Here is a 112,529-nt window from a genome sequence, read left to right as displayed (position 1 = left end):
TGGGGCGAGCCGGGGGAGGAGACGGGAATGGAAGGCCTGTTGCTGATGCTCGTACTGGCGGTGCTGGCACTGCCGGTGCTGCTGGTGGTGGCGCTGGTGATGCTCGCGCGCCTGCGCGAACGGGTCGCCGCGCTGGAGGAACGGGTGTCCGCGCTGGATGCGCGGATGGTGGCGGTGGAGCCGACGCTGGGCGAGCGCATGCGCCCGCCGGTCGCCGCGCCGTCGCGGCCGATGCCCGAAGCCGCGCCGCCGCCGGCGCCGGTCGCGGCGCCACCGCCACCTGCGCCTCCGGTCCAGGCCGCACCACCCGTCCCGGACGTGCCGCCCGCGCAGGCCGCCGCGCCGCGCGTGCCCGCGCGCCCCGGTCCGCTGACCCTGGCGCTGCGCGCCGCGCGCCGTTGGCTGACCGAAGGCAACGTGCCGGTGAAGGTCGGCATGCTGGTGCTGTTCGCCGGCGTGGCCGCGTTGCTGAAGTACGCCAGCGACCAGGGCTGGCTGCGCTTGCCGATCGAGTTGCGCCTGGCCGGCGTGGCGCTGGCCGCGCTGGCGGGCCTGGTGTTCGGTTGGCGCCAGCGCGAGGCGCGGCGCATCTTCGCGCTCTCGTTGCAGGGCGGTGCGGTCGGCGTGCTGCTGCTGACCGTGTTCGCGGCCTTCAAGCTCCATCCGTTGCTGCCCGCGGGCGCGGCGTTCGCGCTCAGCGTGGTGCTGGTGGCCGCGCTGGGTGTGCTGGCGGTGCTGCAGAACGCGCTGGCGCTGGCGGTGCTCGGCCTGCTGGCGGGTTTCCTCGCGCCGCTGTGGCTGTCCACCGGCGAGGGCAACCACGTCGCCCTGTTCGGCTACTACGCGGTGCTCAACCTCGGCATCTTCGCCATCGCCTGGGCGCGCGCCTGGCGCATCCTCAACGTGCTCGGCTTCGGCTTCACCTTCGCCATCGGCACGCTGTGGGGCGTGCTGCGCTACCGGCCCGAGCACTACGCCAGCACCGAGCCGTTCCTGTTGCTGTTCTTCGCCCTGTACCTGCTGATCCCGCTGCTGTACGCGCGGCGGCGCGCGCCGGGCCGGCGCGACCTGGTGGACGGCTGCCTGCTGTTCGGCACGCCGCTGGTGGCGTTCACGCTGCAGGCGTGGCTGCTGGAGGGCGCGCGCATGGCGCTGGCGTTCAACGCGCTCGGGCTCGCCGCGCTGTATGCGCTGCTCGGCGCCGGGCTGCGGCGCAGCGAACGGCTGGCGCCGTTCGTGTTGCCGTACGCGGTGCTGGCGGTCGGCTTCGCCACCCTGGCGGTGCCGCTGGCGCTGTCGGCGCAGGCCACCGGCGCGGTGTTCGCGCTGGAAGGCGCGGGCCTGGTGTGGCTGGGCGTGCGCCAGGGGCGGCGCCTGCCGCAGGTGTCGGGCGCGCTGCTGCAACTGGCGGCGGCGGTGGCGTTCGTGTTCGCGCTCGCCGACGGCAATGACGACCGCATCGCGGTGGCCAACGCAACCTGCATGGCGGCGCTGCTGCTGGCGCTGGCCGGCCTGGCCAGCGCCTGGACCTACCGGCATGCGCAGCGTGCGCCGCTCGCCGGGCTGTACTACCTGTGGGGCCTGGCGTGGTGGCTGGGCAACGGCCTGCACGAGATCGGACGCTTCGTCGAGGCCGACGCGCGCGCCGATGCCGTGCTCGGCTTCTTCGCGCTGAGCGCGTGGCTGGCCGGCGAGGCGCTGCGCCGCGAGCGCGCACGCGGCCTGGCCGCGACCGCGGCGGCGCTGCTGGCCACGCCGCTGCTGCTGGCCTGGGCGCAGCGCGAGGCGCATGCGCAGGTGTTCGCCGGCGACGGGGCGGCGGCGTGGGCGGCCTACGCGCTGGCCGGCCTGCGCGTGCTGTCCGTGTTGCGCGAGCGCGAGGGCTCGGCGCGGCCGCTGGCGCACCTGGGCTGGCTCGGCTCGTGGGGACTCGCGTTCGCGCTCGCGCTGGTGGCGCTGGCGGAGACCGCGGCGCTGGGCTCGGGCTGGCGTTTCGCCGCGGGCGCCGCGCCGTGGCTGGCGCTGGCGGCGCTGGTGCAATGGAAGCCGGACGTGGCTGCGGTGCCGTTCGGCGCGCGCTTCGCCGGCTGGCGCGAGATGGTGCGCGGCCTGCTCGGCCTCGGCTTCGGGCTCGCCGCATTCGCGGCCCTGTTCCAGCCCGGCGACAGCGCCCCGCTGCCGTACCTGCCGCTGCTCAACCCGCTCGACCTCGCCCAGGGCGCGCTGCTGGCGATGCTGGCGCTGTGGGCGAGCGAGGCGTCCGCGGAGCTGCGCGCGCAACGCGCGCCGTGGCTGGCCGCGGCCGGGCTCGCGTTCGTCACCGCGGCCACGCTGCGCGCCGCGCACCACTGGGGGGAGGTGCCGTGGAATGCGGCGATGTTCTCCACCGGCGTGGTGCAGACCGCGCTGACCGTGGTCTGGAGCGTGCTGGGCGTGGCCGGCTGGATCCTCGGTTCGCGCCGCGGCGAGCGCGGCCTGTGGCTCGGCGGCGCGCTGCTGATGGGCGTGGTGCTGGCCAAGCTGGTGCTGGTGGACCGCCAGCACCTGGGCAACCTGCTCGGGATCGTTTCGTTCCTGGCCTATGGCTTGCTGTGCACGGCGGTCGGCTATTTCGCGCCGGTGCCGCCGCGCGCGGCCGCTCGGGAGAGTGCGACATGACGCGTGTGCTGATCGGATGCCTGCTGCTGCCGGCGCTGGCGTGGGCCGGCCCGCGTGAGGACTACGCGCGGCAATGGCCGCTGACCCTGGCCCGCGACGACGCCGGCGCCTACCGGGTGACGCTGGACGACAGCGTGTACCGGCAGTTGCAGTCGCCCGCGCTGCGCGACCTGGTGGTGCTGGATCGCAGCGGCACCCCGGTGCCGACCGCGGTGTTCGCGCCGGAACAGCCGCTGGCGCGTTCGACCCGCCGGCTGGCCGTGCCGTTCTTCCCCCTGCCGGCGAGCGCGCCGGCCGGCGCGCAGGGCTGGGAACTGGTCAGCGAGGCCGACGCCGACGGCCGCCTGCGCCGGGTCGAGGCCCGCACCCGCGGCGCCTCGGCCGAGGCGCCGCGCACCGCGTTGCTGGTGGACCTCAGCCGCGTGCGCGAACCGGTGGTGGCGCTGGTGCTGCACTGGGCGGCGGTCGAGGCGCTCGACGTCGGCTACCGGGTCGAGGCCAGCGACGACCTCGACCACTGGCAGGCGATCGCCACGCGCGGCCGGCTGGTGGACCTGCGGCGCGACGGCCGCCACCTGCTGCACCGGCGCATCGAGCTGTTCGGCCTGATGCCGCACTACCAGCGCGCGCGTTACCTGCGCCTGACTCCGGATCGCGCCGAGGCCGCGTTCGAGGTGACCGCGGTCGAGGCCGAGCTTGCGTCCACCGTCGCGCCGTCGCCGCTGCAATGGCGGGAACTGGCGCCCCGCGCGGCGGCCGAAGGCACGGCGCCGACCTTCGACTACGACCTCGGCGGGCCGTTCCCGGTGCGCGCCGCCGAGGTCGCGCTGGCGGGCAACCATGCGTTGCGCTGGCGCCTTTCCAGCCGCGACGACGAGGAAGCCGAATGGCGCCCGCGCGTCGCCGACGGCCTGGCCTACCGGATCGCGCCGGGCACGCGTTCGCAGGCGCGGATGCTCGATGCGGTGGTGCGCGACCGGCACTGGCGCCTGGACGCCGACGGCGCCGTGCCCGGCACGCCGCGGCTGCGGCTGGGATACCGGCCGGAAGTGGTGGTGTTCGTCGCCCAGGGCGAACCGCCGTACACGCTCGTGGCCGGCAGCGCGCGGGCGCAGCGCGAGGAGGCGCCGCTGGAGCAGCTGGTGGCGGCGGTGCGGCGCGCGCGCGGCCGTGACTGGCAGCCGGCGCCGGCCTATCTCGGGTCTTCGCGTGAGCTGGCCGGCGAGGCCGCGCTGGTTCCGCGCCGCGACTGGAAGACCTGGCTGCTCTGGGGCGTGCTGGTGCTGGGGGCGGCGGTCGTGGCCGGCTTCGCGCTCAGCCTGCTGCGGCGTTCGCACGCGACCGGGGCGTGAGTCGCGGCCGCGCGCCTCAGCGCTGCCCGCACCGCGACCGCGGGCCGCAGTAGATCGCGTGCAGCGTCTCCAGCACGCGCTGCGCGGGGCCGTCGGCGATGGAGTAGTAGATCGTCTGCGCCTCGCGCCGGGTGCGCACCAGGCCGTCCTCGCGCAGCAGCGCCAGGTGTTGCGACAGCGCCGGCTGGCTCAGGTCCAGCTCGGCGTTGAGTTCGCCGACCGAGCGCTCGCCCTCGACCAGCAGGCACAGGATCATCAGCCGCTTGTCGTTGCCCAGCGCCTTCAGCAGGCGCGCGGCGTCGCCCGCATGCGCCCGCATGCGTTCGGGGTCGAGGGCGGGGACGGAACGGCGCGACATGGAGGCAGGATCAGCGGGCGATCACGGGCAGGCCGGCGGCGGTCCACGCCATGATGCCACCGGCGAGCGAGCGCACCCGGGTGAAGCCGAGTTGCTGCAGGCTCTGCGCGGCCAGTGCGGCGCGGCCGCCCGAGCGGCAGTAGAGCGTGATCGGACGCGTACGGTCGGCCAGGGCCGGATCGGTCACGCCACCCAGGGCCGGATGGGCCTCGATCTCGAACTCGAGCACGCCACGCGGAATGTTGATCGCGCCCGGCAGGTGGCCGGCGGCGTATTCGGCCGGCTCGCGCACGTCAATCAGCACGTCGCCGGGTGCCGCCTCCACGAAAGCCCCGGGATCCACCTCGCTGATGCGGCTGCGGGCCTGGGCGACGAGGTCGCGGACGGACAGGGTCATGAACGGCTCCTCAAATATCAGTTGACACTAATATAAGCAATAACTAATCTATTGGCAATGCCGGCGCTCCTTGACCCGGGTCAACACCCCGACCGGAGGGGGGAGGCAGCATCGGGGCAGTGCCCGGGCGCGCGGTCGGATGCGGCGCACCCGGGACGACGGACGACGACCGTCCGCATCCCGGGCACGGCAGGCCGCATCCACATCCCTGCGAGGAGTTCCGCCATGAGTCTCGAGCGTGCCGTGATGGCGTTTGCCGGTGTGATGGTGCTGGTCAGCCTGGCGCTGACCCAGCTGGTTTCGCCGTGGTGGTGGCTGCTGACCGCGTTCGTCGGCCTGAACCTGCTGCAGTCGGCGTTCACCGGGTTCTGCCCGGCGGCGATGGTCCTGCGCCGTCTCGGCGTCGGCCGCGGCCAGCCGGCCGGCTGCCAGTTCAAGTGACGGCGGTGGCGACACGATGAAGCCGATGCGCTTGCTCGCCGCCGCCCTGCTGCCGCTGGCGCTGGCCGCCTGCGGCGGGACGCCGCCGCAGACGCCGGCACGGGAGGCGCCCGCGCTGGAGACGATCGTGGTCGGCACCGCGGCGGACGGCGGCGGCCGCGCCTGGGATGGCGTGGTCGAGGCGGTGCGCCAGGCCGACCTGGCCGCGCAGACCGCCGGCCGCGTCACCGAAGTGACCGTGGACGTGGGCGACCGTGTCCGCGCGGGTGCGGTGCTGCTGCGCCTGACCGCGGTCGAGCAGCAGGCCGGCGTGGACACCGCGCGCGCCCAGCTGCGTGCCGCCGAGGCCGCCGCGGCCGAGGCCGAGACCAACTACCGCCGCTACGCAGCGCTGGCCGAAAGCCGCTACGTCTCGGGCGCCCAGCTCGACCAGGCGCGCGCCGCGCGCGATGCCGCGGTGGCCGCGCGCGACGCCGCCCGCGCGCAGCTCGCCCAGGCCGGGCAGCAGGCCGCCTACACCGTGGTGCGCGCGCCGCTGGATGGCGTGGTACATGCGCGTCACGTCGAGCCGGGCGAGGCGGTCGCGCCGGGCCAGCCGCTGCTCGCCGTGCACGCGCCGGGCGCGCTGCGGATCGAGGTGCAGGTGCCGCAGTCGGACGCCGCGGTGATCCGCAAGGCGGGCCGCGCCGCGATCGTGCTCGCCGACGGCCGCCGCGTGGACGCGGCGCAGACGATCGTGTTCCCGGCCGCGGACCCGGCCACGCACAGCGTCGGCGTGCGGGTGCTGCTGCCGGCGCTGGACGACGCGCCGCGTCCCGGCAGCACCGCCAAGGTGGTGTTCCCGATCGCCGGCGCCGGCGCACCGATCCTGGCGATTCCGCGCACGGCGCTGGTGCAGCGCGGCGAGGTCAGCGGCGTGTACGTCGTGGCCGGGCGCCGCATCGCGCTGCGCCAGGTGCGCCCCGGCCGCACGTTCGGCGACCGGGTCGAGGTGCTGTCGGGGCTGAAGCCGGGCGAGCGCATCGCGCGCGATCCGGTCGCCGCGGTGCAGGCGCTGGTCGCGCAGCGCAACGCGGAGGCGGGCGATGACTGACACGACGACGCGCAGCCGGCTGGGCCTGTCCGGCCGCCTCGCCGCCGCGTTCCAGGCCAATCCGCTGACGCCGATCCTGGCGCTGATGGGCCTGCTGCTCGGCCTGGTCGCGGTGCTGATCACCCCGCGCGAGGAGGAGCCGCAGATCGACGTCACCATGGCCAACGTGTTCGTGCCGTTCCCCGGCGCGGGCGCGCGCGACGTCGAGCAGCTGGTCAGCACGCCGCTGGAGCAGAAGCTGGCGGAGATCGAGGGCGTCAAGCACGTCTATTCGGTCAGCCGCCCGGGCATGGCGGTGCTCACCGTCGAATACGAAGTCGGCGTCGAGCGCCAGCCGGCGATCGTGCGCCTGTACAACCAGGTCTTCTCCAACCTGGACTGGATGCCGCCCGGCGTCGGCGTCGGCCAGCCGCTGATCAAGCCGAAGGGCATCGACGACGTGCCGGTGATGAGCCTGACGTTGTGGACCGACGACGACGCACCGTCGGCGCGCCAGGGCGCGCCGTGGCGCAGCGCCACCGAACTCGCCGAGATCGCGCACACGCTGGAGACCGAACTCAAGCGCATCCCCGGCACTCGCGACGTCTACACCATCGGCGCGCCCGACCGCGTGGTCGCGGTGACGCTCGACCCGGCGCGGCTGGCCGCCTATGGCCTGGCCGTGGACGACCTGGTGCAGTCGCTGCGCGCGGCGAACGCGGTGCGGCATCTGGGCGAACGCGTCGGCCCCGCCGGCGCGACGCCGGTCACCGCCGGCACTTTCCTCACCGACGAGGCCTTGGTGCGCGACCTGGTGATCGGCCTGGCCGGCGGCAAGCCGCTGCGCCTGTCCGACGTGGCCGAGGTGCGCGCCGCCGGCGACGTGCCCGCGCGCTATGCCTGGCACGGCACGCCGGCCGGCCGCGAGGGCCCGAAGGCCGGCACGGCCCCGGCGGTGACCATCGCCATCGCCAAGAAGCCGGGCAGCAACGCCGCCGACATCACCGGCGCGGTGCGCCAGCGGCTGGCGCAGCTCGAAGGCGAGCTGATCCCCGAGGGCGTGCACGTCACGGTGACGCGCGACTACGGCCTGACCGCCACCGACAAGGCGCAGAAGCTGATCCAGAAGCTGGTGTTCGCCACCGGCTCGGTGGTGCTGCTGGTGCTGTTCGCGCTCGGCTGGCGCGAGGCGATCGTGGTCGGCAGCGCGGTGATCCTGACGCTCGCGCTCACCCTGTTCGCGTCGTGGGCGATGGGCTTCACCCTCAACCGCGTCTCGCTGTTCGCGCTGATCTTCTCGATCGGCATCCTGGTGGACGATGCGATCGTGGTGGTGGAGAACATCCACCGCCACATGAGCGCGGGCGGCAAGTCGCTGCGCGAGGCGATCCCGCTGGCGGTGGACGAGGTCGGCGGCCCGACCATCCTCGCCACCTTCACCGTGATCGCGGCGCTGATGCCGATGGCGTTCGTGTCCGGGCTGATGGGTCCGTACATGCGGCCGATCCCGATCAACGCCTCGGCCGGCATGCTGATCTCGCTGGCGATCGCGCTGATCGTCACCCCGTGGCTGTCGCTGAAGCTGCTGTCGCGCCATGGCGGCGCGCATGCGGCGGAGCACGAGCAGCGCCAGGCCGGCTGGCTGCACCGCCTGTTCGAGCGCGTGATGCGGCCGTTCCTCGAGCGCGAGCGCGGCGCGCGCCGGCGGCGCTGGCTGTTCGCCGGCATGGCCGGGCTGGTGGCGCTGGCCGCCTCGTTCGCGGTCTTCGGCTGGGTGGTGCTGAAGATGCTGCCGTTCGACAACAAGTCGGAGTTCCAGGTGGTGGTGGACCTGCCCGAGGGCCGCACGCTCGAGGACACCGACGCGCTGCTGCGCGAGCTCGCCGCCGCGGTGGACGCGGTGCCGGAGGTGCTCGACTACCAGGGCTACGCCGGCACCGCCGCGCCGATCAACTTCAACGGCCTGGTGCGGCAGTACTTCCTGCGCAGCGGGCCGAACGTCGGCGACCTGCAGGTCAACCTGGTGGACAAGCACGAGCGCGACCGCCAGAGCCACGAGATCGCGCGCGCGCTGCGCCCCGCGCTCGCCGAGATCGGCCGCCGCCACGGCGCGTCGGTCAAGGTGGTGGAAGTGCCGCCCGGTCCGCCGGTGCTGGCGCCGCTGGTGGCCGAGGTGTACGGCCCGGACTACGCGCGCAGCCGGCAGGTGGCGAAGGCGCTGGAGCAGCGCTTCCTCGCCACCGAGGGCATCGTGGACGTGGACACCAGCGTCGAAGCCGACGCCCCGCGCGAGGTGCTGGTGGTGGACCGCGAGCGCGCTGCGCGCCTGGGCGTGCCGCAGGCGGCGATCGCCGACGCGCTCGCGGCGGCGGTGTCCGGCATGGACGCGACGTACCTGCAGGACGCGGCGTCGAAGTATCCGCGCCCGGTGCGCCTGCGCCTGCCGGCGTCCGAGCAGGCCACGCCCGAGCGCCTGCTCGCGCTGCGCGTGCGCGGCGGCCAGGGCCAACTGGTGCCGCTGTCGGAGCTGGTGGAGGTGCGCAAGGCCGCATGGGACGGCGCGATCCACCACAAGGACCTGCTGCCGGTGGTGTACGTGACGGGCGACGAGGCCGGCGCGCACGACAGCCCGCTGTACGGCATGGCCGATCTGGTCGGCCAGTTGCGCGAGCACGCAGTCGACGGGCAGCGCATCGCGCAGAGGTTCATCGCCCAGCCGCAGGACACCAGCGGATTCGCGGTGAAGTGGGACGGCGAGTGGCAGATCACCTACGAGACCTTCCGCGACATGGGGCTGGCCTATGCGGCCGGCATGGTGCTGATCTACCTGCTGGTGGTGGCGCAGTTCCGCAGCTATCTCGTGCCGCTGGTGATCATGGCGCCGATCCCGCTCACCGTGATCGGCGTGATGCCGGGCCACGCGCTGCTGGGCGCGCAGTTCACCGCCACCTCGATGATCGGCATGATCGCGCTGGCCGGCATCATCGTGCGCAACTCGATCCTGCTGGTGGACTTCATCAACCAGGCGGTGGCCGAAGGCCGCAGCGCCGAGGACGCGGTGATCGAGGCCTGCGCGGTGCGCGCCAAGCCGATCGCGCTGACCGCGCTGGCGGCGATGATGGGGGCGTTCTTCATCCTCGACGACCCGATCTTCAACGGCCTGGCGGTGTCGCTGATCTTCGGCATCCTCGTCAGCACGCTGCTGACGCTGGTGGTGATCCCGCTGCTGTACTACGGCCTGCTCAGGCGCCAGGCCGCGCGCGCGGCCTGAACGCCGCACCCCCTTCCCCGACCGTAGCGACCACGATGAGCATGGAAGAACCGATCCGAGTGAGCCTGGAGCAGGAAGGCGACTACGCCTTCCGCGTCCGCTTCCACGACACCGGCCTGGCGCCGCTGCTGACCGACGAGCCGCCGCCGCTGGGCCACGGCCTGGGGCCGAATCCGGCCCGGCTGCTGCTCGCTGCGCTCGCCAACTGCCTCTCGGCCAGCCTGCTGTTCGCGCTGCGCAAGTACCACAACACGCCGGGCACGCTGCACGCCGAGATCGTGGCGGTGCCGATGCGCAACGCCGAAGGGCGCTGGCGCATCCCGAAGGCATCGGTGGAGCTCACCCTGGCCGAGGGCGGCGAGGCGCACCGCCAGCTCGAGCGCATCCTGGCCCAGTTCGAGCAGTTCTGCATCGTCACCCAGAGCGTGCGCGAAGGGATCGAGGTGGACGTCACGGTCAAGGACGTCCACGGCCGCGTGCTGCTGGGCGACCGGAGCTTCGAGGCCGGTGCATGAATGGGGCGCCGGACACGCCGGCGGCGCATCGTTGCGCGATGATGTGCCCGTGCCCGCTGCCTGTCCGCCTCGACGGCCGGAGATCCCGATGACCCATCGCATCCTTTCCCTGCTCTGCGCATTCGCCTTCGCCCTGCTGCTGCCCGTCCTGCCGCTCCGCGCCGAACCGCCCGCCGGCCACGCGCCGGCCGCCACGCAGGCCGATCCGCTCGCCGCGTTCCGCGAGCCGCAGCCCGGTCTGCTGACCGGCGGCCAGCCGGACGCAGCAGCCTGGCCGGCGCTGGCCGCGCGCGGCGTGCGCACGGTGATCAACCTGCGTCCGCAGGCGGAAATGGGCGGGCGCGACGAGGCCGCCGAAGTCGCGGCGGCCGGCCTGCGCTACGTGAACCTGCCGGTGGCCGGCGCGGCCGACATCACCCCCGCCCAGGCCGACGCCCTGTGGGCCGCACTGCAGGGCAGCGACGGCGCCGTGCTGGTGCATTGCGCCTCCGGCAACCGGGTCGGCGCGCTGCTGGCGCTGGCGATGCAGCGCCACGGCGGGATGACGCCGGAACAGGCGCTCGCGTTCGGCCGCGCGGCGGGGCTGAAAGGCCTGGAGCCGGTGGTGCGCGAGCGCCTCGGCGTGCCGCCCGCGGAGGCGCTCAGGGACGCAACGTCGCGTTGAGCAGCGCCGCCAGGCGCCACGCGGCCTGCTGCACGCGCTGTTCGGCGAGCGGGCGCATGCGGTCCAGGTAGCGGTGGTCCATCCTGTGCCGGCGCGGGTACAGGTCGCGCGCCTCGATCAGGCGGCAGGACTCCTGCGCCCACGCTGCCGGCGGCGATGCGGCAGGTGCCGCCGGCCACGGCCGCGCGCCGAGCCGCCGCACGTACGCCGGCAGGTCCAGCCCGCGTGCGGCCAGCACGTAGTAGTCCCAGACCGCGTGCAGGTTGGTGCCCATCACCCCGTCCTGGTAGCGGTCGCGGGCATAGGCCTCCGGCTCCAGCGGCGTGCGCAGGCTGACCTGGAAGTCGTTGCCGCCCTTGTCGTCGCGCGGGCTGGCGTGCAGCGGCTGGTGCACGTCGGCGACGAAGTGCACCAGGAACTTCAGCGCCTCGCGGCGTTCGGCCCGCGGCCGGCGGCGGTCGGCCAGGATCGCGCGCTGGCGTTCGATCGCGCCGACCACGCAGTCGCCGTTCGGGCAGTCGCGCTCGGGCACGTAGGTGCAGTCCCCGCCGCGGAAATTGACGTAGTGCCAGGGCGCGGTCTTGCGGCCCAGATCGGTGCCGCGCAGCTCGTCGGCCCAGGTGGCCACGCCGGCCAGGGTCGGCTCGGGTTCGCCGGCCAGCAGGCGGCGGACCTGCTCCCGGGCGGCCGGTTCCAGCTGGCGCTGGGCCAGCTCCCCGACCAGGCGGTGCCCCAGCGCGCTCCAGGCCAGCGCGGCGGGGCTCAGCAGCAGGCACAGGGGAAGGCACAGCAGGGCAGGCAGGCGGTGCATGCGGGGCGGGGACGGGGTGGCCGGAGGGGGTAAAATAACCGGCTTTCCCGTCCCTGCAGGAGCCCCCATGGCGATCAAGGTTGGCATCAACGGCTTCGGCCGCATCGGCCGCAACGTGCTGCGTTCGGCCGTGCAGAACTTCGGCGACACGATCGAGATCGTCGGCATCAACGATCTGCTGGAGCCGGAGTACCTGGCGTACATGCTCAAGTACGACTCGGTGCACGGCCGCTTCAAGGGCGAGCTCGCGGTCGAGGGCAACACCCTGATCGTCAACGGCAAGCGCATCCGCCTGACCCAGGAGAAGGATCCGGCCAACCTGAAGTGGGACGAGGTCGGCGCCGAGGTGGTGATCGAGTCCACCGGCCTGTTCCTCGACGCCGCCAGCGCCGGCAAGCACCTCGCCGCCGGCGCATCGAGGGTGATCATGTCGGCGCCGTCGAAGGACGACACGCCGATGTTCGTGTACGGCGTGAACCACGACCGTTACGCCGGCGAGGCGATCATCTCCAACGCCTCCTGCACCACCAACTGCCTGGCGCCGGTGGCCAAGGTGCTGCACGACAAGTGGGGCATCAAGCGCGGCCTGATGACCACCGTGCACGCCGCCACCGCGACCCAGAAGACCGTGGACGGGCCCTCGAACAAGGACTGGCGCGGCGGCCGCGGCATCCTCGAGAACATCATCCCGTCCAGCACCGGCGCGGCCAAGGCGGTCGGCAAGGTGATCCCCGAGCTCAACAAGAAGCTCACCGGCATGGCCTTCCGCGTGCCGACCTCGGACGTGTCGGTGGTGGACCTCACCGTCGAGCTCGACAAGCCGGCCACCTACGCCGAGATCTGCGCCGAGATGAAGGCGCAGAGCGAGGGCGCGCTGAAGGGCGTGCTGGGCTACACCGAGGACAAGGTCGTCGCCACCGACTTCGTCGGCGATGCGCGCACCTCGATCTTCGACGCCGAGGCCGGCATCCAGCTCGATCCCACCTTCGTCAAGGTCGTGGCCTGGTACGACAACGAATGGGGCTACTCCAACAAGTGCCTGGAGATGGCCAGGGTGGTGGCGGCGAAGTAAGCCGTCCCGCGCATCGCGTCATGACCGAAGCCCCGCTCCGCGCGGGGCTTCGGCGTTTGGCGGGCGCGGCGGTGGACCGGTCTGTGGCACGCTAGGGCCGGCACCCTCGTCCGGAGGATCGGGACATGCGCCCGTGGCAAGGCATCGGCCTGGCGCTGCTGTTCGCCTGGAACAGCGGCCTCCACGCGGCCGCGCCCAACGACTACGCCGCACGCTGGCACCTGCGCCTGGAGGGCACGCCGCCGCTGTTCGCGGTCGAGCCGGGCGAGGAGGCGCTGCGCTTGCTGCAGGATCCGGCCTTCGGCGACCTGCAGGTGTTCGACGCCCAGGGCCGGCCCCTGCCGATGCGCCAGGTGCCTGGTTCGAATACGCCTGCCGGCTGGTGGCCGCTGCGCATGGCCAGCAGCAGCCCGGCCGAGGGCGCGGCGGGCGATGCCGGCGTGATGGACTACACCTACCGGCTGCCGGCGCCGCTGGCGGTCGAGGCGGTGCGGCTTCGTTTCGCCCCGACCGCGCGGGTGGAGCGGGTGCTCGTGCTGTACCGCGAGGACACGGCGGACTGGACCGTGGCCGCGCGCGTGGAGACGACCGGGAACCGCGACGAACCCGTGACGGTGCGCCTGGATGCGCCGGTCACCGCGCGCGAATGGCGCGTACGCAGCGGCCGCGCGCTGGTGCCGGCGCCGGGCCTGACGCTGGCCTGGCGGGCGCCGCGGTTCATCGTGCGTGCCGACGGCCCGCCGCCCTATCTGCTTGCCGCCGGACATCCCGTGGCGCGGCATGCGGCCCTGCCGCCGGCCGTCGCTGCAGCCAGCGCGCCGCTGGCGGCGTTCGGCCCGCGCCTGCTGGCGCCGTTCGAGCCTGCCCCGCCTCCCGCCGCCCCGCCGCCGCCGCGGATCTGGCCGTGGCTGCTCGGCAGTGTCCTGCTCGCGACGCTGGTCGCCGTTGTACTGGTACGTCGGCGCCGGCATCGCTAGCGTCGGCACTGGCTTGCACGGTGGACCTGGCGCAAGGATGGCCGGCCGGGACCACGGTGAACGGGGGACGGAGTGCCGAGTCGGACCGATTGGTCGCTGCGGAAGGATTTTGCCTGGCTGCTGGTGCTGGCAGTGGTGTTGCCAGTGGTCGCGCTGGCGGCATGGGTGCTGTGGCAGGAAGACCGGATCCGCCGCGAGCAGACCGCGATGCGTCTGGTTTCGGTGGGCGAATCCTCGGCCGGCGACGTCGAACAGTTCCTGCGCGACCACCTCGCCGCGGTGCAGTTGATCGCCACGCGCCGCAGCGAGGAGGGCAACACCGCCGACGTCGCGCTGTGGCGCGCGGACCTGGCCCGCATCAAGCGGTTCTATCCGGCCTTCAGCACCATGCTGGTGACCGACGCCGACGGCACGGTGCGGACCTCGGTGCCGGTCGGACCGCCGCGGCGCACGGTCGCCGACCGCGCCTATTTCCAGGTGCCGGCGCGCACGGGGCAGGCCTACGTGTTGGACGCCTTCCGCGGCCGGGTGCTCGGCAACGATCCGCTGGTCGGGGTGTCTGCGCCGCTGTGGGCGCAGGGCCGGTTCGACGGGGTGGTGGAAGGCTCCATCGCGGTGGCCGATTTCGCCGGGGTGCACACCCGTTGGCTGCATGAGCGCGGCTACGAGGTGCTGCTGCTGGACCGCAACGACACCGTGGTGCACGTGACCCGCGGGCTGCCGTATCGGCCGCTGGACCGGCTCGGCACGCGCGTCCAGGACCGGGCGCTGGCGGCGCTGCCGCCGCGGCCGCGCGACGGCGATGGAGCCGCCCTGCTGCGCGACGTGCTCGCCGGTGGCGGCGACGCCTACGCCGTGGCGGTGCCGTTGCAGAGCGGCTGGCGGCTGCTGGTGTTCGTGCCCAAGCGCACCCTCGACGCCGAGGCGCGGGCACAGGTGCTGACGACCGTCGGCATCGGCGTACTGCTCCTGGGCAGCGTGCTCGCCGCGGCCTGGTGGCAGTTGCGGCGGCTCGGCGCGAGCATGAACGCGCTGCTCGAACGGATGGAGCGGTTCGCCCTCGACGAGGACCACGACCCGATCGAAGCCGCGGGCGTGCCGCGCGAGCTGGTGCCCCTGACCGATGCGCTCAACCGCCTCGGCGAGCGCGCGATCGCCGCCTACCGCGAGGTGCGGCTGAGCCTGCAGGAGCAGAGCCGCCTGCGCGAGTCGCTCGAGCGTGTGGTCAGCGAGCGCGAGCGGGAGATCCGCGAGCGCACCGACGACCTGCGTCGCGCGGTGGCCAAGCTCGACCACCTCAGCCGCACCGACCCGCTCACCGGCGCGCTCAACCGGCGCGGCTTCGAGGACGCGGTGCGGGCACTGGAAGGCAATCCCGCGCCGCGCTCCCGTCCGGTCGCGGTGCTCGCGATAGACATTGACCGCTTCAAGGCCTACAACGACCGTTACGGCCATCCCGAGGGCGACGTCGCGCTGCGCCGCGTCACCGGCGCGATCCGCAGCGCGCTGCGCGACAGCGGCGACGTGCTGGCCCGGGTCGGCGGCGAGGAGTACACCGTGCTGCTGCCCGACGACGACCTCGCACAGGCGCACAGCGTCGCCGAACGCATCCGCCAGGCCGTGCGCGGCGCCTCGATCCTGCATGCCGACGCGCCGGACGGCGTGCTCACGGTCAGCATCGGTGTCGCCGTCGCCGGTGAGGACGAGCCGGCCCTCGCCGCCGCCATCGCCCGCGCCGACCAGGCCCTGTACCGGGCCAAGCGCGCCGGCCGCGATCGCGTCAGCGAATGAGGCCGGTGCCCGGCCGGCGCGTTTGAAACCGCCGCCCGCAGCCCGGACAATGCGCGCCTTTCCCCCCGCCACACACGGCCCGACCGGCCCGGGAGCGCCATGTCCATCCTCCGCATGACCGACCTCGACCTGCGCGGCAAGCGCGTGCTGATCCGCCAGGACCTCAACGTGCCGATCGAGCACGGCCGGGTGACCTCCGACCAGCGCATCCTCGCCTCGCTGCCCACCCTGCGCCATGCGCTGGAACAGGGCGCGGCGGTGATGGTGATGTCGCACCTGGGCCGGCCGAAGGAAGGCCAGTGGAGCGAGGCCGATTCGCTCGCCCCGGTCGCGCGCCGCCTGTCGGAGCTGCTCGGTGTCGAGGTGCCGCTGGTGCGCGACTGGGTGGACGGGGTCGAGGTCGCGCCGGGGCGGATCGTGCTGCTCGAGAACTGCCGCATGAACGTCGGCGAGGGCAAGGACGACGAGGCCCTGGCGCGCAAGTACGCCGCGCTGTGCGACGTGTTCGTGATGGACGCCTTCGGCACCGCGCACCGCGCCCAGGCCTCCACCCACGGCGTGATCCGGTTCGCCCGGGTCGCCTGCGGCGGCCCGCTGCTGATGGCCGAACTCGACGCCCTGGCCCGCGCGCTCGAACATCCGGCGCGGCCGCTGCTGGCCATCGTCGCCGGCAGCAAGGTCAGCACCAAGCTCGAGCTGCTGTCCTCGCTGGTGCGCAAGGTGGACCGGCTGATCGTCGGCGGCGGCATCGCCAACACCTTCCTCGCCGCGCAGGGGCTGCCGGTCGGCAAGTCGCTGTACGAGCCGGACCTGGTCGAGACCGCGAAGGCGATCATGGCCGACGCCAAGGCGCGCGGCGCCGAGATCCCGCTGCCCACCGACGTGGTGGTCGCGCCCGAGTTCAAGGCCGACGCGCCGGCCACGGTGAAGCCGGTGGAGGCGGTGGGCGAAGGCGACATGATCCTCGACATCGGCCCGCAGACCGCCGCGCGCTACGCCGCGCTGGTGGCCTCGGCCGGCACCGTGGTCTGGAACGGCCCGGTCGGCGTGTTCGAGTTCGACGCCTTCGGCAAGGGCACGCAGGCCCTGGCCCGCGCGATCGCCGATTCGTCCGCGTTCTCGATCGCCGGCGGCGGCGACACCCTGGCCGCGGTGGACAAGTACGGCATCGCCGACCGGGTCTCCTACATCTCCACCGGCGGCGGTGCCTTCCTCGAGTTCCTCGAGGGCAAGGAACTGCCGGCGGTGGCGGCGCTGAAGGCGCGCGCGGGCTGAGCCGCGCTGCAATCGTTTGCGCCGCGGCGCGGTTCCGGATGCGCCCGCGCGCGTGCTAGCGTGAGCGCGGTTTTTCCGCCGGAACACCCGATGTCGCACCGCCGCCGCACCCGGATCCTGGCCACGCTCGGCCCCGCCACCGACGGGCCGGGCGTGCTCGACGCGCTGCTCGCCGCCGGCGTGGACGCGGTGCGGCTGAACTTCTCGCACGGCGACCCGTCGGCGCAGGTGGCGCGCGCGCAGGCGGTGCGCGTGGCGGCGGAGCGGGTCGGCGTGGAGGTCGGCATCCTGGCGGACCTGCCCGGGCCGAAGTTGCGCATCGAGCGCTTTGCCGAGGGCCGGGTGCGGCTGCAGGCGGGGCAGCGCTTCGACCTGGTGGCGCGCGCGGACGCGCCCCCGGGCGATGCCTCGCAGGTCGGGATCAGCTATCTCGGCCTGCCCGGCGACGTGCGCACGGGCGACATCCTGCTGCTCGACGACGGCCTGGTGCAGTTGCAGGTGGAGCGGGTGGAGGGCGAGCGCATCGTCACCACCGTGCTCAACGACGCCACCCTGTCCGACCGCAAGGGCCTGAACCGCCACGGCGGCGGGCTCTCGCTGGGCGCGCTGACCGAGCGCGACCGCGAGCTGATCGGCGTGGCCGCGCGGATCGGGGCCGACTTCATCGCGGTGTCGTTCTGCCGCGACGCCGCCGACATCGAGGAGGCGCGGGCGATCGCGCGCGCGGCCGGTTCCGACGCGGCGCTGGTGGCCAAGATCGAGCGTGCCGAGGCGATCGCGAACCTGGCCGGGATCATCGATGCCGCCGACGTGGTGATGGTGGCGCGCGGCGACCTCGGCGTGGAGATCGGCGACGCCGAACTGCCCGGCCTGCAGAAGAAGATCATCCGCGAGACCCTGCAGCGCAACAAGGTCGTGATCACCGCCACGCAGATGCTGCAGTCCATGGTGGACTCGCCGATCCCGACCCGGGCCGAGGTGCTCGATGTCGCCAATTCGGTGATCGACGGCACCGACGCGGTGATGCTGTCGCAGGAGACCGCGGCCGGGAACTGGCCGGTGAAGGCGGTGGAGGCGATGGCGCGGATCTGCGTCGGCGCCGAGCGCCAGTTCGACCACGACACCGACTTCGAGGCCGCGCCGCGCAACCTCGAGCGCGCCGACCAGGCGATCGCGATGGCGGCGATGTTCCTGACCGAGCACATCGGCGTGCGCGCGATCGTGGCCATGACCGAGTCCGGCGGCACCGCGCGCTACCTCTCGCGCTTCCGCTCGGCCTCGCCGATCTATGCCCTCTCGCGCCACGCCGGCGCGCGCCGGCGCATGGCGCTGATGCGCGACGTGTTCCCGATCGCCTTCGACAGCCGCGGCCTGGGCTCGCGCGAGGCCGCGCGCGAGGCGCTGCGGGTGCTGTACGGCCAGGGCCTGCTGGCCGCCGGCGATCGGGTGGTGGTCACCAGCGGCGACCACATGGAGCGGCACGGGGCCACCAACACCCTGCGCCTGCTCCAGGTCGGCCCGGACGGCCGGGCCGAGGGGCTGGGCGACCTGTAGGGCGGGCCTTGGCCCGCCGTCCCCGCCCACCCGCTCCCGCAGCGGCGGCGGGCGCAGGCCGGGATGGGGGTGAGGGTATAATTCCACGCTTTCCCACCCGCGCCCCAGCACGCCCATGAGCATCGAACAGCTTGCCGACACCGCCCGCGCCATGGTCGCGCCGGGCAAGGGCATCATCGCCATCGACGAGTCCACCGCCACCATCGCCAAGCGCTTCGCCGCGGTGGGGATCGAGAACACCGAGGAGAACCGGCGCGCCTACCGCGAGCTGCTGCTGACCACGCCGAAGCTCGGCGACTACATCTCCGGCGCGATCCTGTTCGACGAGACCATTCGCCAGTCCACCAGGGCCGGCGTCCCGTTCACCAAGGTGATGATGGACAACGGCATCATCCCCGGCATCAAGGTGGACAAGGGCACCCAGCCACTGGCCGGCTTTCCCGGCGAGGTCGTGACCGAGGGCCTGGACGGCCTGCGCGACCGTCTGAAGGAGTACGCCAGGCTCGGCGCCCGCTTCGCCAAGTGGCGCGCGGTGATCACCATCGGCGAGGACATCCCCTCGGGCACCTGCATCGAGGCCAACAGCCACGCCCTGGCCCGCTATGCCGCGCTGTGCCAGGAGCAGGGCCTGGTGCCGATGGTGGAGCCGGAAGTGCTGATGGACGGCAGCCATGACATCGGCACCTGCTACGAGGTGACCGAAGTGGTGCTGCGCTCGCTGTTCGACGCCCTGTACAACCACAACGTGATGCTCGAGGGCACGATCCTGAAGGCCTCGATGGTGGTGCCGGGCAAGGACTGCCCCGAGCAGGCCAGCGTCGAGGAGGTGGCCGAGAGCACCCTGATGTGCCTGAAGACCGCGGTGCCGGCGATCCTGCCGGGCATCGTGTTCCTGTCCGGCGGCCAGAGCGACGAGGCCGCGACCGCGCACCTGAACGCGATGAACCAGATGGGCCCGCACCCGTGGCCGCTGTCGTTCTCCTACGGCCGCGCCATGCAGCAGGCCGCGCTCAAGCTGTGGGCGCAGGACATGCAGGGCAACTGGGCCAAGGCGCAGGAGACGGTGTACGCCCGCGCCCGCGACAACGGCCTGGCCGCGCTCGGCCAGTGGAAGCAGGCGGCCTGACGCCGTCCCTGCCACCGTCCCGCGATCCGGAACGCCGGCCCCGTGCCGGCGTTTCCGTTTCAGGGGGTATTCAGGGCGGCGTGGGCGTGGCCGGCGCGCCTTGCGCGCCGCGCTGCAGCCAGCGGTGCTCGAGCAGGTGCATGCCGACGTCGGCCGCGGTCTTGAGCACGCCGAACAGCAGCAGGCTCCCGGCATGCCCGAGTGCCATCCCCAGCAGGATCGTCATGTGCATCGGCAGCACGCGCAGGTAGGGCATGAACATCAGCGTGCCGAGGTTGGGCGTGCGCGCCAGGTCCGCGGCCACGTGCTCGCGGTGCGACTTGCGGTGGCTGAACCAGAACGAGACCGCCAGGCCGGCCACCAGCAGCGGGTCGTGCCACTGCAGGCGCCCGCCGAACGGCAGCTCCGGCACCGTCTCCGGCGCGAACTGCGCGGCCAGCGTGATCACGGTGAACACGCACAGGAACAGCGCGTAGATCAGGTGGAACAGGCCGTAGTGCAGGGCGAAGAACCAGGCCACGCGGCGCTGCGTCTCCGGCGTCGCCGCCACGCTGCGGCCGTTGACGGTGAAACCCGCGGTGGAATAGCGGCCGAGGGCGAGGATCCGCTTGCGCGCGAACCAGCCGATGATCACGCTCTGGCACCAGTACGGCCACAGCAGCATCACCAGCGGCCACTGCTCCCACGCGGCCACCGCCAGCGCGAGCGCGTTGGAGAGGAAGATCGGCAGGGTGGCCCGGTCCGGTTTCATGCGTGCGGCCCGGTTGCGTCGGTCGTGCCCGCGCCCGGCGCCGTCGCCAGCGCGCGCCGGTAGCGTGCGGCCATCGCCGCGTCGAAGCAGCAGAACACCACCCGTTCCGGCAGCGCGTGCGTGGCGAGCCACTCCCGCACCGTGGCCACCGCGAGCGGCACGGCCTGGTCCGGCGGGTAGCCGTAGATCCCGCAGCTGATCGCGGGGAAGGCGATCGAACGCAGGCCGTGCGTTTCGGCCAGGGCCAGGCAGGCGCGGTAACAGGATGCCAGCAGCGCCGGTTCGCCCTGCGCGCCGCCATGCCAGACCGGCCCGACCGTGTGGATGACATGGCGCGCGGGCAGGCGATGGCCGCCGGTGATGCGCGCCTCGCCGGTCGGGCAGCGCAGGCCCGGCTGTGTTTCCGGCAGCGCCCGGCACTCGGCCAGCAGTCCCGGTCCCGCGGCGCGGTGGATCGCGCCGTCCACGCCGCCGCCGCCGAGCAGGGCCGGGTTGGCGGCGTTGACGATTGCGTCCACCGCCAGCGTGGTCAGGTCGGCCTCGAGCACTTCGATCGGCATGCGGTCAGTGTGCCGCAAGTGGCGGCTGGTTCCACCCAGCCCCACCCCGTGTGCCCTTCGCGCCAGCCAGCGCCCTCGAAACCGCAAAGCGGGAACCAGGCCGGCACTGCCGTGACCATCGGCAGGCGCAGCGTCGGGCGGATCCGGCTTTCCTGAGCGGTTCCCGGCCCGGCGCCGCATGCGCCGTGTCAACCGTGCGCCTGCAAGGGCGTTGACATCCGGATCGCTAGAATCGCCCCGCATGCCCAATTCCCGTCCCGTTCTCCGTTTCCTCCTTGCCCTTGCCCCTGTCCTGGCCGCTGCGCTGCTCGCCGGCTGCGGCGGCAAGGACGAGGCCGCGGCCGCCGGCCCCCGCGGCGGCAATCCGCCGGTGCCGGTCACGACCGTCGTGCTGCGCCTGCAGCCGTTCGCCGACCGCGTGCAGGCGATCGGCACCGTGCAGGCGCGCGAGTCGGTCACGGTCACCGCCAAGGTCAGCGAGACCGTGCAGCAGGTGCATTTCGACAGCGGCGAGGAGGTCGCCAGGGGCGCGGTGCTGGTCACGCTTTCCGGCCAGCAGCAGCAGGCCGCGCTGGCCGAGGCGCAGGCCGCGGCCGAGGAAGCCGAGCGCCAGTACCGGCGCCAGAGCGAACTGGCCGCGCAGCAACTGATCGCCCGCTCGCAGCTCGATTCGGCGCGCGCCACCCGCGACGCGGCGCGGGCGCGCGTGGCGCTGGTGCGCGCGCAGCTCGGCGAGCGCGTGATCCGCGCCCCGTTCGCCGGCCGGCTCGGCATCCGCCAGGTCAGCCCCGGCGCGCTGGTCACGCCCGGCACGCCGATCGCCACCCTCGACGACCTCTCGCGCGTGTACGTGGACTTCCCGGTGCCCGAGGCGCTGCTGACCCGGCTCGCGCCGGGGCTGCGCATCAGTGGCACCAGCGTCGCCCATCCCGGGCGCGTGTTCGAGGGCACGGTGAGCGCGGTGGATGCGCGCGTGGATCCGGACACGCGCGCGGTGACGGTGCGCGGCGAGTTCGCCAACCCCGACCGCGCGCTGCGTCCCGGGATGCTGGTCACGGTGCAGCTGATGCAGGCCGAGCGCCGGGCGCTGCTGGTGCCCGAGATCGCGATCGTGCAGGTCGGGCAGAAGTCGTTCGTGTACCGGATGCAGGCGGACGGTACGGTCGAGCAGGCCGAGGTGCAGGTCGGCGCGCGCCGCGAGGGCCAGGCCGAGCTCGTTTCCGGGGTGAAGCCGGGCGAGCGGATCGTGGTGGACGGCGTGGGCAAGCTGCGGCCGGGGGCGAAGGTGGTCGAGGCCGGCGCGTCACCCGCCGCGCCCGGTGCGCGCGGGAGGGCGCGGAGGGACGGAGACGCCGGGCGATGAAGCTCTCCGACATCTCCATCGAGCGTCCGGTCTTCGCGACCGTGATGAGCCTGCTGCTGATCGTGCTCGGCGTGCTGGCCTACACCCGGCTCACCCTGCGCGAACTGCCGGCGATCGACCCGCCGGTGGTGTCGGTGGACGTGGCTTACCCCGGCGCCTCGGCGGCGGTGGTGGAGACGCGCATCACCCAGGTGCTGGAGGACGCGCTCTCGGGCACCGAGGGCATCGAGACCATCGAGTCGCGCAGCGTCAACGGGCGCGCCTCGATCAGCATCGAGTTCAACCTCTCGCGCGACATCGAGGCCGCGGCCAACGACGTGCGCGACGCGGTCAGCCGCGTGCTCGACCGGCTGCCGCCGGAGGCCGATCCGCCCGAGATCGAGAAGGTCGAGAGCGACGCCGAGACCATCCTGTGGCTGAACATGAGTTCGACCACGATGGACACGCTGCAGCTCACCGACTACGCCGAGCGCTACGTGGTGGACCGGCTGTCGGCGCTGGACGGCGTGGCCCAGGTGCGGATCGGCGGCCAGCAGCGCTACGCGATGCGGATCTGGCTCGACCGCGACGCGCTCGCCGCGCGCGGCCTGACCGTGGCCGACGTGGAGAACGCGCTGCGCGCCGAGAACGTCGAGCTGCCGGCCGGCCGGCTCGAGTCGCAGGCGCGCGACTTCACCCTGCGCGTGGAGCGCAGCTACCGCGAGCCGCAGGACTTCGCCCAGATCCCGCTGCGCAAGGGCGCCGACGGCTACGTGGTGCGGCTCGGCGACGTGGCGAAGGTGGAGCTGGCCTCCAGCGAACGCCGCGCCTACTACCGCAGCAACGGCGAGCCCAACATCGGCCTGGGCATCATCAAGACCTCCACCGCCAACGCGCTGGACGTGGCCCGCGCCGCGCGCGCCGAGGCCGGGCGGATCCAGCCCACCCTGCCCGAAGGCACCGACATCTTCGTCGCCTTCGACAGCACCGTGTTCATTGATGCCGCGGTCAAGCGCGTGTACGCGACCCTGCTGGAGGCGATCGCGCTGGTGCTGATCGTGATCTGGCTGTTCCTGGGCAGCGTGCGCGCGGCGCTGATCCCGGCGGTGACCGTGCCGGTGTGCCTGGTGGCGGCGTTCATCGCCCTGTGGGCGTTCGGCTTCTCGATCAACCTGCTGACCCTGCTGGCGCTGGTGCTGTGCATCGGCCTGGTGGTGGACGATGCAATCGTGGTGCTGGAGAACATCCAGCGCCGCGCCGATCTTGGCGAACCGCCGCTGCTCGCGGCCCGGCGCGGCACGCGCCAGGTCGCGTTCGCGGTGATCGCCACCACCGCGGTGCTGGTGGCGGTGTTCCTGCCGATCGGCTTCATGGAGGGCAACACCGGACGGCTGTTCCGCGAGCTGTCGGCGGCGCTGGCCGGCGCGGTGGCGATCTCGGCCTTCGTCGCCCTGACCCTCACGCCGATGATGTCGTCCAAGCTGGTGCGCCCGCACGACAGGGAGAACCCGTGGCGCATCCACCGCTGGGTGATGGGCGGGCTGGAATGGGCGGCGGCGCGCTACCGGCGCATCCTCGAGTGCACGGTCGAGCGGCCCGGCCTGTACGGCGCGCTGATGCTGGCCGCGCTCGGCCTCAGCGTGGTCCTGTTCAAACTGGTGCCGACCGAGCTGGCGCCGCCGGAGGACCGCGGCGCGTTCTTCGTGTCCGTGGTCGGCCCGGAAGGCGCCGGCTTCGACTACACCGTCGAGCAGATCCAGCAGGTCGAGAAGATCCTGGCCGGGCACATCGGCGCGGACCAGCCGATCCAGCGCGCCAACACCCGCGTGCCCGGCGGCTTCGGCGCCAGCGAGGAGATGCACACCGGCCAGGTGATCGTGTTCCTGCAGGATTGGAACAAGCGCGAGGTCACCACCAACGAGGTGGTGGAGCGCCTGCGCAAGGAGCTGGCCTCGCTGCCCGGCGTGCGCGCCAACCCTTCGGTGCGCACCGGGCTGACCCGCAGCCGCGGCCAGCCGCTGCAGGTGGTGATCGGCGGCCCCGACTACGCCGAGCTGGCGCAGTGGCGCGACCGCCTGCTGGCGCGCATGGAGCAGAACCCGAAGCTGTTCTCGGTGGACTCCGACTACAAGGAGACCCGGCCGCAGATGCGCATCGACATCGACCGCCAGCGCGCCGCCGACCTCGGCGTGAGCGTGGCCGAGATCGGGCGCGCGCTGGAGACGATGATGGGCGGCCGGCGGGTGACCACCTACGTGGCCGATGGCGAGGAATACGACGTGATCGTGCAGGCCGGGCGCAGCGACCGCGCCACCCCGGCCGACCTGGCCGCGATCCAGGTGCGCGCGCGCGACGGTTCGCTGGTGCCGCTGTCGAACCTGGTCACGCTGCGCGAGCTGGCCGAGCCCGGCAGCCTGAACCGCTTCAACCGCCTGCGCGCGATCACGATCAGCGCGGGCCTGGCGCCCGGCTACCGCCTCGGCGAGGCGATCGAATGGGTGCAGCAGGTGATCGAGGAGGAACTGCCCGAGCACGCCCAGGTGGACTGGAAGGGCGAATCGCGCGAGTACCGCCAGGCCGGCGGCGCCGCGCTGCTGACCTTCGGCCTGGCGCTGCTGGTGGTGTACCTGGTGCTGGCGGCGCAGTTCGAGAGCTTCATCCACCCGTTCGTGATCATGCTGACGGTGCCGCTGGCCGTGCTCGGCGCGCTGCTCGGGCTGTGGCTCACCGGCGGCACGCTCAACCTGTTCTCGCAGATCGGCATCGTGATGCTGGTCGGCCTGGCGGCGAAGAACGGCATCCTGATCGTCGAGTTCGCCAACCAGCTGCGGGACGCCGGGCGCAGCGTGCACGAGGCGATCGTGGAGGCGGCCGGGGTGCGCCTGCGGCCGATCCTGATGACCTCGATCGCGACCATGGTCGGCGCGGTGCCGCTGGTGCTCGCCGGCGGCCCGGGCTCGGCCAGCCGCGCCACGATCGGTGTGGTGGTGATCTTCGGCGTCGGCTTCTCGACCCTGCTGTCGCTGTTCGTGGTGCCCGCGTTCTACGCCCTGCTCGCGCCCTACACCCGCTCGCCCGAGGCGCTCGCGCACGAGCTGGCGCGGCTCGAGGGCGAAACCCCGCCGCTCGGCCGGGAGGCCTGAGCCGCGCGCCCGCCCGGCGGTCGGCGCGGCATTCCTGGGCGGGCGCGAATCCGGGTATCGTGGCGCCCTTCGTCACCGCCTCCGGGAAAGCAAGCCGTGGAAACCCTCGTCCATGCCGTCAGCGGCATCATCTGGAGCAAGGCGCTGATCCTCATGTGCCTCGGCGCCGGCCTGTACTTCTCCTTCCGCACCCGGTTCATGCAAGTGCGCGGCTTCGTCGAGATGCTGCGCTTGACCGTGCGCGGGCAGAGCTCCGAGGCCGGCGTGTCCTCGTTCCAGGCCCTGGCGGTGTCCATGGCCGGGCGCATCGGCATCGGCAACATCGCCGGTGTGGCCACCGCGATCGCGTTCGGCGGCCCGGGCGCGGTGTTCTGGATGTGGGTGATGGGCTTCCTCGGCGCGGCCACGTCCTACGTCGAGTGCACGCTGGCGCAGCTCTACAAGTCCAAGGACGCCGAAGGGCGCTATCGCGGCGGCCCGGCCTACTACATCGAGAAGGCGATGGGGCTGAAGTGGTACGCGATGGCGTTCGCGCTGGCGACGATCGCGGCGGCCGGCTTCCTGATGCCGGGCGTGCAGGCCAACGCGATCGCCGACAGCATCGCCAACGTCTGCCAGGGCAGCGCGCTGTGCGGCAGCCTCGACGGGCAGTGGCTGGGCCTGCCCGAGCGTGACGCGCTCAAGCTCGGCATCGGCGTGACCGTGGCGCTGCTGCTGGCGGTGATCATCTTCGGCGGCATCCGGCGCATCGCCCATTTCGCCGAGGTCGTGGTCCCGTTCATGGCGCTGGGCTACATCCTGATGGCGGTGACGGTGATGGTGCTCAACGCCGAGCGCGTGCCGGAGATGTTCCGCATCATCTTCAGCAGCGCGTTCGGCGCGCACGCCGCGTTCGGGGCGATGCTCGGCCTGGCGGTGGAATGGGGCGTCAAGCGCGGCATCTACGCCAACGAGGCCGGCCAGGGCACGGGGCCGCACGCGGCCGCGGCGGCCGAGGTCTCGCACCCGGCCAAGCAGGGCTACGTGCAGGCGTTCGCGATCTACTTCGACACGATGATGGTGTGCACCTCCAGCGCGTTCCTGATGCTGGCCACCGGCATGTACAACGTGCAGGGGCCGGACGGGCAGGCCCTGTACTCCGGGGTCGTCGGCGTCGAGGCGGGCCCGGCCTACGCCCAGGCCGCGGTCGAATCCATCCTGCCGGGCTGGGGGGCGGGCTTCATCGCGCTGGCGCTGTTCTTCTTCGCCTTCACCACGATCATGGCCTACTACTACATGGCCGAAACCAACCTCACCTACGTCAACGGCAACCGCCGCCGCCCGTTGACGGTGCTGTTGCTGCGCCTGGGCATCCTCGGCATGGTGATCTTCGGCGCCTACCGCAACGCCACCCTGGCCTGGGCGCTGGGCGACATCGGCGTCGGCCTGATGGCGTGGCTCAACATCATCGCGATCCTGATCCTGCACAAGCCGGCGCTGCTGGCGCTGCGCGACTACGAGCGGCAGAAGAAGCTCGGCCTCGATCCGGTGTTCGATCCGGACGCGGTGGGCATCCGCAATGCCGATTTCTGGCGCGAGCGCCGCGATTCGCGGCCGGCCCCGGCGGCCGGTCCGGCAACCCCGGTGGTGGCGTTGCCGCAGGGCGATGGCGCCTGACCGCGCGGCCGAGCTGCGCCTGTACGGCCTCAACGCCGTGCAGGCGGTGTTCGCGCGCCGGCCGCAGGCGATCCGCAAGCTGTACCTCGCCGAAGCGCGGATTCCGCAGCTGCAGCCGCTGCTGAAGTGGTGCGCGGCGCACCGGATCGGCTACCGCGTGGTCGCGGACGCCGACCTGCAGAAGCTCGCCGCCAGCGCGCACCACGAGGGCGTGGTCGCCGACGTGCTGCGCGAGGCGCCGCAGCCGCTGTCGTCGTGGCTGCGCACCCTGCCGGCCGGCCCGCAGTGCGCGCTGTGGCTCGACGGTGTGGGCAACCCGCACAACCTCGGCGCGATCCTGCGCTCGGCCGCGCATTTCGGCGTGGCCGCGGTGCTGTTGCCGAAGCAGTCCACGCTGGCGCTCTCCGGCGCCGCCGCGCGGGTGGCCGAGGGCGGCGCCGAGGCGGTGCCGCTGGTGCGCCTGGGCCGCACCGACAATGCCATCGCGCAACTGCACGGGGCCGGCTTCACCCTCGCCGCCACCGTGGTCCGCGGCGGCGAACCCCTGTTCGCGCGCGCCCTGCCGCCGCGCCTGGTGTACGTGCTCGGCGCCGAGGGCGAGGGCATGGACCCCGACCTCGCCGCCGCCTGCGACCTGCGCCTGTCCATCCCCGGCACCGGCGCGGTCGAGAGCCTCAACGTCGCCGCCGCGACCGCGGTGCTGCTGGCCGAGTGGGCACGGGCTCGGCCGCGGATGGCTGCGGGGTCAAAAGCGAAAGGCAGAAGCATCTAGCCACGGATCTACGCGGATGAACACGGATGGAAAAGCGTTCAGACGCGGATTGACGCCGATGGGCGCGGATCGAAGGCAAAGGGATTTGGACGCGGGCTGACGCGGATGACGGCTTCGTGTCCGTCATTCCGGCGCAAGCCGGAATCCATCGGAAACGGCAACCTGGATCCCGGCTTTCGCCGGGATGACGACTCGCCCAGCCCTGCTTTTACGCCCGATCCGCGTCCATCCGCGGAGATCCGCGTCTACAAAATGCTTTTATTCATCCGTGTCCATCCGCGTCCATCCGTGGCCAAAGCTTTCCGCTTTCGCTCAATCCGCAACCGGCCCCTTCGGCGCGCTGCCGAAGTCGCCCTCGGCCTCGGCGGCGAGGTACGCGAACACGGCGTAGGCGGCGACGTTCTGCGCCAGCGCCTGCGGGTTGATCTTGTCGAGGGTGTCGTCGGGCGTGTGGTGGTAGTCGAAGTAGTCGGTGCCGTCCTGGCGCAGGGCTGCCCAGGCCAGGCCGCGCTCGGCGAAGGGGCTGATGTCGGGGCCGGGGCCGCCTTCGCCCGGGGTGTGGGCGATGCCGAGCGGGGCCAGCGCCTGCGCGATCCGGCGCACCGCGCCCTGCGCGTACTCCGGCGCGCCGCTGGCGAAGGCGTAGATGCGGCCGGCGCCGAAGTCGCTCTCGGCCGCGATCTGGTGCTTGCCCACCGCGGCCGCGTGCCGTGCCGCGTAGGCCCTGCCGCCGTGCAGGCCCTGCTCCTCGTTGGCGAAGGCGACCACGCGGATGGTGCGCGCGGGACGCCTGGGCAACTGCCCGATCAGGTGCGCGGCGGCCATCGTGATCGCCACGCCGGCACCGTCGTCGATCGCGCCGGTGCCCAGGTCCCACGAATCCAGGTGCGCGCCGATCAGCACCACCTCGTCCGGGCGGCTGCGGCCGCGGATCTCGCCGATCACGTTGTACGAGGTGTATTCGCCGTCCCAGCCGCAGTCGAGCGCCACGCGCACCCGCACCGGGCCGCGCGCAAGCAGGCGCGCGAGCTGGTCGGCGTCGGGATTGGCCAGCGCCGCGGACGGAATCGGGGTCAGGCCCTCGTCGAAGCGGGTGATGCCGGTGTGCGGGTTGCGGTGCCAGTCGGTGCCGGCCGAGCGCATCAGGAACGCCGCCGCGCCGGCGCGGATCGCCGCCGACGGGCCACGGCTGCGCAGGCGCGAAGCGGGGCCGTAACCGCTGCCGTCGCGGGCGCGCTGCATGCGGTAGTCCACGAACGCGATCTTGCCGGCCAGCGAGCCGGCCGGCGCGGCCTCGAGCGCGGCCAGGTCGGCAAAGTGCACCAGCTCGGCCTCGACCGTGCCGCCCGGGCTGCCGCCGAGCGCGGTCAGTGCCAGCGGTTGCGCGTGCGCGCCCAGCACTTCCGCGCGCTCGCTGCGCCGCACCCACTTCGGGAAGGTCACCGGCTCCCGCCACACCCGGTCGAAGCCGAGCGCGCGGAACCTGGCCTCGGCCCAGGCCACCGCGCGCGCGTCGGCCTCGCTGCCGGGCAGGCGCGGGCCGATCTCGGTGGTCAGCGCTTCGACCACCTGCCACGCGGTGCCGTCGGCCAGCGCGCGCTCGCGCAGCTGTGCGGCGGTGGCGAGCGCGGAGTCGGGGATCTTCGTCTCGCGCGGTGCGGCGGCGACGCCGGCGGCGAGGGCGAGGGCGAGCAGGCAACTGGCAAGGCGCATGCGCGGATTCCTGACGGCGGGAGTCGGCGAGCCTAGCAGCCGGCGCCGGGCCGCCCGTAGGCCGCAAGTCACGGCTGCCGCGCGTGGTGTGCGTGGCTGCGACGAGCCGGATTCAGCGCTGTAGCGAATCGCGGAGTTCGTGCACCCGCGATCCCCCGCCGGGCATCACCGCGGCCAGCGGCGGGGCGATCCGGCCGGTGAGGCTGGCCACGCCGTCGAGCCGGGCCTCGAACACGTCGCCGACCTGCAGCGGGCCGACGCCGGCCGGGGTGCCCATGAACACCAGGTCGCCGGCGCGCAGGGCGTACAGCTTCGACAGTTCGTGCAGGATCTCGGCCACGTCCCAGATCAGGTCGGACAGGTGCCCGTGCTGGCGCAGGGCGCCGTTGACGTGCAGGGTGAGTGCGCATGCGGCGAGGGCAGGCACGTCCTGCGCCGGGACCAGGGCGCTGACCGGGGCGCTGTGGTCGAAGGCCTTGCCGGTGTCCCACGGCAGGCCCTTGGCCTTGGCCGCGGCCTGCAGGTCGCGGCGGGTGAGGTCCAGGCCGACGCCGTAGCCGTACACCAGGGCCATCGCGGCCTGCGGCGCCAGCACGCCGGGCGGCGCGTCGCGTCCCAGCGCGACCACCAGTTCGACTTCGTGGTGCAGCTCGCGCGTGCCGGGCGGGTAGGGCACCACGCCGTCGAGCACGAGCGCGTCGGCGGGCTTGGCGAAGAACACCGGCGTGCCGCGCTCGGCCTTCGACGCCGGGGCGCTCGCGCCCATCTCGCGGGCGTGGTCGGCGAAGTTGCGGCCGACGCAGTGGATGCGGCGGACAGGGAAGACGGCATCGCCCGGGAGTCCGGTGCCGCGCACCGGGATCCGCACCGGCGCGGGCGCGGGGATCACATCGTGCATGGAACGCTCCGCGTTCAGCGCGAGGCCGGCAGCACCGGTTTGCCGACCACGCGGTACTCGCCGTCCACCACCCGCGCGTCGCGCGCGACCGGCTTGCCGCGCAGTTTCCACAACCGATACAGCACGCCCGCGGTGAGCATCGCCACGCCGACCAGCACGCTCATCGCCAGCAGCACCAGCAGCAGGCCCAGGCCGACCAGGCCGAGCAGCGCGCGCAGCAGCGGGTGGCGCGGCTTGCGCGGGGCGAACGCGGAGCGCAGGCGGTCGAATCGGAACTGGAAGACGTGCATCGGGCTCCCCTCGGCCAGGCCGTGACACAATCCCGGGCCGGGCCCGGGTGGGCGAGTATCCGGCCGGTGCCGGAGGCGCGTGTGAGAACTTCGTTAAACCATGACGGCGGTCAGCCTCTCGCGCGCCTGGCGCAGATCGAGGACGACGGGTTCCTCGAGGTGGAGGCGGTGCTCGAGGGCGACGCCGAGTCGTTGATCCTGCATCGCCGCGGCGACCAGGTGCGTGCCTGGCTCAATGTCTGCCCGCACGCCGGCCGCCGGCTGGACTGGGCCCCGGGCCGGTTCCTGCGCTCGAAGGAGGGGCTGCTGGTGTGCGCCGCGCACGGGGCCTCGTTCGAACTCGAGCACGGTGTGTGCGTCGCCGGCCCCTGCCGCGGCGCGGGATTGCGCGCGGTGCCGGTGGAAGTGCATGGCGACCAGGTGTGGCTGGCGCGGCATCGGCCCGAAGTGGGGTGAGCGGGCGCGCGGCCGCGTGTCGGAGCCGGATGCGGAGCCCACGCGGCGAACCCCGCCCCAGGCACACCGGCGCCCCCGCCCACATGCGGCGAAGCCGGTTCAGAACATCAGGTTCACCGCGATTACCACGATCGCGAGATAGATCAGCGACAGCGGCCCGCCCACGCGCCACAGGTCGCGCGGCTGGTATGCGGCCGGGCCGGTGATCATCGAGATCACCGGATTGGACGCCGTGACCAGGTTGTTCGACGCCGACAGCGCCACCACCAGCGCGAACGCGGTCGGATTGCCGCCTGCCGCCAGGGCCAGGTTGATCGCCATCGGCACCATCACGATGGTCGCGCCGACATGGCTGATCACCAGCGAGAACACCGTGGTCAGCAACCCCACCGCCACCTGCAGCACCCACACCGGCATCCCTTCCGGCAACTGCTCGATGGTGTGCCCGGCCACCCATGCCGCCGCACCGCTCGAATCCATCGCCCACCCCAGCGGGATCAGGCACGCCATCAGGAACACCGTGCGCCAGTTGATCGCCGCGTAGGCCTCGTCGATGTGCAGCACCCCGCCCACCAGCATCGCCGCCACGCCCGTCATCAGCGCCACCGGCACCGGAATCCGCGCCGACAGCGCCAGCAGCATGGTCACCGCGAAGATGCCCATCGCCATCTTGAACTTGTGCGGCCGCTGCTCGCCCTTCGGGTAGTCGGTGACGACCACGAAGTCCTTTTCTTCCGCCGCCTGCGCCAGGTCCTGCCAGATCCCGTGCAGCACCAGCATGTCGCCGGCACGCAGCGGCAGATGGCGCACGTTCTCGCGCAGCACCTGCTTGTCGCGGTACACCGCCAGCAGGCTGATGCCGAAGCGCTTGCGCAGCTGCAGCTCGGCCTGGGTCTTGCCGATGTAGTTCGAGGTCGGCGGCACCACCGCCTCGGCGATGCCCGCGCGGCTGGGGTTGAACAGGTCGCCGAAGGTGCGCAGGCGCGAACTCATGCGCAGGAAGTTGTTCTGCGCGAAGTCCGCCACCTGCTGCCGCGGCCCCATCGCCCCGAGCACGCTGCCGACCCAGATCCGCGCATCCGCCGGCGGTGCCAGCCGCGCCTCGTTGCCGGTCTTCAGCGCCAGCAGCAGCGGCGCCCCGTGCAGCGCTTCGGCCTCGCCCAGCGACATGCCCACCAGCGGGCTGTCGGCGGTGACGGTGAGCTCGTACACGTCGCCCTCGATCCCGTAGGCCTGGGCGAAGTAGCTCTCGGTGCGCGCCGGCGTCACCCCACGGTCCACGTCCAGCTGCGCCAGCACCCGGTCGCCGTAGAAGCGGAAATACAGCAGCCCCGCGCCGAGCAGCGCCAGGCCGATCGGCAGCGGCGCGAACATGCGCAGCGGTTCGAGCGTGGCCATGCCCGAGGGCAGGTTGGCGTTGGCCGAGACCAGCAGGTCGTTGAGCAGGATCAGCGGCGAGTTGCCGACCATGGTCAGCCCGCCGCCCATCACGATCGCCACCGCCACCGGCAGCAGGAACCGCGACAGCGGCAGGCCCGTGCGCGAGGACAGGCGCGAGGCGACCGGCATGTACAGCGCCATCACCGACGGGTTCTGCATGAACGAGGAGTTGAGCCCGGCGACCGCCGAGGTCAGCAGCAGCAGCCGCTGCTCCACGCCCCTGGCCCGCCGCAGCAGCCAGCCGGCGAGCCGGTTCAGCGCCCCGGTGCGGTCCAGCCCCGCGCCCAGCACCATGGTGGCGATGATGCTGATCACCGCGTTGCCCGAGAACCCGCCGAACAGGTCCTCCGGCGCCACCAGCCCGGTCAGCCCGAGCAGCACCAGCACCACCAGCGCCACCACGTCGGCGCGGATCCGCTCGAACAGGAACATCACCATCGTGAAGCCCACCAGCCCGAGCACGAGCTTCATGTCGGTGGTGAGCGTCAGCGCGGTGTCCATTCGGGTGCGATCGCGTTCCGCGTGAGAGGTTGCGCTTCAGATCCTGTCGTACAGCAGGTCCCACACCCCGTGCCCGAGCCGCTGCCCGCGCGCCTCGAAGTGCGTCTGCGGGCGCCACGCCGGCCGCGGCACGTGCCCGCGCGCCCCGGCGCTGTTGCGCAGGCCCGGCGTGGCGTCGAGCACGTCCCACATCTGCTCGGCATAGTCCTGCCAATCGGTGGCCAGGTGCAAGCGCCCGCCGGGCGCGAGCTTGCGCACCAGCAGCGCGGCGAATTCCGCGTTCACCAGCCGCCGCTTGTGGTGGCGCTTCTTGTGCCACGGATCGGGGAACCAGATCCGGACTTCGGCCAGCGCGCCGTCGCCGATCTCGTGCTGCAGCACCTCCACCGCGTCGTGGTGGTACACGCGCACGTTGCCGGTGCCGTCCTGGGCCAGGCCGTTGAGCAGGCGGCCGACGCCGGGGGCGTGCACCTCGATGCCCAGGTAGTCGCGCGCCGGATCCTGCGCGGCCGATGCGCGCAGCGCCTCGCCGTTGCCGAAGCCGATCTCCAGCACGCGCGGGGCGCGGCGGCCGAACACGGCGTCGAAATCGCGGGCCTGTCCGGTGTAGTCCAGGCCGTAGCGCGGCCACAGCAGGTCGAACGCGCGCTGCTGCGCCGGAGTGAAGCGGCCCTGGCGCAGGACGAAGCTGCGCACGCGGCGGTGGCCTTCCTCGACCGTGAAGGGCTTCGGCGGAAGCTTGCCGGGGTCAGTCACCGCAGGCCTCCCCGACGCGGGCCGCCCTCATCCGATCAGCCCTTCGACCGGGCTCGAGGCCGAAGCGTAGCGCTTGCGCGGGATGCGCCCGGCCAGGAACGCCGCGCGCCCGGCCTCGACCGCGAGCTTCATCGCGTGCGCCATCAGCACCGGATCCTTCGCCCCGGCGATGGCGGTGTTCATCAGCACCCCGTCGCAGCCGAGCTCCATCGCGATCGCCGCGTCCGAGGCGGTGCCCACGCCGGCGTCCACCAGGATCGGCACCTTCGCGTTCTCGACGATCTCGAGCAGGTTGTAGCGGTTCTGGATCCCCAGGCCCGAGCCGATCGGCGCGGCCAGCGGCATCACCGCCACGCAGCCGATCTCCTCCAGGCGCTTGGCCAGGATCGGGTCGTCGCTGGTGTAGACCATCACCTGGAAGCCTTCGGCGACCAGGATCTCGGCGGCCTTGAGCGTCTGCACCACGTCCGGGTACAGCGTCTTCTGGTCGCCGAGCACTTCCAGCTTCACCAGCGTGTGGCCGTCGAGCAGCTCGCGCGCCAGGCGGCAGGTGCGCACCGCGTCCTCGGCGGTGTAGCAGCCGGCGGTGTTGGGCAGGATCGTGTAGCGGTCCGGCGGCAGCACGTCGAGCAGGTTCGGCTCGCCGGGGGTCTGGCCGATGTTGGTGCGGCGGATCGCCACGGTCACGATCTCGGCGCCCGCGGCCTCGGTGGCGCGGCGGGTTTCCTCGAGATCCTTGAACTTGCCGGTGCCGGTCAGCAGCCGGGAACGGTAGCGGCGGCCGGCGACGACGAGCGCGTCGTCGGGCCGCAGAGTGGACAGGTCGTGCATCCGCAAATGGTACCGCGCGCCGCCCGTCGGCCGCAGCCGCGAAACCGCGGCCGGGCTGTCCGGTTCATGCGGAGCGCGCCGTAGTGTGGGCTGAGGGGCCGCCCTCGCGCCCGGGTTTCCCCTGGACCCGGCGCAGCCGGCCGCTCGCGCGCGATGTCGCATCGCGCGGTCCGACAAGGCACACCCGGCGCGAGCCGGCGTCGCAAAGCTTTCGGGTCCCCGGCGCAATCCCCCCGCCGCGGACGGCCGGGTTCCCGTGACCGCCCGATGCGTCTCGCGCGTTCTTTCAGCCGCCGCCGAGGGCGTGCACGATCTCGACCCGGTCCCCGGCCTGCAGTTCGTGGCGGGCATGCGCGCCGCGCGGCACGATCGTGCCGTTGACCTCGACCGCGACCCGGCGCCCGGCCAGGCCCTCGCGTTGCAGCAGGTCGAGCACGGTGCACGGCGCCTGGAGCCGGCGCGGCTCGCCGTTGAGCAGGATGTCCATGCGCCCATTGTCGCCGCAGGCCGGCCCGAGGGCGAAGGGCGGTTGAGCGTGTCCGGCGTTTCTGGAACCATCGGCGCATACGGCCGCGCACGTTGCGCGGCCGCTTTCTCCGGGGAGCCCCAACGCATGAAGCCCAGCCGCCTGACCCGTTCCGCCCTCGCCTGCGCCCTCGCCCTGGTCTTCGCGCCGGTGGCCGCGCAGACCTACAGCCAGACCGTGTTCTTCGGCGACAGCCTCACCGACGCGGGGTTCTACCGCCCGATCCTGCCGCCCAGCGCGCAGGCGGTGACCGGCCGCTTCACCACCAATCCGGGCCTGGTGTGGGCGGAGTTCCTGGCCCAGTACTACGGCACCGACGCCGCGCCGGCCTGGCAGCTCACCTCCACCGGCATCGCGCCCGGCACCGGCGACAACTACGCGGCGGGCGGGGCGACGATCAACCTCGGCCCCGGCTTCCCGCCGACCAACCCGACCCAGTTCGCCCCCTCCATCGGCCTGCAGATCCAGGCGCACCTGTCCGCCAACGGCGGCCGCGCCGACCCGAACGCGCTGTACACCGTCTGGGGCGGCGCCAACGACCTGTTCTTCCACCTCAACGGCCTGACCACGCAGGCGACGTTCCTCGCCGCGGCGGGCCGGGAGGTGACGCTGGTGCAGTCGCTGCAGAACGCCGGCGCGCGCTACATCCTGGTGCCGACGATGCCCGACGTGGGCAGGACGCCGTTCGGCCTGTCGCTGGGGCCGGCCGGCTCGGCCGGCGTGACCACGCTGGTGCAGACCTACAACACGACGCTGTTCAACGGCCTGCAGCAGGCCGGCGTGCGGGTGATCCCGCTCGACACCTTCCACTTCCTGCGCGAGATCGCGGCCGCGCCGTCCGCCTACGGCCTGGTCAATGTCACCGCGCCGGCCTGCGGCAGCACCTCCTCGCTGGTGTGCACGCCGGGCAACCTGGTCGCGCCCGGCGCGAACGAGACCTTCGCCTTCGCCGACGGCGTGCACCCGACCACGGCCGGCCATCGCCTGCTGGCCGATTTCGCGATCTCGGTGCTGGAGGCCCCGCGCCAGATCGCGGTGCTGCCGCACTCGGCGGCGATGGTCGGCCGCGCCCGCGCCGAGCGCGTGGCCCAGCACTGGCAGGGCGGGGAAGGCGAGGGCATGCGCTGGTGGGCGGACGTGCGCGGCGACAACCAGCGCTACGGCGACGGTGACGATTACGACGGCATGGGGCCGACCCTGACCTTCGGCGTGGACTGGGTCCGCGGCGCCTTCGCCTGGGGCGCGTTCGCCGGCTACGGCCGCCAGGACATCGACTTCGGCCAGCGCCGCGGCGAGTTCGAGCAGAGCGACGCCACGCTCGGCGGCTTCGTCGGCTGGCGCGGCGACGGCCCCTGGGTCAACGCCCAGGTCAGCTACAGCAGGCTCGGCTTCGACGTCGAGCGCGAGGTGCACCTGGGCCCGGCCACGCGCGTGCATCGCGGCTCGCCCGACGGCGACAACCTGACCGTCGCCGCCAGCGCGGGCTGGGAGTTCGGCGGCGAGCGCCTGCGCCACGGCCCGGTGCTGGCGGTGATCTCGCAGCGGATCGAAGTGGACGGCTACGCCGAGGACAGCACCGAGTCCACCGCGCTGGCCTATCCGGAGCAGGCGTTCGACTCGCTGATCGGCAGCATCGGCTGGCAGGCGAGCTACGCGATCCACGACCACCTGGTGCCGTACGCGCGCCTGACCGTGGACCGCGAGTTCGAGGATCCGGCCGAGGAAGCCTTCGCCCAGTCCCGCTCGATGCCGGGCACCGCGCCGTTCGCGGTGCCGGGCCTGGACCGCGACCAGGACTACGCCACGATCACCTTCGGCGCCCGCACCCGCCTGTTCGGGCTGGACGCGAACATCGGCGCCAGCGCCACCGTCCAGCAAGGCGGCGGCAACGACGCCACGGTGTTCGTGACCCTCGGCGGGGGCTTCTGAACCATGCCCGGACGCGGCGCCGGAGGCCCGCCGGCGCCGCGTTGCCAAGCCCGGCCGACGGGGCATAGACTTCGGCCCGTGCGGGCGTAGTTCAATGGTAGAACTTCGGCTTCCCAAGCCGATAGCGTGGGTTCGATTCCCATCGCCCGCTCCAGATCCCGACGGCGGCCCGCGTGGCCGCCGTTTTCACTTGGAGCGTCTTCGATTGGGGCAGCTTCGATCGGGGCATCGGCATCGTCTCCGGCGTGCGGCGCCGGGCGGGCCCGCTGCCCGCAGGACCGGGCCATGAAACTCGCGATCCTCTCGCGCAACAGCAAGCTCTACTCGACCCGCCGCCTGGTCGAGGCGGCGCGTGCGCACGGGCACACGGTGCGCGTGCTCGACCCGCTGCGCTGCTACATGCGCATCGGCAGCGACGGGTTCGCGATCCACCACAAGGGCCGGCCGCTGACCGACTACGACGCGGTGCTGCCGCGCATCGGCGCCTCGATCACGCGCTACGGCAGCGCGGTGCTGCGCCAGTTCGAACTGATGGGCTGCTACACGCCCAACCCGTCCGACGCGATCCTGATCGCGCGCGACAAGCTGCGCTGCCACCAGCTGCTGGCCGCACACGGGTTGCGGCTGCCGACCACGGTGATCGGCGACAATCCCGACGACACCGCCGACCTGCTGTCCCTGCTCGGCCCGCCCCCGCACGTGATCAAGCTGACCGAGGGCAGCCAGGGCGCCGGGGTGATGCTGACCGAGAAGCCCTCGGCGAGCCGCGCCGCGGTGGAGGCCCTGCGCGGGCTGTACGCGAACTTCCTGGTGCAGGAGTTCGTGGCCGAGGCGGAAGGGGCGGACCTGCGCTGCCTGGTGGTGGGTGGCAAGGTGGTCGCGGCGATGCGGCGCCAGGCGCCGCTGGGCGACTTCCGCTCCAACCTGCATCGCGGCGGCAGCGCCAGTGCCGAAACCCCGAGCCCGGAGGAGGCGCGCACCGCAATCCGCGCCGCGCGCCTGCTCGGCCTGGGCGTGGCCGGCGTGGACCTGATCCGCTCCCGGCGCGGGCCGCTGGTGCTGGAGGTCAACGCCTCGCCCGGCCTGGAGGGGATCGAGGCCGCCAGCGGGGTGGACGTGGCCGATGCGATCATCCGCCACATCGCCCGTGGGGTCCGGCGCCACCGGACCGCGCCCGTGCCCGCCGCCGCGGCACGATCCCGGCCGCAACAGTCTCGTAAGTAATTGATTCTCCGATTGATCTGGCAGGGCCGCTGGCCCCGGTCGCTGGCTTAACAAAATCTTCACGCGATTTGGCGACCCCTTTAACGGTGCTTTAATCGCGCCCCCCGTAGCCTGTGCCGACCGCACTCTGCGGCGCTCCTGCCGACTCTCGGACGGACGAAGCGGATTACGGTAATCGGGGTTAGACCTTCGGCCCGGGCGCTCGCCGCGTCCGGGCTTTTTTTGTCCGCGGCGGCGTCGCGGCTGACGGGGGTGCGGCCAGAGGTTAATCTCGCTGCATGCGCATCCTCGTCATCGAAGACAACCAGGACATCGCCGCCAACCTCGGGGACTACCTCGAGGACCGCGGCCACAGCGTGGATTTCGCCGCCGACGGCGTGACCGGGCTGCACCTGGCGGTGATCAACGACTTCGACGCGATCGTGCTCGACCTCAACCTGCCGGGCATGGACGGCCTGGAGGTGTGCCGCAAGCTGCGCACCGAGGCGCGCAAGCAGACCCCGGTGCTGATGCTGACCGCGCGCGACACGCTCGAGAACAAGCTCGCCGGGTTCGAGTCGGGCGCGGACGACTACCTGATCAAGCCGTTCGCGCTGCAGGAGGTCGAGGTGCGCCTGAACGCCCTCACCCGCCGCGGCAAGGGCGTGCAGACACGGGTGCTGACCGTGGGCGACCTCGAGTACAACCTCGACACGCTCGAGGTTCGGCGCCAGGGCAAGCTGCTCCAGCTCAACCCGACCGCGCTGAAGATCCTGCAGGCGCTGATGGAGGCCTCGCCCGCGGTGGTCACCCGCCAGGAGCTGGAGACGCGGGTGTGGGGCGAGGAGCTGCCCGATTCGGATTCGCTGCGGGTGCACATCCACGGCCTGCGCGCCGTGATCGACAAGCCGTTCGGCGTGCCCCTGATCCAGACCCGCCACGGCATCGGCTACCGGATCGCCGCGCCCGATGCCGAGTGAACAGGCGCCGGCCCGCCGCCCGCGGCGCTACCGCCGGCGGCTGCGCAGCCGCATCGTCCTCTCGTTCTTCCTGCTCGGCGTCAGCCTGACGCTGCTGCTGGCCTTCGCCACCAACTGGGCGCGCAACCGGGTCGAGGACGCGCTGGTGGTGGACGTGCTCAACCGCAACATCGACGAGTACGCGCGCCGCTACTACGCCGACCCGGACCGTCGCCCCGACCTGCCGGTGCAGCAGATGCGCGCCTACGTGTTTGCGCCGGACAGCGAACGGCTGCGCACCGATTTCCCCGAGTGGGTGGAACTCCCCGACGGCGTGTACGGGCTCGACGGCGTCAACCCCGACGGCACGCCGTTCTCGTACAAGCTCGCGGTGCGCAAGACGCCGGAGGCCTGGTTCTTCGTCGCCTACGACATGACCCAGACCCTCCGCGGCGAACAGCGCTTCCGGCGCGCGCTGTACGGCGCGGTGGTGGTGTTCTCGGCGCTGTCGCTGCTGGTCGGCTGGTGGGCGGCCTCGCGGGTGATGCGGCCGGTATCGGAGCTGGCCGCGCTGCTGAAGGAATCCGGCCGCAGCCCGCAACCCGAGGGCCTGGCCGGGCACTTCGCGGAGGACGAGGTCGGCCAGCTCGCCGCCGCGCTCGACGACTACGCCGGGCGCCTGACCGAGGTGGTCAAGCGCGACCGCGAGTTCAACGCCGACGTCAGCCACGAGCTGCGCACGCCGCTGGCGGTGATCCGCGGCGCCACCGAGCTGCTGCTCGCACGCCAGGACCTGGATGAGCGCACCCGCGCGCGCCTGCGCCGGATCCAGCGCGCCGAGCAGCAGTGCACCGACCTGATCAGCGCGCTGCTGCTGCTGTCGCGCAACGAGCGCGGGCACGGCATCTGCGACGTGGGCAAGGTGGCCGAGCAGCTGCTGGAGACCCACCGCGCCCAGCTCGGCGGCAAGCCGCTGGAGTTGCGCCTGGAAGGCGAGGGCGGCCTGATCGTGGACGCGCCCGAGGCGGCGGTGTCGGTCGCGCTCGGCAACCTGATCGGCAACGCGGTCAAGTACACCGCGCGCGGCGAGGTGGTGGTGCGGCTGCGCCCCGATGCGGTGGAGGTGGCCGACACCGGCCCCGGCCTGAGCGCCGAGGACGCCGCGCGGCTGTTCGAGCGCGGCTACCGCGGCAGCCACGCCGGCCACACCCACGGCGGCGGCATCGGCCTGTCCATCGTCCGCCGCCTGTGCGAGCTGTACGGCTGGCAGGTGCGGGTGCTGCCCGGCGAACCGGGCGGCGTGGTCGCCACCCTCGTCTTCTCGCCGCCGGGCGGCGTGGGTGGTCAGGCCTCGACCGGCTCCAGCCAGCCGTAGCGGTCCGGCGTGCGGCCGTCGAACAGGCCGAAGAACAGCTCCTGCATGCGCCGCGTCACCGGCCCCGGGCGGCCCTCGCCGACCTGGCGGCCGTCCACCGAGCGGATCGGGGTGATCTCGGCCGCGGTGCCGCACATGAACAGCTCGTCGCACAGGTACAGGTACTCGCGCGGGATGTCGCGCTCGACCACCGGGATGCCGTGGTCGCGCGCCAGCGTCATCAGCGTGTTGCGGGTGATGCCGTTGAGCAGCGCGGCGCTGACCGGCGGGGTGTGCAGCGCGCCGTCGAAGACCAGGAACAGGTTCTCGCCCGCGCCCTCGCTGAGCAGGCCGGTGGAGGCCAGGGCGATGCCCTCGCCGAAGCCGAGCCGGCGCGCCTCGCGCGCGACCAGCTGCCCGGAGAGGTAGTTGCCGCCGGCCTTGGCCCCGGCCGGGATCGTGTTCGGCGCGAAGCGCTGCCAGCTCGAGACGCAGGCGTCTATGCCCTGTTCGAGCACGCCGTCGCCGAGGTAGGCGCCCATCTGCCATGCGGCCACCGCCACGTCGGTCGGCGTATCGGCCGAGAGACCGAAACCGCCCAGGCCGCGGAACGCGACCGGGCGCAGGTAGGCCTTGGTCAGGCCGTTGGCCTTCACCACCTCGCGGCAGGCGGCGTTGATCTGCTCCAGCGTGTACGGCATCGCCAGCTCGTAGATCTTCGCCGAGGCGAACAGGCGCTTGTTGTGGTCGGTGAGGCGGAAGATCGCCGGGCCGTTGGGCGTCTCGTAGCTGCGGATGCCCTCGAACACCGAGGAGCCGTAATGCAGTGCATGCGCCATCACATGGGTGGTCGCCTCGGCCCAGGGCTTGATGCGGCCGTTGTGCCAGATCCAGTCGGGATAGCGCATGGTTCGGGGCCTCGCGGGAAAGGCGCTATTGTGCCGGAGCCTCCGCGCCGCGGCCGCGGCCGGAGGTCACAGGCTCAGCCACCAGCAGCCGTAGCGGCGGCGCAGGGCGAACACCGTGCGCGCGGGGGTGCGGCCGTCGGCGAGGGTCTGCTCGAGCCGCAGCGCGACCGGCGCGCCCCTGCGCGAGGACGCGGCGCCGGCCGGAGCGGCGGCGGTGTCGGCGGGCTCCCCGGTTTCCGCGCCCGCCGGGGCGTACACCGGCACCACGTCCACCAGCGGCCGCCGCGCCACCGTCTCCAGGCGTGCCAGCAGCGGCCCGGCCGCGTCGTCGGAGATTCCCGTCCAGTGATGGAGCGAGGCCAGGCGATTGACGTCGCGGGCGTCCACCGCGGTGGTCAGTGCGTACACCAGGTCCTGCAGGTTGCGCGCGCAGCCGTGGGGCACTTGTCGCACCGCGCCGGCCGCGCGTGCGCGCGCCGACGCCACCGGGGTATCGCGCGCGCCGAGCTCGGCGCAGCGGCGGTCGGTGAACAGCGGCGTGCCGTCGGGCAGCACGCAGCGGCGCACCTGCGCGGGCAGGGCGGGCGGCAGGCACAGCCCGGCCAGCACGGCCACGCACGCCAGGACGGGACGGAGCGCAGGCATCCGTCGAGCCTAGCGCCGTGGGCGGATGCACGGAAGCCGCACGGCCGCGCGCGCCGGGCGCCCCGGCGCGGCTCTGGGATAATGCGCGGCCCCTCCCCGCACCCCGGATGCCCATGGCCCGCAAGACGATCCTCAACGACGCCCATCGCGCCCTCGGCGCCAGGATGGTGGACTTCGGCGGCTGGGACATGCCGCTGCACTACGGCTCGCAGGTCGAGGAGCACCACCAGGTGCGGCGCGACGCCGGCATGTTCGACGTCTCGCACATGACCGTGGTGGACCTCACCGGCGCCCGCGTGCGCGAGTTCCTGCGCCACCTGCTCGCCAATTCGGTGGACAAGCTGAAGTCGCCGGGCAAGGCGCTGTACAGCGCCATGCTGAACGAGCAGGGCGGGGTGATCGACGACCTGATCGTCTATTTCGTGGAGGAAGGGTTCTTCCGCATGGTGGTCAATGCCGCCACCCGCGAGAAGGACCTGGCCTGGATCGCCCGCCAGGCGCAGGCCTTCGAAGCGGGTGTGCGCGAGCGGCCCGAGTTCGCGATCGTCGCCGTGCAGGGCCCGAATGCGCGGGCGAAGGTGCTGGGCCTGCTGTCCGAGCAGGATCGTGAGCGCATCGGCAAGCTGCCGCGCTTCGCCGCCGGGCAGGCGCGCACCGCGGACGGCGCCGAGCTGTTCGTCGCCCGCACCGGCTACACCGGCGAGGACGGCTTCGAGGTGATCGTGCCGCAGGCGCAGGCCGTGGCGCTGTGGGACGCGCTGCTCGCCGCCGGGGTGAAGCCCGCCGGCCTGGGCGCGCGCGACACGTTGCGGCTGGAGGCCGGCATGGCGCTGTACGGCCAGGACATGGACGAGACCGTGACCCCGTTCGAGGCCGGGCTCGGCTGGACGGTCGTGCTCGACGCGGGCCGCGACTTCATCGGCCGCGCCGCGCTCGAGGCGCAGCTGGCCGCCGGCGTGCCGCGGCAGACGATCGGCCTGGTGATGGACGAGAAGGGCGTGCTGCGCCACGGACAGAAGGTGCTCACCGCCCATGGCGAGGGCGAGATTTTGTCCGGTACGTTCTCGCCGACCCTGGGCAAGGCGATCGCGCTGGCACGCGTGCCGGCCGGCGGGATTCCGCTCGGTACCGACGGCAACGTGCGGGTGGACATCCGCGGCCGCGAGGTGCCGGTGCGCGTGGTGAAGTTCCCGTTCGTGCGCGAGGGCAAACCGCAGCCCGGCGTCTGACACCCCGCCACCGGTCCGCCGGTTGGCTACACTAGCCGTCCCTTTCACCGCCTGCCCGACGCAAGACACGGAGCACCCCGATGAGCGAGATCCCCGGCGACCTGAAGTTCATGAAGTCCCACGAGTGGGCCCGCGTCGAGGGCGACGGCCGCGTCACGGTCGGCATCTCCGACCACGCGCAGGAACTGCTGGGGGACCTGGTCTACGTGGAGCTGCCCGCGGTCGGCGACCGGGTCGAGGCCGGCAATGCCTGCGCCGTGGTCGAGTCGGTGAAGGCCGCCTCCGACGTGTATTCGCCGGTCACCGGCAGGGTGGTCGAGGTCAACGCCGCGCTGGCCGACAAGCCGGAGACGATCAACGAGGACGCCTACGGCGACGGCTGGATCTTCGTGGTCGAGATGGAGGACCCCGAGCAGCTCAACGACCTGCTCTCGCCGGACGACTACGCCAGCCTGATCGAGGAAGAGGAGCACTGAGCTCCCGCCTCTGCCGCGGTCTTCCGATGCCGGCCGCCGTGTGCGGCCGGCGTCGTTTTCGGGGGGCGAATGGCGCCGCGAGGGCGGTCGCGGCGTTGCCGCCGGCCGCCGTGGCGTTCGCGCACTTTCGCGCAAATCGGCTTGTGCAGTGCCGGAAAACGCCCCTTCCGCGGCGCCTTCGCGGCGGCGGCGTGAAGACGCCGCAGAGCCTCGCCTATGCACGCGTGCAGCCTGCGCGGACGCCGCCGCCGCGCCTGCATCGCGCGCGTGGCATTCCGGCGCGGAATGCGGAAAACAAGCTGTTTTTTCCCAACACACGCGCTGTCGTCCGCATTCGCCATTGCATGGCCTTGTCGGTGCGACCGCGCCGCGCGGCCGTGCCGCACACCGCATCCGGGGCGCCGCTCGTCGGCAAGCGGGTGCGGCGGGTTGTTGACAGTGGAAAAAACCGTGATTAGGTTTCGCGCCAGCAGACGTTGCCTGCGGAAACGAGTGACCAACGCCATTGCGACAAAGCGCGTCACGACACGTACCTCCGCCCGGACGCTTCACACGGTGGACGCAGGCCCCGTTTCCCTCGAGAAAACGCAAACGTCTCCCGCATACCCGACCCGCAGCGCCCGGCGCGGCGGGTTTTTTTCTGCCCGGCGCGGCTGCGCCGGGCGCCCCGAATCCGTTCCGGCGTGCCATGCGCGCCGGCGGTTGGCCGCGGGTCCGACTCCCGCGGTGTCGCTTCGAACTGGGCCGTAGTACCGATAGTCCCAATAGACGAGGAGCCATCCCATGGCCATGAAGAAAGCTGCGAAGAAGTCCGCCAAGAAGGCGACGAAGAAGGCCGCCCGCAAACCGGCGGCGAAGAAGGCTGCCAAGAAGACCGCCAAGAAGGCCGCCAAGAAGGCCGTCCGCAAGACTGCGAAGAAGGCCGCCCGCAAGGCGGTGCGCCGTCCGGCCCGCAAGGCCGCCAAGAAGACCGTCCGCAAGGCGGCGAAGAAGGCCGCGCGTCGTCCGGCCCGCAAGGCCGCCAAGAAGACGGCCCGCAAGGGGGCGAAGAAGACGGCCCGCAAGGCCGCGAAGAAGCCTGCCGCGAAGAAGGCCGCGAAGAAGCCTGCGGCGAAGCGCAAGTCGGCCAAGAAGGCGAAGGCCGCACCGGTGGCGATGCCCGCCCCGGTCATGCCGATGATGTAACGACAACCCCGAGTACGCCGTAATCGAGCCCCTTCCCGCGTGCCCAGGCGGGAAGGGGTTTTTCTTGGCGGGTGGGGGGCGACTGGCCGCGGCGGGCCGCGCTCAGCGCGGCGCGGCGGTGGCGTGGGAGGCGTCCATGCCGGAGGGCGGCTTGGCGCCGGTCGTCGGCGTCGTGGCCGCATCCTCCTGCCGCCGGGCGAACAGGGTCGCATCCTCAGGCTCGATGTCGAGCCAGCGTCCGGGCGCCAGCCCGATCGCGCGGTCGAGGATGGTCGGCAGCAACCCGGACGGCGCGGAGCTTTCGCTGTTCCACAGGATCGCCACGCCCAGGTCGCGTTCGGGCAGCAGCGCGATCAGGCCGCGATAGCCCTGCACCGCGCCACCGTGGAAGACCAGGCGGTGGCCGGCGTAGTCGTACACGCGCCAGCCGAGCGCGTAGCTTGCCCACGAGAGGCGTTCGCGGCGCCAGCTCGAGCCGCGGGTCTCGCCCGGCGTGGCCACGATCGGCGCGTGCAGCGTGGCCAGCAGCGGCGCCGGCAGCACATCGGGCCGGTGGCCGGTCTGTGCGATCAGCCATTGCGCCATGTCGGCGGCGCTGGCGTTGACGCCGGCGGCGGGCGCGAGCTGGTAGTAGGTGGGCTTGGGCGACAGCGGCACCCAGCCGTTGCGCCCGCGCACGTGCGGCCGCGCCCAGCGCGGGCTGGCGAGGATGCCGTCCAGCCCCACGCTCGCATCACGCATGCCCAGCGGCGCGAACAGCCGCTCGCGCAGCAGATCCTCGTAGCTGCGCCCGGTCGCGGCCAGGGCCAGGTCGCCGACCAGGCTGAAGGCGACGTTCTGGTAGGCGTAGCACTCGCCCGGCCGGCAGGTCAGTGGCGCCTCGGCCAGGCGCCGGGTGAGCGTGCGGTAGTCGGCGTAGCGCTCGATGTCGCGGTCATAGGTGTTGTGCGGCAGGCCGAGGCGATGGCTGAGCACGTCGGCCACCGTCACCTTGTGCGAGGCGTAGGGATCCTGCAGCCGGAACTCCGGAAGGTAGTCGCGCACGCGGCTGTCCCAGCGCAGCGAGCCGTCGGCGACCAGCAGGCCGGTGAGGGTGCCGGCGAAACCCTTCGACAACGAGGCCAGGCGGAACACGGTGTGCACGTCCACCGGCTCGCCGGCGTAGGTGTCGGTGATGCCGTAGCCGCGCGCGCTGAGCACCCGGCCGCCCTGCACGATCGCCAGCGCCAGGCCCGGCACGCGCCGGTCGGCCACCAGCCGCTCGGCGAGCCGCTCGAACTCGGCGACCTCGAACCCCTGTGCCGGGGACATGCGCGGGATCGCGGTCGCCGGCGAGCGGATCGCGTACTGCGCGGGGGGAACGGCGCGTGCAGCCGGAGCGGAGGCGGACGGAGCGGGGTCGGCGACCGGCGTGCCCGGCCAGCGCAACGGCGTCTCGGCGCTGGCCAGGGCGAGCGGGAGCAGCAGGGCGAGCGCCGTCAGGCGCCAACCCCGTCGATGCCGGCCCCGGCCCTGCACGCCTTTCATCGCGGGCGCCCCCTGCGTATGCTGCGAATGAACAGGCCGATCTTATAGCGCCATGCCGGCCTGCTTGCCTGAACATGGGGAGCCCCGATGAGCCTGCTTGTGACCGTCGTCATCCTTGCCGTGCTCGCGTTCTGGGTCGTTGGCCTGTACAACGGCCTGGTCCGGGCGCGCAACGCCTTCCGCAACGCCTTCGCCCAGATCGACGTGCAGCTGCAGCGGCGCTTCGACCTGATCCCGAACCTGGTCGAGACCGCCAAGGGCTACCTCAAGCACGAACGCGAAACCCTGGAGGCGGTGATCGCCGCCCGCGGCGCGGCGATCGCCGGGCTGTCGGCAGCCAAGGCCCATCCCGGCGACGCCGCAGCGATGGCCGAACTCGCCGCCACGCAAGGGGCGCTCAACGGCGCGCTCGGCCGCCTGCTGGCCGTGGTCGAGGCCTACCCCGACCTCAAGGCCAACCAGAACATGATGCAGCTCAGCGAGGAGCTGACCTCGACCGAGAACAAGGTCGCCTTCGCCCGCCAGGCCTACAACGACGCGGTGATGAGCTACAACAACAAGCGCGAGACGTTCCCGTCCAACCTCGTGGCGGGCATGCTCGGGTTCGGTCCGGCGGCGCTGTTGGAGATCCCGGCCGAACAGCAGGCGCAGGTGCGCGCAGCGCCGAAGGTGCAGTTCTGAGCGAGGGGTGACCCTCCCGCATGAACTTCTACGAACGCCAGGAAGCCGCCCGGCGCGGCTCGACGCGGCTGGTGGTGCTGTTCGTGCTCGCGGTGCTGGGCATCGTGGCCGCGGTGGACCTGGCGGTGCTGTTCCTGCTGGGCGGCGGCGAGCGCAGCGGCACGCTGCTGGCCTTCACCACCCTGTTCACCGCCGCGGTGATCGGCCTGGGCTCGCTGTACCGCATCGCCTCGCTGCGCGGCGGGGGCGATGCGGTGGCGGTGCAGATGGGCGGGGTTCCGGTGCCCGAGGACACCACCGACTTCGCCCTACGCCGGCTGCGCAACGTGGTCGAGGAGATGGCGATCGCCTCGGGCGTGCCGGTGCCGCGGATCTACGTGCTCGAGCACGAGGCCGGCATCAACGCCTTCGCCGCCGGCTACACGCCGGCCGATGCGGCAATCGCGGTGACCCGCGGCGCGCTCCAGCGGCTCAACCGCGACGAGCTGCAGGGGGTGGTCGCGCACGAGTTCAGCCACATCCTCAACGGCGACATGCGCCTGAACCTGCGCCTGATCGGCGTGCTGTTCGGGATCCTCATGCTCGGCCTGATCGGGCGCAAGATCCTCGAGCACGGGCGTGGCGCCCGCGGCCGCAGCGGCGGCGCGGTGCTGATGGTGGCGCTGGTCGCGATGGTGGTCGGCTACATCGGCCTGTTCTTCGGCCGCATGATCAAGGCCGGGGTGAGCCGCACGCGCGAGCGGCTGGCCGATGCCAGCGCGGTGCAGTTCACCCGCCAGGCCCAGGGGCTGGCCGGGGCGCTGAAGAAGATCGCCGGGCTCGCCGAGGGCAGCCGCCTGAGCGAACGCGGCGAGGCCGAGGAAGTCAGCCACATGCTGTTCGGCGACGGCATCGGCTTGTCCGGGCTGTTCGCCACCCATCCGCCGCTGCTGGAGCGGATCCAGGCGCTGGAGCCGGGGTTCCGCCCCGACCAGCTCGAGACGTTGTCGCGGCGCTGGGCGGCTACGCCGCCGGACGGACTCGAGGAAGACCTGCAACTCGGCCTGGCCACGCGCGAGGCGGCCCACGTGCCGTTGCCCGGGGCGGGCAGCGCAGTCGCGTTGTCGCCGTCCGCCGTGGCAATGCAGGTGGCACAGCCCTCGCCCCACGATTACCAGCGCGCGGACGCGATCGTGGCCGCCTTGCCCGAGCCGCTGCGGGCGCTGGCTCGCGACCGGGCGCAGGTGGTGCCGCTGCTGCTGGCCCTGCTGCTGGACGAGGATCCGGCGCTGGCCGCGCGCCAGCTCGGGGAGATCGCCACACGCCTGGGCCCGGCCGTGGCCGAGCAGGCGCGCGCGTCGCGCGCCGGGCCCCTGGCCGGCCTGCATCCCGCCCTGCGTCTGCCGCTGGCCGAGCTCGCCTTCCCGGCGCTGCGCCAGCGGCCACGGCCGGAGCTGGAGGCGTTCCTCGACAGCGTGCATGCGGTGGCGCATGCCGACGGCCGGGTGTCGCTGTTCGAATACTGCCTGGCGCAACTGCTGCGGGTGCAGGTGCGCGAGGCACTCGATCCGGCGCGTTACGCGCGCTTCGGGCGGCGCCGGCTCACCCAGGTGCGCGGCGAGGTGGCCGCGCTGCTGGGCGTGGTGGCACAGTCCGGCCACGACGATCCGGCCGAGGCGCAGCGCGCCTACCTGGCCGGCTTGCAGCATGTCCTGCCGCAGGAACATTTGCCGTATCTCCCGCCCGACAGCAGCGTACAGGCGCTGGACGCGGTCTGGGCGCCGCTGGACGCGCTCGACCCGCTCGCCAAGCAGTCGCTGGTGGAAGCGCTGGCGGCGACGGTCGCGCACGACGGCCGCGTGAATGTGGTCGAAGCGGAATTGCTGCGCACGGTCTGCGCTGTGCTGCACTGCCCCCTGCCGCCGGTACTCGAACGCGGCTAGAGGCAAACGTGGCGACCGCGCCGCGAGGCGCGAGGCAGGAACGAGGCGCCGGCACGGGCGGCGTGCCGGCCCGCTCGACGTGTTCCGGCAGGGGGCGAAATGCTTGGACGGTCGTGATCTCAGGGAGGTGGCGTGGCGCGGAGGCCTGGTGGCGGCAGCGGGCATGGCCGGTGCCGCGGCCGCGCTGGCGCCCGTGGCCGCGCGTGGGCCGGCGTTGCTCGCGGCGTTGCTGGTCGTGCTCGCGCTGGCTGTGCTCGCGGTGCGGCTGCGCACCGGGGCCGTCGCCCGTGCGCGCGGCGCGGCACGCGCCCTGCTGGCCACCAACGTCGCGCTGGAAAGCCGCGCCACCGAGCGTGCGGTGGAACTGGCCGCGGCGAACGCGGCGCTGGAACGCGCCGTGGCCGACCACGAGCGGGCCCTGGCCGAGCTGCGCGCGAGCCAGGACGAGGCGCGCGCGATCATAGACACCGCGTTCGACGCCTACATCGCCATGGACGCCGAGGGCCGCGTGCTGGAATGGAACCGCCAGGCCGAGCGCCTGTTCGGCTGGGCCCGCACCGAGGCGGTCGGCCGCGACCTCGCCGAGCTGATCATTCCGCCGCCCCTGCGCCAGGCCCATCGCCACGGCCTGGCCAATTTCCTGTCCACCGGCGAGGGGACGGTGCTGAACCGCCGGGTGGAGATGACCGCGCTGCACCGCGACGGCCACGAAGTCCCGGTCTCGATGACGATCTGGGCCACGCCGATGGGCGTGTCGTGGAAGTTCAACGCCTTCCTGCACGACGTGCAGCGGCAATGGGCGATCCGGCGGCTGGCGGTGGAGACCGCGACCGCGACCGCGCTGCTCGAATCGGCCTCGCTCGAGGAGGCGGCGCCGCGCGTGCTGCAGACGATCTGCGAGCGGCTGGGGCTGGCGGTGGGACTGCTGTGGCAGGTGGACGCGGAGCTGGAGGCGCTGCGCTGCGTGGCCGCCTGGGAGCGCGACGGCGGCGGCGCCCTGGTCGAGGCCAGCCGGCACATGCTGTTCCCGCGCGGCACCGGCCTGCCCGGGCGGGTCTGGGCGGAGGGCCAGGCCGAGTGGCTGAGCGACGCCGCCGAGGACATGCACTTCGCGCGCCAGCGCCATGCCCGCCACGACGGCCTGCATGCCGCATTCGCGTTCCCGCTGGTCGGTGGCGAGCAGGTGCTGGGCGTGGCCGAGTTCTATGCGCCGGCGGCGATGGAGGCCGACCCGGAACTGCTGGAGACCGTGCAGACCCTGGGCAACCTGCTCGGCCAGTTCATCGCCCGCAAGCAGGCCGAGCACGCGCTGGAGGTGGAGAGCGAGTTCCTGGCCACGGTGCTCGACAGCATCACCGAGGGCATCGTCGCCTGCGACGAACACGGCACCCTGACCCTGTTCAACCGCGCCACCCGCGAGATGCACGGCCTGCCCGAGCAGCCGCTGCCGCCGGAGCAATGGGCCAGCTACTACAGCCTGTACCGCGCCGACGGCGTGACCCCGCTGCCGATGGAGGAAAACCCGCTGCTGCGCGCGTTCCACGGCGAGCGGGTGCACAACCAGGAGATCGTGATCGCGCCGAAGGACCGCCCGGCGCACATCGTGGTCTGCAACGGCCAGAGCATGGTCACCCAGAGCGGGCGCAAGGCCGGCGCGGTGGTGGCGCTGCACGACATCACCGAACGCAAGCAGGCCGAGGAGCGGCTGCAGCAGCTCGCCCACTTCGACACCCTCACCGGCCTGCCGAACCGGCGCCTGTTCTACCAGTCGCTGTACAGCATCCTCGAGCAGGCGGCCGCGAACCGGTGGCTGGTGGCGGTGCTGTTCGTGGACGTGGACCACTTCAAGACCGTCAACGACACCCTCGGCCACGTGGTCGGCGACGAACTGCTGCGCCAGGTCGGACAGCGGCTGGTGAACTGCCTGCGCGTGCGCGACACCGTGGGGCGGCTCGGCGGCGACGAGTTCGGCATCATCCTGGTCGCGCCGCAGGACCCGCAGGGCGCGGTGATCGTCGCCGACAAGCTCAAGGACGCCTTCCGCGAGCCACTCCTCCTCGAAGGGCGCGAAGTCCAGGTCACGCTCAGCATCGGCATCACCGTGTTCCCGGACGACGCGCGCGACGCCGACACCCTGATCCGCTACGCCGACACCGCGATGTACGCGGCCAAGGAGGCCGGGCGCGACGGCTACCGCTTCTACACCGCCGAGATGAACGCGCAGGCGATGGCGCGGCTCGACCTGGAAGTCGCGCTGCGCAAGGCGCTCGACCGCGGCGAGTTCGTGCTGCACTACCAGCCGAAGGTGGACCTCGCCAGCGGCCGTTGCATCGGCGCCGAGGCGCTGCTGCGCTGGGAGCGTCCGGGGCATGGGCTGGTGCCGCCCGGCGAGTTCGTGCCCATGCTCGAGGCCACCGGCCTGATCGTGCCGGTGGGCGAATGGATCATCGAGGAAGCCTGCGCCCAGATCGCGCGCTGGCAGGCGCGCGGCCTGGAGGTCGCGGTGGCGGTGAACGTGTCCGGGCGTCAGGCCGCGCGCATCCTCGGCGAACGCAACGGTGGGGGGGATGCAGCGCAGCATCCGCTGGCCGAGGTCGCGGCGCGCTGCCTGGCCGCGCATGCCGTGCCCCCGGGCCTGCTCGAGTTCGAACTCACCGAGAGCACCCTGATGGCGCACGCCGAGAGCACGGTCAAGCTGCTGCAGCGGCTGCGCGAGCTCGGCATCCGGCTCGCCATCGACGACTTCGGCACCGGCTATTCGAGCCTGGCCTACCTGCGCCGCTTCCCGATCGACGTGGTCAAGATCGACGGCCACTTCGTCCGCGACGTGACCACCAACCCCGAGGACGCGGCGATGGCGCGCGCGATCGTCTCGATGGCGCACAACCTCAGGCTGCACGTGGTGGCCGAGTGCGTGGAGACCGCCGAGCAGCTCGCGTTCCTGCGCGAGGAGGGCTGCGACCTGGCCCAGGGCTACCTGTTCGGCCGGCCGCTGCCGGCCGACGCCTTCGAGGCGCTGCTGCGCGAACGCGAAGGGCGCTGGGGCTGAGTCAGCCCGGGAGGCGGCCGCGGATCAGGTCCGCGGCGCGTTCGGCGATCATGATCGTCGGCGCGTTGGTGTTGCCGCCCACCAGGGTGGGCATTACCGAGGCGTCCACCACGCGCAGGCCTTCCACGCCGCGCACGCGCAGCTGCGGGTCCACCACCGCCGTCTCGTCGCTGCCCATGCGGCAGGTGCCGACCGGGTGGTAGATGGTCTCGGCCTTGGCGCGGACGAAATCCTCCAGCTCGGCGTCGGGCAGGTCGTTGCGCGGGGGGAAGATCGGCGCGCCGCGGTAGGGCGCGAACGCCGGCTGCAGCAGGACCTCCCGCGCCAGCCGCGCGCATTGCACCATCATCCGCAGGTCGAAGCCTTCCGGATCGCCGAGGTAATTGGCCTCGATCCGGGGCGGTTGGCGCGGGTCGGCGCCGGCCAGGCGGATGCGGCCGCGGCTGCGCGGGCGCAGGAAGCAGGCGTGCACGGTGTAGCCGTCGCCGGGCAGGCGGTGGCGGCCGTGGTCGTCGAGCATCGCCGGCACGAAATGCAGCTGGATGTCGGCCAGCGCGTCCGGCGCCAGCGGCGAGCGCACGAAGGCGCCGGCCTCGGCGATGTTGCTGGTGCCGGCGCCGCGGCGGCCGCGCAGGTAGTAGTCGAAGGCGATGCGCAGGTCGCTGACCCGGTCGTAGGTGAGCGGGCGGGTGGCGTGGTGCAGGGTGCAGATGTCGAGATGGTCCTGCAGGTTGGCGCCGACGCCGGGCGCGTCGTGCAGCACCGCGATCCCGTGCCGGCGCAGCTCGTCGGCCGGACCGATGCCGGAAAGCATCAGCAGCTGCGGCGAGTTGATCGCGCCGCCGCACAGCAGCACCTCGCGCGCGGCATGTGCCTGCGCGGGGCGGCCGCGGTGCAGGTAGCGCACGCCGGTGGCGCGCCCGTGCTCGATCACCAGGCCGGTGGCCAGCGCGCCGGTGTGCACGGTCAGGTTCGGCCGCGCCCGCGCCGGGGCCAGGTAGGCGGTGGCCGCCGAGCAGCGCACGCCGTCACGCTGGGTGACCTGGTACAGCCCGGCGCCGAGCTGCTCCGGGCCGTTGAAGTCCGGATTGCGCGGGATGCCGGCCTGGGCCGCGGCCTCGATGAACACCTCCGACAGCGGGTTGACGTGGCGCAGGTCGCTGACCGTGAGCGGGCCGTCGCCGCCGTGCAGCGCGTCGGCGCCGCGCGTATTGCCCTCGCTGCGGCGGAAGTACGGCAGCACCGCGGCCCAGTCCCAGCCGCGGGCGCCCTGCGCCGCCCAGCGGTCGTAGTCGGCGGGCACGCCGCGCGCGTAACACATCGCGTTGATCGCGCTCGACCCGCCCAGCACCTTGCCGCGCGGCCACCACAGCACGCGGTTGTGCAACTGCGGCTCGGGGACGGTGTGGTAGTCCCAGTTGATGTCGCGGCGCTGCACCAGCTTGGCCAGGCCGGCCGGCATGTGGATGAAGGGATGCCAGTCGCGCGGACCGGCCTCCAGCAGCAGCACCCGGGCCGCGGGATCCTCGCTCAGGCGGCCGGCGAGCACGCAGCCGGCCGAGCCGGCGCCGATGATGATGTAGTCGTACACGCGCGGGTCCGGAGACGAACGCCCGGACACTATGCCCCGTGGGTAGAGCAAATGCTCGCATGCGGCCGGCTGGCGGGCCTTTCCGCCTTCGGCTACCGTGCGCGGGCCTGTCCGGAGCCGCCGCATGTCCCGACCGTCCGTTGCCGACCGCTCGCCCCGCGTGCACCGCGGCGAGTGGTCCGCGCTGGTCGTGTCCTTCGGCTATTTCTTCTGCGTGCTCTCGGCCTACTACGTGGTGCGGCCGGTGCGCGAGCAGCTCGCGGCGGCGGTTGGATCGGTGAACCTGCCGCGTTTCTACGCCGCCACCCTGGTGGCCATGCTGCTGCTGACGCCGGTGTTCGCGGGCCTGGTCGCGCGCTGGCCGCGGCGGGTGGTGGTGCCGCTGGTGAACCTGTTCTTCATCGTCGGGATGCTGGCCTTCGTCCCGCTGTTCGCCGAGGGCGGGGCGCTCGACGCGCGTACGCTGGGGACGGTGTTCTTCGTGTGGGTGAGCGTGTTCAACCTGTTCGTGGTCGCGGTGTTCTGGAGCTTCATGGCCGACATCTGGAGCGCGGAGCAGGCGCAGCGGCTGTTTCCGCTGATCGCGCTCGGCGGCACCGCCGGCGCGGTCGCCGGGCCGAGCCTGACCCGGGGCCTGGTGGACGTGATCGGGGTGGCGCCGCTGCTGGCGGTCTCGGCCACGCTGCTCGGGCTGGCGGTGGGCTGCGTGGTGTGGCTGGGGCGCTGGGCACGGAAGCACGGCGCGCGCCGCCACGAGGCCGGGCACGAGGCCGCGGTCGGCGGCGGCATGTTCGACGGCCTGAAGCAGATCTTCGCCGACCCGGTGATGCGCGGCATGGCGATCCTGCTGCTGCTCAGCGACGGCATCGGCACGGTCGCGTACGCGCTGGTGGCCGACTACTCCGGCGCCACGTTCGCCGACGAGGTGGCACGCACGCGTTTCGCCGCCGAGGTGGACCTGGCGACCAACACGCTGCAGGTGCTGCTGCAGCTCGGCATCACCCGCTGGCTGCTGGCGCGGTACGGTGCGGCGCCGGCGCTGGCCGGCTGGGCCCTGGGCGCGATGGCGGTGCTGCTGCTGGCGGCGCTGGTGCGCGACCCGTACGCGCCGCTGGTCGGGGCGATGCCGGCGGTGGCGGTGGCCTTGATCGTCAGCCGTGCGCTCGCCTACGGCATGGCCAACCCGGCCCGCGAGAGCCTGTTCGCGCGCGTACCGCGCAGCCAGCGCTACAAGGGCAAGAATGCGGTGGACACGGCGGTGTGGCGCTTCGGCGACCTGTCCATCGCGCTGGGCATGAACGCGTTGCGCACGGCCGGCATGGGCGTGGCCGGCTTCGCCGCCCTGGGCGCGCTGTCCGCGGCCGCCGGCGGCGTGCTCGGCTGGCGACTGGCGCGGCGGGTGGAGCGATCCGGCGGGGAGGGCGCGCCAGCGCATGCGCATGTTTGAGTTTCGAGTCCCGGGGATGCTGGCCTTGCTGCTGGGCGGCGCGGCTGGCGTGCACGCGGCCGAGCGAGTCGTGCCGACGCTGACGTTCATCGAGCGCCACACGACCTACCCGGTGGAGGCCACGAGCCTCCGGGAGCTGCGCCGGACATTGGAGCAGGGGATGGGTTCGGAGAATCGAGGCTCCAGCAATGGCTTGACCCGGAGCCGGATCGAGGTCGCGCACACGGCGGACGCGGTCGAGGGCCGGTGCCGGGTACACGAGATCGAGATCCGGGTGCAGGTGGAGATCACGCTCCCGCGCTGGGCCGGACCAGGCCAGCCGCCGGCGCAGTGGCGGGAGGCGTGGGAGAAGTCGCTCGCGGCATTGCGGATGCACGAACAGGGGCACCGTGACAATGCGATGGCCGCCGCCGTGGCGCTGCAGGAGCGGTTGGCGGCACTGCCTCCGGCCGACGAGTGCAAGGCCCTCGGTCGCACGGTCATGCGCGAGTTCGACCGCGCGATGCTCCGGTTGGCGTTGCGCGACGAGGCCTACGACCGGCTCACCCAGCACGGCCTGAAGCAGGGCACGGTGCTGCGGGCTCCCGAGCCGCCGTGACCCCCCTTGCGGCCGGGCGGCGAGGCGGCTCAGGCCGCCTCGCGCGCCTCCAGCGCCGCGTACATCCGCTCGTAGCCGGCCGAGCGCAGTTCCCAGGCCTCGAAGTCGTCCACGCTGATCGCATCCAGCGTCATCGCGCGCAGCTCCTCGAGCTGGGCCCGCTCCTCGGCGGTGATCCAGCCCTCGCGCACGCCCTCGTCGAGCTGGGCCTCGAACTCCAGCGCCTCGATGTCGTGCTGCTTGAGCGCCTTGAGGAACTTGCGTTCCACCGGCTCGGCCAGGACCACCTTCGGCAGGTAGCTGTCCACGCGCCCGGCCGGGTTGTTCGGGGTGGGGGTGAGGAACACGCCCTCGGCCATGCGCGCGCGCGCGTCGCACGGGGTCATCATCAGCGAGGCGGCGCGGTGGCCCAGGCGGTCGCTGGGCGGGGTGGCGCGGCGGCCCCAGGGGAAGATCAGCGCCCACAGCAGCCAGCCCACCGGCCGGATCGGGAAGTTGCGCAGCGCGCCGGAGAGCGCGGTCTCGATCCGGTTGATCGCGTCGTGGAAGGCCCAGGCCAGCAGCGGGCGGTCGCCCTGCGGGCAGCCCTGGTCCTGGTAGCGCTTGAGCATCGCGCTGCAGATGTAGAGCTGGCTGAGCACGTCGCCCAGGCGTCCGGACAGCGACTCCTTGAACTTGAGCTTGCCGCCCAGCAGCAGCATCGAGGTGTCGGCCATCAGCGCCAGCGCCGCGGAGTAGCGGTCCAGCTTGCGGTAGAAGCGGCGGGTGTAGTCGTCGCCCGGCGCCTTGCCCAGGCGCGAGGCGGTCAGGCCGAACCACCAGCTGCGCACCGCGTTGGAGATCGCGTAGCCGATGTGGCCGAACAGGGCCGCGTCGAAGCGTTCGATGCGCTCGACCGGGTCGGCGAGCTGCGCCGCGCGCATCTCCTTGAGCACCCACGGATGGCACAGGATCGCGCCCTGGCCGAAGATCATCAGCGAGCGGGTCATGATGTTGGCGCCCTCGACCGTGATCATGATCGGGGTGGCCTGCCAGGCGCGCCCGGCGTAGTTGCGCGGGCCGAGGACGATGCCCTTGCCACCGTGGATGTCCATCACGTCGCGCGAGACCTCGCGGCCCATCTCGGTGCAGTGGTACTTGGCGATGGTCGAGGGCACGGCCGGGTTCTCGCCGCGCGCGACCGCGGCCGCGGTGGCCTCGGCCAGCGCGCTGCAGGCGTAGGCCTTGCCGGCGATCCGCGCCAGCGCCTCCTCCACGCCCTCGAAGCGGCCGATGGACAGACCGAACTGCTTGCGGATGCGCGCGTACGCGCCGGTCACCACCGCGCCCATCTTCGCCCCGCCGCTGGCGGTGGAGGGCAGGGTGATCGAGCGGCCGATGGACAGGCACTCCATCAGCATCTGCCAGCCCTTGCCGGCGTAGTCCTCGCCGCCGATCAGCTGCGACAGCGGCACGAACAGGTCGCGGCCCTGGACCGGGCCGTTCTGGAACGGCGAGTTGAGCGGGAAGTGGCGGCGGCCGATCTTCAGCCCCGGGGTGTCGCGCGGCACCAGCGCCAGCGAGATGCCGATGTCCTTGCGGTCGCCGAGCAGGCCGTCCGGGTCGTACATGCGGAAGGCCACGCCGATCAGGGTCGCCACCGGCGCCAGGGTGATGTAGCGCTTGTCCAGGGTCAGGCGGATGCCGAGCACCTGCGCCCCGTTCCACTCGCCCTTGCAGACGATGCCGTAGTCGGGGATCGAGGTCGCGTCGGACCCGGCGAACGGCCCGGTGAGGGCGAAGCAGGGGATCTCGCGGCCGTCGGCCAGGCGCGGCAGGTAGTAACGCTTCTGCTCCTCGGTGCCGTAGTGCATCAGCAGCTCGGCCGGGCCGAGCGAGTTGGGCACGCCCACGGTGGAACTGACCACGGTCGAGACCGAGGCCAGCTTCTGGATCACCTTGTGGTTCATCAGCGCCGAGAAGCCCAGCCCGCCGTACTCCTTCGGGATGTTCAGGCCGAAGAACCTGTGCCGCTTGATGAAGTCCCACAGCTCCGGCGGCAGGTCGGCGCGGATGTGGGTGATCTCCCAGTCGTTGACCATCCGGCACAGCTCCTCGACCGGGCCGTCGAGGAAGGCCTGCTCCTCCGCGGTCAGCGCGGGCTTGGGCAGCGACAGCAGCCTGTTCCAGTCCGGCTTGCCCGAGAACAGCTCGCCCTCGAACCCGACCGTGCCCGACTCCAGCGCGGTGCGCTCGGTCTCCGACAGCGGCGGCAGCAGCTTCGTATAGAAGGTCAGCAGCGGCGCGGTGATCAGGCGCTTGCGCAGCGCCGGCACCAGCAGGGGCAGGGCGATGAGCGTCAGCAGGGCCCCGGCCAGGACCGTGGCCGTGCCGTCGGCGCCCAGCAGCCAGGCGGCGACCAGCAGGCTGGCGGTCAGCGCGGCCCACACCGCCAGGCGCAGGCGGTGGTAGGCGGCGAAGGCGGTGGCGAACAGGAAGGCGAGGAAAGGGGCGGCGACGCTCATGCGATGGCTCCGTGGGCCCAGGGCCCGCGCGCGGTGGGTTGAATGCCGGACGGCACCATACGGCAAGGTATGGTAGGCCTGACGGGGCTGTCAACACCCGCCCGGCCCGGCTCCCCGGCCCATACCTGATAACGATTACACCGTACGGTACGGTAAACTTTTGCGATGACCGAACTGGCCAGCCGCAGCGAGCCGCGCACCGGCCGCCTCACCGCCGACGACTGGGCCCAGGCGGCCCTCGACCTGATCGCCGAGCAGGGCGTCGCCGCGGTGGCGGTGGAGCCGCTGGCGCGCCGGCTGGGCGTCACCAAGGGCAGCTTCTACTGGCATTTCCCCTCCCGCGACGCGCTGCTGCAGGCGGCGCTGGAGCGCTGGGAGCGGCTCGAGCAGGAGACCGTCTGGGGCAACCTGGAGAAGGTGCCCGACCCGCGCGAGCGCCTGCGCGCCCTGTTCCAGCTCGTGGCCCATGAAGCCGTCTCGCACAAGATCTACTCCGAGCTGCTGCGCGCGCTCGACCACCCGCTGGTCAAGCCGGTGATCGACCGCGTCTCGCAGCGCCGCTTCGACTACCTCACCGCCGCCTTCCGCCAGGCCGGCCTGAGCCGCACCGACGCGCAGCACCGCGCGCGCCTGGCCTACGCGGCCTATGTCGGCTTCCTCCAGCTGAGCCTGCAGTTGCACACCCCCCGGCTCGACCACGACCAGTTCGAGGCCTATGTCGAGCACGTGATGGCCACCCTGATCCCTTCGTCCTGAGAGCAGTCCCTTGAACGCCGCGATCCTTGACCACGCCGACGGCAACCGCGCCGGCAGCCAGCTCGAAGCCCTCAACCGCTGGGTTGCCGAGGTCGCCCGCCTGACCCAGCCCGACCGCATCCACTGGTGCGACGGCAGCGACCGCGAGAACGAGGCGCTGATCGCGCAGATGCAGGCCGACGGCACCCTGCTCAAGCTCGACGAGCAGACCCATCCGGACAGCTGGCTGCACCGTTCGCACCCGGACGACGTGGCCCGCGTCGAGCACCTGACCTTCGTCTGCACCGAGCGCGAGGACGACGCCGGCCCGAACAACCACTGGATGGCCCCGGCCGAGGCGCACGCGAAGATGGACGCGCTGTTCGCGGGCTGCATGCGCGGGCGCACCATGTACGTGATCCCGTACTGCATGGGCCCGATCGATTCGCCGCTGTCGCGCTGCGGCGTGGAGATCACCGACTCGCCCTACGTGGTGGCCAACATGCGCCTGATGACCCGCATGGGCGCCGCCGCGCTGGCCCGGATCGAGCGCGAGGGCACCGAGCGAGCCGCTCGCGGCGAGCGGACGCACACGTTCGTCAAGGGCCTGCATTCCACCGGCGAGCTCGACCCGAACCGCCGCTTCATCATGCACTTCCCCGAGGAGCTGACGATCAAGTCGTACGGCTCCGGCTACGGCGGCAACGCCCTGCTCGGCAAGAAGTGCCACGCCCTGCGCATCGCCTCCTGGCAGGCGCGGCAGGAGGGCTGGCTGGCCGAGCACATGCTGATCCTGGGCATCGAGAACCCGCAGGGCGAGACCCGCTACATCGCCGCCGCGTTCCCGAGCGCCTGCGGCAAGACCAACCTGGCGATGCTGATCCCGCCGGAGGGCTACCGCCGCGACGGCTGGAAGGTGTGGACCATCGGCGACGACATCTGCTGGATGCGCCCCGGTCCCGACGGCCGCCTGTACGCGATCAACCCCGAGGCCGGCTTCTTCGGCGTGGCCCCGGGCACCTCGCTGTGGTCGAACCCGAACGCGCTGGCCACGATCCGGCGCAACACCATCTTCACCAACGTGGCCGTGACCGCGGACAACCAGCCGTGGTGGGAAGGCCTGGACGGCACTCCCGCATACGACTGGCGCGGCCGCCCCTACGACCCCGCCAACGGCCCGGCCGCGCACCCGAACGCGCGCTTCACGGTCAGCGCGAAGCAGTGCCCGAGCTGGTCGCCCAAGGCCGAGGACCCGCACGGCGTGCCGATCGACGCGATCGTGTTCGGCGGCCGCCGCGCCTCGCTGGTGCCGCTGGTGTTCGAGGCCCGCGAATGGACCCACGGCGTGCTGATCGGCGCCGCGATGGGTTCGGAGACCACCGCCGCCGCGACCGGCGCGGTCGGCGTGATGCGCCGCGACCCGATGGCGATGAAGCCGTTCTGCGGCTACAACTTCGCCGACTACTTCGCCCACTGGCTGTCGTTCGACCGCCCCGGCGCGAAGCTGCCGAAGATCTTCCACGTCAACTGGTTCCGCAAGGGCGAGGACGGCAAGTTCCTGTGGCCCGGCTTCGGCGACAACCTGCGCGTGCTGGAGTGGATGCTGCGGCGCGTGGAGGGCAGCGTGGGCGCGGTCGAGACCCCGATCGGCGCCCTGCCGCGCCCCGAGGACCTGAACCTGGACGGCGTGGCCCTGAGCGAGGAGGCGCGCGCGAAGCTGTTCGGCTTCGACCGCGACGGCTGGCGCGCCGAGTTCGCCAGCATCGGCGAGTACCTCGAGGGCTACGGCCCGCGCATGCCGCAGGCGCTGAAGGACGAGCAGCGGCGGATCGCGGCGGAGCTGGGCTAGTCAGTCCGCTTCGGGAGCGGCCACGCCGGCGCGCGCGAGCGCCTCGCGCAATGGTGCGAGGTGCCGCGCGTAATGTCGCCAGCGCCCGGACGCCTCCGCGTACAGGGGTCTGCGCACCTGCCAGTAGCTCGCGGTCTTGACCGTGTTGCCGAGCTGGTGGAAATCGAGGCAGCGCGGATCCCACTCCAGGCCGAGAAAGTCGAACAGGCGCCGTAGCGCCGGTTCCGGATCGCGCACGAAGGCGTCGTAGTCGAAGTCGAGGATGCTGTCGGCGTAGAGCGTCTTCCAGTGCGCCATCAGGCGGCGGTACTCGCCGTAGTGATGACCGATGTCGGCCAGGTCGTTGGCATAGGCGGCGACCGCAGGGCTGAGGTGCTGCATGAACAGCGACAGGCCATTGTCGAGCGGGTGACGCACGGTGTGGACGATCTTCGCGCGCGGGAACAGGCGCTTGATCAGGCCGATCAGCAGGAAATTGTCCGGGCGCTTGTCGGTGACATATGCACTCGCCGTCGCCTGCGGGAACAGCCGCAGCAGGTGCGCGCGGTAGGCGTCGGCGAGGGCCGCGTCCCGTTCCGGCGCGGGCACGGCCATGCTGGCGGGAAACGGGGCCAGTGGGCCTGCGGCCAGCCGCGGCAGGAAGTCGAGCTCGCCACCGGCGGTGATGCGCGGGTGTGCGGCGAGCGCCTGCTCCACCAGGGTCGAACCGGAACGGAACATGCCGCAGACGAACAGCGGCTCGGGCGGGAGCGGCGTACGGTCCGCAGGCATGGCCGCTGGTGTTGCGAAGGCGGCGATCAGGGCGTCGGTCCTGCGCTGGGCGATTGCAAGGTCGTAGCCGGATGACAGGCTGCGTGCACTGCGATTGGCACGGACGAAGGCGTCGAAGGCGCGGTCGTACAGGCCCAGCCGGTCGAAGGCGCGGCCGAGCGCGAACAGCAGATTGGCGCGCACCTCTTCGCCCGTTGCCTCGGCAGCAGCGTTTTCCAGACGCGTGAGCAACGGGTCGTCCTGCGCTGAAGGCGGGCGCAGATGCGCCAGGCGTGCGAGCGCCTCGCTGCCGAGGTCACGTTCGCGCGGGTCGGACGGCGGTCGGGCCAACAGGCGTTCGTAGCAGGCGATCGCCTGTGCCCGTTCGCCGCGTTCCTCGTGCAGGTTGCCCAGATTGAGCAGCGCGGGGGCGTAATCCGGACGCAGCGCGAGCGCGGCCTGCAGTTCCCGCTCGGCTTCGGCATCGCGACGCAGATGGTCGGCGTGGATGACCGCACGATTGACGTGCACCTCTTCCGGTTGCGCGATGCCCAGCGCCAGCGCGCGGCCGTAGGCGGCGAGGGCCTCGTCGAAACGACCCTCCGCCTTCAGCAGGTAGCCGAGGTTGTACCAGGCGTCGGCCAGTCCGGGGTGTGCTGCGAGCAGGCGCCGGTAGGCGGCGATCGCCTCGGCATGGTGCCCCTGCCGGAGCAGGGCGAGGGCCTGATGCTGCAGGAGCTCGGCCGGGGCGTCCATCGGGCGGACGAGCGGCGCCTCAGGCGCGCCGCAGCACCAGGCGCCAGCCGACCAGGTTGGCGCCGGCGTGGTACTGCGGAACGCGCTCGAGGACCTCGAATCCCGCGGTGGCGGCCTGTCCTTCCAGTTCCGTCATCCGTTCGTTGCTGCAGGCATGGACGACGAGATCGTTCAGGCGTCGCACCCCGGCGCGCAGCTCGTTCTCGGCCCGGTCGATCTCCAGCCCGACCAGTTCGGGACGTGCCTCGGCGCGCATTTCCATCAGCTTGCGCACCGCGTCCAGGGTGACGGCCAGCATCCGGCCCCCGCCGGACTGCTGCGCTTGCGGCAGGGCGAGCTTGAGCGCGCGGATCGCCGATTGCACCTCCACGCCCGCGCGCTGGGCGGCGTCCGCCGACATCCGCTCGCCGGCCAGGAGCTTGCGCAGGCGGCGGTACACGCGGAGTTCGTTGAACACCAGCTCGGCTTCGCGCTGGGACACCTTTCCTGTCAACACCAGCCGCGACTCGGCATGGTGCAGCACGAACTGCGCGCGTGCGCCGGGCTTGAGCACCCGGGCCAGTTCCGCCAGCGCGCGCGCCGTATCCGAGTACTCCAGGGCGTACTGGCCGCTGACGGCGTCGAAGTGCGCCTCCGGGAACGGCAGCTGCTCGGTCGCCACGCCCGGATGGAAGGTGATGCCGGAGAAGCGCTCGGCGCCGCCCGGGACATGGCGGGGCGGGTCTATCTGCGCCAGATCGGTGGCGTGGATCTCCCAGCGCCTGCCGAGCGCGGCGGCGGTTTCCGCGGCGATCAGGGCCACTGCGCCGTTGCCGGTGCCGATGTCGAGCAGACGCGCCTGAGCCGGCAAGGGTGCGAAGAAGTCACGCCAGACCTCGCGCAGTTCCAGGTCATAGCCGCCTTCCGGGCTGGTCGGGCAGGTCGCGAGCGCGCCGCCGCGGTAATAGGCTTCCCAATGTTCCAGGCTCAAGACAGCGGTACTCCGGAAGGACACGCGAGTGGGCGGGGCTGCGGCCTGGGCGAACGGTGCCCGGCGCGCGGCTATGATACGCCGGCCGATCCCTTTGCCCGGCAGAAGGAAGCTGCGTCATGTCGGAACTCGTGATGCGCCTGGCCGCGTTCCTGGTGCTGGTCGTGCCGGCCACCGCGGCCGGCGCCGCCGAATCGTCGTCCGCCTCCCACCCCTGTGCCGGAGTAGCGGACCCCTCCGAGCGCCTGGCCTGCTACGACCGGGCCTTCCCGCCGACGGCGGGCACCGAGGTCCTGGCCGAGCAGGCCGCGCAGGACTTCGGCCTCACCGCACAGGAAGTGCGGGCGCGCAACCCCGCCCTGGCGCGGGCACAGCCACCCGACCGCATCGAGGCCACGGTGGTTTCGGTGACCGGGAGCCCGGGTGCAGGCCGCACGTTCACGCTCGACAACGGTCAGATCTGGCGCCAGACCGACGCCAACGTCCTCGGGGTGGTGAAGGTTGGGGATCGTGTGGCGATCAAGGACGCCGCCTTCAGCTCGTTCATCCTGATCACCCCCGGTCGGGTGCCGTTGCGGGTCAAGCGCATCGAGTGATCGGTCCGTCCTCGCCCATCTCCGCCGTGCAGCCGCAGCAGACGTTGACCAAGGCCCAGTCGCAGCAGCTCGACGCTGCGCTGGCCCTGTTCCGCAAGGGCGCCTTCGGCGACGCTCTGGCGATCGCGGGGCGTCTGGCCGAGGAAGCGCCGTTCGCTACCGATGCCCTGCACCTGACCGCCCTGTGCCTGCTGCGCACAGGGGATCCTGCGGCTGCCGAGCAGGCGTTCCGGCGAGCGCTCGCGCAGGCACCGAACCATCCGCACGTACTGGCCAACTTCGCCACGTTCCTGCGCCGCTTCGGCCGGCAGGAGGAGGCGGTGCCGCTCTGGCGCCGGGCGGTGATCGCGGCGCCGCAGCATGCACAAGCCTGGCTGGATCTGGGCCTGACCGAGCTGGAGCTGGAGCGGCTGCCGCAGGCGCGCACCGCACTGGAGCGGGCGGTGGCCCTGCAACCAGAGTCCGCCATGGCTTGGCATGGCCTGGGGGCCCTGCACCGTGCCGCCGATGACCTACCGGCCGCGGAAGCCGCGCTGCGCAAGGCCGTGAGCCTGGATCCGGGCTCGGCCTCCGCCTGGATCAATCTCGGCGCGGTGTCGAGGCTGCAGGGCCGGCCGGCACAGGCGCTCGAGTGTTACGAACGTGCCCGTCAGGCCGGCCACGACGGCCCGGAGCTGACCGATGCCATCGCCGGTGCCCTGCTGGATCTGGGACGGGTGGAGGAGGCCATCGCCCGCGCGCGAGAGGTGACGGCACGCCATCCGCGGTTCGTGCCCGGCCACCTCACCCTGGCGCATCTGCTCTGGGAGCATGGCTCCCCCCTCACCCCGGAGGAAGATCCGTTGGCCGGTTTCGATGCCGCCGTCCGGGCACAGCCGGACAATGAGGCCCTGCAGTTGTCCTACGTCGGGTTCCTGATCGAAGCGCGCCAGGCCGAGCGTGCGCTGGAGCGCATCCACGCCTTGCGTGCCCGCAGCGGGCAGCCGCATCCCGTCCTGTTACGGCTGGAGGCCGACGCGCTGGAACGGCTCGGCCGTGCCGACCAGGCCGGTGTCCTGTACGCACAGTTGTATCGGGAGGGTGGCCGCCGGGATCCGTCCCTGCTCAACGCCTACACGCGCCATCTGCTCAAGGCGGGGCAATGGGACGCCGCTGCCGTGCGCGCGATCGAGACCACCGCGCTCGATCCCCGCAACCAGGAAGCCTGGGCCTACCTCGGCACCGCCTGGCGCCTGCTCGACGACCCGCGCGAGCACTGGCTGTGCGACTACGAGCGGCTGGTCGGCATGGTCGAGGTCGAGCCTCCACCGGGCTATGCCGACCTGGAGACGTTCCTCACCGACCTGTCTGCGGTGCTTGCGCCGATGCACCGCGCCGTGCGCGAGCCGGTGCAGCAGAGCCTGCGCGGTGGATCACAGACGCCCGGCCGCCTGTTCGGCCGGCCGGACCCGGTGATCGCCGCCACCGAGCAGGCCATGCGCCGCGCCGTCGAGCGCTGGCTGGCCAGCCTGCCGGCCGACCCTGCCCATCCGTTCCTGCGCCACCGCGCGCGCAGTGTGCGCTTCACCGGCTCGTGGTCAGTGAAGCTGTGGTCGTCCGGGCGGCACGTCAACCACATCCATCCGCAGGGCTGGATGAGCTCGGCGTTCTACGTCGCGCTGCCGCCGTCGGTGCGCAGCCCGCAGGGCGGCGATCCGCACGCCGGGCACATCCAGTTCGGACAGCCGCCGCTGGAGCTCGGTCTGGGCTTGCCGCCGCGCCGCGTGCTGCAGCCGCAACCGGGCCGGCTGGCCCTGTTTCCGTCCTACCTCTGGCACGGCACCGTGCCGTTCGAGGACACCGAACCGCGCGTCACGATCGCCTTCGACATGGTCCCGTCCGGGCCGGTGGCCTAGCCTGCGCCGCCGGGCACGCCCGCCATTCGCGATATGCTTGTCAGCCCGGCGCGCGATGCGCTTTGGCACTCGGACATGGGCGTGAGCGACAGCATCCAGCAATGGGTCGAGGCGGCCGGCGCCGCCATCCACCAAGGACGTTGGGACGAAGCCGAGCGGCTGTGGCGGCAGGTGCATGCCGCCGATCCGTCGCATCCGCAGGCCCTGTACAGCTTGGGCATGCACGCGATGAAGCGAGGCCAGCTCGCCGAGGCCAGGCAGTGGCTGGAATCGGCGCTGGCGGTGATGCCGCAAGCGCAGGTCCCGATGGCGTGCATGGGCCTGGCCGTGGTGTTGCGCGAGCTGGGTGACAGCGCAGGCGAGCTGAAGGCGATCGAGGATGCGCTGGCCGCCGATCCGTATTTCCTTCCGGCCCTGTTGGCGAAGGGCGACCATTTCGAGCGTCACGGGCGGGGCAGGCTCGCCGCCGCCATCTATCGCAATGCACTCGCCGTCGCTCCCCCGGAGCCGCAGTGGCCGCCGCTGTTGCGCGACCAGCTCCTGCATGCGCGCGCCCGGGTGTTGCAGCACGCGCAGGAACTCGCTGCATTCGTCTCCGACCGCATGGGCACGCCGCTGTCGGCGCTCAACCCGGTCGAGGCCCAGCGCTGGCGCGAGGCCGGCGCCATCCTGTGCGGGTTGTCACGCCCGTTCCCCTCGGTCTGCAACCAGCTCCATGTCCCCAGGCTGCCGGCGATCCCCTTCTTCGAGCACGACGCATTCCCCTGGGTGGAAGCGCTGGAGGCGAAAACCGAGGCCATCACCGCCGAGCTCCAAGGGCTCCTGGCCGAGCAGAAGGACGAGTTCCGGCCGTACGTGGCCTATGCGCCCGGCACCCCGGTGAACCAGTGGCGCGAACTCAACCACTCCCCCCGCTGGAGCAGCTATTTCCTGTGGCAGAACGGCGCACCGCAAGCCGAGCACCAGGCGCGTTGTCCCATCACCACCGAGGCGCTGCGCGAGGTGGGGATGGCCGACATCGGCGGGCTGTGCCCGAACGCGATGTTCTCGGCGCTGGCGCCGCACACCCACATCCCGCCCCACCACGGCGAGACCAACGCCCGCCTGGTGGTGCACCTGCCGCTGATCGTGCCCGAGAACTGCCTCTATCGGGTCGGCTTCGAGCAGCGCCGATGGAAGGTCGGCGAAGTCCTGATCTTCGACGACACCATCGAGCACGAGGCTCGCAACGACAGCGACGAGCTGCGGGTCGTGCTGATCTTCGACGTGTGGAACCCGCTGCTGTCGGCGGGCGAGCGTGAGATGGTCAGGGTGCTATCGGCCGCGACCCGGGAGTTCCACGCCGAGGGTTGAGCCGAGGGCTGAGGCGACAGCCCATCAGAGTCCTTCGCCGACAGGTGTCCGGATACCTTTCCCTTCTCCGAAGGGCGCGGGACCTCCGGCTGCATCGATGTCGCGCAGGAACTGCCTGGCTCCCTGCCGCATCGCGGCCCATTCCTCTTCCGTGTGGCAGACCATCTTGCCCACTCGGCTGCCGGTGGTGGCCATGCGCTTGCAACGCACCTTGTCGCCATCTTCCTGGGTCGTTTCTTCGCCCGGGGCCTGGGTGACAGCAGGCACGACGCTCCCCCCGGCCGGCCGGCCGGGGGCGGGGGGCTGCGATGCAGCCGAGGCCGCCCCTGCCGCCAACAGGAGCCCGGCTACGGGCATGAGGTTGGGTTTCATGGTTGATTCTCCACAGGAGCCGCTGCTCGAGTGCCGGAATATGCGCCTTCCCAAGGCAGTGCGCAACAGACGGTGACTTGTCGTGATGGCCTGTCGGCAGGCCACATCGCTCCATGCCGGAAGCAGTGGCGCCTGGAGCGGCCAACAAAAAAGCGGCGGGCCGAGGCCCGCCGCCAAGTGCTTGCAAAACCGATCGAATCCGGAAGATCAGAACTTCAGGGTCAGGCTCGTGAAGATGAAACGACCAGCCTGGTCGTAACCGCCCGGGGCGTTCGCGTTCAGCGCCAGCGGCGTGCCGACCATCGGCGGCTCCTTGTCCAGGATGTTGTTGACGCCGATGGTGAAATCGGCCATCTCCCCGATCTGCACGGTGCCGGACAGGTCGAACCAGTTGTACGCCTTCAGCTTGTTGCCGGCGTTGACCAGGATGCGGTCCTGGGTGCCGCGGGTGCCATCGGTGTTGATGTAGTCCATCGAGCCGTAGTAGCGCCAACGGAGGTTCACGCTCCACCAGTCGCGGGCATAGCGGAAGTTGGCGATGTGGCGCCACTTCGGATTCTGGCAGGAGACGTTGATCAAGCCGGTGCAATCGTATGCGGCGGCGTCGTTGACGCCCGGCAGCGGCTCGACCCGAGACTCCAGCTCACGGGTGCCCACCAACGACGCGGTAGCCCGGCCGCCGAACATGTCCCAACCATAACGCAGGTTGAGGTCAATGCCGCGCACGCGCAGGTTGCCGAAGTTGCTGGTCAGGTTCACGACATGGCCGGCGGTGGCGGGGTTGTCACCGATCCAGAGGTCGCCGGTGGCCGGGTTGCGCTTGACCTTGGAGCACAGGAACGGATCACCGGTCTGGCCGCAGAAGCGCAGGATCGTGTTTGCGCCGATCGTGCCGATGCGTTCCTCGAGCTTGATGTCGAAGTAGTCGACGGCGATCTCGAGGTCCTCGATCGGCGTCGCAGCGAAGCCGAGCGTATAGGTGTCGGCCTGCTCCGGACGCAGATCCGGATTGCCGCCCGTGAACTGGTTGTACTGGTCGGCCGGGCTGGCCGGGATGCTGCCGTACTGGCCCGCGGTCACGCCGGTGCGCTGGCACTGGGCGAGGGTGAACTCCGGGGTCGGGTCGGTGCCGTTGAACAGCGCGATCTGCTGCTGGGCGAACAGCTCTCCGATGTTCGGCGCACGGATGGCGCGGTTGTAGCCGCCGCGGATGCGATAGTTCTCGAGGAACTCGCCGCCGAAGGCCACCTTGTAGGTATTGGCCGTGCCGGAGCGGTCGTAGTCGGAGCGGCGGTAGCCCAGGTCAACGTGGAAGCGGTCGATGATGCCCACGTCCTTGAGCAGCGGCACCGCGGCTTCTAGGAAGACTTCGCTCACCTCGGTCTGGCCCGAGAGCGGCAGCGAAGGACCGCCAGCGCCCGCAAAGTTGCCGGCCTGCGAATCGTTGTCGGGCGTGAACGAGAACTCTTCCTCACGCCATTCGGCGCCCGCGACCAGGGCGATCGTGTCGCCGCCGGCCGACGGCAGGCCGAAGCCGAGGTCGCCGGTGACGTAACCGTTGATGCCCGTGAGCTTGGTTTCGGTCACGCCCATGGACGTGCCGGCGAGCTTCTGGGCGGCTTCGCGGGTCACGCCGTTCGGCACCCAGACGTTGTACGGAATGCAGCCCGAGAACGAACCGGTGGGGCAGCCGAGCAGCGCATCCACGATGCGGTTGGACAGGAAGTCGTTCGTGCCGACCGTGGTGGAATTGGTGCGCCCGAACAGTGCCGCGACGTTGTAGGACCAGTAGTCGCTGATCGAGCCTTCGCTGCCCGTCACGACTCGGTAGGACGAGTCCTTGGTCTCGAAGTGGCGGGGGCCGCCTTCGACGTTGCGCTTGCCGACATAGACGGTGACCGGGTTCGCCGGGTTGATGCCGAGGTCGGCGCACATCGTGCGCAACAGCGGGTCGCTGCAGTTCAGATCCAGCGCATCGGCGAAGAAGGTGCCGGATTCGGCAATCTGGATCGCGCTGGTGCGGTTGGTGTACATCGCCTCGAGGTACGGGCGGAAGTGCTCGTTGACCTCGAACTTGATGGTCGAGCCGAAGTTCAGGCGATCCTCGGGACGCTGGTAGAAGTTCGGCGGGGCGTAGTTGTACAGCTCGCCCGTGCCGCGGAGCCAGCGGCCGTCACTGTTGCGGATGTTGGCGAAGCCGACATAACCGCTGCCGATGACGAAGAAGTTCGGCTTGGCGGCCGTGGCCGAGCCGCCGCACGCGGTGCCTGCAGCGTTCAGGGCGCAGGAGGAGTAGTCGCGCTGCCCTTGGTAGAGCGGGTCGTTGCGCCGCCAGGTCAGCCATGCCGAAGCGTGGCCGGCACCGTCGGCGAAGCTGCTGCCCCAGATCAGGTCGATGTTGCGGGACTTGCCGTCGAAGCCCGAGTCGCCATCCGGGAAGGCGAAGTTGCGCGCATTGAGCAGCGGGCGGATGTAGCTGTTGTCGTTCTCGTGCTGGTAGGCGGAGTAACCGACGTTGACCTGGAAGCCTTCGAACTCGTCATCCAGGATGAAGTTGACCACGCCTGCCACGGCGTCGGCACCGTACACGGCGGAGGCGCCACCGGTGAGGATGTCCACGCGCTTGACCAGACCCGCAGGCACCTGGCTCAGGTCACGGGCGAAGGCGGTGCCGGGCTGCAGGCGCTGGCCGTTCACCAGCACCAGGGTCCGGTTGGTGCCCAAGCCACGCAGGTCGGCGGTGGGATAGCCGGTCGCGCCGTTGTTGGCGAACGAGTCGAAGTACGGCGCCAGTTGCGGCATCTGGTTGACCAGGTCGTCAACCCGGGTGGCGCCAGTGGCCTTGAACTCTTCCTGACCGATTTCCGCGACAGGGCTGGTGGCGGTGATCGCCTGGCTCTGGATGCGGGTACCGGTGACGACGATGGTGTCGAGCTGGGTGGCTTCTTCCTGCCCCTGCTGGGACTGTTCGGTTGCTGTCTCCTGCGCAAGGGCAGAGGCAGCAAAACCGCTGGTGCCGACGACGAGCGCGAAGGCGATCGCGTCGCGTAGCTTGGTTCGCTTCAGTCGCATCTCTCTCTCTCCAAAGTGGATCTGGGTGTTTCCCATGGGAACCCCCCGGCAGGAGTCAACCAGGACGCCACATCCGGCAAGGTCTTGCCGATGGTAGTCGCCATGGCGAAAAAATTAAAGGCTTGTTAACAAGCCCTCGACGCGGCGGCGGAGTGGCTTGAAATGTCGGCCGATGAGTGGTAAGAGCGCCGACCGTGGCCGCTGTGGCGATGCGCTGGCGCCTGCCCGCGGAGGGGCTGGCCGGGAAGGTTCAGAGATCCTGCTCGTAGCGTACGTAGGGCACGGTGCCCTCGTCTTCGTTGGACGGCGAGAAGGGATTCTTGCCGCGGGTGACGAGGTTGTCGGCGCCGACCGTGACCTGGCCGCTCCACGGGGTGCGCCAGGTGATGCCCAGGCCCAAGCCACGCCACTCGCCCTTGCGCCCCGGCACATCCACCACCCGGCCGATGACATTGGCGCTGAACGCGCCGTAGCCGCCGCCTAGGCTCAGGGTCTTGCTGGTCCACTCGTCGGCCAGGCCGGGGGCATCGGTCGCAGGGATGAGCCTGGCCCGGGCCACGGTGCCGCCGATCGAGACGAAGGCCTCGCGGCCGAGCTCCTTCTGGCCGAACAGGGCGAGGTCGTTGATCTCGACGCGGCCGTTGCGGCCAGGGCTGAGCCAGGCCGGGAGGGAGCCGCTGCCGCTGCCGATGCTGACGCCGAAGCGCTGGCTGCCGCGGGTGAGGGCGGCGCCGGCGGCAGCGTGGCGGCCATCGTCGCTGCCGACCGCCGCGAGCATGCAGTGGTCGGCAAGCTGCGAGATTGCGCCCAGCGAGTTGGCCCTGTTGCACAGCAGGCCGAGCGTGCGCCCGTCGCGCAGGCCGAAGGCGGCGTCCAGCGTGTTGCCGCCGCCGAAGCGCAGGCGGGGCCCGATGTTGGTGCCTTCGGCTGGCTGCAGCAGGAGCAGCGCTTCGACCTTGCCGGACTCGTTCCAGACCGGGAGCACGGTGCTTTCGCTGCGGGACTGCGCATGCGCGCCCGTCGCCGTGGCGACGGCAAGGACGAGGCTCGGCAGCAGGGAACGGAGGGTACGGCGCATGGCGAGCGTGAGACCGGGGCAATCCGGCGAAGTTCCCGCCCGGGGCGGGGACAGGAGGAAGCCTACTCCTTTTATGTTTATTTAACAATCCTGGGGCCGAGGCGCGGTTCTCACTGCAGACGTTCGGGAGCGGCGACCAGGCCCGGCGGCGGCCGGAACAGGGCCTCGATCTCGGGACGGGAGAACAGGTAGGTCTGCCCGCAGAATTCGCAGTGGATCACGGCCTGGTCGCCGGCCACGGCGGCCTGGGCCTCCTGCTCCCCCAGCGACTGCAGCATGGCCGCCACCCGCTCCCGCGAACACGAGCAGCCGAAGTGCAGGTTGCGGCTGGCCAGCAGTTCCGGGGTTTCCTCGTGGAACAGGCGGTGGATCAGTTCCTCGCCGGGGACGGCGAGCAGTTCGGTGGCCGGCAGGGTGTCGAACAGGGCGCCGGCCCGGACCCAGCCGTCGGCGTCGCCGCCGTCGCCGGGCAGGCGCTGCAGCATCAGGCCGGCCGCGCGCCCGGTGTCGGCGGCCAGCAGCAGGCGGGTCGGGAGCTGTTCGGACTGGCGGAAGTAGCCCTCGAAGGCCTCGTCGAGGCGGTCGGCGTCGAGGCCGACCAGGCCCTGGTACCGCTGCGGCTCCTGGCCGCCGTGGGCCGGATTCTCGATCGTGATCGCCAGCAGGGGGGACGGGCCCAGCTCGCGCAGGGTCTCCGGTGGTGCCGCCTGTTCGTCCCAGCGGGCGATCCCGCGCAGGGTGCCCCGGGCGGTGCACTCGGCGAACAGGGTGCGCAGCGCGCCGTTGCCGCGCAGCTGGATCGACAGGCGGCCGTCCACCTTGGCGTGGCCGGTGAACAGGGCCGCGGCCACGCAGGTCTCGCCGAGCAGCCGTGCGACCGGCTCGGGATAGGTCGCGCGGGCACGGATCTGGCGCCAGGTATCGTCCAGGCGCACGTACACGCCGCGTACGCCGGCCGCGGGGAGCAGGAAACGGAGCAGCCGGTCGGCGCCGGGCATGGAAACGTCGGTCATGGGCACAGTATGGCGTGCGGCGTGCATCGGCTGGTGCGGCGTCCGGCACAATGCGCGCCTCGTGTGGCGATGGCAGGGTGCTGCCAGATGGGGGCGGGATGACGAAGGCGCAAGCGCGGGGGGCGTGGTGGCGGCGGTGGCGCCGGCGCCTGCTGCTGGTGCCGGTGCTGTTCGTGGCGGTGACGGTGCTGCAGGTGCTGGTGCTGCGCTTCGTGGATCCGCCGTTCAGCGCGTTCATGGCCGCGCGCGCGCTCGGGGCCTGGGGCACGGGCGACTTCGGTTTCCGCATTGCCTACGACTGGCGCGACTTCGGCGCGCTCTCGCCGCACCTGCCGGTGGCCCTGGTGGCGGCGGAGGACCAGAACTTCGCCACCCACCACGGGTTCGATTTCGCCGCGATCGAGAAGGCGCGCCAGCACAACGAACGCATGATCGAACGGGCGGAGCGGCGCAATCAGCCGGTGCGCCGGCTGCGCGGCGCGAGCACGATCAGCCAGCAGACCGCCAAGAACCTGTTCCTGTGGCAGGGCCAGGGCTGGACGCGCTGGGCGCGCAAGGCGCTGGAGGCCTGGTACACGGTGCTGATCGAAGCGCTGTGGCCGAAGCGGCGGATCCTGGAGGTCTATGCCAACGTGGCCGAGTTCGGCGACGGCGTGTACGGCGCACAGGCCGCTGCGCGCACGTTCTTCCGCAAGGACGCGGCGCGGCTGACGCCGGCCGAGGCCGCGCGTCTGGCCGCGGTGCTGCCGAACCCGAAGCGCTACAGCGCCGCGCGGCCGGGGCCGTACGTGCAGCGGCGCACGCGCGCGATCCAGCGCCAGATGCGTCAGCTCGGCGGGGCGGCGTACCTGCGCACGCTGGAGTGAACGGCGCAGATCCGGTGCGCTGCCAGCACCGGCCGCGGCGTGCCCCGCGTGCTCACAGCGAGGCCAGCAGTGCGCGCACGCGCGCGTCGATCTCGTCGCGCACCGCGCGGTAGGCGTCGTCGTCGAGCTCGCGCGGATCGGGCAGGGCCCAGTCCTCGCGCCGCTTCGCCGGCACCCACGGGCACGTGTCGCCGCAGCCCATCGTCACCACTGCGTCGAATTCGAGCCCGGCGACCTCGTCGAGCGACTTGGAGCGGTGTGCGGTGAGGTCGTAGCCCAGCTCGGCCATGTACCGGACCGCCTTCGGATTGATCCGCCCCGATGGGCGCGAACCAGCACTGTGGGCCTCTACCGCATCGCCGCCGCGCAGGCGGGCGAAGGCCTCGGCCATCTGGCTGCGGTTGGCGTTCTCGACGCAGACGAACAGGACGCGCTTGGGCATGGCCGGGGCCGGCTCCGTGGTGCGGGTCCAGATGCGCAGGGCGCGCGTCCGGGGCAGGGGCGGGAATTATGCCCGGGGCCGTATGACAGCTACCATCCGCGCATGACCCGCGACCTGCTCACCGTCGTCGTCGCCGCCTGCAACGAGGCCGAGGCCCTGCCGCTGCTGCAGGCGCGCCTGGCGCCGGTGCTGGACCGGCTGGCGGCGGAGCAGGCGGTGGACGGCCGGGTGCTGTACGTGGACGACGGCAGCAGCGACGGCACCTGGGCGGTGCTGCAGCGGCTGGCCGCGGCCGATCCGCGGGTGGGGCTGCTGCGGCTGAGCCGCAACTTCGGCAAGGAGGCCGCGCTCACCGCCGGGCTCGACCATGTCGAGGCCGGGGCGGCGGTGATCCTCGACGCCGACGGCCAGGATCCGCCGGAGCTGATCCCGCAGTTCGTGGCCAGGTGGCGCGAGGGCTACGACGACGTGCATGGCACCCGCATCGCGCGCGCGGGCGAAACCTGGCTCAAGCGCGCCACCGCGCACGCCTTCTACCGCGTGATCGGGCGCCTGTCGCGCACCCCGATCCCGCGCGACACCGGCGACTTCCGCCTGCTCTCGCCGCGCGCCCTGGCCGCGCTGCGGCAACTGCGCGAGCGGCACCGGTTCATGAAGGGGCTGTTCGGCTGGGTCGGCTTCAACCGTTGCGCGGTGCCCTACCAGCGCGCGCCGCGCACGGCCGGGCGCAGCAAGTTCGACTTCTGGCGGCTGTGGAACTTCGCCCTCGAGGGCATCACCAGCTTCAGCACCGCGCCGCTGCGGGTGGCCACGTACCTGGGCCTGGCGACCGCCCTGCTGGCCTTCGCCTACGCGCTGTGGGTGGTGGTCAAGGCGCTGCTGTGGGGCGACCCGGTGGCGGGCTGGCCGACGATGATGGCGGTGATCCTGTTCCTGGGCGGGGTGCAGCTGATCGCGCTGGGGATGATCGGCGAGTACCTGGGCCGGCTGTACGAGGAGGCCAAGCAGCGCCCCTTGTACCTCGTGGACACGTGGCAGCCCCCGGCAGGAGTATGCTCGGCGCAGAGCCAGTCTGGTGAGGGAGGGGGCCATGCGCACGGTACGTCACCTGCTCGAGTCGAAAGCGCCTGAGGTCTTCGCCATCGGCCCCGACCGGCCGGTGCTGGAGGCGATCCGGCTGATGGCGGACAAGGGCATCGGCGCGCTGCTGGTGATGGAGGAGGGCCGCCTGGTCGGCATCGTCTCCGAGCGCGATTACGCGCGGAAGGTGGTGCTGCAGGGCCGCTCCTCGGCCACCACCCCGGTGCGCGACATCATGACCCGCGACGTGATCACCGTGGGCCTGTCGCACACCGTGGACCAGTGCATGCAGCTGGTCACCGACCGCCGCATCCGCCACCTGCCGGTGGTGGAGAACGGCGCGGTGCTCGGCGTGGTCTCGATCGGCGACCTGGTCAAGGCCGTGATCGAGGACCAGCAGGCCGAGATAGACCAGCTGCAGCGCTACATCGCCAGCTGAGCGTCAGTCCGCCGCCACCGCGTGCGCATGCTCGCGGGTGGCGAGGAAGCGCACGCCGGGGGAGCGTTCCTCGGCGAGCTGCAGGTTGACCCGGGTGGGGGCGAGGTAGACCAGTTCGCCGGCGGCGTCCAGGGCCAGGTTCGGCGCGTGCTTCTCGCGGAATTCCTCGAGCTTCCTCGGGTCGTCGCAGCGGATCCAGCGCGCGGTGGCCACGTTCACCGGCTCGAACGCGGCGTCCACGCCGTACTCGTCCTTCAGGCGGTAGGCGACCACGTCGAACTGCAGCATGCCGACCGCGCCCAGGATCAGGTCGTTGCTCATCAGCGGGCGGAAGAACTGGGTGGCGCCCTCCTCGGAGAGCTGGGCCAGGCCCTTCTGCAGCTGCTTGAGCTTGAGCGGGTCGCGCAGGCGCGCGCGGCGGAACAGCTCGGGGGCGAAGTTGGGGATGCCGGTGAAGCCGAGCATCTCGCCCTCGGTGAAGGTGTCGCCGATCGAGATCGTGCCGTGGTTGTGGATGCCGATCACGTCGCCGGGCCAGGCGCTTTCGGCGATTTCGCGGTCGCTGGCCATGAAGGTCAGCGCGTTGGCGAGCTTGACCTCCTTGCCGCTGCGCACGTGGAAGGCCTTCATGCCGGCGGTGAACTTGCCTGAGCAGATGCGCATGAACGCGACCCGGTCGCGGTGCTGCGGGTCCATGTTGGCCTGGATCTTGAACACGAAGCCGGTCAGGTGCGGCTCGTAGGGGCCGACCTCGCGCGTGGTGGTGGCGCGCGGGCGCGGCTCGGGGGCGTGCTCGACGAAGAAGTCGAGCAGCAGCTGCACGCCGAAGTTGTTCACGGCTGAGCCGAAGAACACCGGGGTCTGCCGCCCGGCCAGGTACGCGGCCTGGTCGAACGGATGCGAGGCGCCCTGCACCAGCTCCAGCTCCTCGCGCAGCTCGGCGAGCATGTCGGCGCCGATGCGCGCCTGAAGCTCCGGGTCGTCGAGCGAGGCGAAGATGGTGGAGTCCTGGCGGGTGAAGTTGCGGCCCGGCTCGTACAGGTGCACCTCGCCGGTGATCAGGTGCACCACGCCCTTCAGGCGCTGGCCCATGCCGATCGGCCAGGTCACCGGCGCGCACTGGATGCCGAGCACCGATTCGATCTCGTCGAGCAGCTCGATCGGCGGCTTGCCCTCGCGGTCGAGCTTGTTGACGAAGCTCATGATCGGCGTGTCGCGCAGGCGGCACACCTCCATCAGCTTGATCGTGCGCTCCTCCACGCCCTTGGCCACGTCGATCACCATCAGCGCGCTGTCCACCGCGGTGAGCACGCGGTAGGTGTCCTCGCCGAAGTCGGCGTGGCCGGGGGTGTCGAGCAGGTTGACGATGCGGCCCTCGTACGGGAACTGCATCACCGAGCTGGTCACCGAGATGCCGCGCTCCTTCTCCAGCGCCATCCAGTCGGAGGTGGCGTGGCGCGCGGCCTTGCGGCCCTTGACGCTGCCTGCCATCTGGATCGCGCCGCCGAACAGCAGCAGCTTCTCGGTCAGCGTGGTCTTGCCGGCGTCGGGGTGCGAGATGATGGCGAAGGTCCGCCGGCGGGCGGCTTCGGTGGAAACGTCGGACATGGCGACGGGCGCCGTGGGCGCCTGGGGGTGCGGGGAGGGGTGGGATTATAGAAGAAAGATCAAAAATCCCCTCACCGCACACCCCCGCCCAGCCCGGGCAGGCGCATGCGGAAGGGGATCGAGACCAGGCGCATGCCGCGGTTGACCTGGACGGCGAAGTGCAGGTGCGGGCCGGTGGTGTAGCCGGTGTTGCCGGACAGGCCGATCTGCTGGCCGGCGCGGACGCGCTGGCCCATGCGCACCAGCACGCCCTCGGGCTGCAGGTGCGCGTACAGGCCCATGCTGCCGTCGTCGTGCAGGATGCGGATGAAGTTGGCGCGGCCGCCGTACTTCTCGCGGTTCAGGCCGGCCTTGTCGAAATCGGATTCGACCTGCATCACCACGCCGCCGCGCGCGGCGTACACCGGGGTGCCTGCCGGGGCGTCGAAGTCGAGTGCATGGCGGTTCTGCGGGTCGGTGTGGCTGAAGCGGCCGCCGTAGCCCTGCGCGATCGTCAGCCGCGGCAGGCGCAGCGGCGGCAGGTACTCGACGTCCTGCGGGCGCGCGGACGGGTCGCCGGGCACGGCTTCCAGGCGCAGCTCGAACTCGCCGCTGCCCACGTCGTCGGCCATGAACAGGCGCGCGACCAGGGTCGAGCCGTATGCCGGCACGGTGGCGCGCGCCGGCAGCGGCGGGTCGCCGAGCACGTTGCGGCTGCGGGTCATGTGCAGCATCACCTCGACCGGCCCGGCGAGGGTGTTGTCGGCGTAGGCCAGGTACTCGGCCTCGCCGCGCTGCATGCGCAGCCGCACCAGCGCGTCGGGTTCGGCCGGGGTGCGCAGCACGCGCAGGTCCTGCGGCGTCGCCGCGACGCCCTGCGGCGGGCGGTCGCCGTAATGGACCACGCCGTCGCGGTCGGTCCAGCGGTACACCTTGCCCGCGTGCGCGGCGAACGCGAGTGCGCACAGCGCGGTCGCCAGGGCGGGGCGGACGGACATCGCGGCTACTGCGTGCAGGCGGGGGACAGGCCCAGGGTGCGCGCGACCTCGCGCAGGTCGAAGGCGGTGACCGCCTTGTCGTCGTGGACCGCGAACAGCACCCCGCCGGGGAAGCGCGCGGTGGCCGGCGCGTGCAGCGCCACGCCGTCGGTGTACGCGGTGACGCGGCCCTGGAAGCTGCCGCGCGGGGCCAGGGTGATGCGGTCGAACAGGTGGAAGATGGTCAGCGGCGCGAGCTGGTCCACCGCGATCCAGTAGCCGCTGCCGTCCGGGCAGGTCCACAGCGCCACGCCCTCGGCCTCGGCGCCGAACGCGTCCTGCGGCAGGCTGCGCCCGGTGTAGCGGCCGCTGAAGGTGTATTCGCGCAGGGTGGAGACGTGGCGGCGGTCCTCGTCGGCGATCAGCATGCGGTCGTTGGCGGGGTCGCCGGCGATGGATTCGACCATGCGCAGCGCGGTTTCCGGCCGGGTGTCGCCGAAGGCGCCGGCGTAGTGCGCGCGCAGGCGGCCGTCCTGGTCGAAATGGACGCGGTAGCGGCGCACGCGCTGGTTCAGTTCCTCGAACGGCGGCACCTGGTCGTAATGCGGGCCGTACATGAAGCTGTCGGTGACGTAGGCCTCCAGCTCGCCCGGCTCGGTCTCGGCGATCCAGATCCCGTAGGGGCTGCGCAGTTCGCGTTCGCCGAAGCTGCCCACCGGGCGCAGCTCCGGCAGCGCCAGCACCTGCACCCGGCGGTTGTCGCGTTCGACCACGAACACGTGGTCGCCCTGCACCGCGATGCCGTTGGGGCGGTCGAACTGGCCGAGCGCGGCGCCTTCCTCGCCGTACGTGCCCAGGCGCTCGCCGCTGTCGCCGTCGTACAGCACCAGGCGGTGGGTGGACTTGGCGGTGGCCAGCACCAGCACGCGGCCGTCCTCGCCGACCCAGGTGGCGAGCGAGTCGAGTTCCTCCTCGGGCGTCTCGACGCTGATGTAGGCCTCGGTCACGGTCAGGACCTGCGGCGCCGGGGCCACCGGCGCGGCGGCGGGCGGGGCGGCGGCAGGGGCGGGCGGGTGGCTGGCGCAGGCCGCGAGCAGGGCGGCGAGCAGGCAGGCGAGGGCGAAGGGATGGCGATGGGGCATCGGCGAAGTATGCGTGAAGGCGACGGCCGAACGGAGCGGGGCCGTACCGTAGCGTATCGCTTCATGCAGATGAAGCGATTGACAACGCGCGGTGCGGCCGGCAAGCTGCGCCCATCCATCGAGATCGGCTGAGGGACAGGCCCTGTGAAGCCGAGGCAACCGGGTCCGCGCGAGCGGGTCGAGGTGCCAATTCCTGCGGCGCCGTTCGCGGCGACCGGAAGATGGTTGCGCTCCGCACCCGGGTGCGGCGTCCGCGGCTCGATGGCCCGTGTTCCCTTGCCGGAGACCGCCATGAGCCTCGTGCTTCCCCCGCGTGCCAGCCAGGACGATGCCGCCGCGCGCTGTCCTGCCTTCGATCCATCCCCTGATCCCGTTCCCGATGCTGCCGGTGCCGCGGCGGCGCACGCGTTCCGCGCCGAACGCGGCGAGGTCGCGTGCACGCTGACGCTGCGCCATGCCGGCACGCATGCCGTGCGCCTGCGCTGGGAAGCGCTCGGCGAGCCCGGGCTGCCGGTGGTGTTCGTGGCCGGCGGCATTTCCGCGCACCGACACCTGGCGGCGCACGCGCAGGACCTGCGGCCGGGGTGGTGGCAGGCGCAGGTCGGCGTGGATCGCGCGCTCGATCCGAGGGAATACCGCCTGCTCGCCTGCGACTGGCTCGGCGCCGACGGCGCGCCGGACGCGGTGATCGATCCGGCCGATCAGGCCGATGCGATCGCGGCGCTGCTCGATGCGCTCGGCATCGCCCGCCTGCACGCCTTCGTCGGCTGTTCCTACGGGGCGATGGTGGGGCTGCAGTTCGCGGCGCGGCATGGCGCGCGGCTGGCGCGGCTGGCGGCGATCGCCGGCAGCCATCGCGCCCATCCCTACGCCAGCGCGTGGCGCGCCCTGCAACGGCGCGCGCTCGCGCTCGGCGCGCTGCAGTGCGACGAACCGCAGGGGTTGGCGCTGGCGCGGCAGCTGGCGCTGCTCAGTTATCGCACGCCGGAGGAGTTCGCCGTGCGCTTCGGCCGGGCGCAGGTGGTGCAGGGGCGGGTGCGCGCCGACGCCGAGGGCTGGCTCGACCACTGCGCGGCGAAGTACGTGGCGGCCACGCCCGCGGCGGCGTTCCTGCGCCTGTCCGAATCCATAGACCTGCAGGACGTGCGTCCGGAGGACGTCGCCGTGCCGGCGACGCTGGTGGCCGTGGCGCAGGACCGGCTGGTGCCGGTGGAGGACATGTTCGAGCTGGCCGAGCGCCTGCGCGGGCCGGCCCGCCTGCAGGTGCTGCAGTCGCGCTACGGGCACGACGCCTTCCTCAAGGAGGAGGCCGCGATCGCCGCGGTGCTGCGGCAGGCGCTGGCGCAGGAGGTGGCGGCATGAGCGCGCGCCGTCCCGCGACCTGCGCGGTGCGCGCGGGCATTGACGGCGATACGGCCCACGGCGCGGTGACGCCGCCGATCGTGCTGTCGTCCAACTTCAGCTTCGCCGGCTTCGACGCCAAGCGCCGCTACGACTACACCCGCAGCGGCAACCCGACCCGCGACCTGCTGGCCGAGGCGCTGGCCGAACTCGAGGGCGGCGCCGGCGGCGTGGTCGCCGCCACCGGCATGGCGGCGATCGCGCTGGTGCTGCACGCGCTGCTGGCGCCGGGCGAGCGGATCGTGGTGCCGCACGACGGCTACGGCGGCAGCTGGCGGCTGTTCAACGCGCTGGCACGCAAGGGCCACTTCGAACTGGTCACCGCCGACCTGACCGATCCGCGCGCGCTTGCCGCGGCGCTGCGCGTGCCGCCGAAGCTGGTCTGGATCGAGACCCCCTCCAATCCGCTGCTGCGCATCACCGACCTGCGTTTCGCGGTCGAGGCCGCGCACGCCGCCGGCGCGCTGGCGGTGGTGGACAACACCTTCCTCTCGCCGGCGCTGCAGCAGCCGCTCGCCTTCGGCGCCGACCTGGTGGTGCATTCGACCACCAAGTACATCAACGGCCACAGCGACGTGGTCGGCGGCGCGGTGGTGGCGCGCGATCCGGCGCTGCACGAGACGCTGGTCTGGTGGGCCAACGCGCTCGGCGTGACCGGCGCGCCGTTCGACAGCTTCCTGACTCTGCGCGGATTGCGCACGCTGGAGGCGCGGCTGCGCGTGCACCAGGAGAACGCGCAGGCGCTGGCGCAGTGGCTGCAGGCGCAGCCGGCGGTGGCGCGGGTGCACTACCCCGGGTTGGCCTCGCATCAGCAGCACGCGCTGGCCGCGCGCCAGCAGCGCGGTTTCGGCGCGATGCTGGGCGTGGAGCTGCACGGCGGCGAGGCGGCGGTGCGCGCGTTCGTGGACGGCCTGGCCTGCTTCACCCTGGCCGAATCGCTGGGCGGGGTGGAGAGCCTGGTGGCGCATCCGGCGACGATGACCCACGCGGCGATGGCGCCGGAGGCGCGCGCCGCGGCCGGGATCGGCGACGGGCTGTTGCGGCTGTCGGTGGGGATCGAGGCGCTGGAGGACCTGCGCGAGGACCTCGCTGCCGCGCTGCGGCGCGCCGAGCGGGCCGTGCCGGCGGCGCACGGCGCGGACGGCAAACGGCGGGCCGAGGCATGAGCGCGCTTGCGGGCGAGGCGCTGGCCACCGCGCCGGCCGTGCGTGGACGCGCGGTGCCGGCGCGGGTGGCGCTGCTCGGCACCGGCACGGTCGGCCGCGCGGTGCTGCGGCGGCTGGCCGGGTGGCAGGGCACCGCGCTCGGCGCGCGCCTGTCGCTGGCGCTGGTGGCGAACACGCGCGAGGCATACGCGGCGGTCGCGGCGCGCGGCACGCCGCGGCCGGCGCGGGCGGGCGATGGCTGGCACGGCCTGCTGCCCCGCACCCTGGCGCCGCTCGCGGACGGCATCGCGCTCGACGCGGTGGCGGAGGTGCTGGGCCCGCACGGTCCGCGCATCGTGGTGGACGCCACCGCCAGCGACGCGGTCGCGGCGCGGCATGCGCAGTGGCTGGCGCAGGGCATCCACGTGGTCACCGCCAACAAGCTCGGCCAGGGCGCGGCGCTGGCGCGCTGGCGGGCGATCCGCGACGCGCGCGCGGCCAGCGGCGCGCAGTACGGCGACGGCGCCACCGTGGGCGCGGGCCTGCCGCTGCTGCGCACGATCCGCGCCCTGCGCGCCGGCGGCGACCGGATCCATGCGATCGAGGGCGTGCTCTCCGGCTCGCTGGCCTGGCTGTTCGACCGCTACGACGGGATGCGCCCGTTCTCCGGCTTCGTGCGCGAGGCGCGCGCGGCCGGCTACACCGAACCGGATCCGCGCGACGACCTCTCCGGCGAGGACGTGCGGCGCAAGCTGCTGATCCTGGCGCGCGCGGCCGGCCACGCGCTGGAGGCCGACGCGGTGGCGGTGGAGTCGCTGGTGCCGCCGCGACTCGCCGCGCTGCCGGCGGCGGAGGTGGACGCGGCCCTGCCGCTGCTCGATGCGCCGCTGCGCGAGCGCTATGCGGCGGCCTACCGCAACGGCGAGCGGCTGCGCTTCATCGCCCGCTTCGACGGCAGGTCCGCGCGCGTGGGCCTGTGCGCCCTGCCGCCGGAGCATCCGCTGTGCGCGGGCGGCGGCACCGACAACCGGGTGGCGATCGCCAGTTGCCGCTACGCCGCGCGGCCGCTGCTGATCCAGGGCCCCGGCGCGGGCGCGGAGGTGACCGCGGCGGCGTTGCTGGACGACGTGCTGGCGTGCGTGGACGGCCCCGCCTACGAGGTCGCCGGCTTCGGCGCCGGCAGCGCGGCGAGGTAGCTCTCCAGCGGCTGCGGGTGGTCTATGGCGAAGCCCTGGGCGTAGTCCACCCCCAGCGCGGTCAGCGCGGTGCGCACCGTGTCGCTCTCGGTGTGCTCGGCGATGGTGCGCTTGCGCAGCAGGTGGGCGATGCGGGTGATCGAGCGCACCACCTCGGCGGCCAGCGGCGAGCTCTGCATGTCGCGCACGAAGCTGCCGTCTATCTTGATGTAGTCCACGTCCAGCGCGCGCAGCTGGCTGAACGAGCAGAAGCCGGTGCCGAAGTCGTCCAGGGCGAAGCGGCAGCCGAGCCCGCGCAGGTCGTCGATCACCCGCTGCGCGCGCAGCGGGTCGCGCATCGCGCTGGTCTCGGTGATCTCGAAGCACAGCCGGCTGGCGGGGAAGGCGCTGCGGTGCAGGCGCTCGGCGACGAAGTCCACGAAGCCCTCGTCGAGCAGCGCCCCGGCCGAGAGGTTGAGCGAGCACAGCGTGATCGCGTCGAACAGATGCGCATGGGCGTCGAGCTGCGCCAGCGCCATGCGCACCACCTCGCGGTCGATGCGGATGCCGAGGCGGAAGCGCTCGGCGGCCGGGATGAACCGGTCCGGGGTGTGCAGGGCGTCGCTGCCGCGCTCGTGCATGCGCAGCAACAGCTCGAAGTGCGCGCCGCGCGGCAGGTCCGCGTGCAGCGGGACGATGGACTGCGCGTACAGGGAGAAATCGTGGTGCTGCAGCGCGTCGCGCAGGCGCACCGTCCAGCGCATGCCGGAGGCCGGGTCGGCGAGCGCACTGCCGGCGGCCATGCCGGCCACGACCACCCGGTCGCCGCCCTGTTCCTTGGCGCTGAAGCAGGCCGCGTCCGCCTGCGAGAGCACTTCGGCGTACAGTGCCTGTTCCGGCCGGAACGGCACCAGGCCGATGCTGGCGGTGGTGCCATGCTGTTCGTTGCCGAAGCGGCACTGGGTGTCCTCGACCGCGCGCAGCAGCACCTGCGCCCGTTCGCGCGCCGCGGCCGGGGTGCAGTTGCGCAGCAGCACCACGAATTCGTCGCCGCCGTAGTGGCCGAGCAGGTCGCCGGGCACGAGATGCTGCTGGAGCGAATGCGCCACCGCGCCGATCAGCGCGTCGCCGGCGCCATGGCTGGCGGTGTCGTTGACCAGCTTGAGGTTGTCCAGGTCGATGTAGGCCAGCGCCATCGGCGGATGCGCCGGATCCTGCAGCGCGGCGCGCGCCAGCGCCTCGAACGCGCCGCGGTTGGGCAGCGCGGTCAACGCGTCGGTGGTGGCGCGCCGCAGCAGCTCGCGGGCGGCGCTGCGGCGTTCGGCCACCGCCAGCGCGAGCACCATCGGCAGGATCGCGAACACGCACAGGTACAGCAGCAGGATCGCGGCGTCGAGGGTGGCCTCGGGCATGCGGAACCCGGCCAGGCCCAGCCCCGCCAGGCTGCCGATCAGCAGCACCGACAGCATCACCGCCACCGCGGTGCGCAGCGGCGAGAAGCGCAGCGCGCCCCACACCATCACCGACAGCGGCAGACCGGTCAGGCCGAGCGCATAAGTGCTGCCGGTGCTGGCACCCCAGGCCATCAGCAGGAAGCTCGCGGCCAGGGCCACGTTCCAGGCCTGCGCCTCCTGCGTGTCGGCGGATACCTCGCCTTCCTCGATGGCCGCGGCGCGGCCGTGGCGCAACCGGCGTTCCAGCAGCACCAGCGCCGGCCCCACCGCCACCACCCCGAGGAAGTTGCCGAGCGTCCAGCGCATCGCGGCATCGCCCAGCGCGGCGGCGGGCAGCATGCCCGACTGCCACATGCCGGTGACGCCGATCGCGGCGCTGACCACGCACATCAGCAGGCCCGCCACCATCAGGCGGATCCCGTAGGCGATCGGCCCCGGCGCGGGCGTGCGGCGGTGGATCCACGCCGCTGCGGCCAGCGCGCCGACCAGGTCGGCCATCGCCGACCAGGGCACGAACGCGACCGGCACCGGCGCGAAGGTGGCGTGCGCGATCAGCATGGCCAGCGGCACCACCACTGCCCAGCGCGGGCCGAAGCGCGCCACCGCGGCCAGCGCCACGCCCGCGGCCGGCCACAGCAGCGCCACGTCGTCCGGCGATTCGATGTACTGCGTGGCCAGCGCCACCGCCGCCAGGTACAGCCCGGTCAGGATCAGGGCAAGCACGAGGCGTTGCAGCGGCGTGTCGGTCACGGCGTCGCCTCCGTCGTCTCCGTCGCCTGCGGCGGCAGCACGTGCGGCGAGCCCACCAGCCGCACCCGCCCTTCGGCGAGCAGCTGCGCGGCGTTCTGGTGCAGTTCGCGCACCAGCCGCGCCACGTCGGCCTGCGGCGTGGGCCGGAACGCCGCCCAGCCGTTGCGGCCGTGCTGCTTGACCCAGTACAGCGCGGCGTCGGCCAGAGCCACCATCTGCTCCCAGCCCACGTGCTGGCCCGGGTCGCGGAACAGCGGGTATTCCGACAGCCCGACCGAACAGGTCAGCCACAGCGGCTGGTTGCCGCCGATGTCGAACGGATGCGCGGCGAAGGCGCTGCACAGGCGTTCGCCGAGGATCAGCGCGTGCCGGCTGGGCATGGGCCGGAACACCAGCAGGAATTCCTCTCCGCCCCAGCGCGCGATGTAGTCGCCGCCGCGCACCAGCGAGGAAAGCACCTGTCCGGCCTGCTGCAGCACGCGGTCGCCGGCGCCGTGGCCGTACATGTCGTTGACCGCCTTGAAGCGGTCGATGTCCACCAGTGCGAACACCATCACCTGCTCGTAGTTGCCGCTGCGACGCTGCTCGCGTTCGTAGTAGGCGAAGTCGGCCGGGATCTGGTTGGCGAGGTAGCGGCGGTTGCGCAGCCCGGTGAGCGGATCGGTCTGGCTGGCGTTCTCCAGCCGCTCGTTGGCGGCGTGCAGTTCCTGGGTGCGCGCGCGCACCTCCGCCTCCAGCAGGGCCGCCTGGCGCGCGTGCCGCAGCTGCTGACGACGCCAGGCGGCGTACAGCAGCGTGGCCGCCACGCCGGCGAGCAGGAGCCGGAACAGCGCGGTCTCGTGGAAGTACGGCTGGATCCGGAACGCGGCCTGGGCCGGCGCCGGGTTCCAGACGCCGGCGTTGTTGGCGCCGCGCACCTCGAACACGTAGTCGCCGGGCGGCAGGTTGGTGTAGTTGACGCTGCGCCGGCGCGCGTCGGGCAGCGGTTGCCAGTCGCGGTCGTAGCCGTCCAGTCGGTACTGCAGCTGCAGGCTGCGCGGATCCTGGAAGCTCAGCGCGGTGAACTCGAACGCCAGGTCGCGCGCGCCGGCGGGCAACTGCAGCGGCCGGCCGGCCGGGACGAGTCGCTCCCCGCCGGCGACGACGGCCTCGACGAGCAGCGGCGGCGGCAGCGGGTTCTTGCGGATCTCCATCGTGTCCATCGCCACCACGCCGTCGCGCGAGGGCAGCCACAGCACGCCCTCGCGCAGGAATCCCTTGGACATGCCGGCGCCGTTGCAGCAGTAGCCCTGCTGGCCGGCGTTGGGGTCGCCGCGTTCGTTGAGCAGCATCTCCCCGCGCACCCGCCGCACCGGCGCCGCGCTGCGCGGCAGGTCGGCCAGCGGCACCCGGGCGATGCCGCGGATGCCGGCCACCCACAGCCAGCCGTCGTGCTCGGCGATGAAGAACGGCGCGTTGCTTGGCATGCCCTGCGCCGGGCCCAGGGCGTGCCAGTGGCCGCCGGCCTCGACCCACAACTGTTCGTCGAGCGAACCGAGCACCAGGCGTCCATCGCGCAGCGGTTGCAGCGCGGAGATGTCCAGACCGGGCGGCAGGCCCTGCTCGCGGCCGACTTCGACGGCGTGGCCGTCGCGCAGTTCGAACAGGCCCGATTGCGTGCCCAGCAGCAGGCGCCCGCGGTGGAAGGCGATCACCCGCACGCGCGGGTCGGGCAGGCCCGCCTCCTGGGCGTAGCGTGTGAGCCGGCCGTCGCGGAGATGGAACAGGCCTTCGGTCGTCGGGAACCAGACGCTGCCATCCTGCACGGGCACGATGCCGTTGATCTGCGCCGCCGCCATCGGCCTGAGTTCCGGCGGCGTGCTCAGGCGTCCGTCGCGCCAGACCACCAGGCCGCGGCGGGTGCCGATCCAGAGCCGGTCGGACTCGGCCAGCAGGTTGTAGGCGTGCGGGTGCGGCAGCGCATCGCCCGGCACCTGCAGGGTGTAGCGGCCGTTCTCGAGCAGGCTCACGCCGCTGTTGGTGCCCACCCACAGCCGCCCGTCCGGGCCGCGCGAGAGCGACCACACCACCGCATCGTGCAGCCCCTCGCCGACGCTGTAGCGCCGGGTCCAGCCGCTCCACACGCGGGCCATGCCGTGGATCTGGCTGCCCAGCCACAGGCTGCCCTCGCGGTCCTCCATCAGCGCGATCACCTGGGGGAAGGCCCGGGGATGGCTGTCGGCGACGAACTCGACCTGCCGCCCGTCGCGCCAGCGGCCGAGCCCCGGATTGCTGCCGACCCAGAGGTTGTCGCCGCGGTCCAGGAACAGGGCCGTGATCGGCGTGCGGCCCAGCGGCAGCTCCGCCACCCGCTGCCAGCCGTCCTGACCCAGCCACATCAGCCCTTGCGAGGTCGCGGCCCACAAGCGTCCGTGCGCGCGCACCAGCCGGGTCACCGCCGCCGTCTCCGCCCCGGTGGGCAGCGGCAGGCGCATCTCGCCCCCGGCGCTGCGGCGGACCACTGCGCCGGTGGTGCCGATCCAGAGCGTGCCGTTTTCCGGCAGCAGGGCCAGCGCCGGATTCGGGCCGGACACCGCCACCAGGCGCTCCCGCACCACCGTGAACACCCCCTCGGAGGTGCCGGCGAGAATCCGCCCGTCCGCGGTTTCGGCAAGCGTGAAGATGTCGAGGGCGGGGTAGCGCGCAGCCGCCTGCGCCGGCACCGGGCGGAACTCCCCGTCCGCATGTACCGCCAGCCCCTTGTAGGTGCCGATCCACAACCGCCCGTCGCGACCGGCCAGCAGGGTGCGCACCCAGATCCCCGGCAGCGCCGGGGCTTCCTTCGGGGTGTAGGTAACGAACCGGACGCCGTCGAAGCGGGCCAGCCCGCTCTGCGTCCCGACCCAGACGTAGCCGGTGCGGTCCTGGGCCAGGGTATGGGCGCTGATCTGCGGCAGGCCGTCCTGGATCGACCAGCGGTCCACCACGGCATGGGTGAAGGCCTTGTCTGGGGGCAGGGCCAGCGCCGGCGCGCATGCCAGCAGCGCCAGCAAGGCAGCGGTGCGCCATCGCGATGGCCGCCAGCTCCGCATGCGGACTCCCCCGGGCCGGAGACCGATCATACGCCCGCGACCGATCACGGGAATGCGAAGCGCGTCCGGGGATCCTGCAACGGGAGCGGGGGAGCCGCCACCGGCCGGGCCGGCCGGCGCCGGCTCAGCACTCGATCACGTTGACCGCCAGCCCGCCGCGCGAGGTTTCCTTGTACTTGTCCTGCATGTCGCGGCCGGTCTCGCGCATGGTCTTGATGACCTTGTCGAGCGAGACCTTGTGCTTGCCGTCGCCGCGCAGGGCCATGCGGCTGGCGTTGATCGCCTTGACCGCGCCCATCGCGTTGCGCTCGATGCAGGGGATCTGCACCAGGCCGCCGATCGGGTCGCAGGTCAGGCCGAGGTTGTGCTCCATGCCGATCTCGGCCGCGTTCTCGATCTGCCCGGAGGTGCCGCCGAGCGCGGCGGTCAGGCCGGCGGCGGCCATCGAGCAGGCCACGCCGACCTCGCCCTGGCAGCCGACCTCGGCGCCGGAGATCGAGGCGTTCTCCTTGTAGAGGATGCCGATCGCGGCGGCGGTGAGCAGGAAGTCGAACACGCCCTGCTCGTTGCTGCCTGGGCAGAAGCGGTCGTAGTAGTGCAGCACCGCCGGGATGATGCCGGCCGCGCCGTTGGTGGGCGCGGTCACCACGCGCCCGCCGGCGGCGTTCTCCTCGTTCACCGCCAGCGCGTACAGGTTGACCCAGTCGAGCACGGTGAGCGGGTCGCGCATCGCCGCCTCGGGCTTGGCCGACAGCTCGGCGTACAGCGCCGGCGCGCGGCGCGGCACGTGCAGGCCGCCGGGCAGGGTGCCGGAGGCGCGGATGCCGCGCTGCACGCAGGCCTGCATCGCGGCCCAGATCTCGCGCAGGCCGTCGCGGATCTGCTCCGGCGGGCGCCAGGCCTGTTCGTTGGCGAACATCACCTGGGCGATGGTCAGCCCGTGCGTCTCGCACTGCTCGAGCAGCTCGGCGCCGCTGTGGAACGGGTACGGCAGCTCGGTGGTGTCGGCGACGATGCGGTCCTCGGCCGCCTCGTCCTGATTGACCACGAAGCCGCCGCCGACCGAGTAGTAGTCGCGCGTGGCGATCACCCCGCCGTCCGCGTCGTAGGCGGTGAAGCGCATGCCGTTGGTGTGGAACGGCAGCTTCTGGCGCTTGTTCATGATGAGGTCGTGCTTCTCGTCGAAGCCGATCTCGTGCCGGCCGAGCAGGCGGATGCGCTTGCCGGTGCGGATGCGTTCGAGCGCGGGCGGGATGATGTCGGGGTCTATCTCGTTCGGCCAGTGGCCTTCCAGGCCCATCATCACCGCCTTGTCGGTGCCGTGGCCGCGGCCGGTGAGGGCGAGCGAGCCGAACACCTCGGCGCGCACCCGCGCGGTGCGCTCCAGGTCGCCGTTCTCCTCCAGCCAGCGGATGACGAAGCGGCACGCGGCGCGCATCGGCCCCACGGTGTGCGAGGAACTCGGCCCGATGCCGATCTTGAACAGGTCGAAGGTGCTGACGGCCACGCGTGGAGCCCTCGGAATGCTGCGGTGCCGCCACGGAGCGGGGCGGGCAGGGCTATTCTACGCACCGCTCCGCAACGGCACCGTACCGTGACGCACGTTCCCGCGCCCTCGCTGCTGTTGTACCAGCGCGACGACTGCCACCTCTGCGACCTGGCGCTGGAGGTGCTGGCCGCGGCCCGGGTGCCGGAGTTCGACAGCGTGTTCATCGACGGTGACGACACGCTCGAGGCCCGCTACGGCACGCGCGTTCCGGTGCTGCGCGACGCGGTGCGCGGCGAGGAGCTGGACTGGCCGTTCGACGCCGCGGCGGTGGCGCGCTGGCTGCAGCGCTAGCGCGAGCCGGCGGGCGCCGGCCTGGCGCCGGATGCCGGCGCGGCCTGCGTCTTCGCCGGCGCGAACACCACCTTGGCGCTGACCGCGATCGCATCCGGCAGCAGCTCGGTGTCGGCCCACTCACCACCGCCGACGCCGAACTCCAGGCGCTTGACCGTGGCCTTGCCGGCCAGCACCGGCTTGGCCCCCGGGGTCCAGGTGAAGGTGAGCGTGACCGGCTTGCTCACCCCGCGCAGGGTGAGCACGCCGTCGGCGGCGTAGCGGTTGCCGCCGAGGGCGCGGAACCGGGTCGCGGTGTAGCGCGCCTGCGGGAAGCGCGAGACGTCGAAGAACGCGCCGCCGTGCAACTCGGCATCGAAGTCGGCCACGCCGGTGGTGGCGGAGGCGAGCGGGATGGCGACGTCCAGGCGCGCCTGCCCGAGCTGCTTCGGATCGAAGCGCAGGCGGGTGCTGAAGTCGGGGAAGCGCCCGGTGAAGGTCTCGCCCTGATAGCTGCCGGCGAAGGTCAGGGTCGAGCCGGGCGCCTGCACGTAATCGGCGGCGCGTGCCGGCAGGGACAGTGCGGACAGCAGCAGGACGGCGAGCGGCAGAAGGTTACGCGGCATCACGGGGCTCCGGGGCGGGGGATGGCTCGGCGCGCAGCCAGCCGCGCGGCAGCATGCGCGCGAGCGTGGCGTCGCGCTGGACCAGGTGGTGGTACACGGCGGCGGCCGCATGCAGCAGGGCGAGCGCGACCAGCAGCCAGAACAGCCACTCGTGCACGTCCTCGGCCAGCTCATGCAGGGCGTGGTCCTTGCCCGCGATCGCCGGCAGGTTGAACAGGCCGAACCACTGCAGCGGGAACCCGGCGGCGGAGTTGAGCACCCAGCCGCTGAGCGGGACCGCAAACAGCAGCGCGTACAGCGCCCCGTGCATCAGCGCGGCGATGCGCTCCTGCCAGGGCGGCGTGCCGGGCACGGGCCGCGGCGTGCCCGCGTACAGACGCCACAGCAAGCGCAGCAACGCCAGCGCCAGCACGGTCAGGCCGAACGACTTGTGCAGCGCGTACACCTGGATCTTGTCGGGGCTGTTGCGCATCTCGACCATCAGCAGGCCGACGATGCCCTGGCCCAGGATCAGCAGCACGATCAGCCAGTGCAGCAACTGGCTGACCGGGCCCCAGCGTTCGGGTGTGTTCTTCAGGTTCATGGCGGGGGAGCTACGCGGCGGGAGGAGCTCCGGATGCAGGCGGCCCGGCGTCCGGCGGTTCGGCCGTGCCGGCATCGGGTGCGGGATCCGACGGCGCGCCGCCCTGGCGCACGGCCTCGGCCTCGATCCGCAGCTCGACGGTGTCGCCGATCACCGATTCCCATGCGGTGATGCCGAACTCGGCGCGGCTGAGCGTGGCGGTGGCGGAGAAGCCGGCGGTGCGCCGGAACGGCGGCAGCGGATGGCGCTTGAGTGCGTTGAGGGTGACGTCCAGGCACAGCGGGCGGGTCACCCCGCGCAGGGTCAGCTCGCCGCACACGCAGGCGCGGTTCTCCGCCTGCGGCTGCACCGAGGTGGAGACGAAGCGCGCTTCCGGGTGCCGCTGCGCGTCGAGCAGGGTGCCGGCCAGCGCGGCCGCGTTCCATTTCGCGTCGCCCAGATCCAGGCGCGCGAGCGGCACGCGCACCTCGAGCCGGGCCGTGGTCCAGTCCTCGGGATCGAACTCGAGCGTGCCGGTGCTGCCGGAGATCGTGCCCAGCGCGTCCGAGAAGCCGGCATGGCTGACCGCGAACACGATCCGGGTGTGCACCGGATCGAGCACGTAGCGCGCGGGCGCGGCGGCGGCCGCGGCGGACAGCAGCGCCAGCGGCAGGCAGAGCAGCGGGATGCGGGCGGCCATGGCCGGATGATAGGCCCTGCTCCGGCAACGCGGATGCAACGCTGCGGTGCGCCCGCGGCTTGCGGCGCGGGCCGGGGCTTGCCAGCATGCGCGCGGGGAGCGCCAGGGGCGTGGCCACGCGGCCTTCGCCCTGCGCACGGCGCCAGGGGATGGACGATGCCGCGGACAGGGACGGTTCTGCTGTGGGGCTGGCTGTGGCTGTGCAGCGTGCACGCGGCACGGGCCGCGCTGCCGGAGACGCCGCGCTTCACCCGCTTCGATGTGCGTGCCGGCGCGCCGGCGCAGGTCGGCGAGCTGGCGCTGGACCGGCAGGGCTATCTGTGGATGGCCACCGCCGACGGCCTGGCGCGCTTCGATGGCGTGCGCTTCCGCTACTGGCGCAAGCAGGTCGGGCTCGACAGCGCGTTGCCCGACAACGAGGTCGTGACCCTGCACGTGGATGTCCACGACCGGGTGTGGGCCGCCACGCCCGCGGGCCTGAGCGTGCTCGGGCAGGACCGGCGCGGTTTCCGCCACATCCGTTTCGACGGCGCGGGCGCGGCCTGCCGGCGCGGCGTGCTGGCGCTGGCCGACGCGCCCGGCGGCGGGGTCTGGGCCGGCACCGACACCGGGCACCTCTGCCACAGCCACGACGGCCGGCGCTTCCGTCATCTCGCCACGCTGCCGCTGGCGCCCGACGGCGTGGAGCGCGCGATCTGGACCCTGCACGCCGCGCGCGACGGCGCGCTGTGGCTCGGCACCTCGGCCGGCCTGTTCCGCTACGCGCATGGACGCCTGCGCGCGATCGCGCCGGCGCGGCTCGGGCGCGCCAACGTGACCCACGTGCGCGCGGAGGCGGACGGTTCGTACTGGATCGGCAGCGATCTCGGCCTGCACCGGCTGCTGCGCGACGGCCGCATCGCCGGGGCGCCGTGGCACCTGCCGCCCGACGCGACCCACCCGGTGGTGCTGCGCGATCGCGATAGCCACTGGATCGGCACCATGGCCGGCCTGTTCCGCGCCGCGCGCGGCCGGCTGTGGCCGGTGGAATACGACCCCGCGACCGGCATCGGCGGTCCCGGCACCGGCATCCATGCGCTGCAGACCGACCACGAAGGCGGGCTGTGGGCGGTCACGCACGCGCAGGGGCTCGTGTACCTGCCTGCCGGCTGGCACCGTTTCACCACCATCACCACCGCCGGCGGCGTGCGCCTGGAAACGCTCGACCTGCGCGATGCCGCCGGCGACCGCGACGGCGGCTGGTGGGTCGCGACCGCCACCGACCTCTACCGGCTCGAACGCGGCCGCACTGCGTTGCGCCACGTCGCCGGCCGCGACGCGCTCGGCACCGGCTGGATCCGCGCCCTGCGGGTGCGCGGCGACGGCCGGGTGTGGCTCGCGCATTCGCGCGGATTGAGCCTGTTCGATCCGCGTTCGGGCCGCGCCGCGCCCTGGCCGGACCGCGCGCGTGCGCAGGACTTCGGCAGCGTGATGCGCGTGTTGCCGCTGACCGACGGCACGCTGTGGCTGGCGCAGGAAGGCGGACGCCTGCGCCATTACGCCGCCGACGGCACGATCCTGCACGAGCTGATGCTGCCGGGGCCGACCACCATGACCTGGCACGGCGCCGCCGAGCCGGTCGCCGATCGCGCAGGCACGCTGTGGCTGGCCGACCCGCAGGCACTGCATCGGTGGGATGGCACCGGCTTCCGCCGCGTGCCGCTGCCGCCGGGCGAACCGGCGACGGCGATGACCGTGGATCCGGCCGGCCGGATCTGGGTGGCCCGGCTCGGCGCATTGGAGGCCTACGCGTGGGACGGCCTGCGCCTGCGCCTGTGCGACCGAATCGGCGCCGCGGACGGGCTGCCGGTGGTCAAGGCCGCGCACCTGTTCGCCGCCGGCGGGCGGATCTGGCTGGCGACGGTGCGCGGCCTGTTCGCCTACGCGCCGCACGAACGGCGGCTGCGTGCGTTCGGCGCGCGCGACGGCCTGCCGGCATTGGATCTCTCGCGCGGCGTGCCGAAGATCGGACAGGACGGCACCGCCGCGACAATCTCGAGCGGCGCGCTGGTGCTGTTCGACCCGGCCCTGCCCTGGGCCGCATCGCCGCCGCCGCGGCTCGCACTCGACACGCTCGCCGTGCGCCGCGACGAGGACGAACGCCTGCTCGCGCCGGGCGATCGGCTCGTCCTCCAGCCGCAGGACCGCGAGTTGCACGTGGTCGCGCGGCTGCTGTCGTTCGCCGACCCGCAGGCGCACCGCTACCGCTTCCGCCTGGAGGGCTACGACCCGGACTGGGTGGAAGCCTCGGCCGACGGCGAGCGCACGTTCTCCGCGCTGCCGCCGGGCCGGCATCGCCTGAGCGTGATCGGCGCCGGCTTCGACGGGCGCTGGTCGGCGCCGCGCCGGATCGAGTTCACCGTGCTGCCGCCGTGGTGGCGCACCGGCTGGGCGCGGGCGCTGTTCGCCGCCGGCGCGCTGTTCCTGCTCGCGGCCCTGGCCGCGGCCTACCGCGCGCGCCTGCGGCGGCGCCATGCGCTGCAACTGATCGAGCACGAACGGCGCCTGGCCGAGCAGGCCTCCGAGGCCAAGAGCCGTTTCCTCGCCACCCTTGGCCACGAAGTGCGCACGCCGATGACCGGCGTGCTCGGCATGAGCGAGCTGCTGCTCGGCACCCCGTTGACCCCGCCGCAGCGCGCGCAGGCCGAGGCGATCCGGCGCGCCGGCGAACATCTGCTGCGGCTGGTGGACGATGCGCTCGACCTGGCGCGGATCGAGGCCGGCCGGCTCGAACTGCGCGACACCCCCTTCGACCTCGCCGCGCTGGTGGCGGAAGTGGTGGCGCTGAAGGCGCCGCTCGCGCAGGCGCGCGGATTGCGCTTCGAGCACGCACTCGCCGCCGACGTGCCGTGCTGGCTGCGCGGCGACGCGGTGCGCGTGCGCCAGATCCTGCTCAACCTGCTCGGCAACGCGGTCAAGTTCACCGAGCGCGGCCACGTGCGCCTGGCGGTCGGGCGCGCGCTGCAGGGCGTGCGCTTCGAAGTCGCCGACACCGGCCCCGGCCTCGACGAGGCGCAACGCGCGCGCCTGTTCCGCCGCTTCGCGCAGGCCGACGGCGCACACACCCACGCCCGCTACGGCGGCAGCGGGCTGGGCCTTGCGATCTGCCAGGAACTGGCCGGCGCGATGGGCGGCTGCATCGCGGTGGACAGCGCTCCGGGGCAGGGCACGCGCTTCACGGTCGAACTGCCGCTGGCGGAGGCGGCGCCCGTCGCGGCGTCACCGGCGCAGGCCCCGCGCGTTGCGGTCGCGCCTGGTGTCACGCTGCTGCTGGTCGAGGACGATCCGATCGTCGCTGACACCCTGGCCGGCCTGCTGCGTGCGCAGGGCCACACCGTTGCCCACGCCCCGCACGCGCTGGCCGCGCTCGCCGCCGTCGCCACGCAGCGCTTCGACCTGGTCCTGCTCGACCTCGACCTGCCCGGCATGGACGGCCTGGCCCTCGCCCGCGAACTGCGCGCGCAGGGCTGCACCGCGCCGCTGCTGGCCATCACCGCCCGTGCCGATCCCGACGCCGAGCCGCAGGCGCGCGCCGCCGGCTGCGCCGGCTTCCTGCGCAAGCCGATGACCAACGCGATACTGGCGCAGGCGGTCGAAGCGTGCAAAAGGGGTCAGAGTGCTTTTTCCACGGAAAAAGCACTCTGACCCCTTTCATGACCCTTTCACGACGTGCGCGCGCTCCAGGCGTGCACTTCCTCCACCAGCACCGCCACGTGGCCCGGCGACATGTCCGGCGCCAGGCCGTGGCCGAGGTTGAACACGTGGCCTTCGCGCGAGCCGCCGTTGCCGGCGGCGTAGGCGTCGAGGGTGGCGCGCACGCTGGCGCGGATCGCCTCCGGCGAGCCGTACAGCACCGCCGGATCCAGGTTGCCCTGCAGCGCCACCCGGCCCTGCGCGCGGCGCGCGGCCTCGTCCAGGCCGACCAGCCAGTCCACGCCCACGCCTTCGGCGCCGCTCGCGGCCAGTTCCTCCAGGTAGGGCGCGTTGCCGCGGCCGAACAGGATCAGCGGCGTGCGCGCCGCGCCCTCGCCGCGTTCCAGCTCGCGCGCGATGCGGGCGAGGTAGGGCAGGGAGAATTCGCGGTACATCGCCGGCGAGAGCACGCCGCCCCAGGTGTCGAACACCTGCAGCACCTGCGCGCCGGCCGCGCGCTGCGCGGCGAGGTAGGCGATCACCGCGTCGGTGTTCACCGCCAGCAGCCGGTGCAGCGCAACCGGGTCGTTGAGCGCCAGCGCCTTGATCTTCGCGAAGTTCTCGCTGCCGCCGCCCTCGACCATGTAGCAGGCCAGGGTCCACGGGCTGCCGGAGAAGCCGATCAGCGGCACCCGACCATGCAGTTCGCGCCGGATCAGGCGCACCGCGTCCATCACGTAGCGCAGCTCGGTCTCCATGTCGGGCACGCCGAGCCGGGCGATGTCGGCGGCGCTGCGCACCGGGCGTTCGAACTTGGGCCCCTCGCCCTCGGCGAAGTACAGGCCCAGGCCCATCGCGTCGGGGATGGTGAGGATGTCGGAGAACAGGATCGCCGCATCCAGCGGGAAGCGCGCCAGCGGCTGCAGGGTGACCTCGCAGGCGAGCTCGGGGGTCTTGGCCATCGCCAGGAAGCTGCCGGCGCGGGCGCGGGTGGCGCGGTACTCGGGCAGGTAGCGGCCGGCCTGGCGCATCAGCCACACCGGCGTGCAGTCCACGGGTTCGCGGCGCAGGGCGCGCAGCAGGCGGTCGTTCTGGAGGGTGGGGGACAAGGGAGCCTCGCGGTGGAATGGACGTGCCCTCCCGCGCGGGAAGGGGCGGGGTCGGGCTATTTCGGCGCTTCCGCGCCCTGCGCGAACACCAGTTGGAAGCCCTTCTTCAGCTGCACGTCGCGGGCGTGCTCGAACGCGGCCAGGGCGCTGGCCTGGTCGAGGAACTGCTCGCGGCGCAGGGTGCTGCGGCCGCCGATCTGCCCGGTCTCGCGCACCAGCGTCCAGCCGCCGAGCAGGTCGCGCTCGAGCATGAGCTGGACGAAGCGCGGGGCTTCGCGGCCGGTCGGACGTTCCTGGAGCAGCAGGCGCATGCGCGTATTGTAGGCCGCCGCCGGCCCCGGCTATGGCCGCAGCACCGCCCGCACCGCGTCCTCGTCCACCCCGGCCACCACCCGCGCCGCGCCGGCGCGGTCCCACAGCACGAAGCGCAGCCCGCCGGCCTGGGCCTTCTTGTCCAGCCGCATCCGCGCGAGCAGCGCCTCGGCATCCAGCGCCGGCGGCAGCGCGACGGGCAGGCCGAAGCGCGCCAGCAGCGCGGCCAGGCGCTCGGCGTCGGCCGGCGCGGCCAGCCCCAGCCGCGCCGACAGCCGCGCCGCCAGCACCATGCCCACCGCCACCGCCTCGCCGTGGTTGAGCCCGCCGTACCCCTGCTCGGCCTCGATCGCGTGGGCGAAGGTGTGGCCGAAGTTGAGCAGCGCGCGCTCGCCGTGTTCGCGCGGATCGCGTTCGACGATCGCGGCCTTGTGCGCGCAGCTGCGCGCGATCGCCTCGGCCAGTGCGGCGTCGTCGCGCGCGAGCAGGGCCTGGGCGTTGCGCTCCAGCCAGTCCAGGAACGGCGCGTCCGCGATCGCGCCGTACTTCACCACCTCGGCCAGCCCGGCGCGCAGCTCGCGCTCGGGCAGGGTGCGCAGGGTCGCGGTGTCGGCGAGCACCGCGCGCGGCGGATGGAACGCGCCGACCAGGTTCTTGCCCTGCGGCAGGTCCACCGCGGTCTTGCCGCCGACCGAGGAGTCCACCATCGCCAGCAGCGTGGTCGGCAGTTGCACCACATCGATGCCGCGCATCCAGCACGCGGCGGCGAACCCGGCCAGGTCGCCGACCACGCCGCCGCCGAGCGCGTACACGCAGGCGTCGCGGGTGGCGCCGAAGTCGGCCAGCTCGCGCACCAGTTCGGCGAAGTGGTCCAGGGTCTTGGCCGCCTCGCCGGCCGGCACGCAGCTCACCAGCACCTGTGCCTGCGGCCGCTGCGCCTGCAGCGCCGCGGCCACGCCCGGCGCGTACAGCGGCGCGACGTGGGTGTCGCTGACCACCAGCGCGTGCCGGCCGCGCCAGGGGCGCGCCAGCAACGCGCCGTCGCCGAGCAGGCCGGGGCCGATGTGGATGGGGTAGGGCGCATCGCCGCCGACCTCGACCGTGCGCACCGCGTTCATGCCGCTTCCCCCCGCTGCCAGTGGCGGTCGAGCAGCGCGGCCAGCGCCTCGGCGGCGTCCGCCGGGGGCAGCGCGTCGGTGGCCAGGCACAGGTCGGCGACCTCGGCGTACAGCGGCGCGCGCTCGCGCGCGAGCCGGGCCAGCACTTCGGCGCGGTCGCCTTGCTGCAGCAGCGGGCGGGCGGTGTCCTCGGCCAACCGTTGCAGCTGGGTCTCCACCGTCGCCTGCAGCCAGACCACGAAGCCGCGCGTGCGCAGCAGGCGGCGGTTGTCCGGATCGAGCACCGCACCGCCGCCGGTGGCCACGATCCGTCCGCTGCCGGCGAGCAGCTCGGCCAGCAGCGCGCGCTCGCGGCGGCGGAACCCGGCCTCGCCCTCGCGCGCGAACAGCTCGCGCACGCTCGTGCCGGCGCGGCGTTCGAGCTCGTGGTCGGCATCGCAGAAGGCCAGCCCGAGCCGTTCGGCCAGGTGCGTGCCGACCAGGGTCTTGCCGGCGCCCATCGGGCCGACCAGGACGAGGTTGGGGGCGGGATTCATCGCCGCGATGCTAGCGCAGCGCCGCCGGCATGCCGTCCAGCACCCGCCGCCGCGCATCCAGCCGCACCGTCCAGTCGGCGATGTCCGGCAGCGTGCGCAGCGCCTGCCGGCTGACCCGCTCGAAGAACTGCACGAAGCGCTCCACCTGCGGCCGGGTCATCGCCTGTCGCCCGGGATTGGCCGCCTGCAGCGTGCACTCCTGCTGCCAGCGCCACTCCGGTACCACCTCGAACCCGGGCGGCTGCAGGAACAGCAGCCGGTCCAGCCGCGCCCACAGCGGCGCGTAGTCGCGCGCCAGCGCTTCGTTGCAGTACCGGCGCCAGGTGCCGTCGGGATCCTCCTCGCGCTCGAGCGCGTTGCACGGCGCGGCGAGTGCGGTCGGTGCCTCGGCCGGCACCTTCAGGAACCAGCCCTCGAAGACCACCAGGTCCGCGCCCGGCAGCACCGGCCACTGCGCCTGCGGCAGGCGCCGGTCGGCGATCTTGTCGAACTGCGGCAGCGGCGTGGGTGCGCCGGTCAGCAGCCCGTCCACGGTGGCGCAGGCGAGCGCCACCTCGTGCGTGCCCGGCGGCCCGCGCGTGGCCAGCAGCGGATGCACCTGGCGCCCGAGCCGCTCGCGCTCGGGGCGGTCGAGGTAGAAGTCGTCCACGGACAGCACCGCCACGCGCAGGCCGCGCTGGCGCGCGAGCGTGGCCATCTGCGCCGCGAGGGTGGACTTGCCGGTGCCCTGCAGGCCGGCGATGGCGTACACGCGGCAGGCGTGGGCGAGCGCGTCGTCGAGCACGGCGGCGACGAATTCCGGTGCATGGCCGGCAGCGGGGGACGGATGCATGCGCGCAAGGATAAGGCGACAATCGCCACTTCCCCCATCGCGGTTCGCGCCGCCTCCCGCCCGCCATGACCGACCTGTACGCCGAGGCGCTGGCCACCTTCGACCGCCTGTTCGACGAGGCGCTCGCCGCCGGCGAGCCCGACCGCACCGCGATGACCGTCGCCACCGCCACGCCCGATGCCCGTCCCTCCGCGCGCATCGTGCTGCTCAAGGCGCACGACGCGCGCGGTTTCGTCTTCTACACCCACCTCGACGGGCGCAAGGGCCGCGAGCTGCAGGCCAACCCGCAGGCCGCGCTGCTGTTCCACTGGCCGCGGGTGCGCCTGGGCGTGCAGGTGCGGATCGAGGGCGGGGTGGAGATCGTGGACGAGGCCGAGGCCGACGCCTACTTCGCCACCCGCCCGCGCGGCAGCCAGCTCGGCGCGTGGGCCTCGCACCAGTCCGAGACGCTGTCCTCGCGCGAGCTGTTCGAGCAGCGCTACGCCCACTTCGAGCGCGAGTTCGAGGGCCGGCCGGTGCCGCGCCCGCCGCGCTGGAGCGGCTTCCGGATCGTGCCGCGCGCGATCGAGTTCTGGTACGGCGCCGAGTACCGCCTGCACGAGCGCTGGCTGTACGAACGCGGCGACGACGGCGCCTGGTCGAAGCGGATGCTGTATCCATGAGCCGGGCCTGAGCGCATGGGCCCGCAACGCATCGTCTGCCTGACCGAGGAACCGACCGAGACGCTGTACGCGCTCGGCGAGCAGCACCGCATCGTCGGCATCAGCGGCTTCACCGTGCGTCCGGCGATCGCGCGCCGGGAGAAGCCGAAGGTCAGCGCCTTCACCAGCGCGAAGATCGACGAGATCCTCAAGCTCGAGCCGGATTTCGCGATCGGCTTCTCCGACATCCAGGCCGACATCGCCGCCGAGCTGATCCGGCACGGGGTGGAGGTGTGGATCAGCAACCACCGCAGCGTCGAGGGCATCCTCGACTACATCCGCCGGCTCGGCGCGCTGGTCGGGGCGGGGGCGAAGGCGGAGGCGTACGCCGACGAGCTGCGCCGCGGACTGGACGCGATCGCGCGCCAGGCCGCGACGCTGCCGCGCCGGCCGCGGGTGTATTTCGAGGAATGGGACGAGCCGCCGATCACCGGCATCCGCTGGGTCGCCGAGCTGATCCGCATCGCCGGCGGCGAGGACGTGTTCCCCGAGCGCGCGGCCGAGCCGCTGGCGAAGGCGCGCATCCTGGCCGATCCGGACGAGGTGGTGCGGCGCGCGCCGGACATCATCCTCGGCTCGTGGTGCGGCAAGAAGTTCCGGCCGGAGAAGGTGGCCGCGCGCCCGGGCTGGGACGCGGTCCCGGCGGTGCGCGACGGCGAGCTGCACGAGATCAAGTCGCCGCTCATCCTCCAGCCCGGCCCGGCGGCGCTGACCGAGGGCGTGCGCGAGATCGCCCGGATCGTGCGCGACTGGGCGCAGCGGCCGCGCCCTTGACGGCGCGTCGGCATTGCTGAATGGCATCCGGCGGGCATTCCGCCGCCTTCACGAGCGCTGTGGCATATCCGGGCCCCCTTCGTTCAGGAGGTGTTGCCATGTTCCGCAAGTTCGTGGTGGTGCCCGTAGTGGCGGTGTCGCTCGTGTGTTCCGGCTATGCGGCCAACGTCTCCGCGGCGGTGATCACGACCCAGGAGGCGCTGTCGGCCGAGCAGCGCGCGGCGGCCGAGCGCGAGGTGCGCGAGAAGCTCGCCCGCGACGACGTGCGCCAGGCGATGCTGCGCCTGGGCGTGGACCCGGCCGAGGCCGACGCCCGTATCGCCGCGCTCAGCGACGCCGAACTGCTGCAGGTGCAGGGCCGGCTCGACACCCTGCCCGCCGGCGGGGACGGCGCGCTGGCGGTGATCGGCATCGTGTTCATCGTGCTGCTGATCCTCGAGCTCACCGGCGTGATCGACATTTTCAAGCGTGCGTGAGGCCAACGCGCCGCGAGATCCGGTGTGCCCGCCGGCCGGCTGGCGGAGCGCCGCGCTCGCGCTCGTGTGCCTGGCCGCCGGCGCCTGCGCGAGCCTGCGCACGGCTTTTCCGCCGGCACAGGTGAGCACCGCGCAGGCGCGGCCGGTGCTGCTCGCGGACGTCCCGTTCCATCCGCAGACCGACCACCACTGCGGCCCCGCGGCGCTGGCCGGCGTGCTCGGTGCGAGCGGCGTCCCGCTCGCGCCGGAGGCGCTCGCGCCGCAGGTGTACCTGCCGGCGCGGCAGGGCAGCCTGCAGGTCGAACTGCTCGCCGCCGCGCGCCGCGCCGGCCGCATCCCGCATCCGGTCGAGCCCACGCTCGAGGCGCTGGTGGCGGAACTGGAAGCGGGACGGCCGGTGCTGGTGCTGCAGAACCTGCTGGTGCGCAGCGTGCCGCGCTGGCATTACGTGGTGCTGGTCGGCGCCGATCCGCGCGCCAACCGGGTGATCCTGAACAGCGGCACGCAGCGCGCCCTGCCGGTGCGCGCCTCGCGCTTCCTGCGTACCTGGGACTGGGCCGGACGCTGGGGCTTCGTCGCGCTGCGCCCGGGCGAACTGCCGGCACGCGCCGACGCCGGCACCTACCTGCGCGCGGTGGCCGATTTCGAGGCCGTGGCCGGGCCGGCGCAGGCGCAACCGGCCTACGCCGCGGCATTGCGGCGCTGGCCCGCCGATCCGCGCGTGCACCTTGCGCTCGGCAACCAGGCCTACCAGGCCGGACGGCGCGCGCAGGCCGCAGCGCATTACCGCACCGGCCTGCGCCATGCGCCCGGCGATGCGGTGCTGGCGAACAACCTGGCCAGCGTGCTCGGCGAGCTGGGCTGCGTGCGCGAGGCCCGCGCCGTGCTCGACGGCGTCGCCGCCGATGGCACGGGCCCGTGGCGCGAGCGGCTGGCTCAGACCCGGCGCGAGCTCGACGCCGCGTCGCGCACGCCGGCGGTGTGCCGAAAGGGGGAAAAGGAGGAAAAGGAGGAAAAGGAGGAAAAGGGGTCAGAGTGATTTTCGCCTAGCGAAAATCACTCTGACCCCTTTTCCGACCCCTTTTCCGACAACTGCCGCCCGCGCTCGGTCGCGGCATGGATCGCGCGCGCGACCAGTTCGCGGAAGCCGCCGGCCTCGAAGGTCTCGATCGCGGCCTGGGTGGTGCCGCCGGGCGAGGTCACGCGGCGGCGCAGCTCGGCCGGCGCCTCGCCGCTTTCGGTGAGCATGCGTCCGGCACCGAGGATGGTGTGCAGCACCAGCGTACGCGCGGCCTCGGCCGGCAGGCCTTCGGCCTCGGCCGCGGCCTGCATCGCCTCGGCGAGCAGGAACACGTAGGCCGGGCCGCTGCCGGAGACCGCGGTGACCGCGTCCATCAGCGCCTCGTCCTCGATCCACACCGTCGCCCCCGCCGCGGCCAGCAGCGCCTGCGCACGCGCGCGGCCGTCGGCGTCCACGCGCGGGTTGGCGTACAGCCCGGTGACGCCGGCGCGCAGCAGGGCAGGCGTGTTCGGCATCGTCCGCACCACGGCCAGGCCGCCGCCGAGCCAGCGCTCGAGCTGGGCCGAGGTGATGCCCGCGGCGATGGACACGATCAACGGCCGCCCTGCCTGCGCGGCGTCCGCGAGCGCCGCGCACACCCCGCGCATCACCTGCGGCTTGACCGCCAGCAGCCAGGTGCGCGCGCCGGCCACGGCTTGCGCGCCATCGGCGAACACCTGCACGCCGAAGTCGCGTGCCAGCGCCTCGCGCAGCGCCTCCACCGGCTCGGCGACGCGGATCGCGGCCGGCGCCAGTCCGCCGGCGACCAGCCCGCCGATCAGGCAGCGCGCCATGTTGCCGCCGCCGATGAAGGCGATCGGGCCGGGACTCTGAAGAGGGGTGTCGGAAGCATTCGTCATGCGCACAGTCTGCGCTGGAGAGGGAAGGGGCGCCACGGTTCACGCGGCGGCCTTGGGCGGGCGGGCGCCGAACAGGGCGGTGCCGACCCGCACCAGGGTCGCGCCTTCGGCGATCGCCAGCTCGAGGTCGTCGCTCATGCCCATGGACAGGGTGTCCACGCCCGGGTGCTCGGCGGCCAGCACCTCGAACAGGCTCCGCATGCGGCGGAAGGCTTCGCGGCGGCGTGCCGGCTCGGGCCAGGGCGCCGGGATCGCCATCAGCCCGCGCAGGCGCAGCGCCGGTTCGGCCGCGATCGCCGCGACGAGGGCGCCCACCTGCTCCGGCCGGCAGCCATGCTTGCTGGCCTCGTCGTCGATGTTCACCTGGATCAGCACGTTCAGCGGCCCGCGCGCGGGTGGGCGGTGGCGCGCCAGCGCCGCGACCAGCTTCGGCCGGTCCACGGTCTGCACCCAGTCGAAGGCCTGCGCCGCCTCGCGCGCCTTGTTCGACTGCAGGTGTCCGATCAGGTGCCACTCCAGCCCGGCCTCGCCCAGCGTGGCCTGCTTGGCCAGCGCCTCCTGCACGTAGTTCTCGCCGAAGGCGCGCTGGCCGAGCGCGGCCAGTGCGGCGATCTTCGCCGCCGGCTGGGTCTTGCCGACCGCCAGCAGCCGCGGCACTGGCCGACCGGACTGCCGGGCCGCGTTCTCAAGCCGTTGCAGGACCTCGCGAAAGGCGTGCCTGAGCACGTCGTCGCAGCTGTCTGACATGGCGGTTGACACCCCGGGGAGGGCGCCCATACTGCCTTCGAGGGTGGCGCCGTTCCAGTTTCCGCCGGCGCGGACACCGCCCGCCGGCTTTCGCACGTGCAGGGGAGCACGCATGGATATCGCCGAACTTCTGGCATTTTCGGTCAAGAACAAGGCTTCGGACCTGCATCTCTCGGCTGGCCTGCCGCCGATGATCCGGGTGGACGGGGACGTGCGCCGGATCAACATCCCCGCGCTCGACCACAAGCAGGTGCACGCGCTGGTGTACGACATCATGTCGGACAAGCAGCGGCGCGACTACGAGGAATTCCTCGAGGTCGACTTCTCGTTCGAGATCCCGGGCCTGGCCCGCTTCCGCGTCAACGCCTTCAACCAGAACCGCGGCGCCGGCGCGGTGTTCCGCACCATCCCGTCCGAGGTGCTCACGCTCGAGGACCTGGGCTGCCCGCGCGTGTTCAAGGAGCTGATCGACCAGCCGCAGGGCCTGATCCTGGTGACCGGCCCCACCGGGTCGGGCAAGTCCACCACCCTGGCGGCGATGCTCGACCACATCAACAAGAACCAGTACGGCCACATCCTCTCGATCGAGGATCCGATCGAGTTCGTGCACACCTCGCAGAAGTGCCTGGTCAACCAGCGCGAGGTGCACCGCGACACCCACGGCTTCAACGAGGCACTGCGCTCGGCCCTGCGCGAGGACCCGGACTACATCCTGGTCGGCGAGATGCGCGACATCGAGACCATCCGCCTGGCGCTGACCGCGGCCGAGACCGGCCATCTGGTGTTCGCCACCCTGCACACCAGCTCGGCGGCCAAGACCATCGACCGCATCATCGACGTGTTCCCTGCCGGCGAGAAGCCGATGGTGCGCTCGATGCTGTCCGAATCGCTGCGCGCGGTGATCTCGCAGGCGCTGCTGAAGAAGGTCGGCGGCGGCCGCACCGCGGCATGGGAGATCATGGTCGGCATCCCCGCGATCCGGAACCTGATCCGCGAGGACAAGGTCGCGCAGATGTACTCGGCGATCCAGACCGGCCAGCAGTACGGCATGATGACCCTCGACCAGCACCTGCAGGACCTGGTCAAGCGCGGCGTGGTCACCCGCCAGCAGGCGCGCGAATACGCCAAGGACAAGCGCCTCTTCGAATGAGGAGCCCCCCATGAGCAGCATCGACTTCACCTCGTTCCTCAAGCTGATGGCGCACCAGAAGGCGTCCGACCTGTTCATCACGGCCGGCGTCCCGCCATCCATGAAGGTGCACGGCAAGATCTCGCCGATCACCCAGAACCCGCTCACCCCGCAGCAGAGCCGCGACCTCGTCCTCAACGTGATGACGCCGCAGCAGCGCGAGGAGTTCGAGAAGACCCACGAGTGCAACTTCGCCATCGGCGTGTCCGGCGTGGGCCGGTTCCGCGTCTCCTGCTTCTACCAGCGCAACCAGGTGGGCATGGTGCTGCGCCGGATCGAGACCAGGATCCCGACCTTCGAGGAGCTGAACCTGCCGCCGATCCTGAAGACGCTGGCGATGACCAAGCGCGGGATCATCATCTTCGTCGGCGCCACCGGCACCGGCAAGACCACCTCGCTGGCGGCGATGATCGGCTACCGCAACCAGAACTCGACCGGTCACATCATCACCATCGAGGATCCGATCGAGTTCGTGCACAAGCACGAGGGCTGCATCGTGACCCAGCGCGAGGTCGGCATCGACACCGACAGCTGGGAGGCGGCGCTGAAGAACACCCTGCGCCAGGCCCCGGACGTGATCATGATCGGCGAGGTGCGCACCCGCGAGGGCATGGACCACGCCATCGCCTTCGCCGAGACCGGCCACCTGGTGCTGTGCACCCTGCACGCCAACAACGCCAACCAGGCGATGGACCGCATCATCAACTTCTTCCCCGAGGACCGCCGCCAGCAACTGCTGATGGACCTGTCGCTGAACCTCAAGGCGGTGGTCGCGCAGCAGCTGATCCCGACCCCGGACGGCAAGGGCCGCCGGGTGGCGATGGAGATCCTGCTCGGCACGCCGCTGGTGCAGGACTACATCCGCGACGGCGAGATCCACAAGCTCAAGGAAGTGATGAAGGAGTCCACCAACCTCGGCATGAAGACCTTCGACCAGAGCCTGTTCGAGCTGTACCAGGCCGGTGAGATCTCCTACGAGGACGCGCTGCGCTACGCCGATTCCGCCAACGAGGTGCGGCTGCGGATCAAGCTCGCCCAGGGCGGCGACGCCAAGACCTTGGCGGCCGGCCTGGACGGGGTCGAGGTGGCGGAAGTGCGGTAAGGGCGCCCCTGGGATGGCAGAAGGCATGCGAAGGGGCGGAGCGATCCGCCCCTTTGCCGTCCCGGCGCCGCCGCACGCGCCCCGGCGGCGGCCGCGCGTGGGGCGCCTCGGCTAGAATCGCACCATGTCCACCGATCCGACCCCGCTCGCCAACCAGCTGCTGATCGCGCTGCCGACCCTGCACGATCCGAACTTCGCGCGCACGGTCGCCCTGATCTGCCAGCACGACAGCGAGGGCGCGATGGGGATCGTGGTCAACCGCCGCTCCGAGTACACCCTCGGCGAGGTGCTGCGGCAGATGGGGATCGAGACCGGCGACGAGGCGCTGCAGGCGCAGCCGGTGCTGGCCGGCGGCCCGGTGCATCCCGAGCGCGGCTTCGTGCTGCACGACGGCGGGCCCTGGGATTCGAGCCTGGAGATCGCCGACGGCCTGTACCTGACCACCTCGCGCGACGTGCTCGAGGCGATGGCGCGCGGCGAGGGGCCGGCGCACGCGCTGATCGCGCTGGGTTGCGCCGGCTGGGGCGCCGGCCAGCTGGAGCACGAGCTGACCGAGGACAGCTGGCTGACCGTGCCCGCCGATCCCGAGCTGCTGTTCGAGGTGCCGCTGGAGGCGCGCTGGCAAGCCGCCGCCGGGCGCATCGGCGTGGACCTGCGCAAGCTCGCCGACTACTCCGGCCACGCATGAAACTCGACGGCACCGTGCTCGGCTTCGACGTCGGCGCCAGGCGCATCGGCGTCGCGGTCGGCAGTGCCTACGGCCATGGCGCGCGCGCGCTGGCGGTGGTGGACGTGCATGCGCACGGCCCGGACTGGCTGGCGATCGACAAGCTGCGCGAGGAATGGCGCCCCGACGGCCTGGTGGTCGGCGACCCGATGACCCTCGACGGCGGCGACCAGCCGATCCGCAGGCGCGCCCACGCCTTCGCCCGCGAACTGCGGCGCCGCTACGGCCTGCCGGTGGTGCTGGTGGACGAGCGCACCACCTCGATCGAGGCCGCGCAACGCTTCGCCGCCGACCGCGCCGAGGGCCGCCGCCGGCGCCGCGACGCGGCGGTGCTCGACGCGATGGCCGCGGCGGTGATCGTCGAACGCTGGCTGGCCGCGCCGCAGGATGCCCATCCGCTCCCCGACTGACCCCGAATGAGCCTGGACCAACTCGACGCGCAGGGCCGCCTGCGCCATCTGCTCACGCTGGAAGGATTGCCGCGCCAGACCCTGCTGCGGCTGCTCGATCGCGCCGAGGCGCTGCGTCCGCACGCGTTCGGCGGCACCGCGCTGCGCGGCGCGCTCGCCGGCACCGCGCTATGCACGCTGTTCTTCGAGCCGTCCACGCGCACGCGCTCGAGCTTCTGGCTGGCGGCGCAGCGGCTCGGCGCCGACGTGCTCAACTTCGACGCCTCCACCTCGTCCACCAGCAAGGGCGAGACCGCCGCCGACACGCTCAGGAACCTGGAGGCGATGGGCGTGCGCGGTTTCGTGGTGCGCCACCGCGAGGACGGCGCCGTGGCCGCGCTGGCCACGGCCGCCGCGCCCGGCACCGTGCTGGTCAATGCCGGCGACGGGCGCAGCGCGCACCCTACCCAGGGCCTGCTCGACATGCTCACCCTGCGCCAGGCCAAGGGCGCGGACTTCGCGCGCCTGAAGGTGCTGATCGTGGGCGACGTCAAGCACTCGCGCGTGGCCCGTTCCGACCTGCACGCGCTGCGCACCCTCGGCGCCGGCGAGATCCGGGTCTGCGGCCCGCGCACGCTGCTGCCGGAGGATCCGGCCACACTCGCCGGCTGCACGGTCGGCCACGACCTCGACGCCGCGCTCGAGGGCGTGGACGCGGTGATGATGCTGCGCCTGCAGCGCGAGCGCATGCAGGAGGGCCTGGTGGCCTCGCTCGAGGAGTACCACCGCGACTACGGCCTGACCGCCGCGCGCCTGCGCCGCGCCGCGCCCGACGCGGTGGTGCTGCACCCGGGGCCGATGAACCGCGGCGTGGAGATCACCGACGAGGTCGCCGACGGCCCGCAGTCGCGGATCCTGCAGCAGGTCGGCAACGGCGTGGCGGTGCGGATGGCGGTGCTGGAGGCGCTGCTGGCCGCGTAGGCCGGGGCGCCTCAACGCAGCAGGATCAGCGTGCCGAGGCCGAGGAAGCTCAGGAACCCGACCACGTCGGTGACCGTGGTCAGCACCACCCCGCCGGCGAGCGCCGGATCCATGCTCATGCGCCGCAGGGTCAGCGGCACGATCACGCCCGACAGCGCGGCGACGACCAGGTTGATGGTCATCGCCGCGGCGATCACCAGCCCGAGCGGCGCATCGCGGAACCACAGCGCCGCGATCACGCCCACCACCAGCGCCCAGGCCAGGCCGTTGAGCAGGCCGACCAGGATCTCCTTGCGCAGGATCGCGCGCAGGTTGCCGCGGCCCACCTGGCCCAGCGCCAGCCCGCGCACCATCAGGGTCAGGGTCTGGGTGCCGGCCACGCCGCCCATGCTGGCCACGATCGGCATCAGCACCGCCAGCGCCACGATCTGCTGCAGCGTGCCCTCGAACCGCCCGATCACCCACGAGGCCAGGAACGCGGTGGCCAGGTTGATGCCGAGCCAGATCGCGCGCCGCCGCGCCGCGCGCGGCACCGGCGCGAACAGGTCCTCGTCCTCGTCCAGGCCGGCCGCGCCCAGGGCCTGGTGCTCGGCCTGCTCGCGGATGATGTCCACCACGTCGTCGATGGTGATGCGGCCGAGCAGCACGTTGTTCTCGTCCACCACCGGCGCGCTGATCCAGTCGTGGTCGGAGAACTTGCGCGCCACCTCCTCGACCGGCTCGTCCACGTTGATGGCCGGCTGCTGGTCGTCCACCAGCTGGTTGATCGGCGTGTTCGGCTCGTGGGTCAGCAGCGCCTGCAGCGCGATCCGGCCCAGGTACTGGTGGCGGCGGCTGACCACGTACAGGTGGTCGGTGTGCTCGGGCAGCTCGCCGCGCAGGCGCAGGTAGCGCAGCACCACGTCCACGGTGGTGTCGGCGCGCACCGTCACCACGTCCGGGTTCATCAGCCGGCCGGCGGTGCCCTCGTCGTAGGACAGCACCCGCTCCAGCCGCTCCCGGTTCTCGCGGTCCATGGACTTCAGGACCTCGTCGATGACCGTGTCGGGCAGGTCCTCGACCAGGTCGGCCAGGTCGTCGATGTCCAGTTCGGAGGCCGCGGCGACGATCTCGTCCGGGTCCATCTCCGCGAGCAGGCTCTCGCGCACCTCGTCGCCGACGTGGACCAGCACCTCGCCGTCGTCCTCGGGGTCCACCAGGCCCCAGACCACGGTGCGCTTGGCCGGCGGCAGCGACTCGAGCAGGTTGCCGATCTCGGCCGGCGAGAGCGTGTTGACCAGGCGCCGCACCGGGCCGAGGCGGCCGGTGTCGAGCGCATCGGAGAGCAGACGCAGCTGGCGCGCGGTCTTGTCGTGGCGGACGGCTTCGGCCATGCGGCACTCCCGGGGCAGGCGCCGCATCCACGACGGGATGCGACCTGGCGTCATGCGTTCATGCGCGCATTATCGCCCGCGGCCGCGTCCCTGCCCACCCCGTGCGGGCTCACACGGCCGGGCGGTGCCGCTCCAGCCAGCGTTCGATCGCGGCGCGGTCGCGGGCGCGCAGCAGGGCGGGGGCATCGCGGCGGAGCGCGCCGAGGTCGCAGCCGCGGATCCCGCGCCGCACCTCCAGCAGGGTCGCCGGGTGCAGGCTGAGCTCGGTCAGGCCGAGCGCGAGCAGCAGCGGCGTGTAGCGGGCCTCGCCCGCCATCTCGCCGCACACCGCCACCGGCCGGCCACGGCGGGCGCCGATCCGGATCACGTCGCGCAGCAGGCGCAGCAGCGCCGGGTGCAGCGGCGTGTACAGCTCGCCCAGCGCCTCGTTGTTGCGGTCGGCGGCGAGCAGGTACTGGATCAGGTCGTTGGTGCCGATGGAGAGGAAGTCCACCACGCCGACGAAACCGGGCAGGGCCAGCGCCGCCGCCGGCACCTCGATCATCGCCCCGAGCGGGATGGTCTCGGCGACCGCATGCCCCTCGCCGCGCAGCCGGCGCACGATCCGCTGCAGCCGCCTGCGCACCGCCAGCACTTCCTCGCGCGCGCTGACCATCGGCACCAGCACCCGCACCGGGCCGTAGCCGGAGGCGCGCGCGATCGCGCGCAGCTGGGCGTCGAACACCTCGGCGCGCGCCAGCGACAGGCGTACCCCGCGCAGGCCGAGCGCCGGGTTGGGCTCGCCGCGCAGGGCCAGGCCGGTGCCGTCGGCCTTGTCCGCGCCCAGGTCCAGGGTGCGGATCGTCACCGTGCGCCCGGTCATGCCCAGCACCGCGTCGCGGTAGGCGCGGAACTGGGTCTCCTCGTCCGGCAGCTCGCTGCGGTTGAGGAACAGGAACTCGGTGCGGTACAGGCCCACGCCGGCGGCGCCGAGCGCGTGCGCCTCGGCCACGTCCTCGCGCGACTCGGCGTTGGCCCAGAGCTTGATGTCCGCCCCGTCGAGGGTGCGGCTGGGCTCGCGGCGCAGACGGTTGAGCTGGCGCCGCTCGCGCTTGATCTCGCGCACCCGCTCGCGGTGCGCGCGCAGGTCGTCGGCGTCGGGCTCGAGCACCACCAGGCCGCTGCCGCCATCCACTGCCAGCACGTCGCCGTCGTTGACCTTCTGCAGCGCCTGGGCCACGCCCACCACCAGCGGCAGGTGCAGGCTGCGGGCCAGGATCGCGGTGTGCGAGAGCGCACTGCCGCCGGCGGTGACCACCGCCATCACCCCCTGCGCGTGCAACTGCGCCAGCTCGGCCGGGGACACGTTGTCGGTGACCAGGATGTCGCCGGCGATGCCCTGCAGCTCGGCCTCGCGGCGGTGGAGCGCCGCGTGCAGGCGGCCGATCACCTGGTCCACGTCGTCGAGGCGGCTGCGCAGGTAGGGGTCGTCGATGCCGGTGAACACCGCGGCCAGGCGGTCGCGCTGCAGCCGCAGCGCGTAGTCGGCGCTGTAGCGGCCCTTGCGGATCAGGTCGTCCAGGCCCTGCAGCAGCTCGGGGTCGTCGAGCAGCAGCGCGTGCAGGTCGAGGAACTCGCCGACCTCGTGCGCGAGCGCGCCGTGCAGGCGCTGGCGCAGGGCGTGCATCTCGGCGCGGACGGTGGTGATCGCCTCGTGCAGGCGGTCCAGCTCGGCGTCCACCCGCTCGGCCGGGATGGTCTCCTCGGCGACCTCGAGCGCGTGCGGCAGCCGCACCCGGGCCCGGCCGAGCGCGCTGCCGCGCGAAGCGCCGTGCCCGGCCAGCACCTGCCGCATCAGCTGCCCTCGTCGAAGTGGCGCGCGAACAGCTCGGCCACGGCCTCGGCGGCGTCGGCCTCGTCCTCGCCCTCCACCCGCAGCCGCACCGGCGTGCCCGGCCCGGCCGCCAGCAGCATCACCCCCATGATGCTCTTGGCGTTGACCTCGCGTCCCTTGGCGATCAGCGTGGCCTGGCTGCGGAACTTCGACAGCAGCTGCACCAGCTTCGCGGTCGCGCGTGCGTGCAACCCGAGCTTGTTGGCCACGACCAGTTCGCGTTCGATCATGCAGGGCCCTTACGCATCGTCATGGATCACGCCGTTGCGGGCGCCGGCGGCGGCCACCGCCGGCAGCTCGTCCAGCTCCAGCTCGGCGTAGTTCATCACCCGCAGCAGCATCGGCAGGTTGACCGCCGACACCCGCCGCACCGGCGTGCCCAGCCGGGCCACGCGCGCGGCCAGGTTGCTCGGGGTGGCGCCGTACAGGTCGGTCAGCACCAGCACCCCCTGGCCCCCGTCCACCCGCCGCAGCGCCGCGCTGGCCTGCGGCAGCAGCGCCTCCGGGTCGCCGTCGAACGGCACCTCGAACGCCTCGGTCCGCAGCGGCAACTGCCGCAGCAGCCGCGTGGCCACCGCCACCAGCGCCGAGCCGATGCCTTCGTGGGTGATGAGCAGGACGCCGACGGGCATCCCCGGAAGGTAGCAGAGCGCGGGTCGGGGCTGGAAGCGGGCGGGGCCGGGCGCGCCGCCGTGGCGCCGAGGGTGTCAGCCGGACTGCTGTTCGTGTTGAGTATTTCCCCGACAGTCCGCCCCTCCAGTAGCCCCTGAGAGGGGCGGACACCTGGCCTTCGGTAGATTGGTGGTTACCACACCTTGCCAAGCCAACCGGAGCGACCAGATGTCCG

96 protein-coding genes, 1 tRNA gene, 1 pseudogene and 2 riboswitches are annotated in these 112,529 nt (G+C 72.5%); of the genes and pseudogenes, 54 read left to right on the top strand and 44 right to left on the bottom strand.

Translation table 11 applies throughout. The features are described 5' to 3' along the window. Positions 1–27 precede the first annotated feature (27 nt). Together FPV26_RS04725 and FPV26_RS04720 are read left to right on the top strand one after the other, a co-directional pair. Entirely contained in the window at positions 28–2,658 is a 2,631-nt protein-coding gene (locus tag FPV26_RS04725) for a DUF2339 domain-containing protein (RefSeq protein ID WP_147652569.1), read from the top strand. Then, positions 2,655–4,010: a DUF3999 domain-containing protein gene (locus FPV26_RS04720; protein ID WP_147652568.1), complete on the top strand. Its 1,356-nt coding sequence runs from the start codon at positions 2,655–2,657 to the stop codon at positions 4,008–4,010. The genes FPV26_RS04725 and FPV26_RS04720 overlap by 4 nt, the downstream gene beginning before the upstream one ends. 16 nt (positions 4,011–4,026) lie before the next feature. Here the strand turns inward: FPV26_RS04720 and FPV26_RS04715 are convergent, their stop codons facing one another. Both FPV26_RS04715 and FPV26_RS04710 read right to left on the bottom strand, forming a co-directional pair. Beyond that, complete coding sequence (locus FPV26_RS04715) at positions 4,027–4,368, bottom strand: ArsR/SmtB family transcription factor (protein ID WP_147652567.1); 342 nt, start codon at positions 4,366–4,368, stop codon at positions 4,027–4,029. A 10-nt stretch (positions 4,369–4,378) separates the two neighbouring features. Beyond that, positions 4,379–4,765, bottom strand: coding sequence for a rhodanese-like domain-containing protein (locus tag FPV26_RS04710; protein WP_147652566.1), 387 nt, complete (start codon positions 4,763–4,765; stop codon positions 4,379–4,381). A 225-nt stretch (positions 4,766–4,990) separates the two neighbouring features. Here FPV26_RS04710 and FPV26_RS04705 point away from each other — a divergent pair, with 225 nt between their 5' ends. The 5 genes from FPV26_RS04705 (at position 4,991) to FPV26_RS04685 (ending at position 10,728) form a co-directional block, all read left to right on the top strand. After that, the gene (locus FPV26_RS04705; protein WP_147652565.1) at positions 4,991–5,206 is read left to right on the top strand and encodes a YgaP family membrane protein; all 216 of its coding nucleotides are present in this window, start codon (positions 4,991–4,993) and stop codon (positions 5,204–5,206) included. A gap of 25 nt (positions 5,207–5,231) precedes the next feature. After that, positions 5,232–6,299, top strand: coding sequence for an efflux RND transporter periplasmic adaptor subunit (locus FPV26_RS04700; RefSeq protein WP_246109208.1), 1,068 nt, complete (start codon positions 5,232–5,234; stop codon positions 6,297–6,299). Next, the gene (locus tag FPV26_RS04695) at positions 6,292–9,549 is read left to right on the top strand and encodes an efflux RND transporter permease subunit (protein ID WP_147652563.1); all 3,258 of its coding nucleotides are present in this window, start codon (positions 6,292–6,294) and stop codon (positions 9,547–9,549) included. Before FPV26_RS04700 ends, FPV26_RS04695 begins: the two co-directional genes overlap by 8 nt. Before the next feature lie 41 nt (positions 9,550–9,590). Next, positions 9,591–10,064, top strand: a complete 474-nt coding sequence (locus FPV26_RS04690) for an OsmC family protein (RefSeq protein WP_246109207.1) — start codon at positions 9,591–9,593, stop codon at positions 10,062–10,064. Between the two features lie 88 nt (positions 10,065–10,152). Then, positions 10,153–10,728: a protein tyrosine phosphatase family protein gene (locus tag FPV26_RS04685; RefSeq protein WP_147652561.1), complete on the top strand. Its 576-nt coding sequence runs from the start codon at positions 10,153–10,155 to the stop codon at positions 10,726–10,728. Here the strand turns inward: FPV26_RS04685 and FPV26_RS04680 are convergent. Further along, the gene (locus FPV26_RS04680; protein ID WP_181952556.1) at positions 10,706–11,539 is read right to left on the bottom strand and encodes a S1/P1 nuclease; all 834 of its coding nucleotides are present in this window, start codon (positions 11,537–11,539) and stop codon (positions 10,706–10,708) included. The genes FPV26_RS04685 and FPV26_RS04680 overlap by 23 nt on opposite strands. A 67-nt stretch (positions 11,540–11,606) precedes the next feature. On the opposite strand from FPV26_RS04680, the gene gap reads away from it, so the two are divergent. From gap to FPV26_RS04650, 6 genes are all read left to right on the top strand, one after another. Further along, positions 11,607–12,611, top strand: coding sequence for a type I glyceraldehyde-3-phosphate dehydrogenase (gene gap / locus FPV26_RS04675; protein ID WP_147652560.1), 1,005 nt, complete (start codon positions 11,607–11,609; stop codon positions 12,609–12,611). A 125-nt stretch (positions 12,612–12,736) separates the two neighbouring features. Continuing rightward, positions 12,737–13,588 (top strand): DUF3999 family protein, encoded by an 852-nt coding sequence (locus tag FPV26_RS04670; RefSeq protein ID WP_147652559.1) that lies wholly within the window; start codon positions 12,737–12,739, stop codon positions 13,586–13,588. Between the two features lie 72 nt (positions 13,589–13,660). After that, positions 13,661–15,379, top strand: a complete 1,719-nt coding sequence (locus FPV26_RS04665) for a sensor domain-containing diguanylate cyclase (RefSeq protein ID WP_147652558.1) — start codon at positions 13,661–13,663, stop codon at positions 15,377–15,379. Positions 15,380–15,478: 99 nt separating this feature from the next. Beyond that, entirely contained in the window at positions 15,479–16,654 is a 1,176-nt protein-coding gene (locus FPV26_RS04660; protein WP_147652557.1) for a phosphoglycerate kinase, read from the top strand. 90 nt (positions 16,655–16,744) lie between these two features. Continuing rightward, positions 16,745–18,208, top strand: a complete 1,464-nt coding sequence (pyk, locus tag FPV26_RS04655; protein ID WP_147652556.1) for a pyruvate kinase — start codon at positions 16,745–16,747, stop codon at positions 18,206–18,208. A gap of 115 nt (positions 18,209–18,323) precedes the next feature. Continuing rightward, positions 18,324–19,334 (top strand): class I fructose-bisphosphate aldolase, encoded by a 1,011-nt coding sequence (locus FPV26_RS04650; RefSeq protein WP_147652555.1) that lies wholly within the window; start codon positions 18,324–18,326, stop codon positions 19,332–19,334. 70 nt (positions 19,335–19,404) lie between these two features. Here the strand turns inward: FPV26_RS04650 and FPV26_RS04645 are convergent, their stop codons facing one another. Beyond that, positions 19,405–20,085: a DUF6498-containing protein gene (locus tag FPV26_RS04645; RefSeq protein ID WP_147652554.1), complete on the bottom strand. Its 681-nt coding sequence runs from the start codon at positions 20,083–20,085 to the stop codon at positions 19,405–19,407. Continuing rightward, positions 20,082–20,645, bottom strand: coding sequence for an O-acetyl-ADP-ribose deacetylase (locus tag FPV26_RS04640; RefSeq protein ID WP_147652553.1), 564 nt, complete (start codon positions 20,643–20,645; stop codon positions 20,082–20,084). Before FPV26_RS04640 ends, FPV26_RS04645 begins: the two co-directional genes overlap by 4 nt. A gap of 241 nt (positions 20,646–20,886) precedes the next feature. On the opposite strand from FPV26_RS04640, the gene FPV26_RS04635 reads away from it, so the two are divergent. The 4 genes from FPV26_RS04635 (at position 20,887) to FPV26_RS04620 (ending at position 27,558) form a co-directional block, all read left to right on the top strand. Beyond that, a complete protein-coding gene (locus tag FPV26_RS04635; protein ID WP_147652552.1) occupies positions 20,887–22,008 on the top strand; it encodes an efflux RND transporter periplasmic adaptor subunit in 1,122 nt (373 codons plus the stop codon). Then, complete coding sequence (locus tag FPV26_RS04630) at positions 22,005–25,130, top strand: efflux RND transporter permease subunit (protein WP_147652551.1); 3,126 nt, start codon at positions 22,005–22,007, stop codon at positions 25,128–25,130. Before FPV26_RS04635 ends, FPV26_RS04630 begins: the two co-directional genes overlap by 4 nt. Positions 25,131–25,283: 153 nt before the next feature. Then, positions 25,284–26,786, top strand: coding sequence for an alanine/glycine:cation symporter family protein (locus tag FPV26_RS04625; RefSeq protein ID WP_425473053.1), 1,503 nt, complete (start codon positions 25,284–25,286; stop codon positions 26,784–26,786). After that, positions 26,689–27,558: a TrmH family RNA methyltransferase gene (locus FPV26_RS04620; RefSeq protein ID WP_147652549.1), complete on the top strand. Its 870-nt coding sequence runs from the start codon at positions 26,689–26,691 to the stop codon at positions 27,556–27,558. The genes FPV26_RS04625 and FPV26_RS04620 overlap by 98 nt, the downstream gene beginning before the upstream one ends. 312 nt (positions 27,559–27,870) lie before the next feature. Here the strand turns inward: FPV26_RS04620 and FPV26_RS04615 are convergent, their stop codons facing one another. From FPV26_RS04615 to FPV26_RS04605, 3 genes and pseudogenes are all read right to left on the bottom strand, one after another. After that, the gene (locus tag FPV26_RS04615) at positions 27,871–29,271 is read right to left on the bottom strand and encodes a M28 family peptidase (RefSeq protein ID WP_147652548.1); all 1,401 of its coding nucleotides are present in this window, start codon (positions 29,269–29,271) and stop codon (positions 27,871–27,873) included. 184 nt (positions 29,272–29,455) lie between these two features. Further along, a pseudogene (locus tag FPV26_RS04610) lies at positions 29,456–30,169 on the bottom strand (fumarylacetoacetate hydrolase family protein); the annotation flags it as partial. Between the two features lie 14 nt (positions 30,170–30,183). Then, positions 30,184–30,459, bottom strand: a complete 276-nt coding sequence (locus FPV26_RS04605) for a hypothetical protein (RefSeq protein WP_147652546.1) — start codon at positions 30,457–30,459, stop codon at positions 30,184–30,186. A gap of 81 nt (positions 30,460–30,540) precedes the next feature. Between FPV26_RS04605 and FPV26_RS04600 the strand changes: the two genes are divergently transcribed. Further along, positions 30,541–30,915, top strand: a complete 375-nt coding sequence (locus FPV26_RS04600; protein WP_147652545.1) for a Rieske (2Fe-2S) protein — start codon at positions 30,541–30,543, stop codon at positions 30,913–30,915. A gap of 99 nt (positions 30,916–31,014) precedes the next feature. Here the strand turns inward: FPV26_RS04600 and FPV26_RS04595 are convergent, their stop codons facing one another. The 4 genes from FPV26_RS04595 to thiS all read right to left on the bottom strand — a co-directional run bounded on the left by FPV26_RS04595 (position 31,015) and on the right by thiS (position 34,930). Next, positions 31,015–32,856 carry an SLC13 family permease gene (locus tag FPV26_RS04595; protein WP_147652544.1) on the bottom strand — a complete coding sequence of 614 codons (1,842 nt, stop codon included), beginning with the start codon at positions 32,854–32,856 and terminating at the stop codon, positions 31,015–31,017. Positions 32,857–32,892: 36 nt separating this feature from the next. Next, on the bottom strand, positions 32,893–33,612 hold the full coding sequence (trmB, locus tag FPV26_RS04590; RefSeq protein ID WP_147652543.1) for a tRNA (guanosine(46)-N7)-methyltransferase TrmB: 720 nt from the start codon (positions 33,610–33,612) through the stop codon (positions 32,893–32,895). Between the two features lie 27 nt (positions 33,613–33,639). After that, entirely contained in the window at positions 33,640–34,443 is an 804-nt protein-coding gene (locus FPV26_RS04585; protein WP_147652542.1) for a thiazole synthase, read from the bottom strand. Positions 34,444–34,610: 167 nt separating this feature from the next. Further along, positions 34,611–34,702: riboswitch (cyclic di-GMP riboswitch) on the top strand. A gap of 27 nt (positions 34,703–34,729) precedes the next feature. Further along, positions 34,730–34,930 carry a sulfur carrier protein ThiS gene (gene thiS, locus FPV26_RS04580; protein ID WP_147652541.1) on the bottom strand — a complete coding sequence of 67 codons (201 nt, stop codon included), beginning with the start codon at positions 34,928–34,930 and terminating at the stop codon, positions 34,730–34,732. A 126-nt stretch (positions 34,931–35,056) separates the two neighbouring features. Between thiS and FPV26_RS04575 the strand changes: the two genes are divergently transcribed. From FPV26_RS04575 to FPV26_RS04555, 5 genes are all read left to right on the top strand, one after another. Beyond that, positions 35,057–36,898 carry an autotransporter domain-containing protein gene (locus FPV26_RS04575; protein ID WP_147652540.1) on the top strand — a complete coding sequence of 614 codons (1,842 nt, stop codon included), beginning with the start codon at positions 35,057–35,059 and terminating at the stop codon, positions 36,896–36,898. Positions 36,899–36,978: 80 nt separating this feature from the next. After that, a tRNA-Gly gene (locus FPV26_RS04570) sits at positions 36,979–37,052 on the top strand. Between the two features lie 131 nt (positions 37,053–37,183). Continuing rightward, positions 37,184–38,122 (top strand): 30S ribosomal protein S6--L-glutamate ligase, encoded by a 939-nt coding sequence (rimK, locus tag FPV26_RS04565; RefSeq protein WP_147652539.1) that lies wholly within the window; start codon positions 37,184–37,186, stop codon positions 38,120–38,122. A 278-nt stretch (positions 38,123–38,400) separates the two neighbouring features. Further along, positions 38,401–39,081 (top strand): response regulator transcription factor, encoded by a 681-nt coding sequence (locus FPV26_RS04560; RefSeq protein ID WP_147652538.1) that lies wholly within the window; start codon positions 38,401–38,403, stop codon positions 39,079–39,081. Next, a complete protein-coding gene (locus tag FPV26_RS04555) occupies positions 39,071–40,435 on the top strand; it encodes a sensor histidine kinase (RefSeq protein ID WP_147652537.1) in 1,365 nt (454 codons plus the stop codon). Before FPV26_RS04560 ends, FPV26_RS04555 begins: the two co-directional genes overlap by 11 nt. On the opposite strand, the gene FPV26_RS04550 is transcribed toward FPV26_RS04555, so the two are convergent. Both FPV26_RS04550 and FPV26_RS04545 read right to left on the bottom strand, forming a co-directional pair. Then, positions 40,405–41,322 (bottom strand): branched-chain amino acid transaminase, encoded by a 918-nt coding sequence (locus FPV26_RS04550; RefSeq protein ID WP_147652536.1) that lies wholly within the window; start codon positions 41,320–41,322, stop codon positions 40,405–40,407. The two genes, FPV26_RS04555 and FPV26_RS04550, sit on opposite strands and share 31 nt — an antisense overlap. Positions 41,323–41,388: 66 nt before the next feature. After that, positions 41,389–41,967, bottom strand: coding sequence for a hypothetical protein (locus tag FPV26_RS04545; protein WP_147652535.1), 579 nt, complete (start codon positions 41,965–41,967; stop codon positions 41,389–41,391). Positions 41,968–42,080: 113 nt separating this feature from the next. Here FPV26_RS04545 and gcvT point away from each other — a divergent pair, with 113 nt between their 5' ends. The 4 genes from gcvT (at position 42,081) to FPV26_RS04525 (ending at position 44,857) form a co-directional block, all read left to right on the top strand. Next, positions 42,081–43,196: a glycine cleavage system aminomethyltransferase GcvT gene (gcvT, locus tag FPV26_RS04540; protein WP_147652534.1), complete on the top strand. Its 1,116-nt coding sequence runs from the start codon at positions 42,081–42,083 to the stop codon at positions 43,194–43,196. Positions 43,197–43,276: 80 nt separating this feature from the next. Further along, entirely contained in the window at positions 43,277–43,672 is a 396-nt protein-coding gene (gene gcvH / locus FPV26_RS04535) for a glycine cleavage system protein GcvH (protein ID WP_147652533.1), read from the top strand. Positions 43,673–43,863: 191 nt separating this feature from the next. Further along, complete coding sequence (locus FPV26_RS04530; RefSeq protein WP_147652532.1) at positions 43,864–44,130, top strand: hypothetical protein; 267 nt, start codon at positions 43,864–43,866, stop codon at positions 44,128–44,130. A gap of 325 nt (positions 44,131–44,455) precedes the next feature. Further along, positions 44,456–44,857 (top strand): hypothetical protein, encoded by a 402-nt coding sequence (locus FPV26_RS04525; RefSeq protein ID WP_147652531.1) that lies wholly within the window; start codon positions 44,456–44,458, stop codon positions 44,855–44,857. A 102-nt stretch (positions 44,858–44,959) separates the two neighbouring features. On the opposite strand, the gene FPV26_RS04520 is transcribed toward FPV26_RS04525, so the two are convergent. Further along, on the bottom strand, positions 44,960–46,384 hold the full coding sequence (locus FPV26_RS04520) for a serine hydrolase domain-containing protein (protein WP_147652530.1): 1,425 nt from the start codon (positions 46,382–46,384) through the stop codon (positions 44,960–44,962). 87 nt (positions 46,385–46,471) lie between these two features. On the opposite strand from FPV26_RS04520, the gene FPV26_RS04515 reads away from it, so the two are divergent. The 3 genes from FPV26_RS04515 (at position 46,472) to FPV26_RS04505 (ending at position 52,036) form a co-directional block, all read left to right on the top strand. Further along, a complete protein-coding gene (locus tag FPV26_RS04515) occupies positions 46,472–47,065 on the top strand; it encodes a LemA family protein (RefSeq protein WP_147652529.1) in 594 nt (197 codons plus the stop codon). Positions 47,066–47,085: 20 nt separating this feature from the next. Continuing rightward, complete coding sequence (locus FPV26_RS04510) at positions 47,086–48,987, top strand: M48 family metallopeptidase (protein ID WP_147652528.1); 1,902 nt, start codon at positions 47,086–47,088, stop codon at positions 48,985–48,987. A gap of 163 nt (positions 48,988–49,150) precedes the next feature. Continuing rightward, positions 49,151–52,036, top strand: a complete 2,886-nt coding sequence (locus tag FPV26_RS04505; RefSeq protein ID WP_181952555.1) for a sensor domain-containing protein — start codon at positions 49,151–49,153, stop codon at positions 52,034–52,036. 1 nt (position 52,037) lies between these two features. Here FPV26_RS04505 and FPV26_RS04500 read toward each other — a convergent pair whose 3' ends face one another. Next, positions 52,038–53,627 (bottom strand): GMC family oxidoreductase, encoded by a 1,590-nt coding sequence (locus FPV26_RS04500; protein ID WP_147652526.1) that lies wholly within the window; start codon positions 53,625–53,627, stop codon positions 52,038–52,040. 124 nt (positions 53,628–53,751) lie between these two features. Between FPV26_RS04500 and FPV26_RS04495 the strand changes: the two genes are divergently transcribed. After that, the gene (locus FPV26_RS04495) at positions 53,752–55,074 is read left to right on the top strand and encodes an NTP/NDP exchange transporter (RefSeq protein ID WP_147652525.1); all 1,323 of its coding nucleotides are present in this window, start codon (positions 53,752–53,754) and stop codon (positions 55,072–55,074) included. A 16-nt stretch (positions 55,075–55,090) separates the two neighbouring features. Then, on the top strand, positions 55,091–55,672 hold the full coding sequence (locus tag FPV26_RS04490; protein ID WP_181952554.1) for a DUF922 domain-containing protein: 582 nt from the start codon (positions 55,091–55,093) through the stop codon (positions 55,670–55,672). 29 nt (positions 55,673–55,701) lie between these two features. Here the strand turns inward: FPV26_RS04490 and FPV26_RS04485 are convergent, their stop codons facing one another. Then, positions 55,702–58,176: an acyl-CoA dehydrogenase gene (locus FPV26_RS04485; RefSeq protein WP_147652523.1), complete on the bottom strand. Its 2,475-nt coding sequence runs from the start codon at positions 58,174–58,176 to the stop codon at positions 55,702–55,704. Between the two features lie 165 nt (positions 58,177–58,341). Here FPV26_RS04485 and FPV26_RS04480 point away from each other — a divergent pair, with 165 nt between their 5' ends. Both FPV26_RS04480 and FPV26_RS04475 read left to right on the top strand, forming a co-directional pair. Further along, positions 58,342–58,932, top strand: a complete 591-nt coding sequence (locus FPV26_RS04480; RefSeq protein WP_147652522.1) for a TetR/AcrR family transcriptional regulator — start codon at positions 58,342–58,344, stop codon at positions 58,930–58,932. A gap of 10 nt (positions 58,933–58,942) precedes the next feature. Continuing rightward, positions 58,943–60,760, top strand: coding sequence for a phosphoenolpyruvate carboxykinase (GTP) (locus tag FPV26_RS04475; RefSeq protein ID WP_246109206.1), 1,818 nt, complete (start codon positions 58,943–58,945; stop codon positions 60,758–60,760). Here the strand turns inward: FPV26_RS04475 and FPV26_RS04470 are convergent, their stop codons facing one another. Further along, positions 60,761–62,266: a tetratricopeptide repeat-containing sulfotransferase family protein gene (locus tag FPV26_RS04470; protein ID WP_147652521.1), complete on the bottom strand. Its 1,506-nt coding sequence runs from the start codon at positions 62,264–62,266 to the stop codon at positions 60,761–60,763. Between the two features lie 19 nt (positions 62,267–62,285). Further along, positions 62,286–63,236 (bottom strand): class I SAM-dependent methyltransferase, encoded by a 951-nt coding sequence (locus FPV26_RS04465; RefSeq protein WP_181952553.1) that lies wholly within the window; start codon positions 63,234–63,236, stop codon positions 62,286–62,288. 119 nt (positions 63,237–63,355) lie between these two features. On the opposite strand from FPV26_RS04465, the gene FPV26_RS12615 reads away from it, so the two are divergent. From FPV26_RS12615 to FPV26_RS04455, 3 genes are all read left to right on the top strand, one after another. Further along, positions 63,356–63,832 (top strand): hypothetical protein, encoded by a 477-nt coding sequence (locus tag FPV26_RS12615; protein WP_181952552.1) that lies wholly within the window; start codon positions 63,356–63,358, stop codon positions 63,830–63,832. Positions 63,833–63,858: 26 nt separating this feature from the next. Next, the gene (locus tag FPV26_RS04460; RefSeq protein ID WP_181952551.1) at positions 63,859–65,727 is read left to right on the top strand and encodes a tetratricopeptide repeat protein; all 1,869 of its coding nucleotides are present in this window, start codon (positions 63,859–63,861) and stop codon (positions 65,725–65,727) included. An 81-nt stretch (positions 65,728–65,808) separates the two neighbouring features. Further along, positions 65,809–67,080, top strand: a complete 1,272-nt coding sequence (locus FPV26_RS04455) for an aspartyl/asparaginyl beta-hydroxylase domain-containing protein (protein ID WP_246109205.1) — start codon at positions 65,809–65,811, stop codon at positions 67,078–67,080. Positions 67,081–67,104: 24 nt separating this feature from the next. On the opposite strand, the gene FPV26_RS04450 is transcribed toward FPV26_RS04455, so the two are convergent. The 4 genes from FPV26_RS04450 to hslO form a co-directional block, all read right to left on the bottom strand. Then, on the bottom strand, positions 67,105–67,452 hold the full coding sequence (locus tag FPV26_RS04450) for a hypothetical protein (RefSeq protein ID WP_147652517.1): 348 nt from the start codon (positions 67,450–67,452) through the stop codon (positions 67,105–67,107). 207 nt (positions 67,453–67,659) lie between these two features. After that, entirely contained in the window at positions 67,660–70,524 is a 2,865-nt protein-coding gene (locus FPV26_RS04445) for a TonB-dependent receptor domain-containing protein (RefSeq protein ID WP_147652516.1), read from the bottom strand. A gap of 250 nt (positions 70,525–70,774) precedes the next feature. Beyond that, positions 70,775–71,602, bottom strand: coding sequence for an XOO1806 family protein (locus FPV26_RS04440; RefSeq protein WP_147652515.1), 828 nt, complete (start codon positions 71,600–71,602; stop codon positions 70,775–70,777). 110 nt (positions 71,603–71,712) lie between these two features. Then, positions 71,713–72,600, bottom strand: coding sequence for an Hsp33 family molecular chaperone HslO (gene hslO, locus FPV26_RS04435; RefSeq protein ID WP_147652607.1), 888 nt, complete (start codon positions 72,598–72,600; stop codon positions 71,713–71,715). 113 nt (positions 72,601–72,713) lie between these two features. Here hslO and mtgA point away from each other — a divergent pair, with 113 nt between their 5' ends. After that, positions 72,714–73,481, top strand: a complete 768-nt coding sequence (gene mtgA, locus FPV26_RS04430) for a monofunctional biosynthetic peptidoglycan transglycosylase (RefSeq protein ID WP_147652514.1) — start codon at positions 72,714–72,716, stop codon at positions 73,479–73,481. A 52-nt stretch (positions 73,482–73,533) separates the two neighbouring features. Here the strand turns inward: mtgA and FPV26_RS04425 are convergent, their stop codons facing one another. Beyond that, the gene (locus tag FPV26_RS04425; RefSeq protein WP_147652513.1) at positions 73,534–73,923 is read right to left on the bottom strand and encodes an arsenate reductase ArsC; all 390 of its coding nucleotides are present in this window, start codon (positions 73,921–73,923) and stop codon (positions 73,534–73,536) included. 102 nt (positions 73,924–74,025) lie between these two features. On the opposite strand from FPV26_RS04425, the gene FPV26_RS04420 reads away from it, so the two are divergent. After that, positions 74,026–75,054: a glycosyltransferase family 2 protein gene (locus FPV26_RS04420; protein ID WP_147652512.1), complete on the top strand. Its 1,029-nt coding sequence runs from the start codon at positions 74,026–74,028 to the stop codon at positions 75,052–75,054. Further along, entirely contained in the window at positions 75,014–75,442 is a 429-nt protein-coding gene (locus tag FPV26_RS04415; RefSeq protein ID WP_147652511.1) for a CBS domain-containing protein, read from the top strand. The genes FPV26_RS04420 and FPV26_RS04415 overlap by 41 nt, the downstream gene beginning before the upstream one ends. 3 nt (positions 75,443–75,445) lie before the next feature. Here the strand turns inward: FPV26_RS04415 and FPV26_RS04410 are convergent, their stop codons facing one another. The 3 genes from FPV26_RS04410 to FPV26_RS04400 form a co-directional block, all read right to left on the bottom strand. Then, on the bottom strand, positions 75,446–77,050 hold the full coding sequence (locus FPV26_RS04410; protein ID WP_147652510.1) for a peptide chain release factor 3: 1,605 nt from the start codon (positions 77,048–77,050) through the stop codon (positions 75,446–75,448). A gap of 71 nt (positions 77,051–77,121) precedes the next feature. Beyond that, on the bottom strand, positions 77,122–78,027 hold the full coding sequence (locus tag FPV26_RS04405; RefSeq protein ID WP_147652509.1) for a peptidoglycan DD-metalloendopeptidase family protein: 906 nt from the start codon (positions 78,025–78,027) through the stop codon (positions 77,122–77,124). Positions 78,028–78,032: 5 nt separating this feature from the next. Then, on the bottom strand, positions 78,033–79,148 hold the full coding sequence (locus tag FPV26_RS04400; RefSeq protein WP_147652508.1) for an NHL repeat-containing protein: 1,116 nt from the start codon (positions 79,146–79,148) through the stop codon (positions 78,033–78,035). Between the two features lie 112 nt (positions 79,149–79,260). Beyond that, positions 79,261–79,376, top strand: a riboswitch (SAM riboswitch). 63 nt (positions 79,377–79,439) lie between these two features. Between FPV26_RS04400 and metX the strand changes: the two genes are divergently transcribed. From metX to FPV26_RS04385, 3 genes are read left to right on the top strand one after another with little or no spacing between them, the layout of a single operon-like run. After that, positions 79,440–80,510, top strand: coding sequence for a homoserine O-succinyltransferase MetX (metX, locus tag FPV26_RS04395; protein ID WP_147652507.1), 1,071 nt, complete (start codon positions 79,440–79,442; stop codon positions 80,508–80,510). Next, the gene (metB, locus tag FPV26_RS04390; protein WP_147652506.1) at positions 80,507–81,715 is read left to right on the top strand and encodes a cystathionine gamma-synthase; all 1,209 of its coding nucleotides are present in this window, start codon (positions 80,507–80,509) and stop codon (positions 81,713–81,715) included. Before metX ends, metB begins: the two co-directional genes overlap by 4 nt. Continuing rightward, positions 81,712–82,890, top strand: a complete 1,179-nt coding sequence (locus FPV26_RS04385) for a homoserine dehydrogenase family protein (protein WP_147652505.1) — start codon at positions 81,712–81,714, stop codon at positions 82,888–82,890. Before metB ends, FPV26_RS04385 begins: the two co-directional genes overlap by 4 nt. Here the strand turns inward: FPV26_RS04385 and FPV26_RS04380 are convergent. From FPV26_RS04380 to FPV26_RS04370, 3 genes are all read right to left on the bottom strand, one after another. Continuing rightward, positions 82,848–85,073 (bottom strand): putative bifunctional diguanylate cyclase/phosphodiesterase, encoded by a 2,226-nt coding sequence (locus FPV26_RS04380; RefSeq protein WP_181952550.1) that lies wholly within the window; start codon positions 85,071–85,073, stop codon positions 82,848–82,850. The genes FPV26_RS04385 and FPV26_RS04380 overlap by 43 nt on opposite strands. Continuing rightward, entirely contained in the window at positions 85,070–88,105 is a 3,036-nt protein-coding gene (locus tag FPV26_RS04375) for a diguanylate cyclase (protein WP_181952549.1), read from the bottom strand. Before FPV26_RS04375 ends, FPV26_RS04380 begins: the two co-directional genes overlap by 4 nt. Positions 88,106–88,268: 163 nt before the next feature. Continuing rightward, positions 88,269–89,651 carry an L-serine ammonia-lyase gene (locus FPV26_RS04370; RefSeq protein WP_147652502.1) on the bottom strand — a complete coding sequence of 461 codons (1,383 nt, stop codon included), beginning with the start codon at positions 89,649–89,651 and terminating at the stop codon, positions 88,269–88,271. An 87-nt stretch (positions 89,652–89,738) separates the two neighbouring features. Here FPV26_RS04370 and FPV26_RS04365 point away from each other — a divergent pair, with 87 nt between their 5' ends. Next, positions 89,739–89,984: a glutaredoxin family protein gene (locus FPV26_RS04365; protein ID WP_147652501.1), complete on the top strand. Its 246-nt coding sequence runs from the start codon at positions 89,739–89,741 to the stop codon at positions 89,982–89,984. On the opposite strand, the gene FPV26_RS04360 is transcribed toward FPV26_RS04365, so the two are convergent. Genes FPV26_RS04360 through FPV26_RS04350 form a run of 3 tightly spaced genes read right to left on the bottom strand, consistent with a single transcriptional unit; the run spans position 89,981 to position 91,851 of the window. Further along, positions 89,981–90,589 (bottom strand): YceI family protein, encoded by a 609-nt coding sequence (locus FPV26_RS04360; protein WP_147652500.1) that lies wholly within the window; start codon positions 90,587–90,589, stop codon positions 89,981–89,983. The two genes, FPV26_RS04365 and FPV26_RS04360, sit on opposite strands and share 4 nt — an antisense overlap. Beyond that, a complete protein-coding gene (locus tag FPV26_RS04355) occupies positions 90,579–91,172 on the bottom strand; it encodes a cytochrome b (RefSeq protein ID WP_147652499.1) in 594 nt (197 codons plus the stop codon). Before FPV26_RS04355 ends, FPV26_RS04360 begins: the two co-directional genes overlap by 11 nt. 10 nt (positions 91,173–91,182) lie before the next feature. Then, positions 91,183–91,851 (bottom strand): YceI family protein, encoded by a 669-nt coding sequence (locus FPV26_RS04350; protein WP_147652498.1) that lies wholly within the window; start codon positions 91,849–91,851, stop codon positions 91,183–91,185. Positions 91,852–92,007: 156 nt separating this feature from the next. Between FPV26_RS04350 and FPV26_RS04345 the strand changes: the two genes are divergently transcribed. Beyond that, positions 92,008–95,535, top strand: a complete 3,528-nt coding sequence (locus FPV26_RS04345; protein ID WP_147652497.1) for a hybrid sensor histidine kinase/response regulator — start codon at positions 92,008–92,010, stop codon at positions 95,533–95,535. Positions 95,536–95,552: 17 nt separating this feature from the next. Here the strand turns inward: FPV26_RS04345 and hemE are convergent, their stop codons facing one another. Genes hemE through FPV26_RS04320 form a run of 5 tightly spaced genes read right to left on the bottom strand, consistent with a single transcriptional unit; the run spans position 95,553 to position 99,430 of the window. Then, positions 95,553–96,632 (bottom strand): uroporphyrinogen decarboxylase, encoded by a 1,080-nt coding sequence (hemE, locus tag FPV26_RS04340; RefSeq protein WP_147652496.1) that lies wholly within the window; start codon positions 96,630–96,632, stop codon positions 95,553–95,555. Between the two features lie 56 nt (positions 96,633–96,688). After that, a complete protein-coding gene (locus FPV26_RS04335) occupies positions 96,689–96,943 on the bottom strand; it encodes a WGR domain-containing protein (RefSeq protein WP_147652495.1) in 255 nt (84 codons plus the stop codon). 30 nt (positions 96,944–96,973) lie between these two features. Beyond that, the gene (gene aroB, locus FPV26_RS04330) at positions 96,974–98,062 is read right to left on the bottom strand and encodes a 3-dehydroquinate synthase (protein WP_147652494.1); all 1,089 of its coding nucleotides are present in this window, start codon (positions 98,060–98,062) and stop codon (positions 96,974–96,976) included. Continuing rightward, positions 98,059–98,598: a shikimate kinase gene (locus tag FPV26_RS04325; protein ID WP_147652493.1), complete on the bottom strand. Its 540-nt coding sequence runs from the start codon at positions 98,596–98,598 to the stop codon at positions 98,059–98,061. Before FPV26_RS04325 ends, aroB begins: the two co-directional genes overlap by 4 nt. Positions 98,599–98,608: 10 nt before the next feature. Beyond that, a complete protein-coding gene (locus FPV26_RS04320; protein WP_147652492.1) occupies positions 98,609–99,430 on the bottom strand; it encodes a kinase in 822 nt (273 codons plus the stop codon). A gap of 65 nt (positions 99,431–99,495) precedes the next feature. On the opposite strand from FPV26_RS04320, the gene pdxH reads away from it, so the two are divergent. The 4 genes from pdxH (at position 99,496) to FPV26_RS04300 (ending at position 102,420) form a co-directional block, all read left to right on the top strand. Continuing rightward, positions 99,496–100,092, top strand: a complete 597-nt coding sequence (pdxH, locus tag FPV26_RS04315; protein WP_147652491.1) for a pyridoxamine 5'-phosphate oxidase — start codon at positions 99,496–99,498, stop codon at positions 100,090–100,092. Between the two features lie 15 nt (positions 100,093–100,107). Beyond that, positions 100,108–100,905 (top strand): cobalamin-binding protein, encoded by a 798-nt coding sequence (locus FPV26_RS04310; RefSeq protein ID WP_147652490.1) that lies wholly within the window; start codon positions 100,108–100,110, stop codon positions 100,903–100,905. Positions 100,906–101,003: 98 nt separating this feature from the next. Continuing rightward, the gene (locus tag FPV26_RS04305; RefSeq protein WP_147652489.1) at positions 101,004–101,381 is read left to right on the top strand and encodes a PA2779 family protein; all 378 of its coding nucleotides are present in this window, start codon (positions 101,004–101,006) and stop codon (positions 101,379–101,381) included. After that, positions 101,374–102,420 carry a PA2778 family cysteine peptidase gene (locus tag FPV26_RS04300; protein WP_147652488.1) on the top strand — a complete coding sequence of 349 codons (1,047 nt, stop codon included), beginning with the start codon at positions 101,374–101,376 and terminating at the stop codon, positions 102,418–102,420. The genes FPV26_RS04305 and FPV26_RS04300 overlap by 8 nt, the downstream gene beginning before the upstream one ends. Positions 102,421–102,437: 17 nt before the next feature. On the opposite strand, the gene proC is transcribed toward FPV26_RS04300, so the two are convergent. Beyond that, complete coding sequence (proC, locus tag FPV26_RS04295) at positions 102,438–103,301, bottom strand: pyrroline-5-carboxylate reductase (protein WP_147652487.1); 864 nt, start codon at positions 103,299–103,301, stop codon at positions 102,438–102,440. Between the two features lie 39 nt (positions 103,302–103,340). After that, positions 103,341–104,048, bottom strand: a complete 708-nt coding sequence (locus FPV26_RS04290; RefSeq protein ID WP_147652486.1) for a YggS family pyridoxal phosphate-dependent enzyme — start codon at positions 104,046–104,048, stop codon at positions 103,341–103,343. A 112-nt stretch (positions 104,049–104,160) separates the two neighbouring features. Between FPV26_RS04290 and FPV26_RS04285 the strand changes: the two genes are divergently transcribed. The 5 genes from FPV26_RS04285 to FPV26_RS04265 all read left to right on the top strand — a co-directional run bounded on the left by FPV26_RS04285 (position 104,161) and on the right by FPV26_RS04265 (position 108,436). Further along, positions 104,161–105,198, top strand: coding sequence for a type IV pilus twitching motility protein PilT (locus FPV26_RS04285; RefSeq protein ID WP_147652485.1), 1,038 nt, complete (start codon positions 104,161–104,163; stop codon positions 105,196–105,198). A 10-nt stretch (positions 105,199–105,208) separates the two neighbouring features. After that, positions 105,209–106,339 (top strand): PilT/PilU family type 4a pilus ATPase, encoded by a 1,131-nt coding sequence (locus FPV26_RS04280; protein WP_147652484.1) that lies wholly within the window; start codon positions 105,209–105,211, stop codon positions 106,337–106,339. Positions 106,340–106,463: 124 nt separating this feature from the next. Further along, positions 106,464–107,027: a YqgE/AlgH family protein gene (locus tag FPV26_RS04275; RefSeq protein WP_147652483.1), complete on the top strand. Its 564-nt coding sequence runs from the start codon at positions 106,464–106,466 to the stop codon at positions 107,025–107,027. Further along, positions 107,024–107,476 carry a Holliday junction resolvase RuvX gene (ruvX, locus tag FPV26_RS04270; RefSeq protein ID WP_147652482.1) on the top strand — a complete coding sequence of 151 codons (453 nt, stop codon included), beginning with the start codon at positions 107,024–107,026 and terminating at the stop codon, positions 107,474–107,476. Before FPV26_RS04275 ends, ruvX begins: the two co-directional genes overlap by 4 nt. A 6-nt stretch (positions 107,477–107,482) precedes the next feature. Further along, positions 107,483–108,436 (top strand): aspartate carbamoyltransferase catalytic subunit, encoded by a 954-nt coding sequence (locus FPV26_RS04265; RefSeq protein WP_147652481.1) that lies wholly within the window; start codon positions 107,483–107,485, stop codon positions 108,434–108,436. Between the two features lie 11 nt (positions 108,437–108,447). Here the strand turns inward: FPV26_RS04265 and mgtE are convergent, their stop codons facing one another. The 4 genes from mgtE to FPV26_RS04245 all read right to left on the bottom strand — a co-directional run bounded on the left by mgtE (position 108,448) and on the right by FPV26_RS04245 (position 112,314). Continuing rightward, complete coding sequence (gene mgtE, locus FPV26_RS04260; protein WP_147652480.1) at positions 108,448–109,809, bottom strand: magnesium transporter; 1,362 nt, start codon at positions 109,807–109,809, stop codon at positions 108,448–108,450. A gap of 109 nt (positions 109,810–109,918) precedes the next feature. Then, positions 109,919–111,643, bottom strand: a complete 1,725-nt coding sequence (ptsP, locus tag FPV26_RS04255) for a phosphoenolpyruvate--protein phosphotransferase (protein ID WP_147652479.1) — start codon at positions 111,641–111,643, stop codon at positions 109,919–109,921. Continuing rightward, complete coding sequence (locus tag FPV26_RS04250) at positions 111,643–111,912, bottom strand: HPr family phosphocarrier protein (RefSeq protein ID WP_147652478.1); 270 nt, start codon at positions 111,910–111,912, stop codon at positions 111,643–111,645. The genes ptsP and FPV26_RS04250 overlap by 1 nt, the downstream gene beginning before the upstream one ends. Before the next feature lie 9 nt (positions 111,913–111,921). Further along, the gene (locus tag FPV26_RS04245; protein ID WP_147652477.1) at positions 111,922–112,314 is read right to left on the bottom strand and encodes a PTS sugar transporter subunit IIA; all 393 of its coding nucleotides are present in this window, start codon (positions 112,312–112,314) and stop codon (positions 111,922–111,924) included. Between the last annotated feature and the right edge of the window lie 215 nt (positions 112,315–112,529).

Origin of the sequence: Vulcaniibacterium gelatinicum (genome assembly GCF_008033445.1) — a bacterium.
Lineage (GTDB): Bacteria > Pseudomonadota > Gammaproteobacteria > Xanthomonadales > Xanthomonadaceae > Vulcaniibacterium_B > Vulcaniibacterium_B gelatinicum.
Note: the sequence above shows the minus strand (reverse complement) of the source record. Positions and strands in the feature narration are given on the sequence as shown.

Coding starts and splice junctions, on each gene's coding strand:
- FPV26_RS04690 (WP_246109207.1), top strand. CDS start 9,591: ATGGAAGAACCGATCCGAGTGAGCCTGGAGCAGGAAGGCGACTACGCC.
- hslO (WP_147652607.1), bottom strand. CDS start 72,600: ATGCCCGGCGCCGACCGGCTGCTCCGTTTCCTGCTCCCCGCGGCCGGC.
- FPV26_RS04575 (WP_147652540.1), top strand. CDS start 35,057: ATGAAGCCCAGCCGCCTGACCCGTTCCGCCCTCGCCTGCGCCCTCGCC.
- FPV26_RS04250 (WP_147652478.1), bottom strand. CDS start 111,912: ATGATCGAACGCGAACTGGTCGTGGCCAACAAGCTCGGGTTGCACGCA.
- FPV26_RS04355 (WP_147652499.1), bottom strand. CDS start 91,172: ATGAACCTGAAGAACACACCCGAACGCTGGGGCCCGGTCAGCCAGTTG.
- FPV26_RS04555 (WP_147652537.1), top strand. CDS start 39,071: ATGCCGAGTGAACAGGCGCCGGCCCGCCGCCCGCGGCGCTACCGCCGG.
- FPV26_RS04550 (WP_147652536.1), bottom strand. CDS start 41,322: ATGCGCTATCCCGACTGGATCTGGCACAACGGCCGCATCAAGCCCTGG.
- FPV26_RS04640 (WP_147652553.1), bottom strand. CDS start 20,645: ATGCCGATCGAAGTGCTCGAGGCCGACCTGACCACGCTGGCGGTGGAC.
- FPV26_RS04635 (WP_147652552.1), top strand. CDS start 20,887: ATGCCCAATTCCCGTCCCGTTCTCCGTTTCCTCCTTGCCCTTGCCCCT.
- FPV26_RS04620 (WP_147652549.1), top strand. CDS start 26,689: ATGCCGATTTCTGGCGCGAGCGCCGCGATTCGCGGCCGGCCCCGGCGG.
- FPV26_RS04710 (WP_147652566.1), bottom strand. CDS start 4,765: ATGACCCTGTCCGTCCGCGACCTCGTCGCCCAGGCCCGCAGCCGCATC.
- FPV26_RS04720 (WP_147652568.1), top strand. CDS start 2,655: ATGACGCGTGTGCTGATCGGATGCCTGCTGCTGCCGGCGCTGGCGTGG.
- FPV26_RS04615 (WP_147652548.1), bottom strand. CDS start 29,271: ATGCGCCTTGCCAGTTGCCTGCTCGCCCTCGCCCTCGCCGCCGGCGTC.
- gcvT (WP_147652534.1), top strand. CDS start 42,081: ATGGCCCGCAAGACGATCCTCAACGACGCCCATCGCGCCCTCGGCGCC.
- FPV26_RS04245 (WP_147652477.1), bottom strand. CDS start 112,314: ATGCCCGTCGGCGTCCTGCTCATCACCCACGAAGGCATCGGCTCGGCG.
- FPV26_RS04415 (WP_147652511.1), top strand. CDS start 75,014: ATGCGCACGGTACGTCACCTGCTCGAGTCGAAAGCGCCTGAGGTCTTC.
- FPV26_RS04310 (WP_147652490.1), top strand. CDS start 100,108: ATGGGCCCGCAACGCATCGTCTGCCTGACCGAGGAACCGACCGAGACG.
- FPV26_RS04275 (WP_147652483.1), top strand. CDS start 106,464: ATGTCCACCGATCCGACCCCGCTCGCCAACCAGCTGCTGATCGCGCTG.
- gcvH (WP_147652533.1), top strand. CDS start 43,277: ATGAGCGAGATCCCCGGCGACCTGAAGTTCATGAAGTCCCACGAGTGG.
- proC (WP_147652487.1), bottom strand. CDS start 103,301: ATGACGAATGCTTCCGACACCCCTCTTCAGAGTCCCGGCCCGATCGCC.
- FPV26_RS04480 (WP_147652522.1), top strand. CDS start 58,342: ATGACCGAACTGGCCAGCCGCAGCGAGCCGCGCACCGGCCGCCTCACC.
- FPV26_RS04305 (WP_147652489.1), top strand. CDS start 101,004: ATGTTCCGCAAGTTCGTGGTGGTGCCCGTAGTGGCGGTGTCGCTCGTG.
- FPV26_RS04325 (WP_147652493.1), bottom strand. CDS start 98,598: ATGAATCCCGCCCCCAACCTCGTCCTGGTCGGCCCGATGGGCGCCGGC.
- mgtE (WP_147652480.1), bottom strand. CDS start 109,809: ATGGCCGAAGCCGTCCGCCACGACAAGACCGCGCGCCAGCTGCGTCTG.
- FPV26_RS04440 (WP_147652515.1), bottom strand. CDS start 71,602: ATGCGCCGTACCCTCCGTTCCCTGCTGCCGAGCCTCGTCCTTGCCGTC.
- FPV26_RS04470 (WP_147652521.1), bottom strand. CDS start 62,266: ATGGACGCCCCGGCCGAGCTCCTGCAGCATCAGGCCCTCGCCCTGCTC.
- rimK (WP_147652539.1), top strand. CDS start 37,184: ATGAAACTCGCGATCCTCTCGCGCAACAGCAAGCTCTACTCGACCCGC.
- thiS (WP_147652541.1), bottom strand. CDS start 34,930: ATGGACATCCTGCTCAACGGCGAGCCGCGCCGGCTCCAGGCGCCGTGC.
- FPV26_RS04385 (WP_147652505.1), top strand. CDS start 81,712: ATGAGCGCGCTTGCGGGCGAGGCGCTGGCCACCGCGCCGGCCGTGCGT.
- FPV26_RS04335 (WP_147652495.1), bottom strand. CDS start 96,943: ATGCGCCTGCTGCTCCAGGAACGTCCGACCGGCCGCGAAGCCCCGCGC.
- FPV26_RS04265 (WP_147652481.1), top strand. CDS start 107,483: ATGAGCCTGGACCAACTCGACGCGCAGGGCCGCCTGCGCCATCTGCTC.
- FPV26_RS04515 (WP_147652529.1), top strand. CDS start 46,472: ATGAGCCTGCTTGTGACCGTCGTCATCCTTGCCGTGCTCGCGTTCTGG.
- FPV26_RS04505 (WP_181952555.1), top strand. CDS start 49,151: ATGGCCGGTGCCGCGGCCGCGCTGGCGCCCGTGGCCGCGCGTGGGCCG.
- FPV26_RS04525 (WP_147652531.1), top strand. CDS start 44,456: ATGGCCATGAAGAAAGCTGCGAAGAAGTCCGCCAAGAAGGCGACGAAG.
- FPV26_RS04485 (WP_147652523.1), bottom strand. CDS start 58,176: ATGAGCGTCGCCGCCCCTTTCCTCGCCTTCCTGTTCGCCACCGCCTTC.
- FPV26_RS04545 (WP_147652535.1), bottom strand. CDS start 41,967: ATGCCTGCGCTCCGTCCCGTCCTGGCGTGCGTGGCCGTGCTGGCCGGG.
- metB (WP_147652506.1), top strand. CDS start 80,507: ATGAGCGCGCGCCGTCCCGCGACCTGCGCGGTGCGCGCGGGCATTGAC.
- FPV26_RS04285 (WP_147652485.1), top strand. CDS start 104,161: ATGGATATCGCCGAACTTCTGGCATTTTCGGTCAAGAACAAGGCTTCG.
- FPV26_RS04490 (WP_181952554.1), top strand. CDS start 55,091: ATGCTGGCCTTGCTGCTGGGCGGCGCGGCTGGCGTGCACGCGGCCGAG.
- FPV26_RS04595 (WP_147652544.1), bottom strand. CDS start 32,856: ATGGACACCGCGCTGACGCTCACCACCGACATGAAGCTCGTGCTCGGG.
- FPV26_RS04360 (WP_147652500.1), bottom strand. CDS start 90,589: ATGCCGCGTAACCTTCTGCCGCTCGCCGTCCTGCTGCTGTCCGCACTG.
- FPV26_RS12615 (WP_181952552.1), top strand. CDS start 63,356: ATGTCGGAACTCGTGATGCGCCTGGCCGCGTTCCTGGTGCTGGTCGTG.
- FPV26_RS04520 (WP_147652530.1), bottom strand. CDS start 46,384: ATGAAAGGCGTGCAGGGCCGGGGCCGGCATCGACGGGGTTGGCGCCTG.
- FPV26_RS04650 (WP_147652555.1), top strand. CDS start 18,324: ATGAGCATCGAACAGCTTGCCGACACCGCCCGCGCCATGGTCGCGCCG.
- FPV26_RS04605 (WP_147652546.1), bottom strand. CDS start 30,459: ATGCACGTCTTCCAGTTCCGATTCGACCGCCTGCGCTCCGCGTTCGCC.
- FPV26_RS04560 (WP_147652538.1), top strand. CDS start 38,401: ATGCGCATCCTCGTCATCGAAGACAACCAGGACATCGCCGCCAACCTC.
- gap (WP_147652560.1), top strand. CDS start 11,607: ATGGCGATCAAGGTTGGCATCAACGGCTTCGGCCGCATCGGCCGCAAC.
- FPV26_RS04290 (WP_147652486.1), bottom strand. CDS start 104,048: ATGTCAGACAGCTGCGACGACGTGCTCAGGCACGCCTTTCGCGAGGTC.
- FPV26_RS04725 (WP_147652569.1), top strand. CDS start 28: ATGGAAGGCCTGTTGCTGATGCTCGTACTGGCGGTGCTGGCACTGCCG.
- FPV26_RS04695 (WP_147652563.1), top strand. CDS start 6,292: ATGACTGACACGACGACGCGCAGCCGGCTGGGCCTGTCCGGCCGCCTC.
- FPV26_RS04715 (WP_147652567.1), bottom strand. CDS start 4,368: ATGTCGCGCCGTTCCGTCCCCGCCCTCGACCCCGAACGCATGCGGGCG.
- FPV26_RS04670 (WP_147652559.1), top strand. CDS start 12,737: ATGCGCCCGTGGCAAGGCATCGGCCTGGCGCTGCTGTTCGCCTGGAAC.
- aroB (WP_147652494.1), bottom strand. CDS start 98,062: ATGAACGCGGTGCGCACGGTCGAGGTCGGCGGCGATGCGCCCTACCCC.
- FPV26_RS04625 (WP_425473053.1), top strand. CDS start 25,284: ATGTGCCTCGGCGCCGGCCTGTACTTCTCCTTCCGCACCCGGTTCATG.
- FPV26_RS04425 (WP_147652513.1), bottom strand. CDS start 73,923: ATGCCCAAGCGCGTCCTGTTCGTCTGCGTCGAGAACGCCAACCGCAGC.
- FPV26_RS04495 (WP_147652525.1), top strand. CDS start 53,752: ATGTCCCGACCGTCCGTTGCCGACCGCTCGCCCCGCGTGCACCGCGGC.
- ruvX (WP_147652482.1), top strand. CDS start 107,024: ATGAAACTCGACGGCACCGTGCTCGGCTTCGACGTCGGCGCCAGGCGC.
- FPV26_RS04705 (WP_147652565.1), top strand. CDS start 4,991: ATGAGTCTCGAGCGTGCCGTGATGGCGTTTGCCGGTGTGATGGTGCTG.
- FPV26_RS04700 (WP_246109208.1), top strand. CDS start 5,232: ATGCGCTTGCTCGCCGCCGCCCTGCTGCCGCTGGCGCTGGCCGCCTGC.
- FPV26_RS04510 (WP_147652528.1), top strand. CDS start 47,086: ATGAACTTCTACGAACGCCAGGAAGCCGCCCGGCGCGGCTCGACGCGG.
- FPV26_RS04445 (WP_147652516.1), bottom strand. CDS start 70,524: ATGCGACTGAAGCGAACCAAGCTACGCGACGCGATCGCCTTCGCGCTC.
- FPV26_RS04350 (WP_147652498.1), bottom strand. CDS start 91,851: ATGGCCGCCCGCATCCCGCTGCTCTGCCTGCCGCTGGCGCTGCTGTCC.
- mtgA (WP_147652514.1), top strand. CDS start 72,714: ATGACGAAGGCGCAAGCGCGGGGGGCGTGGTGGCGGCGGTGGCGCCGG.
- FPV26_RS04320 (WP_147652492.1), bottom strand. CDS start 99,430: ATGCATCCGTCCCCCGCTGCCGGCCATGCACCGGAATTCGTCGCCGCC.
- pyk (WP_147652556.1), top strand. CDS start 16,745: ATGTCGCACCGCCGCCGCACCCGGATCCTGGCCACGCTCGGCCCCGCC.
- metX (WP_147652507.1), top strand. CDS start 79,440: ATGAGCCTCGTGCTTCCCCCGCGTGCCAGCCAGGACGATGCCGCCGCG.
- FPV26_RS04345 (WP_147652497.1), top strand. CDS start 92,008: ATGCCGCGGACAGGGACGGTTCTGCTGTGGGGCTGGCTGTGGCTGTGC.
- FPV26_RS04405 (WP_147652509.1), bottom strand. CDS start 78,027: ATGTCCGTCCGCCCCGCCCTGGCGACCGCGCTGTGCGCACTCGCGTTC.
- pdxH (WP_147652491.1), top strand. CDS start 99,496: ATGACCGACCTGTACGCCGAGGCGCTGGCCACCTTCGACCGCCTGTTC.
- FPV26_RS04400 (WP_147652508.1), bottom strand. CDS start 79,148: ATGCCCCATCGCCATCCCTTCGCCCTCGCCTGCCTGCTCGCCGCCCTG.
- FPV26_RS04680 (WP_181952556.1), bottom strand. CDS start 11,539: ATGCACCGCCTGCCTGCCCTGCTGTGCCTTCCCCTGTGCCTGCTGCTG.
- FPV26_RS04645 (WP_147652554.1), bottom strand. CDS start 20,085: ATGAAACCGGACCGGGCCACCCTGCCGATCTTCCTCTCCAACGCGCTC.
- FPV26_RS04450 (WP_147652517.1), bottom strand. CDS start 67,452: ATGAAACCCAACCTCATGCCCGTAGCCGGGCTCCTGTTGGCGGCAGGG.
- FPV26_RS04630 (WP_147652551.1), top strand. CDS start 22,005: ATGAAGCTCTCCGACATCTCCATCGAGCGTCCGGTCTTCGCGACCGTG.
- FPV26_RS04280 (WP_147652484.1), top strand. CDS start 105,209: ATGAGCAGCATCGACTTCACCTCGTTCCTCAAGCTGATGGCGCACCAG.
- FPV26_RS04585 (WP_147652542.1), bottom strand. CDS start 34,443: ATGCACGACCTGTCCACTCTGCGGCCCGACGACGCGCTCGTCGTCGCC.
- FPV26_RS04660 (WP_147652557.1), top strand. CDS start 15,479: ATGTCCATCCTCCGCATGACCGACCTCGACCTGCGCGGCAAGCGCGTG.
- FPV26_RS04420 (WP_147652512.1), top strand. CDS start 74,026: ATGACCCGCGACCTGCTCACCGTCGTCGTCGCCGCCTGCAACGAGGCC.
- ptsP (WP_147652479.1), bottom strand. CDS start 111,643: ATGCGGCAGGTGCTGGCCGGGCACGGCGCTTCGCGCGGCAGCGCGCTC.
- FPV26_RS04410 (WP_147652510.1), bottom strand. CDS start 77,050: ATGTCCGACGTTTCCACCGAAGCCGCCCGCCGGCGGACCTTCGCCATC.
- FPV26_RS04685 (WP_147652561.1), top strand. CDS start 10,153: ATGACCCATCGCATCCTTTCCCTGCTCTGCGCATTCGCCTTCGCCCTG.